The 101,685-nt window shown below is 61.8% G+C and carries 152 protein-coding genes and 3 tRNA genes (2 of these 155 only partly in view); 90 read left to right on the top strand and 65 right to left on the bottom strand.

Features of this window, described 5'->3' with window-relative positions:
• From rlmD to RTK35_RS16585, 4 genes are all read left to right on the top strand, one after another.
• On the top strand, positions 1-594 hold the 3' end of the coding sequence (gene rlmD / locus RTK35_RS16600; protein WP_316908508.1) for a 23S rRNA (uracil(1939)-C(5))-methyltransferase RlmD. It extends 765 nt beyond the left edge of the window; the window shows 594 of its 1,359 coding nt (coding positions 766-1,359); its start codon lies off the left edge, out of view; the stop codon is at positions 592-594.
• Positions 595-676: 82 nt separating this feature from the next.
• Positions 677-2,926, top strand: coding sequence for a GTP diphosphokinase (relA, locus tag RTK35_RS16595; protein ID WP_044414192.1), 2,250 nt, complete (start codon positions 677-679; stop codon positions 2,924-2,926).
• 60 nt (positions 2,927-2,986) lie between these two features.
• On the top strand, positions 2,987-3,817 hold the full coding sequence (mazG, locus tag RTK35_RS16590) for a nucleoside triphosphate pyrophosphohydrolase (protein WP_316908507.1): 831 nt from the start codon (positions 2,987-2,989) through the stop codon (positions 3,815-3,817).
• Between the two features lie 20 nt (positions 3,818-3,837).
• Positions 3,838-4,377 (top strand): DUF2058 domain-containing protein, encoded by a 540-nt coding sequence (locus RTK35_RS16585; RefSeq protein ID WP_044414186.1) that lies wholly within the window; start codon positions 3,838-3,840, stop codon positions 4,375-4,377.
• Positions 4,378-4,436: 59 nt separating this feature from the next.
• Here the strand turns inward: RTK35_RS16585 and RTK35_RS16580 are convergent, their stop codons facing one another.
• The 4 genes from RTK35_RS16580 to purM all read right to left on the bottom strand — a co-directional run bounded on the left by RTK35_RS16580 (position 4,437) and on the right by purM (position 7,271).
• The gene (locus RTK35_RS16580) at positions 4,437-4,709 is read right to left on the bottom strand and encodes a Rho-binding antiterminator (RefSeq protein ID WP_044414183.1); all 273 of its coding nucleotides are present in this window, start codon (positions 4,707-4,709) and stop codon (positions 4,437-4,439) included.
• A 131-nt stretch (positions 4,710-4,840) separates the two neighbouring features.
• Positions 4,841-5,551 (bottom strand): DUF3108 domain-containing protein, encoded by a 711-nt coding sequence (locus RTK35_RS16575; RefSeq protein WP_044414180.1) that lies wholly within the window; start codon positions 5,549-5,551, stop codon positions 4,841-4,843.
• A gap of 11 nt (positions 5,552-5,562) precedes the next feature.
• Complete coding sequence (gene purN / locus RTK35_RS16570; protein ID WP_074971902.1) at positions 5,563-6,213, bottom strand: phosphoribosylglycinamide formyltransferase; 651 nt, start codon at positions 6,211-6,213, stop codon at positions 5,563-5,565.
• Complete coding sequence (gene purM, locus RTK35_RS16565; protein WP_074971901.1) at positions 6,213-7,271, bottom strand: phosphoribosylformylglycinamidine cyclo-ligase; 1,059 nt, start codon at positions 7,269-7,271, stop codon at positions 6,213-6,215. Before purM ends, purN begins: the two co-directional genes overlap by 1 nt.
• Before the next feature lie 231 nt (positions 7,272-7,502).
• Here purM and RTK35_RS16560 point away from each other — a divergent pair, with 231 nt between their 5' ends.
• From RTK35_RS16560 to hda, 3 genes are read left to right on the top strand one after another with little or no spacing between them, the layout of a single operon-like run.
• A complete protein-coding gene (locus RTK35_RS16560) occupies positions 7,503-8,537 on the top strand; it encodes a DUF2066 domain-containing protein (protein WP_044414173.1) in 1,035 nt (344 codons plus the stop codon).
• 42 nt (positions 8,538-8,579) lie between these two features.
• The gene (locus RTK35_RS16555) at positions 8,580-9,674 is read left to right on the top strand and encodes an AI-2E family transporter (RefSeq protein ID WP_316908506.1); all 1,095 of its coding nucleotides are present in this window, start codon (positions 8,580-8,582) and stop codon (positions 9,672-9,674) included.
• Positions 9,671-10,375, top strand: a complete 705-nt coding sequence (hda, locus tag RTK35_RS16550; protein WP_044414169.1) for a DnaA regulatory inactivator Hda — start codon at positions 9,671-9,673, stop codon at positions 10,373-10,375. The genes RTK35_RS16555 and hda overlap by 4 nt, the downstream gene beginning before the upstream one ends.
• A gap of 48 nt (positions 10,376-10,423) precedes the next feature.
• Here the strand turns inward: hda and RTK35_RS16545 are convergent, their stop codons facing one another.
• The 3 genes from RTK35_RS16545 to arsC are packed head-to-tail and all read right to left on the bottom strand — an operon-like array spanning position 10,424 to position 11,782.
• Complete coding sequence (locus RTK35_RS16545) at positions 10,424-10,834, bottom strand: DUF2069 domain-containing protein (RefSeq protein ID WP_316908505.1); 411 nt, start codon at positions 10,832-10,834, stop codon at positions 10,424-10,426.
• On the bottom strand, positions 10,827-11,432 hold the full coding sequence (gene wrbA, locus RTK35_RS16540) for an NAD(P)H:quinone oxidoreductase (RefSeq protein WP_279863818.1): 606 nt from the start codon (positions 11,430-11,432) through the stop codon (positions 10,827-10,829). Before wrbA ends, RTK35_RS16545 begins: the two co-directional genes overlap by 8 nt.
• On the bottom strand, positions 11,429-11,782 hold the full coding sequence (gene arsC, locus RTK35_RS16535) for an arsenate reductase (glutaredoxin) (protein ID WP_316908504.1): 354 nt from the start codon (positions 11,780-11,782) through the stop codon (positions 11,429-11,431). The genes wrbA and arsC overlap by 4 nt, the downstream gene beginning before the upstream one ends.
• A gap of 119 nt (positions 11,783-11,901) precedes the next feature.
• Between arsC and RTK35_RS16530 the strand changes: the two genes are divergently transcribed.
• Together RTK35_RS16530 and RTK35_RS16525 are read left to right on the top strand one after the other, a co-directional pair.
• Positions 11,902-13,122, top strand: a complete 1,221-nt coding sequence (locus RTK35_RS16530) for a YihY family inner membrane protein (RefSeq protein ID WP_074971898.1) — start codon at positions 11,902-11,904, stop codon at positions 13,120-13,122.
• A 166-nt stretch (positions 13,123-13,288) separates the two neighbouring features.
• A complete protein-coding gene (locus RTK35_RS16525) occupies positions 13,289-13,486 on the top strand; it encodes a hypothetical protein (RefSeq protein ID WP_044414154.1) in 198 nt (65 codons plus the stop codon).
• Positions 13,487-13,546: 60 nt separating this feature from the next.
• On the opposite strand, the gene RTK35_RS16520 is transcribed toward RTK35_RS16525, so the two are convergent.
• Both RTK35_RS16520 and RTK35_RS16515 read right to left on the bottom strand, forming a co-directional pair.
• Positions 13,547-13,939 carry a hypothetical protein gene (locus RTK35_RS16520; RefSeq protein ID WP_044414152.1) on the bottom strand — a complete coding sequence of 131 codons (393 nt, stop codon included), beginning with the start codon at positions 13,937-13,939 and terminating at the stop codon, positions 13,547-13,549.
• Positions 13,940-14,061: 122 nt separating this feature from the next.
• Positions 14,062-15,468: a PilZ domain-containing protein gene (locus tag RTK35_RS16515; RefSeq protein ID WP_316908503.1), complete on the bottom strand. Its 1,407-nt coding sequence runs from the start codon at positions 15,466-15,468 to the stop codon at positions 14,062-14,064.
• A 30-nt stretch (positions 15,469-15,498) separates the two neighbouring features.
• Between RTK35_RS16515 and RTK35_RS16510 the strand changes: the two genes are divergently transcribed.
• Both RTK35_RS16510 and RTK35_RS16505 read left to right on the top strand, forming a co-directional pair.
• The gene (locus RTK35_RS16510) at positions 15,499-15,981 is read left to right on the top strand and encodes a TlpA disulfide reductase family protein (RefSeq protein ID WP_142015394.1); all 483 of its coding nucleotides are present in this window, start codon (positions 15,499-15,501) and stop codon (positions 15,979-15,981) included.
• The gene (locus RTK35_RS16505; RefSeq protein WP_074971895.1) at positions 15,981-16,256 is read left to right on the top strand and encodes an acylphosphatase; all 276 of its coding nucleotides are present in this window, start codon (positions 15,981-15,983) and stop codon (positions 16,254-16,256) included. The genes RTK35_RS16510 and RTK35_RS16505 overlap by 1 nt, the downstream gene beginning before the upstream one ends.
• A 28-nt stretch (positions 16,257-16,284) precedes the next feature.
• On the opposite strand, the gene RTK35_RS16500 is transcribed toward RTK35_RS16505, so the two are convergent.
• Together RTK35_RS16500 and RTK35_RS16495 are read right to left on the bottom strand one after the other, a co-directional pair.
• Positions 16,285-17,241, bottom strand: a complete 957-nt coding sequence (locus RTK35_RS16500) for a hypothetical protein (RefSeq protein WP_044414140.1) — start codon at positions 17,239-17,241, stop codon at positions 16,285-16,287.
• A gap of 10 nt (positions 17,242-17,251) precedes the next feature.
• Positions 17,252-18,967, bottom strand: a complete 1,716-nt coding sequence (locus tag RTK35_RS16495; RefSeq protein ID WP_044414137.1) for a proline--tRNA ligase — start codon at positions 18,965-18,967, stop codon at positions 17,252-17,254.
• Positions 18,968-19,081: 114 nt separating this feature from the next.
• Here RTK35_RS16495 and RTK35_RS16490 point away from each other — a divergent pair, with 114 nt between their 5' ends.
• Positions 19,082-19,489: a PaaI family thioesterase gene (locus RTK35_RS16490; protein WP_253122680.1), complete on the top strand. Its 408-nt coding sequence runs from the start codon at positions 19,082-19,084 to the stop codon at positions 19,487-19,489.
• 71 nt (positions 19,490-19,560) lie between these two features.
• Here the strand turns inward: RTK35_RS16490 and RTK35_RS16485 are convergent, their stop codons facing one another.
• Positions 19,561-20,919 carry an OprD family porin gene (locus RTK35_RS16485; RefSeq protein ID WP_284547023.1) on the bottom strand — a complete coding sequence of 453 codons (1,359 nt, stop codon included), beginning with the start codon at positions 20,917-20,919 and terminating at the stop codon, positions 19,561-19,563.
• A 613-nt stretch (positions 20,920-21,532) separates the two neighbouring features.
• Here RTK35_RS16485 and RTK35_RS16480 point away from each other — a divergent pair.
• Positions 21,533-21,958, top strand: a complete 426-nt coding sequence (locus RTK35_RS16480) for an HIT family protein (RefSeq protein ID WP_044414458.1) — start codon at positions 21,533-21,535, stop codon at positions 21,956-21,958.
• A gap of 3 nt (positions 21,959-21,961) precedes the next feature.
• Positions 21,962-22,171 (top strand): SlyX family protein, encoded by a 210-nt coding sequence (locus RTK35_RS16475; protein ID WP_044414128.1) that lies wholly within the window; start codon positions 21,962-21,964, stop codon positions 22,169-22,171.
• 74 nt (positions 22,172-22,245) lie between these two features.
• Here RTK35_RS16475 and RTK35_RS30600 read toward each other — a convergent pair whose 3' ends face one another.
• The 4 genes from RTK35_RS30600 to RTK35_RS16450 form a co-directional block, all read right to left on the bottom strand.
• Positions 22,246-22,848: a cold-shock protein gene (locus RTK35_RS30600; protein WP_044414456.1), complete on the bottom strand. Its 603-nt coding sequence runs from the start codon at positions 22,846-22,848 to the stop codon at positions 22,246-22,248.
• A 158-nt stretch (positions 22,849-23,006) separates the two neighbouring features.
• Positions 23,007-24,074, bottom strand: a complete 1,068-nt coding sequence (locus tag RTK35_RS16460) for a GGDEF domain-containing protein (RefSeq protein ID WP_222900061.1) — start codon at positions 24,072-24,074, stop codon at positions 23,007-23,009.
• A 107-nt stretch (positions 24,075-24,181) separates the two neighbouring features.
• Positions 24,182-24,652, bottom strand: a complete 471-nt coding sequence (locus RTK35_RS16455; protein WP_044414123.1) for a Dps family protein — start codon at positions 24,650-24,652, stop codon at positions 24,182-24,184.
• A 148-nt stretch (positions 24,653-24,800) separates the two neighbouring features.
• On the bottom strand, positions 24,801-25,910 hold the full coding sequence (locus tag RTK35_RS16450) for an HD domain-containing phosphohydrolase (protein ID WP_316908502.1): 1,110 nt from the start codon (positions 25,908-25,910) through the stop codon (positions 24,801-24,803).
• 244 nt (positions 25,911-26,154) lie between these two features.
• On the opposite strand from RTK35_RS16450, the gene aspS reads away from it, so the two are divergent.
• From aspS to nadA, 16 genes are all read left to right on the top strand, one after another.
• Entirely contained in the window at positions 26,155-27,930 is a 1,776-nt protein-coding gene (gene aspS, locus RTK35_RS16445; protein ID WP_044414118.1) for an aspartate--tRNA ligase, read from the top strand.
• Positions 27,931-27,992: 62 nt separating this feature from the next.
• Positions 27,993-28,742: a YebC/PmpR family DNA-binding transcriptional regulator gene (locus RTK35_RS16440; protein WP_044414115.1), complete on the top strand. Its 750-nt coding sequence runs from the start codon at positions 27,993-27,995 to the stop codon at positions 28,740-28,742.
• A gap of 133 nt (positions 28,743-28,875) precedes the next feature.
• Complete coding sequence (gene ruvC / locus RTK35_RS16435; protein WP_044414112.1) at positions 28,876-29,400, top strand: crossover junction endodeoxyribonuclease RuvC; 525 nt, start codon at positions 28,876-28,878, stop codon at positions 29,398-29,400.
• A 21-nt stretch (positions 29,401-29,421) separates the two neighbouring features.
• The gene (gene ruvA, locus RTK35_RS16430) at positions 29,422-30,027 is read left to right on the top strand and encodes a Holliday junction branch migration protein RuvA (RefSeq protein WP_279801597.1); all 606 of its coding nucleotides are present in this window, start codon (positions 29,422-29,424) and stop codon (positions 30,025-30,027) included.
• A 6-nt stretch (positions 30,028-30,033) separates the two neighbouring features.
• Positions 30,034-31,086 carry a Holliday junction branch migration DNA helicase RuvB gene (ruvB, locus tag RTK35_RS16425; protein WP_044414106.1) on the top strand — a complete coding sequence of 351 codons (1,053 nt, stop codon included), beginning with the start codon at positions 30,034-30,036 and terminating at the stop codon, positions 31,084-31,086.
• Positions 31,087-31,172: 86 nt separating this feature from the next.
• Entirely contained in the window at positions 31,173-31,619 is a 447-nt protein-coding gene (gene ybgC, locus RTK35_RS16420; protein WP_044414103.1) for a tol-pal system-associated acyl-CoA thioesterase, read from the top strand.
• Positions 31,620-31,621: 2 nt separating this feature from the next.
• Positions 31,622-32,317: a protein TolQ gene (gene tolQ, locus RTK35_RS16415; protein WP_044414101.1), complete on the top strand. Its 696-nt coding sequence runs from the start codon at positions 31,622-31,624 to the stop codon at positions 32,315-32,317.
• A gap of 36 nt (positions 32,318-32,353) precedes the next feature.
• The gene (gene tolR, locus RTK35_RS16410; RefSeq protein ID WP_044414098.1) at positions 32,354-32,812 is read left to right on the top strand and encodes a protein TolR; all 459 of its coding nucleotides are present in this window, start codon (positions 32,354-32,356) and stop codon (positions 32,810-32,812) included.
• On the top strand, positions 32,812-33,834 hold the full coding sequence (tolA, locus tag RTK35_RS16405; RefSeq protein ID WP_284547021.1) for a cell envelope integrity protein TolA: 1,023 nt from the start codon (positions 32,812-32,814) through the stop codon (positions 33,832-33,834). Before tolR ends, tolA begins: the two co-directional genes overlap by 1 nt.
• A complete protein-coding gene (gene tolB / locus RTK35_RS16400) occupies positions 33,831-35,135 on the top strand; it encodes a Tol-Pal system beta propeller repeat protein TolB (protein ID WP_074971887.1) in 1,305 nt (434 codons plus the stop codon). Before tolA ends, tolB begins: the two co-directional genes overlap by 4 nt.
• 59 nt (positions 35,136-35,194) lie before the next feature.
• On the top strand, positions 35,195-35,692 hold the full coding sequence (gene pal / locus RTK35_RS16395) for a peptidoglycan-associated lipoprotein Pal (protein WP_044414089.1): 498 nt from the start codon (positions 35,195-35,197) through the stop codon (positions 35,690-35,692).
• Positions 35,693-35,697: 5 nt separating this feature from the next.
• Positions 35,698-36,519, top strand: coding sequence for a tol-pal system protein YbgF (ybgF, locus tag RTK35_RS16390; RefSeq protein ID WP_107328286.1), 822 nt, complete (start codon positions 35,698-35,700; stop codon positions 36,517-36,519).
• 118 nt (positions 36,520-36,637) lie between these two features.
• Positions 36,638-37,285, top strand: a complete 648-nt coding sequence (queE, locus tag RTK35_RS16385; protein ID WP_316908500.1) for a 7-carboxy-7-deazaguanine synthase QueE — start codon at positions 36,638-36,640, stop codon at positions 37,283-37,285.
• A 1-nt stretch (position 37,286) separates the two neighbouring features.
• Positions 37,287-37,961 (top strand): 7-cyano-7-deazaguanine synthase QueC, encoded by a 675-nt coding sequence (gene queC / locus RTK35_RS16380; protein ID WP_172434414.1) that lies wholly within the window; start codon positions 37,287-37,289, stop codon positions 37,959-37,961.
• A 59-nt stretch (positions 37,962-38,020) separates the two neighbouring features.
• Positions 38,021-38,096 (top strand) — tRNA-Lys (locus RTK35_RS16375).
• A 187-nt stretch (positions 38,097-38,283) separates the two neighbouring features.
• A complete protein-coding gene (gene nadA / locus RTK35_RS16370; protein WP_316908499.1) occupies positions 38,284-39,342 on the top strand; it encodes a quinolinate synthase NadA in 1,059 nt (352 codons plus the stop codon).
• 60 nt (positions 39,343-39,402) lie between these two features.
• On the opposite strand, the gene RTK35_RS16365 is transcribed toward nadA, so the two are convergent.
• Positions 39,403-40,836: a M48 family metalloprotease gene (locus tag RTK35_RS16365; RefSeq protein ID WP_044414076.1), complete on the bottom strand. Its 1,434-nt coding sequence runs from the start codon at positions 40,834-40,836 to the stop codon at positions 39,403-39,405.
• A gap of 106 nt (positions 40,837-40,942) precedes the next feature.
• Between RTK35_RS16365 and RTK35_RS16360 the strand changes: the two genes are divergently transcribed.
• Together RTK35_RS16360 and RTK35_RS16355 are read left to right on the top strand one after the other, a co-directional pair.
• Positions 40,943-41,182, top strand: coding sequence for a sulfurtransferase TusA family protein (locus RTK35_RS16360; RefSeq protein ID WP_044414073.1), 240 nt, complete (start codon positions 40,943-40,945; stop codon positions 41,180-41,182).
• A gap of 22 nt (positions 41,183-41,204) precedes the next feature.
• Positions 41,205-42,284: an AI-2E family transporter gene (locus RTK35_RS16355; RefSeq protein ID WP_316908498.1), complete on the top strand. Its 1,080-nt coding sequence runs from the start codon at positions 41,205-41,207 to the stop codon at positions 42,282-42,284.
• A gap of 53 nt (positions 42,285-42,337) precedes the next feature.
• Here the strand turns inward: RTK35_RS16355 and RTK35_RS16350 are convergent, their stop codons facing one another.
• Both RTK35_RS16350 and RTK35_RS16345 read right to left on the bottom strand, forming a co-directional pair.
• Positions 42,338-42,811, bottom strand: coding sequence for a peroxiredoxin (locus RTK35_RS16350; RefSeq protein ID WP_069562186.1), 474 nt, complete (start codon positions 42,809-42,811; stop codon positions 42,338-42,340).
• Positions 42,812-42,827: 16 nt separating this feature from the next.
• Entirely contained in the window at positions 42,828-43,385 is a 558-nt protein-coding gene (locus RTK35_RS16345) for a glycine cleavage system protein R (protein WP_044414064.1), read from the bottom strand.
• Positions 43,386-43,551: 166 nt separating this feature from the next.
• On the opposite strand from RTK35_RS16345, the gene dapA reads away from it, so the two are divergent.
• The 4 genes from dapA to RTK35_RS16325 all read left to right on the top strand — a co-directional run bounded on the left by dapA (position 43,552) and on the right by RTK35_RS16325 (position 46,794).
• Positions 43,552-44,430, top strand: coding sequence for a 4-hydroxy-tetrahydrodipicolinate synthase (dapA, locus tag RTK35_RS16340; protein WP_044414061.1), 879 nt, complete (start codon positions 43,552-43,554; stop codon positions 44,428-44,430).
• Between the two features lie 18 nt (positions 44,431-44,448).
• A complete protein-coding gene (gene bamC / locus RTK35_RS16335; RefSeq protein ID WP_316908497.1) occupies positions 44,449-45,564 on the top strand; it encodes an outer membrane protein assembly factor BamC in 1,116 nt (371 codons plus the stop codon).
• Positions 45,565-45,686: 122 nt separating this feature from the next.
• Entirely contained in the window at positions 45,687-46,556 is an 870-nt protein-coding gene (locus RTK35_RS16330; RefSeq protein WP_044414056.1) for a phosphoribosylaminoimidazolesuccinocarboxamide synthase, read from the top strand.
• 148 nt (positions 46,557-46,704) lie between these two features.
• Positions 46,705-46,794: transfer RNA gene (locus RTK35_RS16325), tRNA-Ser, on the top strand.
• A gap of 64 nt (positions 46,795-46,858) precedes the next feature.
• Here RTK35_RS16325 and RTK35_RS16320 read toward each other — a convergent pair.
• On the bottom strand, positions 46,859-47,356 hold the full coding sequence (locus RTK35_RS16320) for an HNH endonuclease (RefSeq protein WP_316908496.1): 498 nt from the start codon (positions 47,354-47,356) through the stop codon (positions 46,859-46,861).
• A gap of 74 nt (positions 47,357-47,430) precedes the next feature.
• Here RTK35_RS16320 and RTK35_RS16315 point away from each other — a divergent pair, with 74 nt between their 5' ends.
• Positions 47,431-48,405 carry a site-specific integrase gene (locus tag RTK35_RS16315; RefSeq protein ID WP_316908495.1) on the top strand — a complete coding sequence of 325 codons (975 nt, stop codon included), beginning with the start codon at positions 47,431-47,433 and terminating at the stop codon, positions 48,403-48,405.
• Between the two features lie 7 nt (positions 48,406-48,412).
• On the opposite strand, the gene RTK35_RS16310 is transcribed toward RTK35_RS16315, so the two are convergent.
• The 40 genes from RTK35_RS16310 to RTK35_RS30590 form a co-directional block, all read right to left on the bottom strand.
• Entirely contained in the window at positions 48,413-48,664 is a 252-nt protein-coding gene (locus RTK35_RS16310; RefSeq protein WP_316908494.1) for a hypothetical protein, read from the bottom strand.
• 570 nt (positions 48,665-49,234) lie between these two features.
• Positions 49,235-49,393, bottom strand: a complete 159-nt coding sequence (locus RTK35_RS16305; RefSeq protein WP_316908493.1) for a hypothetical protein — start codon at positions 49,391-49,393, stop codon at positions 49,235-49,237.
• Positions 49,390-49,932: a hypothetical protein gene (locus tag RTK35_RS16300; RefSeq protein WP_316908492.1), complete on the bottom strand. Its 543-nt coding sequence runs from the start codon at positions 49,930-49,932 to the stop codon at positions 49,390-49,392. The genes RTK35_RS16305 and RTK35_RS16300 overlap by 4 nt, the downstream gene beginning before the upstream one ends.
• The gene (locus tag RTK35_RS16295) at positions 49,932-50,084 is read right to left on the bottom strand and encodes a hypothetical protein (RefSeq protein ID WP_316908491.1); all 153 of its coding nucleotides are present in this window, start codon (positions 50,082-50,084) and stop codon (positions 49,932-49,934) included. Before RTK35_RS16295 ends, RTK35_RS16300 begins: the two co-directional genes overlap by 1 nt.
• The gene (locus RTK35_RS16290; protein WP_316908490.1) at positions 50,081-50,278 is read right to left on the bottom strand and encodes a hypothetical protein; all 198 of its coding nucleotides are present in this window, start codon (positions 50,276-50,278) and stop codon (positions 50,081-50,083) included. Before RTK35_RS16290 ends, RTK35_RS16295 begins: the two co-directional genes overlap by 4 nt.
• Positions 50,275-51,123: a hypothetical protein gene (locus RTK35_RS16285; protein ID WP_316908489.1), complete on the bottom strand. Its 849-nt coding sequence runs from the start codon at positions 51,121-51,123 to the stop codon at positions 50,275-50,277. The genes RTK35_RS16290 and RTK35_RS16285 overlap by 4 nt, the downstream gene beginning before the upstream one ends.
• Before the next feature lie 152 nt (positions 51,124-51,275).
• On the bottom strand, positions 51,276-51,599 hold the full coding sequence (locus RTK35_RS16280; RefSeq protein WP_316908488.1) for a hypothetical protein: 324 nt from the start codon (positions 51,597-51,599) through the stop codon (positions 51,276-51,278).
• 2 nt (positions 51,600-51,601) lie between these two features.
• A complete protein-coding gene (locus RTK35_RS16275; protein WP_316908487.1) occupies positions 51,602-51,790 on the bottom strand; it encodes a hypothetical protein in 189 nt (62 codons plus the stop codon).
• A complete protein-coding gene (locus RTK35_RS16270) occupies positions 51,787-52,086 on the bottom strand; it encodes a hypothetical protein (RefSeq protein WP_316908486.1) in 300 nt (99 codons plus the stop codon). Before RTK35_RS16270 ends, RTK35_RS16275 begins: the two co-directional genes overlap by 4 nt.
• A complete protein-coding gene (locus RTK35_RS16265; RefSeq protein ID WP_316908485.1) occupies positions 52,083-52,433 on the bottom strand; it encodes a hypothetical protein in 351 nt (116 codons plus the stop codon). The genes RTK35_RS16270 and RTK35_RS16265 overlap by 4 nt, the downstream gene beginning before the upstream one ends.
• Positions 52,426-52,815, bottom strand: a complete 390-nt coding sequence (locus RTK35_RS16260; protein WP_316908484.1) for a phage protein NinX family protein — start codon at positions 52,813-52,815, stop codon at positions 52,426-52,428. Before RTK35_RS16260 ends, RTK35_RS16265 begins: the two co-directional genes overlap by 8 nt.
• A complete protein-coding gene (locus RTK35_RS30595; protein WP_410478675.1) occupies positions 52,812-53,018 on the bottom strand; it encodes a Lar family restriction alleviation protein in 207 nt (68 codons plus the stop codon). Before RTK35_RS30595 ends, RTK35_RS16260 begins: the two co-directional genes overlap by 4 nt.
• Positions 53,008-53,223 (bottom strand): hypothetical protein, encoded by a 216-nt coding sequence (locus RTK35_RS16255; RefSeq protein WP_316908483.1) that lies wholly within the window; start codon positions 53,221-53,223, stop codon positions 53,008-53,010. Before RTK35_RS16255 ends, RTK35_RS30595 begins: the two co-directional genes overlap by 11 nt.
• Positions 53,224-53,278: 55 nt before the next feature.
• The gene (locus RTK35_RS16250; RefSeq protein ID WP_316908482.1) at positions 53,279-53,452 is read right to left on the bottom strand and encodes a hypothetical protein; all 174 of its coding nucleotides are present in this window, start codon (positions 53,450-53,452) and stop codon (positions 53,279-53,281) included.
• Positions 53,452-54,135, bottom strand: a complete 684-nt coding sequence (locus tag RTK35_RS16245) for a hypothetical protein (protein ID WP_316908481.1) — start codon at positions 54,133-54,135, stop codon at positions 53,452-53,454. The genes RTK35_RS16250 and RTK35_RS16245 overlap by 1 nt, the downstream gene beginning before the upstream one ends.
• Positions 54,132-54,374 carry a hypothetical protein gene (locus tag RTK35_RS16240; RefSeq protein WP_316908480.1) on the bottom strand — a complete coding sequence of 81 codons (243 nt, stop codon included), beginning with the start codon at positions 54,372-54,374 and terminating at the stop codon, positions 54,132-54,134. Before RTK35_RS16240 ends, RTK35_RS16245 begins: the two co-directional genes overlap by 4 nt.
• Before the next feature lies 1 nt (position 54,375).
• The gene (locus RTK35_RS16235; protein WP_316908479.1) at positions 54,376-55,224 is read right to left on the bottom strand and encodes a Lar family restriction alleviation protein; all 849 of its coding nucleotides are present in this window, start codon (positions 55,222-55,224) and stop codon (positions 54,376-54,378) included.
• Positions 55,221-55,424, bottom strand: a complete 204-nt coding sequence (locus RTK35_RS16230) for a hypothetical protein (RefSeq protein ID WP_316908478.1) — start codon at positions 55,422-55,424, stop codon at positions 55,221-55,223. The genes RTK35_RS16235 and RTK35_RS16230 overlap by 4 nt, the downstream gene beginning before the upstream one ends.
• Positions 55,424-55,786: a hypothetical protein gene (locus RTK35_RS16225; protein ID WP_316908477.1), complete on the bottom strand. Its 363-nt coding sequence runs from the start codon at positions 55,784-55,786 to the stop codon at positions 55,424-55,426. The genes RTK35_RS16230 and RTK35_RS16225 overlap by 1 nt, the downstream gene beginning before the upstream one ends.
• Positions 55,783-56,085: a hypothetical protein gene (locus RTK35_RS16220; RefSeq protein ID WP_316908476.1), complete on the bottom strand. Its 303-nt coding sequence runs from the start codon at positions 56,083-56,085 to the stop codon at positions 55,783-55,785. Before RTK35_RS16220 ends, RTK35_RS16225 begins: the two co-directional genes overlap by 4 nt.
• 13 nt (positions 56,086-56,098) lie before the next feature.
• Positions 56,099-56,314 carry a hypothetical protein gene (locus tag RTK35_RS16215; protein ID WP_316908475.1) on the bottom strand — a complete coding sequence of 72 codons (216 nt, stop codon included), beginning with the start codon at positions 56,312-56,314 and terminating at the stop codon, positions 56,099-56,101.
• A complete protein-coding gene (locus tag RTK35_RS16210; protein WP_279801627.1) occupies positions 56,311-56,520 on the bottom strand; it encodes a hypothetical protein in 210 nt (69 codons plus the stop codon). The genes RTK35_RS16215 and RTK35_RS16210 overlap by 4 nt, the downstream gene beginning before the upstream one ends.
• Positions 56,521-56,597: 77 nt before the next feature.
• Entirely contained in the window at positions 56,598-57,146 is a 549-nt protein-coding gene (locus tag RTK35_RS16205; protein WP_316908474.1) for a hypothetical protein, read from the bottom strand.
• 8 nt (positions 57,147-57,154) lie between these two features.
• Positions 57,155-57,601 carry a single-stranded DNA-binding protein gene (ssb, locus tag RTK35_RS16200; protein ID WP_316908473.1) on the bottom strand — a complete coding sequence of 149 codons (447 nt, stop codon included), beginning with the start codon at positions 57,599-57,601 and terminating at the stop codon, positions 57,155-57,157.
• Positions 57,598-58,428, bottom strand: coding sequence for a hypothetical protein (locus RTK35_RS16195; protein ID WP_316908472.1), 831 nt, complete (start codon positions 58,426-58,428; stop codon positions 57,598-57,600). Before RTK35_RS16195 ends, ssb begins: the two co-directional genes overlap by 4 nt.
• Positions 58,425-59,234: a PD-(D/E)XK nuclease-like domain-containing protein gene (locus RTK35_RS16190; protein WP_316908471.1), complete on the bottom strand. Its 810-nt coding sequence runs from the start codon at positions 59,232-59,234 to the stop codon at positions 58,425-58,427. The genes RTK35_RS16195 and RTK35_RS16190 overlap by 4 nt, the downstream gene beginning before the upstream one ends.
• A gap of 78 nt (positions 59,235-59,312) precedes the next feature.
• A complete protein-coding gene (locus tag RTK35_RS16185) occupies positions 59,313-59,483 on the bottom strand; it encodes a hypothetical protein (RefSeq protein ID WP_316908470.1) in 171 nt (56 codons plus the stop codon).
• A 153-nt stretch (positions 59,484-59,636) separates the two neighbouring features.
• Entirely contained in the window at positions 59,637-59,915 is a 279-nt protein-coding gene (locus RTK35_RS16180) for a DUF551 domain-containing protein (protein WP_316908469.1), read from the bottom strand.
• On the bottom strand, positions 59,912-60,157 hold the full coding sequence (locus tag RTK35_RS16175) for a hypothetical protein (protein ID WP_316908468.1): 246 nt from the start codon (positions 60,155-60,157) through the stop codon (positions 59,912-59,914). Before RTK35_RS16175 ends, RTK35_RS16180 begins: the two co-directional genes overlap by 4 nt.
• Positions 60,147-60,665 carry a hypothetical protein gene (locus tag RTK35_RS16170; protein ID WP_316908467.1) on the bottom strand — a complete coding sequence of 173 codons (519 nt, stop codon included), beginning with the start codon at positions 60,663-60,665 and terminating at the stop codon, positions 60,147-60,149. The genes RTK35_RS16175 and RTK35_RS16170 overlap by 11 nt, the downstream gene beginning before the upstream one ends.
• A complete protein-coding gene (locus RTK35_RS16165) occupies positions 60,662-60,919 on the bottom strand; it encodes a hypothetical protein (protein WP_316908466.1) in 258 nt (85 codons plus the stop codon). The genes RTK35_RS16170 and RTK35_RS16165 overlap by 4 nt, the downstream gene beginning before the upstream one ends.
• Positions 60,916-61,428: a hypothetical protein gene (locus RTK35_RS16160; RefSeq protein WP_316908465.1), complete on the bottom strand. Its 513-nt coding sequence runs from the start codon at positions 61,426-61,428 to the stop codon at positions 60,916-60,918. The genes RTK35_RS16165 and RTK35_RS16160 overlap by 4 nt, the downstream gene beginning before the upstream one ends.
• Entirely contained in the window at positions 61,425-61,616 is a 192-nt protein-coding gene (locus tag RTK35_RS16155) for a hypothetical protein (protein WP_316908464.1), read from the bottom strand. The genes RTK35_RS16160 and RTK35_RS16155 overlap by 4 nt, the downstream gene beginning before the upstream one ends.
• Positions 61,613-61,942: a hypothetical protein gene (locus RTK35_RS16150; protein WP_316908463.1), complete on the bottom strand. Its 330-nt coding sequence runs from the start codon at positions 61,940-61,942 to the stop codon at positions 61,613-61,615. The genes RTK35_RS16155 and RTK35_RS16150 overlap by 4 nt, the downstream gene beginning before the upstream one ends.
• 779 nt (positions 61,943-62,721) lie before the next feature.
• Positions 62,722-63,039, bottom strand: a complete 318-nt coding sequence (locus RTK35_RS16145; protein ID WP_316908462.1) for a hypothetical protein — start codon at positions 63,037-63,039, stop codon at positions 62,722-62,724.
• A gap of 37 nt (positions 63,040-63,076) precedes the next feature.
• A complete protein-coding gene (locus RTK35_RS16140) occupies positions 63,077-63,340 on the bottom strand; it encodes a hypothetical protein (protein WP_316908461.1) in 264 nt (87 codons plus the stop codon).
• A gap of 322 nt (positions 63,341-63,662) precedes the next feature.
• Entirely contained in the window at positions 63,663-64,022 is a 360-nt protein-coding gene (locus RTK35_RS16135; RefSeq protein WP_316908460.1) for a hypothetical protein, read from the bottom strand.
• Between the two features lie 412 nt (positions 64,023-64,434).
• Positions 64,435-64,974 carry a hypothetical protein gene (locus tag RTK35_RS16130; protein ID WP_316908459.1) on the bottom strand — a complete coding sequence of 180 codons (540 nt, stop codon included), beginning with the start codon at positions 64,972-64,974 and terminating at the stop codon, positions 64,435-64,437.
• 26 nt (positions 64,975-65,000) lie between these two features.
• Positions 65,001-65,333, bottom strand: a complete 333-nt coding sequence (locus RTK35_RS16125; protein ID WP_316908458.1) for a hypothetical protein — start codon at positions 65,331-65,333, stop codon at positions 65,001-65,003.
• A gap of 7 nt (positions 65,334-65,340) precedes the next feature.
• Complete coding sequence (locus RTK35_RS30590) at positions 65,341-66,069, bottom strand: helix-turn-helix transcriptional regulator (RefSeq protein WP_410478679.1); 729 nt, start codon at positions 66,067-66,069, stop codon at positions 65,341-65,343.
• Between the two features lie 129 nt (positions 66,070-66,198).
• Between RTK35_RS30590 and RTK35_RS30585 the strand changes: the two genes are divergently transcribed.
• Positions 66,199-66,411, top strand: coding sequence for a transcriptional regulator (locus RTK35_RS30585; RefSeq protein WP_410478674.1), 213 nt, complete (start codon positions 66,199-66,201; stop codon positions 66,409-66,411).
• Here RTK35_RS30585 and RTK35_RS16115 read toward each other — a convergent pair.
• The gene (locus tag RTK35_RS16115) at positions 66,362-66,607 is read right to left on the bottom strand and encodes a hypothetical protein (RefSeq protein WP_316908457.1); all 246 of its coding nucleotides are present in this window, start codon (positions 66,605-66,607) and stop codon (positions 66,362-66,364) included. The two genes, RTK35_RS30585 and RTK35_RS16115, sit on opposite strands and share 50 nt — an antisense overlap.
• An 89-nt stretch (positions 66,608-66,696) precedes the next feature.
• On the opposite strand from RTK35_RS16115, the gene RTK35_RS16110 reads away from it, so the two are divergent.
• From RTK35_RS16110 to RTK35_RS15865, 50 genes are all read left to right on the top strand, one after another.
• Positions 66,697-67,128, top strand: a complete 432-nt coding sequence (locus RTK35_RS16110; RefSeq protein ID WP_316908456.1) for a phage regulatory CII family protein — start codon at positions 66,697-66,699, stop codon at positions 67,126-67,128.
• A 66-nt stretch (positions 67,129-67,194) separates the two neighbouring features.
• A complete protein-coding gene (locus tag RTK35_RS16105; protein ID WP_316908455.1) occupies positions 67,195-68,016 on the top strand; it encodes a phage replication protein in 822 nt (273 codons plus the stop codon).
• Complete coding sequence (locus RTK35_RS16100) at positions 68,006-68,812, top strand: ATP-binding protein (RefSeq protein ID WP_316908454.1); 807 nt, start codon at positions 68,006-68,008, stop codon at positions 68,810-68,812. The genes RTK35_RS16105 and RTK35_RS16100 overlap by 11 nt, the downstream gene beginning before the upstream one ends.
• Complete coding sequence (locus tag RTK35_RS16095) at positions 68,809-68,937, top strand: hypothetical protein (protein WP_316908453.1); 129 nt, start codon at positions 68,809-68,811, stop codon at positions 68,935-68,937. The genes RTK35_RS16100 and RTK35_RS16095 overlap by 4 nt, the downstream gene beginning before the upstream one ends.
• Positions 68,937-69,158 carry a hypothetical protein gene (locus RTK35_RS16090; RefSeq protein WP_316908452.1) on the top strand — a complete coding sequence of 74 codons (222 nt, stop codon included), beginning with the start codon at positions 68,937-68,939 and terminating at the stop codon, positions 69,156-69,158. Before RTK35_RS16095 ends, RTK35_RS16090 begins: the two co-directional genes overlap by 1 nt.
• A 2-nt stretch (positions 69,159-69,160) precedes the next feature.
• Entirely contained in the window at positions 69,161-69,376 is a 216-nt protein-coding gene (locus tag RTK35_RS16085) for a TraR/DksA C4-type zinc finger protein (protein ID WP_316908451.1), read from the top strand.
• Positions 69,369-69,896 carry a hypothetical protein gene (locus RTK35_RS16080; RefSeq protein ID WP_316908450.1) on the top strand — a complete coding sequence of 176 codons (528 nt, stop codon included), beginning with the start codon at positions 69,369-69,371 and terminating at the stop codon, positions 69,894-69,896. Before RTK35_RS16085 ends, RTK35_RS16080 begins: the two co-directional genes overlap by 8 nt.
• Positions 69,893-70,168, top strand: coding sequence for a hypothetical protein (locus tag RTK35_RS16075; protein WP_316908449.1), 276 nt, complete (start codon positions 69,893-69,895; stop codon positions 70,166-70,168). The genes RTK35_RS16080 and RTK35_RS16075 overlap by 4 nt, the downstream gene beginning before the upstream one ends.
• On the top strand, positions 70,161-70,604 hold the full coding sequence (locus RTK35_RS16070) for a recombination protein NinB (RefSeq protein ID WP_316908448.1): 444 nt from the start codon (positions 70,161-70,163) through the stop codon (positions 70,602-70,604). Before RTK35_RS16075 ends, RTK35_RS16070 begins: the two co-directional genes overlap by 8 nt.
• Entirely contained in the window at positions 70,601-70,918 is a 318-nt protein-coding gene (locus RTK35_RS16065) for a hypothetical protein (RefSeq protein WP_316908447.1), read from the top strand. The genes RTK35_RS16070 and RTK35_RS16065 overlap by 4 nt, the downstream gene beginning before the upstream one ends.
• The gene (locus RTK35_RS16060) at positions 70,915-71,175 is read left to right on the top strand and encodes a hypothetical protein (RefSeq protein WP_316908446.1); all 261 of its coding nucleotides are present in this window, start codon (positions 70,915-70,917) and stop codon (positions 71,173-71,175) included. The genes RTK35_RS16065 and RTK35_RS16060 overlap by 4 nt, the downstream gene beginning before the upstream one ends.
• Complete coding sequence (locus RTK35_RS16055) at positions 71,172-71,729, top strand: recombination protein NinG (protein WP_316908445.1); 558 nt, start codon at positions 71,172-71,174, stop codon at positions 71,727-71,729. The genes RTK35_RS16060 and RTK35_RS16055 overlap by 4 nt, the downstream gene beginning before the upstream one ends.
• The gene (locus RTK35_RS16050; protein WP_316908444.1) at positions 71,726-71,974 is read left to right on the top strand and encodes a hypothetical protein; all 249 of its coding nucleotides are present in this window, start codon (positions 71,726-71,728) and stop codon (positions 71,972-71,974) included. Before RTK35_RS16055 ends, RTK35_RS16050 begins: the two co-directional genes overlap by 4 nt.
• On the top strand, positions 71,971-72,204 hold the full coding sequence (locus tag RTK35_RS16045) for a hypothetical protein (protein ID WP_316908443.1): 234 nt from the start codon (positions 71,971-71,973) through the stop codon (positions 72,202-72,204). Before RTK35_RS16050 ends, RTK35_RS16045 begins: the two co-directional genes overlap by 4 nt.
• The gene (locus RTK35_RS16040; protein ID WP_316908442.1) at positions 72,204-72,410 is read left to right on the top strand and encodes a hypothetical protein; all 207 of its coding nucleotides are present in this window, start codon (positions 72,204-72,206) and stop codon (positions 72,408-72,410) included. Before RTK35_RS16045 ends, RTK35_RS16040 begins: the two co-directional genes overlap by 1 nt.
• Positions 72,407-72,631 (top strand): hypothetical protein, encoded by a 225-nt coding sequence (locus RTK35_RS16035; protein ID WP_316908441.1) that lies wholly within the window; start codon positions 72,407-72,409, stop codon positions 72,629-72,631. Before RTK35_RS16040 ends, RTK35_RS16035 begins: the two co-directional genes overlap by 4 nt.
• Positions 72,628-72,978: a DUF2493 domain-containing protein gene (locus RTK35_RS16030; RefSeq protein ID WP_316908440.1), complete on the top strand. Its 351-nt coding sequence runs from the start codon at positions 72,628-72,630 to the stop codon at positions 72,976-72,978. Before RTK35_RS16035 ends, RTK35_RS16030 begins: the two co-directional genes overlap by 4 nt.
• 61 nt (positions 72,979-73,039) lie before the next feature.
• The gene (locus tag RTK35_RS16025; protein ID WP_316908439.1) at positions 73,040-73,366 is read left to right on the top strand and encodes a DUF6378 domain-containing protein; all 327 of its coding nucleotides are present in this window, start codon (positions 73,040-73,042) and stop codon (positions 73,364-73,366) included.
• Positions 73,363-74,496, top strand: coding sequence for an oxidoreductase (locus tag RTK35_RS16020; RefSeq protein WP_316908438.1), 1,134 nt, complete (start codon positions 73,363-73,365; stop codon positions 74,494-74,496). The genes RTK35_RS16025 and RTK35_RS16020 overlap by 4 nt, the downstream gene beginning before the upstream one ends.
• The gene (locus RTK35_RS16015) at positions 74,493-75,083 is read left to right on the top strand and encodes a hypothetical protein (protein ID WP_316908437.1); all 591 of its coding nucleotides are present in this window, start codon (positions 74,493-74,495) and stop codon (positions 75,081-75,083) included. Before RTK35_RS16020 ends, RTK35_RS16015 begins: the two co-directional genes overlap by 4 nt.
• 499 nt (positions 75,084-75,582) lie before the next feature.
• Positions 75,583-75,658, top strand: a tRNA-Thr gene (locus RTK35_RS16010).
• A gap of 35 nt (positions 75,659-75,693) precedes the next feature.
• Positions 75,694-76,014 carry a phage holin, lambda family gene (locus tag RTK35_RS16005; RefSeq protein ID WP_279801663.1) on the top strand — a complete coding sequence of 107 codons (321 nt, stop codon included), beginning with the start codon at positions 75,694-75,696 and terminating at the stop codon, positions 76,012-76,014.
• Entirely contained in the window at positions 76,011-76,253 is a 243-nt protein-coding gene (locus tag RTK35_RS16000) for a hypothetical protein (protein ID WP_316908436.1), read from the top strand. The genes RTK35_RS16005 and RTK35_RS16000 overlap by 4 nt, the downstream gene beginning before the upstream one ends.
• A gap of 251 nt (positions 76,254-76,504) precedes the next feature.
• The gene (locus tag RTK35_RS15995) at positions 76,505-76,672 is read left to right on the top strand and encodes a hypothetical protein (RefSeq protein WP_316908435.1); all 168 of its coding nucleotides are present in this window, start codon (positions 76,505-76,507) and stop codon (positions 76,670-76,672) included.
• Positions 76,673-76,685: 13 nt separating this feature from the next.
• Complete coding sequence (locus RTK35_RS15990; protein ID WP_316908434.1) at positions 76,686-76,889, top strand: hypothetical protein; 204 nt, start codon at positions 76,686-76,688, stop codon at positions 76,887-76,889.
• A 57-nt stretch (positions 76,890-76,946) separates the two neighbouring features.
• Positions 76,947-77,477 carry an HGGxSTG domain-containing protein gene (locus RTK35_RS15985; RefSeq protein WP_316908433.1) on the top strand — a complete coding sequence of 177 codons (531 nt, stop codon included), beginning with the start codon at positions 76,947-76,949 and terminating at the stop codon, positions 77,475-77,477.
• The gene (locus RTK35_RS15980; protein WP_316908432.1) at positions 77,452-78,771 is read left to right on the top strand and encodes a terminase; all 1,320 of its coding nucleotides are present in this window, start codon (positions 77,452-77,454) and stop codon (positions 78,769-78,771) included. The genes RTK35_RS15985 and RTK35_RS15980 overlap by 26 nt, the downstream gene beginning before the upstream one ends.
• Positions 78,772-78,774: 3 nt before the next feature.
• Complete coding sequence (locus RTK35_RS15975; protein ID WP_316908431.1) at positions 78,775-80,178, top strand: DUF4055 domain-containing protein; 1,404 nt, start codon at positions 78,775-78,777, stop codon at positions 80,176-80,178.
• A complete protein-coding gene (locus RTK35_RS15970; RefSeq protein ID WP_316908430.1) occupies positions 80,178-81,290 on the top strand; it encodes a phage minor head protein in 1,113 nt (370 codons plus the stop codon). Before RTK35_RS15975 ends, RTK35_RS15970 begins: the two co-directional genes overlap by 1 nt.
• Before the next feature lie 9 nt (positions 81,291-81,299).
• A complete protein-coding gene (locus RTK35_RS15965; protein ID WP_316908429.1) occupies positions 81,300-81,527 on the top strand; it encodes a hypothetical protein in 228 nt (75 codons plus the stop codon).
• Between the two features lie 392 nt (positions 81,528-81,919).
• Entirely contained in the window at positions 81,920-82,672 is a 753-nt protein-coding gene (locus RTK35_RS15960; protein WP_316908428.1) for a hypothetical protein, read from the top strand.
• Between the two features lie 63 nt (positions 82,673-82,735).
• The gene (locus RTK35_RS15955) at positions 82,736-83,866 is read left to right on the top strand and encodes a P22 phage major capsid protein family protein (RefSeq protein WP_316908427.1); all 1,131 of its coding nucleotides are present in this window, start codon (positions 82,736-82,738) and stop codon (positions 83,864-83,866) included.
• A 54-nt stretch (positions 83,867-83,920) separates the two neighbouring features.
• Complete coding sequence (locus RTK35_RS15950; protein ID WP_316908426.1) at positions 83,921-84,067, top strand: hypothetical protein; 147 nt, start codon at positions 83,921-83,923, stop codon at positions 84,065-84,067.
• A gap of 3 nt (positions 84,068-84,070) precedes the next feature.
• Positions 84,071-84,568, top strand: a complete 498-nt coding sequence (locus RTK35_RS15945) for a DnaT-like ssDNA-binding protein (RefSeq protein ID WP_316908425.1) — start codon at positions 84,071-84,073, stop codon at positions 84,566-84,568.
• Entirely contained in the window at positions 84,561-84,950 is a 390-nt protein-coding gene (locus RTK35_RS15940) for a hypothetical protein (protein WP_316908424.1), read from the top strand. Before RTK35_RS15945 ends, RTK35_RS15940 begins: the two co-directional genes overlap by 8 nt.
• Positions 84,947-85,519, top strand: coding sequence for a hypothetical protein (locus tag RTK35_RS15935; protein ID WP_316908423.1), 573 nt, complete (start codon positions 84,947-84,949; stop codon positions 85,517-85,519). Before RTK35_RS15940 ends, RTK35_RS15935 begins: the two co-directional genes overlap by 4 nt.
• Positions 85,516-85,929, top strand: a complete 414-nt coding sequence (locus RTK35_RS15930; RefSeq protein WP_316908422.1) for a DUF4128 domain-containing protein — start codon at positions 85,516-85,518, stop codon at positions 85,927-85,929. Before RTK35_RS15935 ends, RTK35_RS15930 begins: the two co-directional genes overlap by 4 nt.
• A 69-nt stretch (positions 85,930-85,998) precedes the next feature.
• Entirely contained in the window at positions 85,999-86,646 is a 648-nt protein-coding gene (locus RTK35_RS15925; RefSeq protein WP_316908421.1) for a phage tail protein, read from the top strand.
• Between the two features lie 10 nt (positions 86,647-86,656).
• Positions 86,657-87,034: a phage tail assembly chaperone gene (locus RTK35_RS15920; RefSeq protein WP_316908420.1), complete on the top strand. Its 378-nt coding sequence runs from the start codon at positions 86,657-86,659 to the stop codon at positions 87,032-87,034.
• Between the two features lie 47 nt (positions 87,035-87,081).
• A complete protein-coding gene (locus RTK35_RS15915; protein ID WP_316908419.1) occupies positions 87,082-87,345 on the top strand; it encodes a DUF1799 domain-containing protein in 264 nt (87 codons plus the stop codon).
• Between the two features lie 4 nt (positions 87,346-87,349).
• Entirely contained in the window at positions 87,350-90,253 is a 2,904-nt protein-coding gene (locus RTK35_RS15910) for a phage tail tape measure protein (protein ID WP_316908418.1), read from the top strand.
• Positions 90,253-91,113 carry a DUF2460 domain-containing protein gene (locus tag RTK35_RS15905; protein WP_316908417.1) on the top strand — a complete coding sequence of 287 codons (861 nt, stop codon included), beginning with the start codon at positions 90,253-90,255 and terminating at the stop codon, positions 91,111-91,113. Before RTK35_RS15910 ends, RTK35_RS15905 begins: the two co-directional genes overlap by 1 nt.
• A gap of 6 nt (positions 91,114-91,119) precedes the next feature.
• On the top strand, positions 91,120-92,007 hold the full coding sequence (locus tag RTK35_RS15900) for a DUF2163 domain-containing protein (protein WP_316908416.1): 888 nt from the start codon (positions 91,120-91,122) through the stop codon (positions 92,005-92,007).
• Positions 92,007-92,435 (top strand): C40 family peptidase, encoded by a 429-nt coding sequence (locus tag RTK35_RS15895; protein ID WP_316908415.1) that lies wholly within the window; start codon positions 92,007-92,009, stop codon positions 92,433-92,435. The genes RTK35_RS15900 and RTK35_RS15895 overlap by 1 nt, the downstream gene beginning before the upstream one ends.
• Positions 92,432-95,608 (top strand): phage tail protein, encoded by a 3,177-nt coding sequence (locus tag RTK35_RS15890; RefSeq protein WP_316908414.1) that lies wholly within the window; start codon positions 92,432-92,434, stop codon positions 95,606-95,608. The genes RTK35_RS15895 and RTK35_RS15890 overlap by 4 nt, the downstream gene beginning before the upstream one ends.
• Entirely contained in the window at positions 95,605-96,807 is a 1,203-nt protein-coding gene (locus RTK35_RS15885; RefSeq protein ID WP_316908413.1) for a DUF2793 domain-containing protein, read from the top strand. Before RTK35_RS15890 ends, RTK35_RS15885 begins: the two co-directional genes overlap by 4 nt.
• The gene (locus tag RTK35_RS15880) at positions 96,807-97,376 is read left to right on the top strand and encodes an SPRY domain-containing protein (protein WP_316908412.1); all 570 of its coding nucleotides are present in this window, start codon (positions 96,807-96,809) and stop codon (positions 97,374-97,376) included. The genes RTK35_RS15885 and RTK35_RS15880 overlap by 1 nt, the downstream gene beginning before the upstream one ends.
• An 11-nt stretch (positions 97,377-97,387) precedes the next feature.
• On the top strand, positions 97,388-97,936 hold the full coding sequence (locus RTK35_RS15875) for a hypothetical protein (RefSeq protein WP_316908411.1): 549 nt from the start codon (positions 97,388-97,390) through the stop codon (positions 97,934-97,936).
• Positions 97,933-98,556 carry a glycoside hydrolase family 19 protein gene (locus RTK35_RS15870; RefSeq protein WP_316908410.1) on the top strand — a complete coding sequence of 208 codons (624 nt, stop codon included), beginning with the start codon at positions 97,933-97,935 and terminating at the stop codon, positions 98,554-98,556. Before RTK35_RS15875 ends, RTK35_RS15870 begins: the two co-directional genes overlap by 4 nt.
• Positions 98,553-99,074 carry a DUF2514 family protein gene (locus tag RTK35_RS15865; protein WP_316908409.1) on the top strand — a complete coding sequence of 174 codons (522 nt, stop codon included), beginning with the start codon at positions 98,553-98,555 and terminating at the stop codon, positions 99,072-99,074. The genes RTK35_RS15870 and RTK35_RS15865 overlap by 4 nt, the downstream gene beginning before the upstream one ends.
• Positions 99,075-99,283: 209 nt before the next feature.
• On the opposite strand, the gene RTK35_RS15860 is transcribed toward RTK35_RS15865, so the two are convergent.
• Both RTK35_RS15860 and RTK35_RS15855 read right to left on the bottom strand, forming a co-directional pair.
• The gene (locus RTK35_RS15860; RefSeq protein WP_074971880.1) at positions 99,284-99,568 is read right to left on the bottom strand and encodes a hypothetical protein; all 285 of its coding nucleotides are present in this window, start codon (positions 99,566-99,568) and stop codon (positions 99,284-99,286) included.
• Positions 99,565-99,735: a hypothetical protein gene (locus RTK35_RS15855; RefSeq protein WP_316908408.1), complete on the bottom strand. Its 171-nt coding sequence runs from the start codon at positions 99,733-99,735 to the stop codon at positions 99,565-99,567. The genes RTK35_RS15860 and RTK35_RS15855 overlap by 4 nt, the downstream gene beginning before the upstream one ends.
• A gap of 126 nt (positions 99,736-99,861) precedes the next feature.
• On the opposite strand from RTK35_RS15855, the gene RTK35_RS15850 reads away from it, so the two are divergent.
• Together RTK35_RS15850 and RTK35_RS15845 are read left to right on the top strand one after the other, a co-directional pair.
• Entirely contained in the window at positions 99,862-100,137 is a 276-nt protein-coding gene (locus tag RTK35_RS15850) for a helix-turn-helix domain-containing protein (protein ID WP_282885970.1), read from the top strand.
• A gap of 171 nt (positions 100,138-100,308) precedes the next feature.
• On the top strand, positions 100,309-100,548 hold the full coding sequence (locus RTK35_RS15845) for a DNA-binding protein (RefSeq protein ID WP_232060751.1): 240 nt from the start codon (positions 100,309-100,311) through the stop codon (positions 100,546-100,548).
• Between the two features lie 153 nt (positions 100,549-100,701).
• On the opposite strand, the gene RTK35_RS15840 is transcribed toward RTK35_RS15845, so the two are convergent.
• Both RTK35_RS15840 and RTK35_RS15835 read right to left on the bottom strand, forming a co-directional pair.
• Positions 100,702-101,253 carry a GNAT family N-acetyltransferase gene (locus RTK35_RS15840; RefSeq protein ID WP_316908407.1) on the bottom strand — a complete coding sequence of 184 codons (552 nt, stop codon included), beginning with the start codon at positions 101,251-101,253 and terminating at the stop codon, positions 100,702-100,704.
• A 318-nt stretch (positions 101,254-101,571) separates the two neighbouring features.
• On the bottom strand, positions 101,572-101,685 hold the 3' end of the coding sequence (locus RTK35_RS15835; protein WP_044405569.1) for an outer membrane protein. The gene runs 570 nt beyond the window's last position; only the last 114 of its 684 coding nucleotides appear in the window; its start codon lies off the right edge, out of view; it ends in the stop codon at positions 101,572-101,574.

Below are 101,685 nucleotides of genomic sequence, written 5' to 3'. Positions count from 1 at the left end.
CCGCAGCCGGACCACGCCGACGCGCAGCTGGGTTACCGATTGGAACAGTGGGACCTGGCGCTGGGCTACCGCCCGGGCGATTTCGTCCAGGTCAATGCCTGGATCAACGAAGCGATGGTCCGCCAGGCGCTAGACTGGTTGGCACCCCAGGGCCACGAGCTGGTCCTGGACCTGTTCTGCGGGCTCGGCAATTTCGCCCTGCCGCTGGCGCGGATGAGCCGCGAAGTGGTGGCGGTGGAAGGCGTCGAGGCGATGGTCGAGCGTGCCCGTGACAACGCCCGGGCGAACGGCCTGGGCAACGCGCACTTTTTTGCGGCCGACTTGTCGAAGCCGCTGGCCGAAGCCACCTGGGCGACCGGGGGCTTCGACGCAGTATTGCTGGACCCGCCGCGTGACGGGGCGTTCGAGGTGGCTCGCCACCTGGGCGAACTGAAGGCGAAGCGGGTGGTGTATGTGTCCTGCAACCCAGCCACCCTGGCGCGCGACAGCGCCGAGCTGGTCCGGCAGGGCTACCGGCTGAGGACGGCCGGCATCCTCGACATGTTCCCGCAGACGGCGCATGTGGAGGCCATGGCGTTATTCGAGGCGGGCTAGGACGCTCGCGTAATCCGACTGGCCCAGAGAGGCTGGCGATCATTCGGCGCGCTGGCATGCGCCGTAGGGAAGGTAAGGCAAGATGGTACAGGTCAGAGCGCAACAGCCGGTCAACACCGACGGCAGTATCAACCTCGAGGCATGGCTGGACCATGTGCTCAGTCTCGATCCGGTGCTGGACCGCGCCGTGCTGAAGCAGGCCTGCGAGTTCGCCCGCGATGCCGAGCAGCAGGCCAACGCCGCGCAGAACCTCTGGGCCGAAGGCACCTCCAGCTTCCAGACGGGCCTGGAGATCGCCGAGATCCTCGCTGACCTCAAGCTCGACCAGGAGTCCCTGGTGGCGGCGGTGATCTACCGCGGCGTGCGCGAGGGCAAGATCCCCCTGGCCGACGTGCAGCAGCGCTTCGGTCCGGTGGTCGCCAAGCTGATCGAGGGCGTGCTGCGCATGGCCGCCATCAGTGCCAGCCTCAACCCGCGCCAGTCCATGGTGCTGGGCACCCAGACCCAGGTGGAGAACCTGCGCAAGATGCTGGTGGCGATGGTCGACGACGTGCGCGTCGCCCTCATCAAGCTGGCCGAGCGCACCTGTGCCATCCGTGAGGTGAAGAACGCCGACGAGGAGAAGCGCCACCGCGTTGCCCGCGAGGTGTTCGACATCTACGCGCCCCTGGCCCACCGCCTGGGCATCGGCCACATCAAGTGGGAGCTGGAGGACCTGTCCTTCCGCTACCTGGAGCCGGACCAGTACAAGAAGATCGCCAAGCTGCTGCACGAGCGCCGCCTGGACCGCGAGCAGTACATCGCCGACGTGATGAACCAGCTGCGCCAGGAGCTCACGGCGGCGGGCATCAAGTCCGACATCAGCGGGCGTGCCAAGCACATCTATTCCATCTGGCGGAAGATGCAGCGCAAGGGCCTGCAGTTCAGCCAGATCTACGACGTGCGCGCCGTGCGTGTGCTGGTGCCGGAAGTGCGCGACTGCTACACCGCGCTGGGTATCGTGCACACCCTGTGGCGCCACATCCCCAAGGAATTCGACGACTACATCGCCAACCCCAAGGAGAACGGCTATCGCTCCCTGCATACGGCGGTGATCGGCCCGGACGGCAAGGTGCTGGAGGTGCAGATCCGCACCCACGCCATGCACGAGGAAGCCGAACTCGGTGTCTGCGCCCATTGGCGCTACAAGGGCACCGACGTCAAGACCAGCTCCAACCACTACGAAGAGAAGATCTCCTGGCTGCGCCAGGTGCTGGAGTGGCACGAGGAGCTGGGCGACATCGGCGGGCTGGCCGAGCAGCTGCGGGTCGACATCGAGCCCGACCGCGTCTACGTGTTCACCCCCGATGGCCACGCCATCGACCTGCCCAAGGGCGCCACGCCCCTGGACTTCGCCTACCGCGTGCACACCGAGATCGGCCACAACTGCCGGGGCGCGAAGATCAACGGGCGCATCGTGCCGCTGAACTACAGCCTGCAGACCGGCGAACAGGTGGAGATCATCACCGGCAAGCAGGGCTCGCCGAGCCGCGACTGGCTCAACCCCAACCTGGGCTACATCACCACCTCCCGGGCGCGGGCGAAGATCGTCCACTGGTTCAAGCTGCAGGCCCGCGACCAGAACGTCGCCGCCGGCAAGGCCATGCTCGAGCGCGAGCTGGCGCGCCTGGCGCTGCCGCCGGTGGACTTCGAGAAGCTCGCCGAGAAGTGCAACCTGCGCACCGCCGAGGACATGCACGCGGCCCTCGGGGCCGGCGACCTGCGCCTGGCCCATGTGGTGAGCAACGCCCAGCAACTGGTGGAGCCGGAGCGCGGCACCAGCGAGCAGCTGGAGCTCATCCCCCGCCGCTCCACCGGACAGTACAAGCCGGGCAAGCGCGGCGACGTGCAGATCCAGGGCGTCGGCAACCTGCTCACCCAGATGGCCGGCTGCTGCCAGCCGCTGCCGGGCGACCCGATCGTCGGCTACATCACCCTCGGTCGTGGCGTCAGCATCCACCGCCAGGACTGCGCCTCGGCGCTGCAGCTGGCCAGCCGCGAACCCGAGCGGATGATCCAGGTCAGCTGGGGCCCGGTGCCGGTGCAGACCTACCCGGTGGACATCGTCATCAAGGCCTACGACCGTTCCGGCCTGCTGCGTGACGTGTCCCAGGTGCTGCTCAACGAGCGCATCAACGTGCTGGCGGTGAACACCCGCTCGAACAAGGAGGACAACACCGCCTCCATGCTGCTGACCATCGAGATCCCGGGGCTTGACGCCCTGGGCCGCCTGCTAGCGAAGATCGCCCAGCTGCCCAACATCATCGAGGCCCGTCGTAATCGCGCAGCCTGAACCGCTGCGCGATTCACGCGTGACGTTCAGGTCGCGCCGGGTTCAACCACTGGATCTGCCATGTACCAACTCAATGACCTGCTGCACCTGATGGCCCGGCTGCGTGACCCGCAGTACGGCTGCCCCTGGGACCTGAAGCAGGACTACGCCAGCATCGTCCCGCACACCCTCGAAGAGGCCTACGAGGTGGCGGACGCCATCGAGCGGGGCGACTTCGCCCACCTGCCCGGCGAGCTGGGTGACCTGCTGTTCCAGGTCGTCTACTACAGCCAGCTGGCGAAGGAAGAGGGCCGCTTCGAGTTCGCCACGGTGGTCGATGCGATCACTCGCAAGCTGGTGCGCCGCCATCCCCATGTGTTCCCCGACGGCGACCTGTACGGCGCCCCGGACATGGCACGCCTGGAGGAGGCCGCCATCAAGCAGCGCTGGGAGGCGATCAAGGCCGAGGAGCGCGCCGAGCAGGCCGCCGCCCCGGAGCAGCTCTCCCTGCTGGACGACGTGCCCAGCGCGCTGCCGGCCCTGTCCCGGGCGGCCAAGCTGCAGAAGCGCGCGGCCCAGGTGGGCTTCGACTGGCCCGAGGCGCTGCCGGTGGTGGACAAGGTCCGGGAGGAGCTGGACGAGGTCCTCGAAGCCATGAGCGAGAACGACCCCGAGGCAGTGGCCGAGGAGCTGGGCGACCTGCTGTTCGTTGCGGTCAACCTCGCCCGTCACCTGAAGGTCGACCCCGAGACGGCACTGCGTTCGGCCAACGCCAAGTTCGAGCGGCGCTTCCGCTACATCGAACAGGCATTGCGCGAAGCGGGTCGTCCCATTGAAGATTGCACCCTGGATGAACTGGACGCCCTCTGGGGCGAGGCCAAGAAACAGGAAAAAGCCACCCTTGGCTGCTAAGCAGAGAGACTGAACGACCCATGAGCCTTTCCCTTCGTGACCAGCTGCTGAAAGCCGGACTGGTCAGTGAAAAGCAGGCCAAGCAGGCCGGTAAGCAACAGCAGAAGCAACAACGCCTGGAGAAGAAGAACCAGGTGGAGAAGGACGACAGCCTGCGCCAGGCCACCCTCCAGGCCCAGGCCGAGAAGCTGGCCAAGGACCAGGAGCTGAACCGCCAGCAGCAGGAGAAGGCCGACCAGAAGGCCCGCGCAGCGCAGGTCAAGCAACTGATCGAACGCACCCGCCTGCCCAAGCTGACCACCGACGACTACTACAACTTCGTCGACAACAAGAAGGTCAAGCGCATCGCCGTCAACGACCTGATGCGCGACAAGCTGAGCCGTGGCTCGCTGGCCATCGTCCAGCACGGCGGCGGCTACGAGGTGATCCCGCGTGATGCCGCCCTGCGCATCCAGGAGCGCGACCCGCGTCGCATCGTGTTGCTCAACGTCGCCTCCGAAGAGGTGGACGAGGACGATCCGTACGCCGCCTACAAGGTGCCGGACGACCTGATGTGGTGAGTGCGGGTTGAATGGGAAGAAGCCGGGCAATGCCCGGCTTTTTCATGGCTGGGGGATCTTCAGCAGACCTGGTTGCCCAGCAGCACCCGGCCGAAGTGCGCGCCTTCGGTCAGCGGGGTGATGGCGGCGATCTGGTCCAGCCGCAAGCGCTCGCGCCCGGCCTCGCTGTGTACCAGCAGGAATTCGTCCTTGTTGCGGTCGGTCTCGGTGTCCATGGCGCGGGCTTCCAGCTGGCGGCCGTCGTCCAGCTCGATGAGCAACTGGTAGCGGTGCAGGCAGGCCAGTTCGATGTAGTCGTACAGCTCGCAGGAAAGGGGCAGGTAAGGGGTCATGAGGGCATCCTCAAGGGCTGTGCCCCGACATCCTATACCCGTCCGGCGTGGCTGCCAGCCCGGCCTTGCGGTGGGGCGCCCAATAAAAAGCCGGGCGCAGGGCCCGGCTTCTGGGATGGTGGCGTGGTGGCTCAGCTGCCCTTGACCTCGCGGCCGTCGACGCTGCCTTCCTTGAGCATGATCTGGTATTCCTTGCCGTCCTTCTCCACCTGGTTCAGGCGCACCAGCAGGTAGTCCCAGTCCTTGGCGAACCAGAGGGTGGTCTTGCGGGCGCTCTGGGTGGGGTCGCGCACGCGCTCGACCTTGATGGCATCGACGCTGCCGGCCATGGTGTCCACACGCTCCTGGCCGAGGACGCGGAAGTCGTAGGTTTCCACTTCGTCGCCGTCGATCACCTGGTAGCTCATGCTCTTCTTGCCGGCGGCAACGTCGCGCTGGAGCACCAGTTGGTAGGTGGACTTGTCGACCATGCCGCGGTTCAGGGGCAGGCGCACCTGGTTGCCGCGGTCGGTCCCGATGACCTGCTTCTCACCCCAGTCGAAGTCCAGCTCGACCTGCTTGCTCTTGCCCAGGCCGCTGCGGTTGAAGCGGTAGGTGACGGGCAGGAAGGTGGTCTTGTCCAGGCGGAATACGCTGACTTCGCTCAGGCTGGCCACCAGCATGGAGGCCTCGAAATCCAGCTGCCAGCGCCCATCGTCCAGTTGCTTCAGGGAGCGGCCGGCGCTGCCGCTGATGGGCATGGTCTTCCAGTCGGCGGTGTAGCTGGCCTTGAACGGCTTCAGCTCGGCCGCAGTGACCGGTAGGGTGAAGAGGGCGAGGAGCAACAGCACAGCACGACGCATTGGCAAATCTCCTAGTTACGCAACTGCTGCCCGGTAGGGGGCAACGCTTGGCCGTCCAGTAGGGCGCCGTTCTCGCCGAGGCGCAAACGGCCTTCGGCGAACCAGCGCACGGCCAGCGGGTAGATACGGTGTTCCTCGGCGTGCACCCGCTGGGCCAGGGTGTCTGGCGAATCGCCAGACTCTACCGGGATTACCGCTTGTACGACCAGAGGGCCACCATCGAGTTCCTCCGTCACGAAGTGGACGCTGCAGCCATGCTCGGCGTCGCCGGCTTCCAGCGCGCGCTGGTGGGTGTGCAGGCCCTTGTGGCGGGGCAGCAGGGAGGGGTGGATGTTCAGCAGGCGGCCGGTGTAGTGGCGCACGAAGCCCGGGCTGAGGATGCGCATGAAGCCGGCCAGGACCACCAGGTGCGGGGCGAAGCTGTCGATCAGTGCCGCGAGGGCCTGGTCGAAGGCCTCGCGTCCGTCGAATTCGCGATGGTCCAGTACACGGGTTTCGATGCCGGCCTGGCGCGCACGCTCCAGGCCGTAGGCATCGGCGCGGTTGGAGATCACCGCGCGGATTCGCGCCGGATGCCCGGCGCTGGTGGTGCTGTCGATCAGGGCCTGCAGGTTGCTGCCGGAGCCGGAAATCAGCACCACCACGTCACAGCGGTCGGTCATCAGTGGGCTTTCAGGTTGTTCAGCACGACGCGCTCGCTGCCTTCGGCACCTGCGGCGATCTGGCCGATCACCCAGGGCTGTTCGCCAGCGGCACGCAGGGTTTCCAGGGCCACGTCCACCTGTTCGGGGGCCACGCAGATGACCATGCCGACGCCGCAGTTGAGTACGCGGTGCATCTCGCGTTCGTCGACGTTGCCTTTCTCCTGCAGCCAGTCGAATACGGCCGGGCGGGTCCAGCTGGCGACGTCGATGACGGCCTGGGCGCCCTCGGGCAGTACGCGCGGGATGTTCTCGGTGAGGCCGCCGCCGGTGATGTGGGCCATGGCCTTCACCGCGCCGGTGTCCTTGATCAGCTTGAGCAGCGGCTTGACGTAGATGCGGGTCGGGGCCATCAGCAGGTCGGCCAGGGGCTTGCCGTCGAGCTGCACGTTCTCGATGTCGGCGCCGCTGACTTCGATGATCTTGCGGATCAGCGAGTAGCCGTTGGAGTGCGGGCCGGAGGAGGGCAGGGCGATCAGGGTGTCGCCGGTGCGGACCTTGGAGCCGTCGATGATCTCGGCCTTTTCCACCACGCCGACGCAGAAGCCGGCCAGGTCGTAGTCCTCGCCTTCGTACATGCCGGGCATCTCGGCGGTCTCGCCACCCACCAGGGAGCAGCCGGCCAGTTCGCAGCCGGCGCCGATGCCGGTGACCACGGTGGCGGCCACGTCGACGTTGAGCTTGCCGGTGGCGTAGTAGTCGAGGAAGAACAGCGGCTCGGCGCCGCAGACCACCAGGTCGTTCACGCACATGGCGACCAGGTCCTGGCCGATGCTGTCGTGCTTGTTCAGGTTCAGCGCCAGGCGCAGCTTGGTGCCGACGCCGTCGGTGCCGGAGACCAGCACAGGCTGCTTGTAGCCGGCCGGGATCTCGCAGAGGGCGCCGAAGCCACCCAGGCCGCCCATCACTTCAGGGCGGGCGGTGCGCTTGGCCACGCCCTTGATGCGTTCGACCAGGGCTTCGCCCGCGTCGATGTCCACACCGGCGTCCTTGTAGCTCAGGGAGGGTTGCTTGCTCATAGATCCAGGCCTTTAGGGGAAATTCGTGGGTCGACCGGCCACAAGGGCCGGTTCGCGAAGGCGCGCGATTTTATCAGGGTTGGCCTGTAGCGGCCATCGGCAGCGGTCGCGCAGGGGGAAAAGCCCGCACCGCCGGGCGCCGCCCGTTGCCGGCCAGGATGGGCCTGTTTAAGGTATAGCCCTTCCCGATGCGGCCCCGGCCGCTCCATCCGTTCGTCGAGAGTCCCCCCCATGCGCCTGATCGCCCGCCTGTTGTTGGTCTGCCTGCCGCTGCTCAGCCCGCTGGCCCATGCCGAAACGGTCGCCAGCCTCTATCAGGTGCGCGAGCCGGTGCTGTCCCAGCAACCCGAGGAGCGCGACCAGGCGCTGAACCGCGCGCTGGAAACCCTGGTGATCCGCCTGACCGGCGACACCAAGGCGCTGAACAACCCGGCGCTGGCCGAGGTGCGCAAGAACCCGCAGCAACTGATCAGCCAGTTCGGCTACGAGGGGCAGTCGCTGCAGGTGGACTTCGACCCGGTGACCACCGATCGCACCTTCCGCCAGGCCGGCATCGGCCTGTGGAGTGCCAACCGCCCGGCGATCCTGACCTGGTGGCTGAACCAGGCGGCCGAGGGCGCCAGCCTGGTGGGCGACGCCCAGACCGCCGCCGCCCCTCTGCGTGATGCCGCCCAGCACCGTGGACTGCCGCTGCGCCTGCCGCTGGCGGACCTCAGTGAGCAACTGGCCGCGACGCCGGAGAACCTGACTGCTGCCGACCCGGCAGCCTTGCGCCCGGCCTCCGAGCGCTATGGTGCCGATGCCCTGCTCGCCGTGCTGGCCAGCGAGGCGGATGGCAAGTGGAAGGCCACCTGGCACCTGTGGATCGGTGACAGCCGCGAGCAGGGCACCCTGGAGGCGGCCGATCCGGCGGCCCTGGCCGATGCCGTGATGCTTGCCGTGAGCCAGCGCCTGGCACCGCGTTTCGTGGTGGCGCCGGGCGTCGGCCAGGAGCAGGTGCTGGAAGTGAAGGGCGCCGACCTGGACCGCTACGCCGAGCTGTCGCGCGCGCTGGAGCCCTTCGGAGCCCGGCTGTACCAGGTGGAAGGCAATGTCCTGCGCTTCCACGTCAGCGCCAGCGTCGACCAACTGCGTGCCCAGCTTGCCCTCAGTGGGTTGACCGAGTCGCCCGCCGAGCAGGCGCCGGTGGACGCGGCCCAACCGGCTGCACCGGGTGCTGCGCCGCAGGTCGTGCCACGGCAGAATGCGCTGCGCTTCCAGTGGTAAGGATGCTTTACCTGCCACATTCGTCCGGGATGAGGGACCGTCATGACTGATTCGCGTCGCTGGCTGTGGGTCGGGGGCGTTCTGCTCCTGGGCTGGCTGCTGTACCTGTTGCATCCGATTCTTTCGCCGTTCCTGGTGGGCATGCTGCTGGCCTACATGGGGGACCCGCTGGTGGACCGTCTGGAGGCTCGCGGGCTGTCCCGTACCTGGGGCGTGGTGGCGGTGTTCACCCTGTTCAGCCTGGTGCTGCTGGCGCTGCTGCTGATCCTGATCCCGATGCTGGCGCGGCAGGTGGCGCGGCTCTACGAGACGGCGCCGCAGATGCTGGACTGGCTGCAGAACAGCGCGCTGCCCTGGGTCCAGGCCAAGCTGGGGTTGCCCCAGGGTTTCTGGCGCTTCGACAAGCTCAAGGAGGTCGTCAGTGGCCACCTGGGACAGACCACCGACCTGGTGGGCGTGATCCTGGCCAGTGCCACGGCTTCGGGCCTCGCGCTGGTGGGCTGGGTCGGCAACCTGCTGCTGATCCCGGTGGTGGGCTTCTACCTGTTGCGTGACTGGGACCTGATGGTGGCCAAGCTGCGTGGCCTGCTGCCGCGCAGCCGCGAAGGGCTGGTGGTGAAGCTCACCGGCGAATGCCACGAGGTGCTGGGGGCGTTCATCCGTGGGCAACTGCTGGTGATGCTGGCTTTGGGTGGCATCTATGCGGTGGGCCTGATGATCGTCGGCCTCGACCTCGGCCTGCTGATCGGCCTGCTGGCCGGGCTGGCCAGCATCGTGCCGTACATGGGCTTCATCGTCGGCATCGGCATGGCCGTGGTGGTGGCGCTGTTCCAGTTCGGCGGGGTCGATCCCTATGCCCTGCTGGGGATTGCCGTGGTGTTCAGCGTCGGCCAGTTGCTCGAAGGCATGGTGCTGACCCCCATGCTGGTGGGCGACCGGATCGGCCTGCACCCGGTGGCGGTGATCTTCGCGATCCTCGCCGGCGGCCAGCTGTTTGGCTTCACCGGTGTGCTGCTGGCACTGCCCGTGGCGGCCGTGATCATGGTTTTGCTGCGCCATGCGCATGATTTCTATAAACTTTCGGATCTTTACGGAGAGACCGGCAGCGGTTCCGACGAACCCAGCGATACGGCATGAAACCCATCCAGCTTCCCCTTGGCGTGCGCCTGCGTGACGACGCGACCTTCGCCAACTATTACCCCGGCGCCAACGCCGCGGCCCTCGGCTATGTCGAGCGTCTTTGCGAACCCGATGCCGGGTGGACCGAGAGCCTGATCTACCTGTGGGGTGCGGAGGGTGTCGGACGCAGCCATCTGCAGCAGGCGGCTTGCCTGCGCTTCGAGCAGCGTGGCGAGCAGGCGGTGTACCTGCCCCTGGCGGACCTGGTGCAGTACGGCACGGCGATCCTCGACAACCTGGAGCAGTGCGAGCTGGTCTGCCTGGATGACCTGGATGCCGTGGCTGGCCGCGCCGACTGGGAAGAGGCGCTGTTTCACCTGTTCAACCGCCTGCGCGATGCCGGCCGCAAGCTGTTGCTGGCTGCCAACACCGCGCCGCGGGAACTGCCCATCGCCCTGCCGGACCTGAAGTCGCGCCTGACCCTGGCGCTGATCTTCCAGCTCCACGCCCTCTCCGACGAAGACAAGCTGCGTGCCCTGCAACTGCGTGCCTCGCGCCGTGGCCTGCACCTGACCGAGGAAGTCGGCCGCTTCATCATGACCCGCGGCTCGCGCAACATGAGCGTGCTGTTCGACATCCTCGAACGCCTGGACCAGGCCTCTCTCCAGGCGCAGCGCAAGCTGACCATCCCCTTCCTCAAGGAAACCCTGGGCTGGTAACGACGAAGCGCCCCGTAGGGCGCTTCGTGCGATTCACCGTTCCCGACCTCAGCTTTCGCCGGCCAGCTTGCGGTTGTGCTGGAACTTCCAGCGCGTGTAGAGCAGTGCCGCGCAGAACAGCACCACGCTGAGCACCACCATCAGCCAGCCGAACACCATGCGCTTGGGATCGGCAGCGGCCAGTACACCCTGGATGAAATAGAGGTTGATCATGAAGCAGGCCCAGGCGTGGGCGCGGGCGTTGCCGAGGAGCATCCCGGGGGCCAGCAGCACCAGGGGCAGCAGCTCGATGCTGAGCACCACCCAGTAGCGGGCGCCGTTCAGGTCCGCGTACACCAGGGTCCACACGGTCAGCAGCAGGATCAGGCCGAGGAAGCTGGCCAGGCTCAGGGCGCGGCTGATGGCCAGGCGTGGGGCGAGCCAGTCCAGCTCCGGGAGTTTCTTGGGTTTTCTAGCCACGTCCGTTCTCCAGTCGCAGGGCCGTTTGTGCCAGGCGTTGGCCCAGGGCGCGGCAGAGGGCGCTTTCCTGCTCATCCAGGCCGCGCTTGCCGTCGGCGCCGGCGTAGTGGCTGGCGCCGTAGGGGGTGCCGCCGCCTGTGGTGCTGAGCAGGGCGGGTTCGCTGTAGGGAATGCCGGTGATGAGCATGCCGTGGTGCAGCAGGGGCAGCAGCATGGACAGCAGGGTGCTCTCCTGGCCGCCGTGCAGGCTGGCGGTGGAGGTGAACACGGCGGCCGGCTTGCCCACCAGTTCGCCGCTGAGCCAGAGGCTGCTGGTGCCGTCGATGAAGTACTTCAGCGGTGCCGCCATGTTGCCGAAACGGGTCGGGCTACCCAGGGCCAGCCCGGCGCAGCCCTTGAGGTCGTCGAGTGTGGCGTACGGGGCGCCTTCGGCGGGGATGTCCGGCGCGCTGGCCTCGCAGTCGGCGGACACCGCCGGCACGGTGCGCAGGCGCGCTTCCAGCCCGGCGCGTTCGACGCCACGGGCGATCTGGCGGGCCATGCGCTCGGTGGCACCGTGGCGGCTGTAGTAGAGGACGAGGACGTAGGGCGTGCTCAAGGCAGGATCTCCAGCACCTTCTCCGGTGGGCGGCCCACCACGGCCTTGTCACCCGCCACCAGGATGGGGCGCTCGATCAGGCGCGGGTGCTGGCTCATGGCGTCGATCAACTGGTCGTCGCTGAGCCCGGCGTCGGCCAGGCCCAGGCTCTGGTATTCCTCCTCGCCGGTGCGCAGCAACTGGCGGGCGCCGATGCCCAGGCGCGCCAGCAGGGTCTTCAGCTCGGCCGGGCTGGGCGGGGTTTCGAGGTAGCGCACCACGGTCGGGGTGAGGCCGCGGGCCTCCAGCAGCTCCAGCGCACCACGGGATTTCGAGCAGCGTGGGTTGTGATACAGGGTCATTTCGGTCATGGCGGGGGTCGCAAGGCCTTGAGTGAGGCGGCTATTCTAACCGCGTCCGCGTGCGGGCCTGAACCGTGCATGTGGTTTCGGGCGGCGGACAAGGCACCTCAGTCAACGAAGGAGAAGGAATGCGCCAGCGGATCAGAGACATCGAGGAGTTCTGGCGTTTCCTGCTGCAGCGCTTCATCAGCGACAACGGTTTCAACAGCGCGGCGGCCCTCACCTACACCAGCCTGTTCGCCGTGGTCCCGATCATGACGGTGACCTTCACCATGCTCTCGGTGATCCCAGCCTTCCAGGGCATGGGCGAGCAGATCCAGCGGTTCATCTTCCACAACTTCGTGCCCAGTACCGGTGAGGCCGTGCAGGAGTATCTGCAGGGCTTCACGCTGCAGGCGCGGCACCTGACCTGGGTGGGTGTGGGGCTGCTGGCCATCACGGCCTTCACCATGCTGGTGACCATCGAGAAGGCCTTCAACACCATCTGGCGCGTGCGCCAGCGGCGCCGGGGCATGGCCAGCTTCCTGCTCTACTGGGCGGTGCTGAGCCTGGGGCCGCTGCTGCTGGGCGCGGGCTTCGCGGTGAGCACCTACATCACTTCCCTGGCGCTGCTGTCCAGCCTCAACGAGATCGCCGGCACCCGCGCGCTGCTGGGGTTCACCCCGCTGCTGTTCAACGTGGCGGCCTTTACCCTGCTCTATGCGGCGGTGCCCAACGTCCGCGTGCCCCTGCGGCATGCCGTGGTGGGGGGCGCGTTCACGGCGCTGTTGTTCGAATTGGCGAAAGCCTTGTTCGGCCTGTATGTCAGCCTCTTTCCCGGCTATCAGCTGATCTATGGTGCGTTTGCCACGGTTCCGCTGTTCCTGCTGTGGGTCTATGTCTCATGGGTGATCGTGCTTTTTGGTGCGGAGCTGGTGTGCAACCTGGGCCATTCGCGCCACTGGCGCCGCCAGGCCTTGCCGCGGCTGCTGGTGGTGCTGGGCATCCTGCGGGTGATGCATGACCGCCAGCAGCGTGGCCTGCCGGTCCGCCACCTGGATGCGCAGCGTGCCGGCTGGCTGCTGCCGGAGGATGAGTGGCTGGAGCTGATGGACTTCCTCGAGGCCCAGCACCTGGCCTGCCCGGTGGCAGTGGGATCCTGGGTGCTGTGCCGAGACCTTTCCAGCTACAGCCTGCACCAACTGCTCAACCACTGCCCCTGGCCGTTGCCGAAACCGGCGCAGTTGCCGGGTCACTTGGACGAGCCCTGGTATCCGGCGCTGAAGGTCGCGTTGGAGCGGCTGCAGGAGGATCAGCAGGCATTGTTCGACAAAAGCCTGGCCAGTTGGCTGCGGCCGGTCGAGGAGTGACAAAAAAGGTCAGCTGGTCGCGGGTGTCTGTTTCGTGGCGCTTGGTATCTGGCGTGTAACGGTGGGGCGCCCCTACATTCGGGATGACTGGCACGTTTCTGGCAGATACCTGTACAACATGCCATCACCCTGCCAGCAGGCGGGCCGCAAGGACTGAAGTACTTCTATGAGCAAGGGCAGATCGAAGGTTGTCCACCTACATGAGCGTGATCCGGAAGAGGCCCTCGAACGCCTGAACCGTATCACCGGGCTGCGTTTCACCCGCTGGCCGGAGTCGCTGGTGCCGCCCAGGACGGCGGATGACGCGCTGCCGGTCAGGCCGGACGAGTCGACGCCGCCCACCAGTGATGCGGCGCGCGCCTGACACGGTTGGCGCATAAATGAAAAACCCCGCCAAGGCGGGGTTTTTCATGTCCGGTTGCTGTCAGGCCATGGCCTGGCGGCTGTCGCTGACGGCCTGTTCGACGGCCTGCACGAACAGTTCTTCGACCTGCAGGCTTTGGCAGGGCACGGCGGATTTCAGGCGCACCTGCATGTCCTCTATACGTTGCCGGGCGGGCAGGCGGGCAATGCCGGAGAGGAGGATCTTGCCGTGTGCGTTGACCTTGCCGTGGTCGACCATGACTTCGCGCCGGGTTTCGCCATCGCGGTAGCTCACCAGCAGCGACACCGGCAGGCTGGCCAGCCCAGGCAGCTGCAGCCAGGCGGCGACGTTGAATTCGGCCACGCGGCCCTCGTAGGGGGTCACTACGAAATGCGCGCCTTCGACGATTCGGGAGGGAACGGGGCCGATCAGTTTGTCGAGGTTCTGAGACATCGTGGGGATTCCTGTCTTCGGGCAGGGCGGCGGACGGTAGGCCGCTGATTATAGGAATCGACGGGCGGGGAAACTGTGCGCTTGAGCGGCGCGCGGCGTGACTCGGCTCGCAGTTTGGCCGATCAGGCAAGTTTCAGCGGGTGGCGGGCCACCAGGGGCGTCGCCAGGTTCGCGGCAGGCAGCGGCAGCATGGCCTGGCTGTTGACGCTGGCGAGCTGGAGCCAGAGCTGTTCGCCTTCGACGAACTGGTCCTGGGGCAGCCACAGGCCGTGGTGCCAGCCGTTGCCGGGTGCCGGGGTACTCTGCAGGACACCAGGGTGGGTCTGGGCGTTGGGGGCGCGTCTCAGCCAGACGGGGCGGGGCAGCCCCTTGAGGTAGCGCAGCCCGATGTGCAGGCCCTCGCGGTTGCCGTGGCGCCAGCGCACCAGGGCCAGGGTGGGGGTGCCGCTGTTGAGCAGCAGCACCAGTTGGCCGACCGCCAGTTGCGGTGCCTGGTGGGGCAGGCAGAGCAGGCGCGCGCCGCCGGCGCTGGCGTCCTGCATGCGCGCTTCGATGGCCCCGGGGCGCTGGGCCAGCAGGTGGGCATGGATGGCGGGCAGGCCGGCCACCAAGGTGCAGGCGGTTTCGTTCTCGGTTCGGACATGACGTCGCTGCTGGCGACCCAGCCAGTTGGCGCTGACGCGCTCCAGCAGGTCGTGCTCGACCGGGCTTTGCAGGGGCGCGGGTTCGTACAGGGCCACCAGCAGGGGGCCCAGTTCGAGCCTGCGCAACTGGGTGGACGGGGCGCGGGCGGGCTGGTCCAGTGGCAGGTAGGGTTGCGGTAGGCCGAGGTCGACGACGGGGCCTTCGGATTCGTCCTCGCCGTCCCAGGGCAGCAACCGGGCGAGGCCGGCCAGGGGCGCGAGTGCGCCGAACAGCAGCGGGCACTCGCCTTCGGTGAGGTGGAACGGGTTGCTCAGGGCCAGCAGCAGGACCTGCTGGTAGAGGCCGCGCAGGGTATCGGCCGGGGTTGGGCGGAAGGCGGCGGCGACCGGTTCGTCCAGGCAGCCCTGGTGCTCGCCGATCCAGTACAGCAGGTGGCTGTCACGCCAGAGGGCGCCGGGCGGCTCCTGGTACTGCTGGTAGTGGCGCATCAGCGTCTGCGCGGTGAAGTGCTGGGCCATGTAGAGGCACCAGGCGAGGTGCGGAAGCGAGGGCTGGCGGCCCTGGAGGATCTGCAGCAGCAGGCGCTTGAAGCCGGCGGCCAGTTCGGCGCAATAGCGCAGGAACAGCGGCGGTGGGGGGCGGGACTCGATGAAGTCGACGGCGTAGTGGCGGTATTCCTCGCTGAAGCTTTGCAGCGCCCGCTGCCTTTCGAGTAAGGTCACCGCACTTCGATTGAGGCGGAACAGCTGTCCCAGGGCCTGTTGCAGGCCTGTCTCCAGGGGTAGCAGCCGGGCGCTGGCCAGCGCGGGGTTGAGCCCCATGAGGCAGCTGCCATCCTCGTCGACGATGTCCGGTACCTCGAGGCGCAGGGCATCCAACGTCATATCAACCCCGCAGGTACGAGGATCGACGAGATGGGATCACGACTCCAGGCTGTTTTCGGGGCGCTCATCGTTTCGGGGGCCGCTCTGTTGCTGGGAGGCTGTTCTGAGGATCTGGGCCTCGATCAGCATGGGCAGAAGGTAACGAGTGAGCGCTTCGAAAACCAGTGGCTGGTCATCAATTACTGGGCCGAGTGGTGCGCGCCGTGCCGCACGGAAATCCCCGAGCTGAACGCTCTGGCTGAACAGCTAAAGGGGCAGGGGGTGCAGGTCATGGGGGTGAACTTCGATGGCTTGCAGGGCGCCGAGCTGGAAAAGGCGAGCCGCCAGATGGGCATCGGCTTCACCGTGCTGGCCCAGGACCCTTCCGAGCGCTTCAAGCTGCCGCGCAGCGAGGCGTTGCCGGTGACCTACATCCTCGATGCCCGTGGCCAGGTGCGCGAGCGCCTGCTGGGCGAGCAGACCGCGAAGGGCTTGAGCGAGCGGCTTGCAGGCCTGCGGCAGGAGAAACCGTGATGGCGAGAATCTGCATGCATGGCTACGTCAGCGGCAAGGTGCAGGGCGTCTATTACCGCCAATCCACCCAGGAAGAGGCCGACCGGCTGGAGCTGGATGGCTGGGTGCGCAACCTTGAGGATGGTCGTGTAGAGGTGCTGTTCGAGGGGGAAGAAGCCGCCGTTCGTGAGTTGGCAGCCTGGCTGGAGCAGGGCCCCGAGGAGGCGCGGGTCAGCGCCGTGGAGCTGGAGGTTCACCCGTTACAGGGGATCGCGGGGTTCGTGGTCCGTCGCTGAATCGGCATGGCCGTCACGTTGTGACGGCCTACTCGCCTTCACCCGGGTCGGCCACCAGGCGGCCGGCATCCTTCATCAGCGCCTTGAGGAATTCCTGCTGGAGTTCCGGATCATTGCGCGTCAGTTCGATCAGGCTCTGTTCCAGTTCGCTGGCTTCTTCTTCCAGGCCCAGCTCGGAGAGGCGCTTGACGCGGTGGACCCACTGGGACACCTCGTCGTCTTCCAGGTCTTCGTAGATCAGCGCATGGGCTTCCTTGAGCTTGCCGCGCAGGTCACGGCTGACCATCAGGGTGGTTTCGGCGCGGGCGCCGTCCTGCGGATCTTCGACGCTCAATAGCAGCTTGCCGACGCGGCTGATGTCCTGGTCGGCGAAGGGGCCATCCAGCAGGTTGAGGCGCAGCACGCCATGGCGGTCGGTGAGCAGCTCGCTGGTCTGCTTGCCGGCGGTGACCATCACCGGCCGTTCCGACCAGGGCAGGCTGGAATACTCGACGCGCTTGTCGCGCTGTTCTTCGTCAATGCTGGCCAGGTTTTGCTCCGAGCGCCCGTTGGACTCGACGTTCATGAACGGGTTGAGCCCGGCGAAACCGTAGCTGATCCAGTCCTTGGTGGCGGTGTCGGGCAGGCTGCCCAGCAGGGCGACGTTGAGGACGTTGGCGCCTACACCGGCCACCACTGCGACGGCCCCGAGCGGAATCTCGTAGATTTCGCGCCAGGGCTGGTAGGGCGTGTAGCGGTCATAGCGGCGGGTGACCTCGAATTCGGTGACTTCGAAGGTCTTCTGGTCATAGACCCGTACGCGGCGTTGCGGCAGTTCGAGGACACGGGGTTCGCCAGCGTCGACCTGCAGGGCGTGGTTGAGCAGCTTGCGCTCGACACGCTCCTCATGTTCGCTGCGTTGGGGCAGGTGGTTGGCGCAGCCGCCGAGGAACAGGGAGCTGCACAAGGCAGCTCCCAGGAGGCGGGTGGTACGACGCTTGGACATGTCTTCTCGATCAGCGGTTGAGGCGGGCCTTGATGAAGGACAGCACGTCGTCGACGGCAACGGGCTGGCTTTCGGTCTCGCGACGGTTCTTGTATTCCAGGTTGCCATCCGCCAGGCCGCGTTCGCTGACGACGACGCGGTGAGGGATGCCGATCAGCTCCATGTCGGCGAACTTCACGCCGGGGCTGGTCTTCTTGTCGCGGTCGTCCAGCAGCACTTCGATGCCGGCGGCGGTGAGGTCCGCATACAGCTTGTCGGTGGCTTCCTTGACGGCGGGGGTCTCGTACTTGAGCGGAACCAGGGCTACCTGGAAGGGCGCCAGGGCGTCCGGCCAGAGGATGCCGCGGTCATCGTTGTTCTGCTCGATGGCGGCGGCCACCACGCGGGAAACGCCGATGCCGTAGCAGCCCATGATCAGGGTGACCGGCTTGCCGCTCTCGCCCAGTACGCTGAGGTTCATGGCCTCGCTGTACTTGGTGCCGAGCTGGAAGATGTGGCCGACTTCGATGCCGCGCTTGATCACCAGGGTGCCCTTGCCGTCGGGGCTCGGGTCGCCGGCGACGACGTTACGCAGGTCGGCGACTTCGGGCAGCGGCAGGTCGCGCTCCCAGTTGACGCCGAAGTAGTGCTTGTCGTCGATGTTGGCGCCGATGGCGAAGTCGCTCATCAGGGCCACGGAGCGGTCGACGATGCAGGGCATGGGCAGGTTCAGCGGGCCGAGGGAGCCGGCACCGGCGCCGATGGCGGCACGCAGTTCTTCTTCGCTGGCGAAGACCAGCGGGCTGGCGACCAGGGGCTGGTTGGCAGCCTTGATCTCGTTCAGCTCGTGGTCGCCACGGACGATCAGGGCCACCAAGGTGCCTTCCTCGGCGCCGTGGACCACCAGGGTCTTGATGGTCTTCTCGATCGGCAGGCCGAACTTCTCCACCAGGGCGGCGATGGTCTTGGTGTCGGGGGTGTCGACCAGGCGCAGCTCCTCGCGGGGGGCTTGGCGCTCCTTCTCGCGCGGTACGGCTTCGGCTTTCTCGATGTTGGCGGCGTAGTCGGAGCTGTCGCTGAAGACGATGTCGTCTTCGCCGGACTCGGCCAGCACGTGGAATTCATGGGAGCCGCTGCCGCCGATGGAGCCGTTGTCGGCCTGTACGGGGCGGAAGTCGAGGCCCAGACGGGTGAAGACCTTGCAGTAGGCGCCGTACATGACGTCGTAGGTTTCCTGCAGGGAAGCCTGGGAGTCGTGGAAGGAGTAGGCGTCCTTCATGATGAATTCGCGGCCACGCATCAGGCCGAAGCGCGGACGGATCTCGTCACGGAACTTGGTCTGGATCTGATACATGTTGATGGGCAGCTGCTTGTAGCTGTTCAGCTCGTTGCGGGCGAGGTCGGTGATGACTTCTTCGTGGGTCGGGCCGACGCAGAATTCGCGGCCATGGCGGTCCTTCAGGCGCAGCAGCTCGGGTCCGTACTGCTCCCAGCGACCGGACTCCTGCCACAGCTCGCCGGGCTGGATGGCTGGCATCAGCACTTCCAGCGCGCCGGCGGCATTCATCTCTTCGCGGACGATGGTCTCCGCCTTGCGGAGTACCCGCAGGCCCATCGGCAACCAGGTGTAGAGGCCCGACGCCAGCTTGCGGATCATGCCGGCACGCAGCAGCAGCTGGTGGCTGATCACCACGGCATCGGCGGGAGTTTCCTTGAGGGTGGAAAGCAGGTACTGACTGGTACGCATGTTTGGCCGTTTCGTCGGTTGCGATGGGTTTGAGTGGCTGGGCATTGTACGGCGCTCATCGGGGCGCGTACAGGTTGCGGGCCCAACCGCGAAAGGAGGGTGGTGATGTCTTCATTGAGTGCTCAGCAGGTGCAGGCGCTGATCCGGGAAGGGGTGCCGATGGCGGCGGATATCGACTTGCAGATCGACCTCCTGGATGCACGCCGTGCCTTGGCACGGGTGCCATTCCACCCTCGCCTGGTCCGCCCGGGCGGCACACTGTCCGGTCCGACCATCATGGCGCTGGCCGATGCGGCGATGTATGCGGTGGTGCTGGGCAGCCTAGGGAGGGTGGAGATGGCGGTCACCAGCAACCTCAACATCAACTTCCTGGCGAAACCCAAGCCGGTTGACCTGCTGGCCGATGCTCGCATCCTGCGCTTGAGCAGGCGTCAGGCTGTGTGCGAGGTCGCGCTGTATTCGGTGGGGGCGGAGGAGGAGATGGTGGCCCATGTAACGGGCACCTATGCGCTGCCGATATGAATGACGGGACATCGGAAAAGAAAAAGCCCGGCTAGGCCGGGCTTTTTCGTGAGTTCGCTATCCGTCCTGTGTTAGAGGATGTCCAGCGGGTACTCGGTGATGACACGGATTTCATCTACAGCGCTGCTGTTATTGGAGTAGAAACCGCCCATGTCGTTGTTGGAACGCCAAGTGGCGTGGCGCACGCGGAAGGAGAGGTCTTTGGCCGGACCTTCCTGAACGACGTACTTGGCTTCTAGATCGCGCTCCCACTCTTTGCCATCTCTGCCAAACGCACCAGCGTAGGCGCCAGTGGCATCGGCGCTGGTGCCGTCGGCGTGGCTACCAGTGATGTAACGCGCCATAAAGCTCAGGCCGGGTACGCCCAGGGTAGCCATGTTCAGATCGTAACGAACCTGCCAAGAACGCTCGTTCGGGGCATTGAAGTCAGAGTACTGAACAGAGTTTGCCAGGAAGATGGAGTCGCCAGAGTTCTGGCCGTCCATCGCGATGTAGTCGAAGGGCTCGTCACCGTTTACGCGCTGATGAGCCAGGGTCAGTTTGTGAGCGCCGATGGAATAGGACGCTGCCAGCGAGAAAGTGGTGTTGGAGATGTCGCCAGCTTTCGACTTGCCTTCATCATTGGTGCGGTAGATGTTGAAGTCGAAGCCCAGAGCTTGGTCATCGGTCAGCGGCAGTGTGTAGTTTACGTTGCTGTAGTACTGGCGATAGATATCTTCAAGCTCTGCACCGTACAGGCTGACAGACAGTTGATCGTTGATGGTGTAGGTGCCACCGACGTAGTCGGCGTTCTTGGCGTCAATCGCGCCAGCGTAGGCCAAAGTAATCTTGCCATCTCGATTGGTAGAGGCGCTGCCATCACGGATAGAGGTAAAGTGGCCTGCGTCGATGGAAAGACCTTCGATTTCTTTGCTCAGAATCTGGAAGCCTTCGGCACTGCCGGGGAACAGGCGAGCTGTGCCGGTAGCGAACACAGGAGCGACCGGGATCAGGTTGCCGTATTTGAACTCAGTATTGGAGACGCGCACTTTTACTGCGCCGCCGGCATAGGAGTAATCGTCTTGAGAGCGGCCGTCAGAGCCCGTAGGTAGTAGGCCAGTGCCATCGGTACCTTTGCCGCTGTTCAGCTTGAGACCCAGCATCCCATGAGCATCAACACCGAAACCCACGGTGCCTTGTGTGTAGCCGGACTCATAGGTGGCCATGATGCCGTGAGCCCATTCATTGCGATAGTTTTGGTCAGTGGCTTTGCCGCCGTTCTGAACGCCGTTGTTACGGAAGTCACGATAGAAGGCGTAGTTCTTGTTCAGCACAGACAACTTGCTGTCTTCAACAAAGCCCTTGGACTCGTCCTGGGCGCTGGCGAACGCCAACTGGGTGGTACCGGCGGTCACGGCCAGGGCCAGTGCGCTCCACTTCATCACTTGCATTGTGATTGCTCCTTTGGTTTTGAAGATTCTCGCCGCTTTCTTATTTATTGAAGGCGGTTCTTTCTTTTTGTGTCGGCGCTAACTTATAGCACGACGTCTCAAGATGGCGATAGCTGGGCTCCGCTCCTTACGAAAACTTCACGGCCATGTCGCAATTCGGGTGGGCGCGTGTCGCATATTCGTAGTTCTTGCTTCAATCCCTTGGTTCTTGTTTTTCTACGGTCGTTACAGACACTTAGTGCAACTAGGCCTGGCGCGACGTTCGCGTCCGGAACAGGCGTACCGAGATGACCCGGTCGACCATGGCGTTGCATAAAGCAACATCCGTGCACAAACCATACAGCCTGCTCTTGCTGCTGTGAGTTTTCCGCCGGGCGTGCAGGTGTTGGGCAGAAATGATAGCTGGGTATTGGTCATTCGTTCTCGATGCGACCGAAACGGCTGCTTGAGGTGTTACGAGGTAACGCCTTACGGTGGTGCGTGTGGTCGATTCTGGTGCATGGCGGTAACCCTGCCGGGTTTGGCTGTCCCGGTCGGTGACGGTTGGGTATTCTTCGCAGCCATTTCTTGCCCCGTTTGATGGGCGTTTTGCATGACTGAGGTGAAGATCGCCATGTTCAATCTGGATCCAAGGCTTCAGCAGGATTGCCGGGTGATCGGGGACTACCCCCTTTCCCGCCTGTTGCTGATGAACGACTCGCAGTATCCCTGGTTCATTCTGGTTCCTAGGCGGGAAGAGGTGAGCGAGCTGTTCCAGTTGGACGCTGCCGATCAGCAGCAGCTCTGGAAGGAGGCGGTGTCGCTGGCCGAGGTGCTGAAGGACAGTTTCGGTGCGGACAAGATGAACGTCGCCACGCTGGGTAACGTCGTCAGTCAGCTCCACGTGCATGTGATCGCCCGGCGCAAGAGCGACGCTGCCTGGCCGGCCCCCGTGTGGGGGCGTGCTCCTGCCATTCCCTACACCGAAGGGCAGATCGCGGACCTGCTGGCACGTCTGCGCCTGGTCCTGACGGATGATTTCCGATTCGCGGAGGAGTAAGGCATGAGTCTGGAAATGCGCGTGATGGAGCTTGAGACTCGCCTGGCTTTCCAGGACGACACGATCCAGGCCCTCAATGACGAGATCGTGGCACAGCAGCGGATCGTCGAGCGCTTGCAGATGCAGGTCGCGGCGCTGGCCCGTCGGCAGGAAGAGCTGCTGAGCCAGTTCGGTGCATCCGACGGCGATGAGGCGCCGCCGCCCCATTACTGAGCTGTGCCTGTTTCGCCTCTATATAAAGAAGAAGCCCGCCGTAATGGCGGGCTTTTTCGTTGGCCTGGTATTGCTCAGCGGCGGCCGGGCAGGGCGGCGATCACGTCTTCCGCCTGCAGGCCCTTGTCCCGCTGCATCACGGTGAACTCGACGCGCTGGCCTTCCACAAGGACGCGATGCCCTTCGCCACGGATGGCGCGGAAGTGGACGAAGATGTCGTCGCCCGAGTCCCGGGAGATGAAGCCGAAGCCCTTGGAGGTGTTGAACCACTTCACCGTGCCGGTCTCACGGTTGCTCATGTCCTGCAGGATCGGGGCGGCCTGGGTGACCTTGCGCAGGTTCAGCAGCAGGTGCAGAGCGACGGCGAGGAAGCTGGCCAGCAGGCTCAGCAGGATGGCGGGTTTGCCGCCGATTTCCGGGATCGGTGCCAGCAGCACGGCGATCTGCAGGATAACCGCGAGCACCAGCAGCGCGGAGACAGACGCCTGGAGCTGGCTGCGGGTGCCGCGTGCCCAGACCGGAACGACGGGCGCCATCAGCAGGTTGAGCAGCCCGATCAGGGCGAGGTAGAGGGCGTCAGGTTGCTGCAGGTATGGCAGGGCATCACCGCGCAGGCTGGGAATGAAGGACAACAGGAGCGCAGCAGCGCCCGTCAGCAGATGGACGATTTTCAACATGTTCAATGGACTCACCTTGATAGGAAACGCACAACGGAAAGAGCGGGCGCGCCGGTAATCCGGTAAAGAGGTCGCGCCAGCCTATGCCTGTAACCCTGCTGTGTGGCGGGTTGCAGGCACCGGGCGCTATTTAACAGGAAAGACTAGGGCTACTCAAATCAAGCAGTTAGCGCGGCTTCCGGCGCGCCGGGATGGACCTGGTTGCGGCCGTTGCGCTTGGCCTGGTAGAGGGCATCGTCGGCTCGGGTGAGCAGGCTTTCCAGGTTGTCGCCCGGTTCGGCCAGGGCGATGCCAAAGCTGGCAGTGATGGTGTCCAGCACCTGGTCGGTGCGGCGGACCTTGACGCGCAGGGATTGGAACTTCAATCGCAGCATCTCGGCGAAGGCGCGGGCGCTGGCCAGTTCATGGCAGTCGCGCAAGACGACACAGAACTCCTCGCCACCGTAGCGGGCTGCCAGGGCACGCGGGGGCAGCAGGTCCTTGAGCAACTGGCCGACATGCTGCAGCACGCGATCACCCAGGGGGTGGCCGAAGTGGTCGTTGAACTGCTTGAAGTGGTCGATATCCAGCATGATCAGGGCCAGGCCGGCTGTGTTTTCTGCCAGGGCCTGTTCCAGCAGCCGGGTGAAGGCGTGCCGGTTGAACACCTGGGTCAGGCTGTCCAGCGTGGCGGCCATCTGGGCTCGTTCCAGTTGCAGGCGCAGGGTGTGGATTTCGGCCTGAGCGGCGCGCAGTCGGTAGAGGAACTGCTCCTGCTGGTCATGCATCAGCTGGGTGCTCTGGTGCAGATCGTTCAGCACGCTGGGCAGGTCGTCGATGATCGGGTCATGCAGGGCGGCCAGGCCCGCTTCCAGGCTTTGTTGGTAGACCGTACTGCCCACGACGCTCCGGCTGACATCCGTCTCGATGTCATCCACCAGTTCGATGACTTGCTGCTGCCCTGCGCGGGCCTCTTCCAGTTCACCGCGGATGATGAAGTCGCGGAACAGCTTCAATGCCGAATCAGGCGGGAAAGCGTCGAAGTCCTTGACGATCTTGTCCAGGCGGCGGTTGAGGTCGGGCTGCTTGCCCTGGCTGTAGGTGTACCAGAGGGCGTAGTGGATGGGGTTTGGCGGAATGTCATGGCGAACCATGAGCGGGACGGCCTGCTTGAGCAATTCCGCTGCCTCGCGGGTCTCCTCCGGATAGAGTTCGAGCAGCAGGGGGGATTTGGAGGGCTGGCTCATCAACGGGTACTGACAAGGAGGGAGATTGTGCGAAGCATAGTTCAGGCGGGGTGCTGTCGCCCAGCAAAAAGGCCCGGCGAACCGGGCCTCTCGGGAGGCATGGAGGGTCAGGCAGCCAGCAGGCTGCGCAGCATCCACGCGGTCTTTTCATGGACCTGCATGCGTTGGGTCAGCAGGTCGGCGGTCGGTTCGTCGCTCACCTTGTCCAGCAGCGGGAAAATGCCGCGTGCGGTACGAACCACGGCCTCCTGGCCCTGGACCAGTTGCTTGATCATGTCTTCTGCAGCCGGGACGCCTTCTTCTTCCTTGATGGAGGACAGGCGGGCGTAGGCCGCGTAGGTGCCGGGAGCCGGGAAACCCAGGGCGCGGATGCGCTCGGCGATGGCGTCGACGGCCAGGGCCAGTTCGGTGTACTGGGCCTCGAACATCAGGTGAAGGGTGTTGAACATCGGACCGGTCACGTTCCAGTGGAAGTTATGGGTCTTCAGGTAAAGGGTGTAGGTATCCGCCAGCAGGCGGGAGAGGCCTTCGGCAATGGCTGCGCGGTCCTGTTCGGCGATTCCGATGTTGATTTCCATACGTCTCTCCTCAGTGGTGCGGGCCGGCTAGGGCCCGTGATCGGCAGAGACTAGCACAGAGAAATGGCGCTTCGATGCCGGTAAAAATCAATGGTTGCGATGCCTTATGCCTATCGTCGCGCATCGGGGAGCGGCTGCGCGGCGGGCGTTACAGCCGGGTCAGGTGGGGCTCTTCGCCGAGGCAGGCATTGAATACCTCGACCCAGTGGGCGCTGAACTGGCTGCCGGCCAGGCCATTGATCTCCAGGATCGCACGCAGGACGGGGCGCTTGCTGAGCGTCTGGTGGGCGCGTTCGTGGGTGCGTGCGTCGAAGGTGTCGACGATGTTCAGGATCAGCGCGCCGGGGACGATCTCCGTCTCGCGCAGCCCTTTGGGGTAGCCGCTTCCGTCCGCGTGCTCCTGGTGTTGAAGGATGATCTCGGCCGCTTCGTCCCACTGGGGCAGGCGTCGCAGCAGGTCGGCGCCCATCCGAGGATGCGCTTGCATCAGACGGCGCTCCTCCCGAGTCAGGCGTTCGGCCTTGTGCAGGAGTGGGAGGGGCATCAGCGCCATGCCCAGGTCATGAAGGCATACGGCCGTGGCGAGTTGACGCGGGTCGACGGGGTGGCCGGCGCGGCGGTTCATCGCCAGTGCCACCTCCAACTGGCGCTCACCCCGACCGAGCCAATAGTGCGAGCGCCGCTCGGCGGCTTGCATGAGGTCGAGGAAGAACGCCAGGTCGGGGTCATCCGATAGCCCGTGGCGTGTCAGGGCGCCGGTGGCTGTTACGGGGTCGGCCTGTGGCGTGATCAATCGCGTGTTCGGGTCCAGGCGGAACAGCAAGGCCTGGCGCATCTCCGTCTGCCGTTGCTCGGGCGCCTGGGCCAGCGACGACAGCGCCTTGGCCAGTGGCAGGGTGTCGGGGGGCAGCCCAGGCTCACCGGCCAGTGCGCCCCTGACCAGATCGCGCAGGCGATCCAGTATCAGCAGCATGATGTCGCCCAGCAGGCTGTCGAAGGTCAGCCGTCCCTCGCGCAGCTGGTCGAGGACATCCTCCAGGGCCTGAGGCAGGGTGTTGAGGCGTTCGAGGCCGACGTAGCCCAGGTTGCCCTTGAAACTGTGGACCTGGCGGAAGAGCTGGCGCAGTCGCTCCGGATCGGTTGGCGTGCGCTCCAGATCGATCAGTAGTTGCTCGCAGCGATTGAAGCCCTCGTAGGCTTCCTGGCGGAAATCATCAAGGAGGTCCTGATTGAAGTCGGCTGGGCGTTGGGTGGCCATGGTGAGGCTCCGCGTGCTCGGGGATTTGAGTATAGAAAGCCTGTGGGCGGGCGGCTGCGCGGTATCGATTAACCATATATAATCCGGCCCTTTGCCACGGTTGCGGGCCTGTGCTCGGCCTGCCGAAGCACCGGGGCGATGCGCCTCCGGTCGCCTTGTCGGCCGGTCTGGCGCCGATGGACGATATTTCCCCTCGTGCCCAGCGGCCCGACGAATTCACGACTCAGAGAAGCGAAACACGACCATGATGCGCAGCCATTATTGCGGCCAACTGAACGAGAGCCTGGACGGCCAGGAAATCACCCTTTGCGGCTGGGTTCACCGCCGTCGCGACCATGGCGGGGTCATCTTCCTTGATATCCGCGATCGTGAAGGCTTGGCCCAGGTGGTCTTCGACCCGGATCGTGCCGACACCTTCGCCAAGGCCGACCGCGTGCGCAGCGAGTACGTGGTCAAGATCACCGGCAAGGTGCGCCTGCGCCCCGAGGGAGCGCGCAACGCCAACATGGCGTCCGGTGCCATCGAGGTGCTGGGCTATGAGCTGGAAGTCCTGAACCAGGCCGAAACCCCGCCCTTCCCGCTGGACGAGTACTCCGACGTGGGCGAGGAAACCCGCCTGCGCTACCGTTTCATCGACCTGCGTCGCCCGGAAATGGCCGCCAAGCTGAAGCTGCGCTCGCGCATCACCAGCAGCATCCGCCGCTACCTGGACGAGAACGGCTTCCTCGACGTCGAGACCCCGATCCTCACCCGCGCCACTCCGGAAGGCGCCCGCGACTACCTGGTGCCCAGCCGCACCCATCCCGGCAGCTTCTTCGCCCTGCCGCAGTCGCCCCAGCTCTTCAAGCAGCTGCTGATGGTGGCCGGCTTCGACCGCTACTACCAGATCGCCAAGTGCTTCCGCGACGAGGACCTGCGTGCCGACCGTCAGCCGGAATTCACCCAGATCGACATCGAGACCAGCTTCCTCGATGAGAACGACATCATGGGCATCACCGAGACCATGATCCGCAACCTGTTCAAGGAAGTGCTGGATCTGGAGTTCGGCGAATTCCCCCACATGACCCTGGCCGAAGCCATGCGCCGCTATGGCTCCGACAAGCCGGACCTGCGTATCCCGCTGGAGCTGGTGGACGTGGCTGACCAACTGAAGGATGTCGACTTCAAGGTCTTCTCCGGCCCGGCCAACGACCCGAAAGGCCGCGTCGCCGCCCTGCGTGTACCGGGCGGTGCGAGCATGCCGCGCAGCAAGATCGACGAGTACACCAAGTTCGTCGGCAACTACGGTGCCAAGGGCCTGGCCTACATCAAGGTCAACGAGCGCGCCAAGGGCGTCGAGGGCCTGCAGTCGCCCATCGTCAAGAACATCGCCGAGCCGAACCTGAACGTGATCCTCGATCGCGTAGGTGCGGTCGATGGTGACATCGTGTTCTTCGGTGCCGACAAGGCCAAGGTCGTCTGCGACGCCCTGGGTGCTCTGCGCATCCGCCTGGGCCACGACCTGAACCTGCTGACCTGCGAGTGGGCTCCGCTGTGGGTGGTCGACTTCCCGATGTTCGAAGAGAACGACGACGGCAGTCTCACCGCCATGCACCACCCCTTCACCTCGCCCAAGTGCAGCCCGGAAGAGCTGGAGGCCAACCCGGCCGCCGCGCTGTCCCGCGCTTACGACATGGTGCTCAACGGCACCGAGCTGGGTGGCGGTTCGATCCGTATCCACGACAAGGCGATGCAGCAGGCGGTGTTCCGCGTGCTGGGCATCAGCGAAGACGAGCAGCAGGAGAAGTTCGGCTTCCTGCTGGACGCCCTGAAGTTCGGTGCTCCGCCGCATGGCGGCCTGGCCTTCGGCCTGGACCGCCTGGTGATGCTGATGACCGGCGCCTCGTCGATCCGCGAAGTGATCGCCTTCCCGAAAACCCAGAGTGCCGCCTGCGTCATGACCCAGGCGCCGGGTGTCGTGGATGCCAAGGCCCTGCGCGAGCTGAACATCCGGCTGCGCGAGCAGCCCAAGGCTGAGTAAGTAGAACCAACCGCGACGGCGCCCCAGGGCGCCGTCCGTCAAAGCAGAGTACGGAGTGCGTTATGGCTGGTCATTCCAAGTGGGCCAACATCAAGCACCGCAAGGGTCGGCAGGACGCCAAGCGGGGCAAGATCTTCACCAAACTGATCCGTGAGCTGACCGTGTCGGCCAAGCACGGCGGCCCGAACCCGGCGGACAACCCGCGTCTGCGCCTGGCCGTGGACAAGGCGCTGACCGCCAACATGCCGCGCGACACCATCGATCGCGCCATCGCCCGTGGTGCCGGCAACAACGATGCCGACAACATGGCCGAGCTGACCTACGAGGGTTACGCGCCCAGTGGCGTGGCCATCATCATCGAGGCCATGACCGACAACCGTAACCGCACCGCCGCCGAAGTGCGCCACGCCTTCACCAAGTGCGGGGGCAACCTGGGGACCGACGGTTCCGTCGCCTACATGTTCGACCGCAAGGGCCAGATCAGCTTCGCCCCTGGCGTCGACGAAGATGCGCTGATGGAAGCAGCCCTGGAGGCCGGTGCCGAGGACGTGGAAATGGGCGAGGATGGTTCCGCTCTGGTATCCACCAGCTTCCCCGACTTCCATGCCGTGAACGAGGCCCTGCAGGCTGCCGGGTTCAAGGGTGAGGAAGCCGAGATCGCCATGATCCCGTCCATCAGCGCTCCCATCGCCGACCTGGAGACCGCCCAGAAGGTGCTGAAGCTGATCGACATGCTCGAAGACCTCGACGACGTGCAGAACGTCTATCACAACGCCGAGATCCCCGACGAGATCATGGAGCAGCTGGACTGAGTTCCAGCCTGCGCCTGAAGCCGGAAGTCGCCTGGTGCGCTTCCGGCTTTTTTGTTGGAGGGCCGGTCCGTATACTCGCGGCTGGATAAATAGACAGTGTGCTGGTTCGCCGGCACGTGGAGAGACGGGCGGTATGACCCTGATTCTTGGTATCGACCCGGGTTCGCGCATCACCGGCTACGGTGTGGTGCGTGACACCGGGCGAGGGTGCGAGTACGTCGCTTCCGGCTGCATACGCACAGGGGCGGGCCCGCTGCAGGAGCGCCTGCAGATCGTCTTCCGTGGCGTGCGTGAAGTGATCCAGACCCACGGCCCCGTCACCATGGGCATCGAACAGGTGTTCATGGCGCGCAATGCCGACTCCGCCCTCAAGCTCGGGCAGGCCCGCGGGGCTGCCATCGTGGCGGCGGTGGAGGAGGGGCTGGAGGTGGCCGAGTACACCGCCAGCCAGGTGAAGCAGGCCATTGCTGGCACTGGCGGCGCCGACAAGCAGCAGGTGCAGATGATGGTCATGCACCTGCTCAAGCTGGTGCAGAAGCCGCAGATCGACGCCTCCGACGCCCTGGCCATCGCCCTCTGCCACGCCCACCATCGGCAGAGCCTGATTCCCCATGGACTGGCCACCGCCAAGCGGCGCAGTGGCCGCCTGCGTTTGTAACCTCATTTAAGGACGCTCTTCGTGATCGGACGTTTGCGTGGCACCTTGGCGGAGAAACAGCCGCCGCACCTGATCCTCGACGTCAATGGCGTCGGCTACGAACTGGAAGTGCCCATGACCACCCTCTACCGCCTGCCCAGTGTCGGCGAGCCCGTCACCCTGCACACCCACCTGGTGGTGCGGGAGGACGCGCACCTGCTCTATGGCTTCTACGAGCGCCGTGACCGGGAGCTGTTCCGCGAGCTGATCCGCCTCAACGGCGTCGGCCCCAAGCTGGCCCTGGCACTCATGTCCGGGCTGGAAGTGGATGAACTGGTTCGCTGCGTGCAGGCCCAGGACACGTCCACGCTGGTGAAGATCCCCGGCGTCGGCAAGAAGACCGCCGAGCGCCTGCTGGTGGAGCTCAAGGACCGTTTCAAGGCCTGGGAGAACATGCCCACCATCGCCCCGCTCATTGTCGAGCCTGTGGCCGGTGCCGGTGTTTCCAGCGCCGAAAGCGACGCCCTCAGCGCCCTCATCGCCCTCGGCTTCAGGCCGCAGGAAGCCAGCCGCGCCGTCGCTGCGATCAAGGAAGAAGGGTTGTCCAGCGAGGAAATGATCCGCCGCGCCCTGAAAGGAATGGTGTAAGCCCCGATGATCGAAGCCGACCGCCTGATCACTGCCAGCAGCCGTGACCGCGACGAACAGCTGGACCGTGCCATTCGCCCGCTGAGCCTGGCCGACTACATCGGCCAGCCGGTGGTGCGCGAGCAGATGGAGCTGTTCATCAAGGCCGCCAAGGGGCGGGGGGAGGCCCTGGACCATACCCTGATCTTCGGTCCGCCCGGCCTGGGCAAGACCACCCTGGCCAACATCATCGCCCACGAGATGGGCGTCTCCCTCAAGAGCACCTCCGGCCCGGTGCTGGAGCGACCAGGCGACCTGGCGGCGCTGCTGACCAACCTCGAAGCGGGCGACGTGCTGTTCGTCGACGAAATCCACCGCCTCTCGCCCGTGGTCGAGGAAGTGCTCTACCCGGCGATGGAAGACTTCCAACTGGACATCATGATCGGCGAAGGCCCGGCGGCCCGTTCGATCAAGCTCGACCTGCCGCCCTTCACCCTGGTAGGGGCCACCACCCGCGCCGGGATGCTGACCAACCCGCTGCGGGATCGCTTCGGTATCGTCCAGCGCCTGGAGTTCTACAACACCCAGGACCTCTCCACCATCGTGGCGCGCTCCGCCGGCATCCTCGGCCTGCACATCGAGCCGGAGGGCGCCTTCGAGATCGCCCGCCGCGCCCGTGGCACGCCGCGTATCGCCAACCGCCTGCTGCGCCGCGTGCGGGATTTTGCCGAAGTCCGGGCCCAGGGGCAGATCACCCGCGTCATCGCTGACCAGGCGCTCAACCTGCTGGATGTGGATGAACGTGGCTTCGACCATCAGGACCGGCGTCTACTGCTGGCGATGATCGACAAGTTCGACGGTGGCCCGGTCGGCGTCGACAGCCTCGCCGCTGCCATCAGCGAAGAGCGGCACACCATCGAGGACGTGCTGGAGCCCTACCTGATCCAGCAGGGCTACATCATGCGCACCCCGCGCGGACGGGTGGTTACCCGGCATGCCTACCTGCACTTCGGCCTGAAGCTGCCGGGGCGGCTGCTGGAGGAGCCCTCGGGGGATTTGTTCACCCCGGGTGACGAATGAACATCCCCGCGGTCGAAGCGTGCGTCGGAACGGCGCAAAAACAGTTGTCGGGCCGGATTGGCAACCCTTGGAGTAAGCACTAGAGTATGCGCGCGCAAAATGAGGCCCCACCTTTCGTGCATCGGAGCCGCGTCTATTACGAGGACACCGATGCCGGCGGCATCGTCTATTACGTCAACTACCTCAAGTTCATGGAGCGGGCTCGAACCGAGTACCTACGGAGCCTGGGTTTTGCCCAGTCCGAGCTGGTCGGGGAGAACCTGTTGTTCGTCGTGCACTCAGCCGAAGCGCGTTACCACAAGCCGGCCCGCCTGGACGATGAACTGGCCATCAGCGCCGAAGTGATCGAATTGAACCGTGCGAGCCTGAAGTTTCGTCAACAGGTGAGGCGGGTTACGGATGATGCGCTGCTCTGCGAAGGGCAGTTCCTGGTGGCCTGTGTGCGCGCCGACAGTTTGAAACCCCGGGCGATCCCCGAAGCGCTGCGTGAAGCCTTCGCCGCCGTACCGGGCCAATCCCCTGCAGGAGACTAAGCGTGGAAGCCAACGTCGTCGACCATACCTCCATGTGGAGCCTGATCAGCAACGCCAGCCTCGTGGTGCAACTGGTCATGCTCACCCTGGTGGCCGCCTCGGTCACCTCGTGGATCATGATTTTCCAGCGCAGCAACCTGCTGCGTGCGGCCAAGAAGTCCCTGGAGGCCTTCGAGGAGCGCTTCTGGTCGGGCATCGACCTGTCCAAGCTGTACCGCCAGGCCGGCAGCAACCCGGATCCGGATTGCGGTGTGGAGCAGATCTTCCGTGCCGGTTTCAAGGAGTTTTCCCGCCTGCGCCAGCAGCCCGGCGTCGACCCGGACGCGGTGATGGAGGGCGTGGCCCGTGCCATGCGCGTGGCCATTTCCCGTGAAGAGGAAAAGCTCGAGCAGAGCCTGCCGTTCCTCGCCACCGTCGGCTCCACCAGCCCCTACATCGGCCTGTTCGGCACCGTCTGGGGGATCATGAACTCCTTCCGTGGCCTGGCTCAGGTCCAGCAGGCCACCCTGGCGACCGTTGCCCCCGGCATCGCCGAGGCCCTGATCGCCACCGCCATCGGCCTGTTCGCGGCGATCCCGGCGGTCATCGCCTACAACCGCTTCTCGGCCCGTGGCGAAACCCTGATCGGTCGCTACTACACCTTCGCCGACGAGTTCCAGGCCATCCTGCACCGCAAGGTGCACACCAGCGACGAGTGATAGACGCAGGTTCAACGAAAGGACAGGTTCCAAGCCATGGCCAGAAACCGCCATAAACGCAAGCCGGTCGCCGAGATGAACGTGGTGCCCTACATCGACGTGATGCTGGTGCTGCTGGTCATCTTCATGGTGACGGCGCCCATGCTCAACCAGGGCGTCAAGGTCGACCTGCCCAAGGTCTCCAGCGAGGTGCTGCCGCAGGACAACAACTCCCGCGTGCTCACCATCTCCATCAAGGCCGACAAGACCTACTACTGGAACATGGGCGAGGAAGTCGACCCGGACCAGGGCAAGGGCAGCGAAACCGCCACGGCACTGCCGGACCTGGTGCGCACTGTGACCGCGATCATGAGCCAGAACGCCAGCCAGGGTAAGAAGGTCCAGGTCTTCGTCCGGGGTGACAAGGCGGTCGACTATGGCTCCGTCATGGCGGTCATGGGTGGCCTGCAGCAGGCCGGCGTCGGCAATGTCGGGCTGATCACCGAGGCGCCCTGATGCATCAGCAGAGCGAACGCTCCCCTTCTGAAAGCTACTTCTGGCCCGTCGTATGGGCTGTCGGGCTGCATGTGCTCATCTTCGGCATGCTCTTCGTCAGCTTCGCCTTCACCCCGGAGCTGCCGCCTGCGCGCCCCATCGTCCAGGCCACGCTTTACCAGTTGAAGTCCCAGAGCCAGGCGACCACCCAGACCAACCAGAAGATCGCCGGCGAGGCCAAGAAGACCGCTGCTCCGATGTATGAAGCCGAGCAGCTGGAAATGAAGAAGGCGGAAGAGCAGAAAGTGGCTGCCGCCAAGGCCGCGGAACAAAAGAAAGCCGAAGAAGCTCGAAAGGCGGCAGAAGCCAAGAAAGCCGAAGAGGCGAAGAAGGCTGAGGACGCCAAGAAGGCGGCCGAGGAAGCGGCCAAGAAGCAGCAGGCCGACATCGCCAAGAAGAAGGCCGAGGAAGAAGCCAAGAAAAAAGCCGAAGAGGAGGCCAAGAAGAAGGCCGCCGAAGAGGCGAAGAAGAAAGCGGCTGAGGACGCCAAGAAGAAGGCGGCCGAGGAAGCGAAGAAGAAAGCCGCCGAGGATGCCAAGAAAAAGGCAGCCGAAGAGGCCAAGAAGAAAGCGGCGGAAGAAGCCAAGCGCAAGGCGGCCCGTGACCAGAAGGCGGCTGCGTTGGCAGACCTCCTGTCCGACAAGGCCGAGAACCAGCAGGCGCTTGCCGATGAGGTAGGTGACCAGGTGATTGGTAGCCTGGATGACCTGATCATCAAGCTGATCAGCGAGAACTGGCAGAAGCCGCCTACCACGCGCAAGGGCATGAGTGTCGAACTGCTGATCCAGATGCTTCCGGATGGCACCGTCACCAACGCCAGCGTGACCCGCTCCAGCGGTGATGCGCCGTTCGACAGCTCCGCCGTGGCGGCGGTGCGCAACGTGGGTCGTATCCCCGAAATGCAACAATTGGATCGCGCTACCTTCGATAAGCTCTACAGGCAGCGTCGCGTCATCTTCAAACCGGAGGATTTAGGTCTGTGAACACACTGATTCGTATCGTCCTGCTCGGTCTGACCATGCTGGTCGGTACCGTTCAGGCCGCTGACCCGCTACTGATTACCGGCGGTGCCAACAGCGCCACGCCCATCGCTGTCGTCCCGTTCGGCTGGCAGGGCGGCACCGTGCTGCCGGAAGACATGTCCGAGATCATCGGCAACGACCTGCGCAACTCCGGCTACTTCGAGCCCATCCCGCGTCAGAACATGATCAGCCTGCCGACCCAGGCAGCCGAAGTGATCTACCGCGACTGGAAGGCGCTGGGCGCCCAGTACGTGCTCGTCGGCAGCATCGTGCCGGCTGCAGGCCGCCTGCAGGTGCAGTTCGCTCTGTTCAACGTCGCGACCGAGCAGCAGGTGTTCGCCGGAACCGTCAGCGGTTCCACCGACCAGCTGCGTGACATGGCCCACTACGTCTCCGACCAGGCTTTCGAGAAGCTCACCGGTGTGAAGGGCGCCTTCTCCACCCGCATGCTGTATGTCACCGCAGAGCGCTTCTCGGTGAACAACACCCGCTACACCCTGCAGCGCTCCGACTATGACGGCGCCCGTGCCGTGACGCTGCTGCAATCCCGCGAGCCGATCCTCTCGCCGCGCTATGCGCCGGATGGCCGTCGCATCGCCTATGTCTCGTTCGAGCAGAAGCGTCCGCGCATCTTCATCCAGCACATCGACACCGGTCGCCGCGAGCAGATCACCAACTTCGAAGGCCTCAACGGTGCGCCGGCCTGGTCGCCGGAAGGCAATCGCCTGGCGTTCGTCCTGTCCAAGGACGGCAACCCTGAGATCTACGTGATGGACCTGGGCAGCCGTCAGCTGCGCCGCGTCACCAACCACATGGCCATCGACACCGAACCCTTCTGGGGCGCCGACGGCCAGACCCTGTACTTCACCTCCGACCGTGCCGGCAAGCCGCAGATCTACAAGGCCAACATCAACGGTGGGGAACCGCAGCGCGTGACCTTCGTGGGCAACTACAACGCCAACCCGAAACTCTCCGCTGACGAGAAGACCCTGGTGATGATCCACCGCCAGGATGGCTTCACCAACTTCAAGGTGGCCGCCCTCGATCTGACCCGTGCCGGGGCCGCTCCGCGCATCCTTTCCAACACTTCGCTGGACGATTCGCCCACTGTTGCGCCCAACGGCACCATGCTAATCTACGCCACCCGCCAGCAGGGCCAGGGAGTCCTGATGCTCGTGTCCACCAATGGGCGCGTGCGGCTTCCAATTCCAACCGTTCAAGGCGATATCCGCGAACCGTCCTGGTCGCCGTACCTGAACTGACGCGGTGCTGACTATTTGCTTTTTGCTAAACACACTGGGGCTCATTAGGAGTTACAACGATGGAAATGATCAAGTTCGGTAAATTCGCAGCACTGGCTCTGGCCATGGCCGTAGCAGTAGGTTGCTCCTCCAAGGGCGGCGAAAACTCCGGCGAAGGCGCCGTAGATCCGAACGCTGGCTACAACGCCAACAACAGTGGTCTGGATTCCAGCCTGAGCGAAGAAGCCGCTCTGCGCGCCATCACCACCTTCTACTTCGAGTACGACAGCTCCGACCTGAAGCCGGAAGCCATGCGCGCTCTGGACGTACACGCCAAGGACCTGAAAGCCAACGGCAACCGCGTTGTCCTGGAAGGCCACACCGACGAGCGCGGCACCCGCGAGTACAACATGGCTCTGGGTGAGCGTCGTGCCAAGGCCGTTCAGCGCTACCTGGTTCTGCAGGGCGTTTCCCCGGCTCAGCTGGAGCTGGTTTCCTACGGTGAAGAGCGTCCGGTTGCCACCGGCAACGACGAGCAGTCCTGGGCTCAGAACCGTCGCGTAGAGCTGCGTAAGTAATAGCTATGCGCAAGTGCCGTCGTGCTTTGACTGTATTGGCCCTGGGTAGCCTGCCCTTCGCAGCGTTTGCCGAGGTTCCCGTGGTGGACGGAAACAACGCCGGTTACGGCGCCTATCCGCCCGCTGGTTATGGTACGAACGGCGCCTATGCCGGAACCGGGGCGCAAGCCCCGGTTTCCGCGCAAGGCGAGCTGTTCATGCAACTGCAGCAGATGCAGGAAGAGATCGGTCGCCTGCGCGGCATGGTCGAAGAACAGCAGAACGAGATCCAACAGCTGAAGCAACAGAGCCTGGAACGCTACCAGGACCTGGACAGCCGGCTGAGCTCTGGCGCCGCAGGTGCCCCGGCTCCGGCCCAACAGAATGCTCCCGCCGATGGCGCCATCAACGCCGCCGGTGCCCCGGCCGCTCCCGCCCAGCAACCTGCTGCGAGCAACGAGCCTGCCGACCCCGCCAAGGAAAAGCTCTACTACGAAGCCGCCTTCGACCTCATCAAGGCCAAGGACTTCGACAAGGCCAGCCAGGCCTTCACCGCTTTCCTGCGCAAATACCCCAACAGCCAGTACGCCGGTAATGCCCAGTATTGGCTCGGTGAAGTGAACCTGGCCAAAGGCGACCTGCAAGGTGCTGGCCAGGCCTTTGCCCGTGTCAGCCAGACCTACCCGCAGCACGCCAAGGTGCCCGACTCGCTCTACAAGCTCGCCGATGTCGAGCAGCGCCTGGGTAACGCCGACAAGGCCAAGGGCATCCTCCGCCAGGTGATTTCCCAGTACCCGGGCACTTCGGCTGCCCAGCTGGCCCAGCGCGACCTGCAGCGTCTTCGCTGAGTCCCTTGCGTTCATCGAGAAACCCGCGCCCGTCGCGGGTTTTTTCGTTTAGAATCGCCGCCCTTCTTACCCGCAACGGAGGCGGATGGCCTGTTTCGCCGTCACGCCCGTGGCCCTTATGCAACAGACCCTGCGAATCACCGAGATCTTCTACTCGTTGCAGGGGGAGACGCGTACCGCCGGCTTGCCGACGGTATTCGTGCGGCTGACCGGCTGTCCCCTGCGCTGCCAGTACTGCGACACCGCCTATGCCTTCAATGGCGGGCAACTCCAGTCCCTCGACGACATCCTTGAGCAGGTGGCCGCCTACCGGCCGCGCCATGTCTGCGTTACCGGGGGCGAGCCGCTGGCCCAGCCCAACTGCACCCCGCTGCTGGCGCGCCTGTGCGATGCCGGCTACGAGGTGTCCCTGGAGACCAGCGGCGCGCTCGACATCGCCTCCGTCGACACCCGCGTGAGCCGCGTGCTTGACCTCAAGACGCCCGGCTCTGCCGAAGTCGCGCGCAACCGCTACGAGAACATTGCCCAGCTCACCCCGAATGACCAGGTGAAGTTCGTCATCTGCTCCCGTGAGGACTACGACTGGGCGGTCTCCAAGCTCATCGAGTACCGCCTTGAACAGCGGGCCGGCGAGGTGCTGTTCTCCCCCAGCCACCACCAGGTGGACGCGCGCCAACTGGCCGACTGGATCGTGGCGGACAACCTGCCCGTCCGCCTGCAACTGCAGCTGCACAAGATTCTCTGGAACGACGAACCGGGACACTGACATGAGCGACAAGAAAGCGGTCATCCTTCTTTCCGGCGGCCTGGATTCCGCCACCGTCGTAGCCCTGGCCCGTGCCGACGGCTACGCCTGCTACACCATGAGCTTCGACTATGGCCAGCGGCACCGGGCCGAGCTGCAGGCAGCCGAGCGCGTGGCTCGCCAGCTGGGTGTCGTGGAGCACAAGGTCATCGGCCTCAACCTCAACGGCATCGGCGGCTCGGCGCTGACCGACGACAGCATCGCCGTGCCGGAGAGCCCCACCGAGGGCATCCCCGTCACCTATGTGCCGGCACGCAACACCGTGTTCCTTTCCCTGGCACTGGGCTGGGCCGAGGTGCTGGGTGCGCGCGACATCTTCATCGGTGTGAATGCCGTGGATTACTCCGGCTACCCGGACTGCCGCCCCGAGTTCGTCGATGCCTTCGAGCGCATGGCCAACCTCGCCACCAAGGCGGGTGTGGAAGGGCAGGGGTTCCGTATCCAGGCGCCGCTGCAGAACCTCTCCAAGGCCGAGATCATCCGGGCCGGTATTGCCCAGGGGGTGGACTACGGCCTGACCGTTTCCTGCTACCAGGCCGACGACCAGGGGCGTGCATGCGGCAAGTGCGACAGCTGCCGGCTGCGCGCCGCAGGCTTTGCGGCGGCCGGCGTGGAAGATCCGACACCTTATTTCTGAAAAATTTTTCCGAGGGGTGTTGAATTCCTGAATAAAATCAGTATTATACGCCTCGCGTTGGGTCGTTAGCTCAGTCGGTAGAGCAGTTGGCTTTTAACCAATTGGTCGTAGGTTCGAATCCTACACGACCCACCATACAAGGCCTCGAAGAGGCTAACAGAAGCGGGAAGATCGAAAGGTCTTCCCGCTTTTTCGTTGTGGCGCCGCAGCCATCCACCCCGTCATTGATCTGCGCTATCATCCGCCGCCCGCGTGCCTGACCGTCGTCCGGCCCGTGGTTCTACATGGCTTCCACGCTCAGGCGTCCCGCAGGTCCGCAGACATGTCCCAGCTCTCCGAACGTTTCCTCGTCCAGGCCCACCTGGCGGCCAAGCAACCCCGGCAACTGACGCCCGAAGAAGAGACCAAGCTGCGCCAGGCGATCGCGGCCGAGCTCAAGGCGCAGAACGCCGTCCTGGTGGCCCACTACTATTGCGACCCGGTCATCCAGGCGCTGGCGGAAGAGACCGGCGGCTGCGTCTCCGACTCCCTGGAGATGGCGCGCTTCGGCAACCAGCACGCTGCCCAGACCGTCGTGGTCGCTGGCGTGCGCTTCATGGGCGAGACCGCCAAGATCCTCAACCCCGAGAAGCGCGTGCTGATGCCGACCCTCGAGGCCACGTGCTCCCTCGACCTGGGCTGCCCGGTGGATGAGTTCTCCGCCTTCTGCGACCAGCACCCCGAGCGCACGGTCGTCGTCTATGCCAACACCTCCGCAGCCGTGAAGGCGAGGGCGGACTGGGTCGTCACCTCCAGCTGTGCGCTGGAGATCGTCGAGAGTCTGATGGACAACGGCGAGAAGATCCTCTGGGCACCCGACCAGCACCTGGGTCGCTATATCCAGCGTGAGACCGGCGCCGACATGTTGCTGTGGGACGGTGCCTGCATCGTCCACGAGGAGTTCAAGGCCAAGCAGCTCGAAGACATGAAGGCGCTCTACCCGGACGCCGCCATCCTGGTGCACCCGGAGTCGCCCGAGTCGGTCATCGAGCTGGCCGATGCCATCGGCTCCACCAGCCAGCTGATCAAGGCCGCCCAGACGCTGCCGAACAAGACCTTCATCGTCGCCACCGACCGCGGCATCTTCTACAAGATGCAGCAGCTCTGCCCGGACAAGCAGTTCATCGAAGCGCCCACCGCCGGCAACGGTGCCGCCTGCCGCAGCTGCGCCCATTGCCCGTGGATGGCCATGAATACCCTGGAGCGCACCCTGCAGTGCCTGCGTGAAGGCAGCAACGAGATATTCGTCGACGCCGCGCTGATCCCTCGTGCCGTCAAGCCGCTCAAGCGCATGCTCGATTTCACCCAGGCCGCCCGCATGAAGCTCAGCGGCAACGCCTGAGCCCACGGCGCCCAAGAAAAAGCCCGGACAATGTCCGGGCTTTTTCGTTTCGGCGCAGGCTCAGCGCATCATCTGCTTCACCGCCTTCTGCTGCTCGATCAGCTCCTGCTGGCGCGCGTCGATGCGGGCTGCCAGCGGGAAGTTGCTGCTGGCCCGGCGCTTGGCGAAGTCCAGTTGCTCGATCGCCTGGTCGAAATCTCCCACCAGGGCGAAGTATTCGGCACGGGCCTGGTGCAGGCCGATGGTGTTGCCAGCCAGGCCGCGCACTTCCGCCACCTGGTACCAGATGTCCGGGTCGTTGGCGCGGGTGCGGGCCAGGTCGTCCAGTACCTTCTCGGCGTCCTGGGGCTTGTTCTGCTTCAGCAGCAGGTCCACCCGGGCCTGCTTCAGCGGGTAGCTGGCAGGGTAGAGGCCGAGCAGCCGGTCCACCCGCTTCTGCGCGTCCGGCAGGCGGTTGGCGGTGATATCCAGGTCCACCTGGGCCAGGTTGTAGGCCACCTCGTTGGGCGCCTTGGCCAGCAGCTGCGTCAGCGCCTCGCGGGCCTCGTTCAACTGGCCGGCCTTGATCTGGGCGATGGCCAGGCCGTAGCGCGCCGCGTCCAGCTTGGGATCGCTGTCCAGCATGGCGCGGAAGCGCTTGGCGGAGATGCCCGGGGTTTCCTCGAACATCAGCTGCACCCGCGCACGCATCAGCTGGTAGCGCAGGCTGTTCTCCACACCGCCAGCAGGCAGCTGCTCGGCGCGGTTGCGGGTATCGGCGATACGGGATTCGGTCACCGGGTGGGTCAGCAGGAATTCCGGCGGCTTGGAGTCGTAGCGGTACTGGCGCATCAGCCGCTCGAACATGTTCGGCATGGCGCGTGGGTCATAGCCGGCCTTTTCCAGGTTGAGCAGGCCGATGCGGTCGGCCTCCTGCTCGTTCTGGCGGGAGAAGCGCCGCTGCTCCTGGATGGCCGCTGCCTGGGTCGACATGATCGCCGCCATGCCCGCGTCACCGGCGCCGGCCGCTGCCGCGACGATACCGGCGAGCATCGCTGCCATCACCGGGATCTGCATGCGCTGCTGGGCTTCCACCCCGCGTGCGAAGTGGCGCTGGGACAGGTGCGCGAGTTCGTGGGCCATGACCGAGGCGTACTCGGCTTCGTTGGGCGCATAGAGGAACAGGCCGCCGTTGACGCCGATGATCCCGCCGGGTGCGGCGAAGGCGTTCAGTTGCGGGCTTTTCAGCAGCACGAATTCCAGGCGGCGGTCCTGCAACTGGCTGGACTCGGCCAGCCGGTAGACGCTGCTTTCCACGTATTCCTTGAGCTGCGGGTCGGGCAGTTGCTCCACCTGTGCGCGCAGCAGGCCCAGCCAGGCACGGCCCAGCTTGTGTTCCTGGTCGGGCGAAACGATGGAGGAGCTGGCATCCCCCAGCGAGGGCAGGTCATCGGCCATGGCCGGCGTGGCGAGGAGACAGGCAAGCGCTAGCAGGGTAGGGCGCAACGGGTTCATGCACGGTGGCTCGTAGCGGCAAAGGCGTAAATGTAGCTTTCATTCCGCTCGGCTGGCCAGCGCAGAGAACGCTTCTGTATCCTAGGCGCCCTTCTGGAGATGCCCCATGACCGACGCCGTCCCCTTCGACGCCGAGCTGGATGCCAGTGGGCTCAACTGCCCCCTGCCGTTGCTCAAGGCCAAGCTCGAACTCAACCGCCTCGCCAGCGGCCAAGTCCTCAAGGTCACCGCCACCGACGCCGGTTCGCAACGCGATTTCCGTGCCTTCGCCCGCCTGGCCGGGCACGAGCTGCTGCACGAGGACGCCGCCGACGGCGTGTTCCGCTACTGGTTGCGCAAGGCCTGAGCGCCGCGTTCGAGGGATTCCGATGTTCAAGGTGCTTCGTGACTGGGTGCAGCGCTACTTCTCCGATGAAGAGGCCGTGGTGCTGGCCGTCTTCCTCGTGCTGGGCTTCACCCTGGTGCTCACCCTCGGCAACATGCTCGCCCCGGTGCTTGCCGGCCTGGTGCTCGCCTTCCTGATGCAGGGGCTGGTCAACCAGCTGGAGCGCCTGCGGATGCCGGGCCCGGCGGCCGTCTGGGTGGTGTTCACCCTGTTCATCGGCCTGCTGGCGCTGTTCCTCGTGGTGTTGTTGCCGCTGCTCTGGCAGCAGCTGAGCAACCTCTTCAACGAGTTGCCGCGCATGCTCGGCGAGTGGCAGTCGCTGCTGTTGCTGCTGCCGGAGCGCTACCCGCACCTGGTGACCGACGAGCAGGTGCTCAACGCCATCGAGGTCACCCGCAGCGAGATCGGCAAGTTCGGCCAGTGGGCGCTGACCTTCTCCCTCTCCAGCCTGCCGCTGCTGGTCAACCTGATGATCTACCTGGTGCTGGTGCCGATCCTGGTGTTCTTCTTCCTCAAGGACCGCGAACTGATCCTGCACTGGCTGAGCGGCTACCTGCCCCGCGAGCGGCAGTTGATGACCCGCGTGTGGAAGGAGCTGCACCAGCAGATCGCCAACTACATCCGTGGCAAGGTCATCGAGATCGTCATCTGCGGCGGCGTCACCTACGTCGCCTTCGTTTCCCTCGGGCTCAACTACGCCGCCCTGCTGGCGCTGCTGGTGGGCCTGTCGGTGGTGGTGCCCTACATCGGCGCCGTGGTGGTCACCGTGCCGGTGGCGTTGATCGGCCTGTTCCAGTGGGGCTGGGGCGATCAGTTCATCTACCTGATGGTCCTCCACGGCATCATCCAGGCCCTGGATGGCAACGTGCTGGTGCCGCTGCTGTTCTCCGAAGCGGTCAACCTGCACCCGGTGGCCATCATCTGCGCCGTGCTGCTGTTCGGCGGGCTGTGGGGCTTCTGGGGCATCTTCTTCGCCATCCCCCTGGCCACCCTGTTCAAGGCCGTGCTGGATGCCTGGCCACGTACTTCTGCCGAGCCGGCCGGGCCTGCGCCCATCATGTGACGGACAAAAAAAATGCCGCGAAGATTCGCGGCATTTTTCATTGCGGCGGGGGCTCAGGCCTTGTTCAGCGCCTGCGCGGCTGCCAGCACCTCGTCGGCATGGCCCGGCACCTTCACACCGCGCCATTCCTGGCGCAGCACGCCGTCCTTGTCGATCAGGAAGGTGCTGCGGTCGACGCCCAGGTACTCCTTGCCGTAGAGCTTCTTCTGGCGGATCACGTCGAACAGCTGGCACAGTGCCTCGTCCTTGTCCGAGATCAGCTCGAAGGGGAAGGCCTGCTTGCATTTGAAGTTCTCATGGGACTTCAGGCCATCGCGGGAGACGCCGAAGATCACCGTGTTGGCGGCTTCGAACGCGCCGTGGCGATCACGGAAGTCCTGGCCCTCGGTGGTGCACCCCGGGGTGCTGTCCTTCGGGTAGAAGTAGATCACCACCTGCTTGCCACGCAGGTCAGACAGCTTCACTTCCACGCCACTGGTAGCGGCAGCGGTGAAATCGGCGACGGGCTGGTCGAGGCTCACGGCCATGGGAAAGCTCCTCTGTTCAGGGGTGTTGCGGACGCCACGGTTCGATCAGCGCGTCCAGGTTCAACGCATCGGCGAAGTCCAGGAACTGATCGCGCAGCCAGCTGATCTGGGTGCCGGCCGGCAGCGTCACGGTGATGGTCGCGTTGAGCATCGTGCCCATGGTCTGCGGCGCCTGGTAGGTGTCGCAGGTCAGGTTCTCGATCTCCACACGGTGGTCGAGGAAGAACTGGCACAGCTCGCTGAGGATGTCCGGGCGGTACACCGCGCTCACATAGGCGACGTACGGCATCGAGTTCGGACGCGGCTCCAGCAGGCCGCTGCGCACCATGTGGGTGGTGAAGTCGTGGCGCTTGGCCAGGGCCGGTACACCGGACTCCAGGCGCGCCAGCGCATCCCAGCTGCCGGAAACCTGCAGCACCAGGGCGCAGTACTCGCCGTGGCGGGTCATGCGGCTGCTGACCACGGCACAGCGGTTTTCCTGGCTGGCGCGGCAGAGCACGGTGGTCAGGTCCATCGGGTTCCGGCCAAGGGCACTGATCACGAGGAATTGTTCGCGGGGCGGGGTGGTGGACATGCAGCGTTCCTAAAGCGAGGGGAGGGCGGCGAGGCCGCGTCTATCAAAGCGGGAAGGGTAGCGAAAAGCGCCGCCAAGGGGAATGCTGGCAGGCCCCGTGTCACCTTGTGCTGGACCCAGGCCGCCAGTACCATTACCGCTCTCTTTTTCCGGCAGGAGCGGTTGCATGATTGCGGGCAGTATGGTGGCGCTTGTCACGCCCATGGACGCGCAGGGTCAACTGGACTGGGCGAGCCTGGCCAAGCTGGTGGATTTCCACCTCCAGGAAGGCACCAACGCCATAGTCGCGGTCGGCACCACGGGCGAATCGGCCACCCTGGATGTCACCGAGCACGTCGAAGTCATCCGCCGCGTGGTGGATCAGGTCAACGGCCGTATCCCGGTCATCGCCGGCACCGGCGGCAACTCCACCCGTGAGTCGGTCGAACTGACTGCAGCCGCCAAGGACGTAGGCGCCGATGCCTGCCTGCTGGTGACCCCCTACTACAACAAGCCGACCCAGGAAGGCCTGTACCAGCACTTCCGCCACATCGCCGAATCCGTCGCGATCCCCCAGATCCTCTACAACGTCCCCGGCCGCACCGTCTGCGACATGCTGCCCGAGACCGTCGAGCGCCTGGCCAAGATCGGCAACATCATCGGCATCAAGGAAGCCACCGGCGACCTCAAGCGCGGCCAGGAAGTACTGGATCGCGTCAGCAAGGACTTCCTCGTCTACTCCGGTGACGACGCCACCGCCGTCGAGCTGATGCTCATGGGCGGCAAGGGCAACATCTCCGTCACCGCCAACGTCGCCCCCCGCGAGATGGCCCAGCTCTGTGCCGCCGCCATGGCCGGCGATGCCGCCACCGCGCGTGGCCTGAACGACAAGCTGATGCCGCTGCACAAGGCCCTGTTCATCGAGTCCAACCCGATCCCGGTCAAGTGGGCGCTTCACGAAATGGGCCTGATCCCGGACGGCATCCGCCTGCCGCTCACCTGGCTCAGCCCCCGCTGCCACGAACCCCTGCGCCAGGCCCTGCGCCAGTCCGGCGTGCTTGCCTAACCCTTGGAGCAACAACGCATGAAGCGACTGGCCGGACTCTCCGCGCTCGCCCTGATGATCTCCAGTACCAGCGGTTGCGGCTGGCTCTGGGGCGAAAAAGGCTACTTCCGCGACCGCGGCAACGATTACCAGGAAGCGCGCCAGGCCGCGCCCATGCAGCTGCCGGCGGACGCCGACAGCAAGCGGCTCGACCCGCTGCTGCCGATCCCGGCCAACGTCGCCGACAACCGCACCGACCCCGACTACGAAGTCCCGCGCCCGCAGCCCCTGCAGGTGCGTGGCGAAGTCAGCGAGTACAGCCTGCAGAAGAGCGGCGACTCCCGCTGGGTCGTCGCCCAGCGCGTACCGGCCGAAGTCTGGCCGGTGGCCCGCCAGTTCTTCGAGGACGGCGGTTTCCGCATCGCCGACGAGCGCCCGCAGACCGGTGAATTCAGCACCGCCTGGCAGCGCCTCGATCAGCTCTCCGCCCCCCTGGCCCGCCGCCTCGGCAGCCGCGTGAGCGGCCTGGAGCCCGACAGCGAAGTGCGTGCCCGCGTGCGCATCGAGCCCGGCGTGCAGCGCAACACCTCCGAGATCTTCATCCTCACCACCAGCCGCCCGGCTGGCAGCAGCGCCGACACCGGCTGGCCGAGCCGTTCCGACAGCCCGGGCCTGGAAGCCGCGCTGATGGACGAAATGCTCGCCACCCTGGCCCGCAGCGCCGAACAGGGCGGCTCCGTCTCCCTGCTCGCCGCCCGCGACTTCGACGCCCCCAGCCGCGTCACCCTCACCCAGGACGGCAGCGGCAACCCCGTGCTCAACCTCGGTGCCGACTTCGACCGCGGCTGGTCCAGCGTCGGCCGCGCCCTGGAAATGGGCGACGTCCGCGTCGACGACATCAACCGCAGCCTCGGCGTCTACTACATCAACCTCGCCGAGGGTGCCGAGAAGGACAAGGAGCCCGGCTTCTTCAGCCGCCTGTTCGGCAGCGCGCCGAGCAAGGAAGAGATCGAAGCCCGTGCCGAGCGCTACCAGGTCCGCCTGACCCGCGTCGGCGAGACCGTCCAGGTCACCGTCGAGAAGGACCTCAACACCGTCGCCCCCGCCGACGTGGCGCGCCGCGTGCTGACCCTGATCCAGGAAAACCTCGGCTGACAGCCGAAACCGGGCGGCCCTCGCGCCGCCCGGCATCCAATGGCCGGCCCCGTGCAGGCTGCGGAACCCGATAGGCGAAACCCCGGTTTCGCCTGTTTCGTTTGATGAAGGCGGAAAACGACATGACCACTCCCAGCACCCTGAGCCTGAAGAAGATCTATTCGGGCAAGGTCCGCGACCTGTACGAGATCGACGACAAGCGCATGCTCATGGTTGCCACCGACCGGCTCTCCGCGTTCGACGTCATCCTCGACCAGCCCATCCCCGAGAAAGGCAAGATCCTCACCGCCATCTCCAACTTCTGGTTCGACAAGCTCAGCGGCATTGTCCCCAACCACTTCACCGGTGACCGCGTCGAAGACGTCGTCCCCGCCGCCGAGCTGCCCCTCGTCGAAGGCCGCGCCGTCGTCGCCAAGCGCCTCAAGCCCGTCGCCGTCGAAGCCATCGTCCGTGGCTACATCGTCGGTTCCGGCTGGAAGGAGTACCAGAAGAGCGGCACCGTCTGCGGCATCCAGCTGCCGGCCGGCCTCAAGGAAGCCTCCAAGCTGCCCCAGCCGATCTTCACCCCCTCCACCAAGGCCGCCGTCGGCGACCACGACGAGAACATCTCCTTCGAACAGTGCGAAGCCATCATCGGCAAGGAACTGGCCGCCAAGGTCCGTGACACCGCCATCGCCCTCTACAGCACCGCCGTCGAATACGCCGCCACCCGCGGCATCATCATCGCCGACACCAAGTTCGAATTCGGCATCGACGAAGACGGCACCCTGACCCTGATGGACGAAGTGCTCACCCCCGACTCCAGCCGCTTCTGGCCCGTCGAGAGCTACGTCGAAGGCAAGAACCCGCCCAGCTTCGACAAGCAGTTCGTCCGTGACTGGCTCGAGTCCACCGGCTGGAACAAGGAGCCGCCGGCGCCCGCCGTACCGGCCGACGTCGCCCAGAAGACCGCCGACAAGTACCGCGAAGCCCTCACCAAGCTCACCGCCTGAACCGAGGGTACGCCCACCGCCTGCCGCCCCGATAACGGAGCGGCGGGCGGCTGGAAGTCCGACCTGCTGCAAGCATCTGAAACCACGCGAAAAAATCGCCTCATGGGCTTCGCCATCGGCGGATGAGCTGGTATGATGCGCGCCGTTCGGGAAGATGCCGGAGTGGCCGAACGGGACGGATTCGAAATCCGTTGTGTCAGCAATGGCACCTAGGGTTCAAATCCCTATCTTCCCGCCATATCCCAAGGGCCCCAGAGATTTGCGTCTCTGGGGCCTTTTCATTTGGGGGAATTTTGGTGCAGTCATTTCACCATGCTTCCGGGTGCGAATTCTCCGTGGTTAAGCTTCTGGGCGCTCAAGTAGGCTTGTTCGGCCTCTTCCAGAGTAGGGAATAACCCGAGGTCCACGCGCCTACCATCAAATCTGATTCTTGCTCTGAACTTCCCGGTTGCCTTGTGAAAGTCGACTCCCCTAACGCCTGTCGTAGAATTCGACCGGGGGCCTACGTTGCAGAGATTCTGAGACCTAGTCGCCATCCGCAGATTGCAAAACCTGTTGTCGTTTGGGTTTCTATTGATGTGGTCGATATCGTGTTCTGGCCATTCCCCTGTCATATACAGCCACGCCAATCGATGAGCGAAGTAGCTGACAAGGTTTACCCGTATCTCTACGTATCCATTCGGCTTGACCTTTCCTGCCGTTGATCCAAGTTTTACCTTTTGCTTCCTGATAGCCCAAGTAAATACCCCTGTTTCTGGGTCGTAGCTGAGCTGCTTCTTGAGTTCTTTTTGCGTAAGCATTGGACGTTCTCCGTTGACATCCAGTGGATTATTGCCATTGACGCCAACGCAGCGTCCTCATAAATTCCCCCGCCATGGCCTACTTTGAGAAGCGCGGCGAGTCCTGGCGGGCGCAGATCCGCCGCAAGGGATACCCCACACTATCAGCTACTTTCGACACCAAGGCGGACGCCCAGCGATGGGCAGCCGAGGTCGAAGGCGACATGTCGCGCTCGCGCTTCGTGGACGTGCGGGAGGCCGAGCAAACGACCCTGGCCGAGGGGTTGAAGCGCTACCTGCGCGAGGTCAGCGACCACAAGAAGGGTGCCAAGCAGGAAGCTCTGCGCATCAAGCGATGGATTGCGCACCCCGTATCTGCGAAATCCATGGCTGCCGTCAAATCGTCCGACATGGCCGAGTACCGCGACGAGCGCATCAAGGCCGGCGCGTCTTCGGCAACCGTCCGCCTTGATCTGGCCATCATCAGCCACCTCTACACCATAGCCTCGAAGGAATGGGGGATAGAGGGCCTGACGAACCCGTGCAAGAACCTCCGAATGCCGAAGGGAAGCAAGGAGCGCGACCGCCGGCCAACTTCTGCGGAGTTGAGCAAGGTCTACGAGGCCGCCGCTCAGCTACATGCGGAGCTGCCAGTGATCATCGAGCTAGCTGCCGACACAGCGATGCGCCGGTCTGAACTGGTATTGCTGAGGCGAGAACAGGTAAGGGGGAGGGTGGCGTATCTGGAGGACACCAAGAACGGCGAAAGACGTGCCGTTCCCTTGTCCTCCAGAGCGGTGGCGCTGCTCCAGGGACTGCCGGCGCGCATAGACGGGCGGTACTTCAGCCTGTCATTGAACACGGTAAGCAACTACTTCCCCAGAGCCTGCGAGGCGGCGGGCGTTGTCAACCTGCGCTTTCACGACCTGCGGCACGAGGCTACAAGTCGGCTGTTTGAGCGCGGTTTCACGATGATGGAAGTGGCGGCGATCACCGGCCACAAGACGCTTTCGATGCTCAAGCGCTATACGCACCTGAGTCCGCACGCGTTGGCGGAAAAGCTGGGCTAGGGTGTCGTTAGGCGACGCCGCGAAGGGTGGGAGGGCTGTTGCGCTTGCGCCCTGGCTTGCTGGCCTTGTGCGATCCGTCGCGGTACTCCCGCAGGAACTTCAGTACATCCTCTTTAAGCCAGGCATGCTGGCCTGACATCCTGAAGCCCTTTGGCAGCCAGTCGGCATTGCGGCGAATCCCGTCGCGTATGGATGCCTCAGTCTTGCCGAGCATCCTGGCCATGCCTGCAATGTAGATGACTGTACTTTCTTCTGACATAGCGAATCCTCCCCGCCGATCAGGCCGGCAGGCTGGTTGTTTGGTATGTGATGACGGGAATTGGTGTTAGCGCGTTGCGCGCTCAACCACTTCTTGGATTTCGGCTGGGTTGCATAGCCTCTTCATGGCCCTTGCCGCTCTGTTGAGGCGGGCTTCCCTATCGAGAAGCGCGGCCTTTGAAGCCGCTTTCGAAATCTGTTCATCGGTTGCAGAGCCCATCAGCAAGCGCTCAAGCAATGCCGGACAGCTTTCGCCAGAGTCTTCGCGCATAACCTGCAAAAGCGCTGCCGCCATATTGCTCACGCGCGCCGAAACGGACGTCTTTAGCGATCTATTTGCCATTTGATGCTCGCCTTTTAGTTCAACATGCAGCCAAGCCGCGCGGAGATAAATGCGTAAGCGGTTGCGGGAAGTGGTGTTGGCATGTAACCCAGCACTGGCATCGCCAGGCCTAAAGCCTTATCCCGTCTAAGCGCGGGTATTCGCTTTATGCGCTCCATCTTTCTCTCGCGCTGTACCTGGCCGTGCCAAGCAGCCCGCATCCGACGTTTCACGATGATTTGCATTGGCTCACCTCTTCCCATACATCGCCCGCCGCTGCGAGCCGTCGCCGCCTATCCAGCGGTAGTCGTTGCCGCGATGGACTAGCACGTCAAAGCGGAACTCGTGGTCAACGACGTAGCCGGCGGCCTTGAGCTGTTCCAGCACCTGCTTTTGGGGCTTGGTCATGGCTTTGGTGCCTCTTGCATGGCTGCGTCGATGGCGTCGAGGGCACGCGAAAACTCAGAGTCGAAGTGTTCTGCTGTGTAGCCGTGATCTCTGACAGAAGCGTCGCGGAGTCGACGGAACAGCCCCGCATCCTTCCGGCAGGCCTCTAGCTCGGCGCGGAGAGTGTCACGTTCCGCTTTGGTGTCTTCGGCTTCAGCCCAAAGCCCCATGTTTGCGGCCATGAGATCCGAAGCCGCCCTGCGCGCTTCGACGGCAGAGTTGCGGCGCGTTACAACCTCTTCGCTCAAGCTTTTGTTTGCGGACTTGAAGTGTTCAATCTCCCGCTCAAGCTCGGCGATGCGGGCGACCTGGGCGGCGATGACGCTTTCAAAGTGATGCTCGTACAGCTGTTCCATGTCGCGGCGCAGGGATTCGCGCTGCTGATCGGTCATGCCGGCTGATGGCAAGCCAAAGCCAGAATCTTTTGCATCCAGGCCAAAGTCGTGCCGATGGGTCATGCACATGTCCAAAATGATCTGGTTCTTGTTGATGTCGCCCATCACGCCTCCCTCCACAGCTTCACCCATGCCGAGTTCCATTCCTGCAGACGAGAGCAGTAGCCATGGAACAACGCAGAGAGCGGGATGATGGGGTACGCCAGGATCAGAAGCGCTCGGTCGCCGAAACGCTTTGCGGTGAGAATCAGGTTCACTTCCGGCTCCTTTCCAGCGCTTCTAGCTGGCGGGTGATGTTGTCGATGGTGTTGAGGCCGCGCTGAGCTGTCTCGCGGTCCCATTGGTGGGATGCGGTGGCCAGACGGCGCAAGCTGTCCTTGTGGGCTTCGATCTGGATTTCGATGTTGCTGGCCGACTCGAACAGGTCGGCCATTTGCTGGAATGAGGTCATGCGGCCTCCTGCTGTTTTCGCATGGCGCGCCCGTCCTTCAGCTCGATTCCGAACTGGTCGGCGACGCGGCGGATGATGGTGGGGTCAATGCCGGTTTCCTTCGCGATGTGGCGAAGACAGGCGGTGTCGGCTAGGGCCTTGATGGTCTGCGCCAGCTCTTCGGTCGGTACGTTCAGCTTGCGGTTGATGGTCTTCGGGAAGGTCAGGCTGAACTCAATGCTCAGCTCTTCAAGGAAGCTGTGATTCACGCCGACGTAGTGCCGAGCAGCCGTCTTGTTCATGCCCATTTCGGCGGCCTGCCTGAGCTTGTCGGCAATCTCCTTGCGGCGCTCCTGACTCATCGGCTTTGCGCCTCTGCGCTTTGCCGGGCGCGGCTCTGTCGGGATCAGTGGACGGTGCTTCTTGCGCAGGTAGTCAGCCGCCGTGTCCTCGCGGAAATACATCCTGAGCAGCCGTTGCAGCTTGCAGTCAGTGCACTGGAGTTCTGACAGGAGCGCCTTGCGATCCGGCTTGGTCGGCAGCCTAACCGCGATATGCGCCACCAGATCCGAATCGCCGGCATGGATCTTGTCCAGCTTGGCCTTCTGGTCAGGGAGCAGATACGGATTCACGTCCCCGTGCGCGACCAAGGCCGCGTAGGTTTCCGCATCATGTCGCTCGTCCTTCGGTCTTCGCGGCGGATCATTTCGCTTGCCGCTTTCCACTTCGGTGATGGTGGCGCCACCCTCCAAGAACTCTGCGGTGAGGCGTTCCAGATCTTCGTGACTCAGTTGGTGTGCGACGGATGCGGGTTCAATCCAGGCGTCAGCCGGGAACGAATCATCCGGTTGGAGTATTTCGGTCATGGCAATACCTCGGCGCAGGGATCGCGGGGGCGTCCCTGGTGCGGTGTGTTGGTTGGGGTGTTACGAGAGGGCGGAGAGGACAGCGAACAGCAGGGCGGCGGCGCCGATCACGCCGGCGATGACGATGGTGAAGAGTTCGGGCTCTTGGTCGTTCACTTCATAGCCCTCCCTATCTCGGCGGCGGCTCTGAGGACTGCGCGTGCGTCGTCGCCGTCATCGCGGAACGATTCCTCGCAGGTGCTTCCGTCGAGCGTGTAGATCACCGCTTGCGCATCGAAGTCGATGCCCATCTTCAGCGCCTTGAGCAGGAGGTACCGGTCGCCGTCGTCTGTGAGCGGATTCCATCGGAACCCTGACGGGCAGTCATCTTGCCTAATGCAAAGCCCCGAGAATGGACCGAAAGACGATCCCCATTCACCAACAACGGACATCCCCGCCGCCCTAGCAGCGGCCTCCAGCAGTTCGCGGTCGGTCATGGCTATTCCTCCATAGCTGTGTCAATAGATGCGTCATCCCACATGACGGCGTCTTGGGCGTTTTCCTTGAGCCAGCGGTAACGACGGGCGTCGTCCCTGAGTTCGGCTATCTGCTGCCGAAGGTCGAAGCCCATCTGTATCGACCTGACCATCAGTTCTTCGTACTTCGCCTTCCAGTCGATGTCCGTCATGCTTCCTCCCCTGTGGCCTTGCGGATGGCGGCGCGGGCTTGTTCGTGCATGCGCACAAAGTCAGGCGCTTTGAGCGCAAGAAGCGCCTCATGCTGGCCTTCAAAGTTGCGCGTAAGCACTCGCAACGCCTCCAGCAGCTCCCTGTTCTGCTCGGACAACTGTTCTACGCGCGCCTGGAGTTGGTCGCGGACTTCGAATTGGTCGCCTCTGCTCATCGCCGATGAGCGCGGGTCGTTCAGCAATTCCTCAACGTCTGCTTCCGTAATGCTTCGGTACAGCACGGTCATGGTGCTCATTGGTCTTCTCCGATAGCCGCGTCTATGGCCTCGATCTGGTGAGCCGTCACGGACGAGTGGTTGCGCAGTTCGAGCAGCGCTTGGCGCATGCGGTTGTTCTGCTCGATCAGGGTGAGGACGACCTTGGGGTTGGCCAAGGTTATGTGAACCGCGTAGACGTCCTGGGCGACTCCAGTCTCTCCAACGAGGTCAGCCCAAACGATGGCGTTCCCGTTGATGTCCTCGACGCCATAGCTCGGAATGCTGTCAGGGCCCTTGTAGCCTTCAGGCACGTAAAGCAGCCATTCGCCAGTCGTGAATTTCAGGCATGCTTGCGCCGCCTTTTCCAGCTCATCCCACCTACTCATGCCCACCTCCCACCAGCTCAGCCGGAACGTCTACGGAATCGCCCAGATTCTCAGAAACCAATCTGCGCAAGCCGGCAACTAGCGGATCTGGGCCTTTGGTGCTGTAAAGCACGGAGCTACCTGGCATCTGCCCCCACCAAACTCCGCTAGCTGTTCCTGGGGCTATGGAGCTAATCCTGTGCTGGTAAAGCAGCGGCCCGCCCTGGCTCCAGTCGGTGGATGGCGAGTACGTGGGGCGCGCACCGAACTGGGCGAGGTCGCTCATGTCCATCAGGCGGCCGTAGAAATCAAACGCCACGAATGCGTTGCAGGCCTTCGCCACCGCCCAATCCAACGCCGCGCCAATCAGATCACAGGTGCGGAGGGTTACTGTTGTGCTCATTGCGCTTCTCCCGGGCGATGGTTCCAAAGGTGGGCGGCCTGCGCTTCTGCCTGTTCAAGCTCTGCCTCAGAGTCGTCAACCGGGTCTACCCAAGGCCCTTCCGCGCCACACTCAAAGCAAAGGATTGTGATAGACGGGTCTCCGTGAAGGACCGTCAGGTCTTCCGATTTGCAGAAAGGGCACGGCTTCAGTTCATGCGGCATGGTCACACCACTCGTTCCGGTACAGGCTGCGCTCTCTGCCCATGTCTTCGTCATGCCACCCCGCCAGCCACAGATGACGGCGCTTCATCTGGCTCATGCCGTAGGGGCACTCTCTGTACGATTTGGCTCTGTCTCGTGCATCTACGCCCTTCCGGTAGTCGATGTTGCTTTCCGGGTCGTTGATGCCCTGGTGTTTCGCGGACATAGCAAACTCCCTCCCGCCGGGCATTGCCGGCAGGCTGTTGTGGGGTAGGGGTGGGTTACTGCTTAGCGCTGGTGTCGCACTGGAGGGTGATAACGCCGTTTGCTGTGGTGATCGTAGGCTTTGCCATGCGGCGAGCGTCGTCACGCTGATTGAGCGCGATCATGCACATGCCGAACATCAACACGAAGCCAATTCCGAGCAGCCAGTTGAGAGCACGATCTGTCGTCATCACTCCCCCTCCTCGGCGTTCTTGGTGGAGAGGAGGGCGCGGAAATCACGCACTGTCTCTATCACATGCGGGTAGAACCCTGCGCGGCCGCTGCCGTCATCATCCATATCCAGCGGAAACAGAACGCTGATGCGCTCAGCCAGCTCCCTCGGCACGCTCACCGCGTCGGGCTGCTGGGGTGGGAGGGCGTAGATGGCGCGGATCGGCCATGTGCCATCCTCGACGGTGTTTTGGTAATGCAACTGGTCGCAGAAGCCGTGCCATTCGCCGTTACGGTCCTGGTACTGATATCCGACCACCTGCTGCCCCCTGATGGCCTCCAGCTCGGCGCGGAGCTGGGCGTTCTTCTCCATCTCGGCAATGCACAGGCGCTGATGGCTGTCGCGTTCGGAGCGCATGGCCTCGCAGCCTTTCAGCGCAACCTCCCAGGCGTGCCATGCGTCATCAATCAGCTTTTGCCTGTGCCTAAGTTCGCTTTCCAGTTGCCTGCGTTCAGCGAAAAGACTGTCGCGCTCTCCGCAGAGCCGGCGTAGCTCGGCGCTATCCCGGGCGTGCTGCTCAATCCAGCCCTTGCGCTTTGCCTCGTAGTCGTCGTGGCGTACGTAGTCGCCGACGTCATCCTCGTGCATTACCGAGCTCAGGCCATCACGCCCGAACGGTTCGTACCGCTTCACATCGCTCATCGGTCGTTCTCCTGGGGCGGGGTGGGCTCTTCCCATTTCTGCGGCGTACCGAACAGCCGTGCCGCGTAACGCTTGCATCCCGCGATAGATCCGTATTCGCGGGGCAGCTCATGCCAAAGCTGCGATCCTGTGCGGTCGGGTGTGTTGTCGAGGCGGAAATACTGTCCGGTCCTGTCGTGGTAGACGCTGATGGTCAGCTCGTGTGGCGTGCCTGCGTTGGCAATCAATAGCGCGCCCATCTCACACCCCCTCGCCCTTGGCCAGATCCATCGCTTCGCGGACCAGCTCGTTCAGCTTGACCTTGAACTTGTGGATGGTCTTGCCCCCGCCCCATGGCTTCGGGCCGGCCAGTCGGTAGCCAGTGTCACCGTCTCCGATGTAGAGGGACGGCCCTTCGACGCCTTTGACCACCTCGACAATGGCAGTACCGGTGATTTCCGGCATCACCACCGCCTTCTGCTGTTCGGATGCAGGCGGGGTGGCGTACAAATTAACCAGTGCGGTCCCGGTGCGCCCCTTCATGCCGCTGAGCAGTTTGTAGGGGCGATCCTCAATGCCGGTTACCACAACTGTGTCGTTTTCGAGGCTTGCAGTAGCAATCGGCACCCCAGCAGCAGGCGGGACTGTGTATAGCGCATTGTTCTCGCCGTCCTGGCGGTGTTGGGTCGGCGTGATCCCGACGCTGAATGCACGCCCGTGGCGGATGGTTTCTAGCGTTTGGTCGTCGCAGTACCCGATCAACACCCCAGCAGCAGGCGGGGCGGAAAGCGCGGCGCGTGCGCTCCATGCGGCCCAGGCGTGGCGGTTGAACGGCACATCCCAGTCAATCGGGATGTGCGCGGGCATTCCGGAGCGCTGCCTGATCCAGCGCTCGCAGGCCTCCCGTTCATCCTCGATATGGGCAGGGGAGAGGGTGGCGCGGCGGTTCCACATATCGGCAAGCTTCACGCGGGCATCGGTGTTGCCGTGCGTGGCAGTGTCAGTGCTGACCCCGCAGTTTCGGCACTGCACCCAGCAGTAACCATCATCGTCATGGTCGTGCTCTGCAGGGCCACCGCAGAACGGGCACGGCTTCAGTTCTTCACTCACGGCAATCTCTCCCATACATTGTGATCGGCCAGAGCTTCTTTACTGACCGGGATGGTTCGCATGTCTACGCCCTGCAGCTCGCAGGAATCGCCGTCGTCGGAGATGACGAGGTAGCGGCAGCGTGTTGGCTTGTGGAGGTAGCGGGGCGCCTTGTTGGCCTGCGCGTCGATCTGGCGCTTGGTGGGGCTGTCGGTGAACATCACGCCACCGCCTTGCGCGGGTATCGCGCGCCACGGTATTCGGGCTCTGGCTGGTACTGCGGCGTGCGGATCAAGTTGGCCAGCAGCTCTTTCCAAGTCGCGGCATTGTTTGGCAGGCAAATGCCAAATTCGCCGGTGTCGTACTCCACTTCGCGGACCAGGCTGCGCACCAGCTCAAACGGAACGGCCACGTTAGAGCAACCACTGTTGTAGTAGCCGAGGCGTTCAAGCACTTGCTCTTCTGAGTAGGATCCAGCGCTATTGAGCGTCCAGCAGTACCCACGGTCATCTGGTCGCCACAAGGTGATAGCTTTGTCGCGGCGCTTGGTGTGCTTGAGGCTGAGAACGATGTACTGGCTCATGACTTGACCCTCAGGCCCGCGCGCTCGATGGCGTCGACCACGTCCGCGTTGAAGTAGGCGATGTCCTTTGCTTCTTTCACGTCCGGCAGCTCCACCACAGCGCTGTCCAGGGCGGCGTTCCAGATTTTCCAGCCGTATCTGCAGAAAGACGCCTGCCCAACGCGGCCAACATAGATTGCTGGGGAGTCCGTATGCTCTGCGATATAGGTGTTGTTTTCGGCGTTGTAGGCCACGCCATCAGGCACAAGAAAGCGCAACTCAAACGCCTTACGCCGCCGCTCTATCAGGTTGTCGTCCACGGTGATTCCCTCCTCATGCCCTGCGCTTTTCGCCGGCCAGCGCGCTTGTCTCTTTGGCGCGCTTCCTGGCGAACGTCAGGCACTCATGCAGCGCACCTTTCTTGAAGTGCGCGGTGCGGTTGTAGAAGTCGAGAGCCTCATCAGCTACTTGCATGGTCACCTTTGGGCTGAATCCTTCCGCCTGTAGCTGCTGGTCAATCTGCTTGCGCAGGAACTCATGCGTGTTCATAGGTCCACCCACTTGTTTTCGCCGTCGTAGTAGCCGCGCCACTGGCCAACGCTGAATGCCAGCGTTCCAGGGCAAACGAGCCATGCCTTGTCGATGGGGCCGCCCTTCATTTCGAACAGGGCTTTGCGTGCGTACAGGCGCCGCCGCCGGAGAGCAGGGCGCCGCAATGAGATGCGCTTGATGCGCGGTATCGTTGTGAACTTCATGCCTTTCTCCAGGCGAGCAGCGCCCCGCAGCAATGCCGCGTTGGCGCAGAGTCAGGGGATTGGGTAGGGAGGGGCGGTTAGGCCCCTAGTGAGTCAAAGAAGGATTTGAGGTCGGCGATGTCGACTTGATAGTCGCTCCATTTTCCGCCGCGCGATGAAAGCGAAATGCTGGTGTATTTGCGGGCAATCTCTCCAGGGATTAGCAGTGTAAGCACGTGCTTTTCCCCTTCTTCATCGAACCCAATGCACACAAAGAAGTCAGCCAGCATTTCCTGTTTTTTGATGCAAAACGCCCAGCGTTTAACGCTGCATTTATGGCCAGAAAGCTTGAGGCTTGATGACTTGACATCTACTCCGTATCCATTGACGTCAAAGTCAATTTTTGACTGAAACTTTTTGGCGTTCATGTCCTTTGCTTGCGGGACATACTGCACAAACAGTTGCTCTGATTTCGCAGCCAGCCTGTCTTTTGATGAGCCATATTTCAGCTTGTCTCCAGTAACAGGCTCGCCTGCTTTTTTCAGATGCACATACAACGTTTGCCAGGGTATCCCGACCTCATTTGCAGCTACTTTTAGGTTTCTGTTCCTTCGATAAGCCTCAACGCATTTTTCTATGATCTGCATTGGCCACCTCAAAATGGGACCGAGTCATCAAAACCGTCAGGATCGGGAGCGGCCTGGCGCGGCGCTTGCCGTTGCGGCGCACGCTGCTGTTGCTGCTGTTCTTCGCCCTGCGGCTTCCCGCCGAGCAGTTGCATCTGGCCGTTGATGTCCACGACGATTTCGGTGGTGTAGCGGTCCTGGCCGTCCTGACCCTGCCACTTGCGGGTGCGCAGGCTGCCTTCGACGTAGACCTGGGAACCCTTGCGCAGGTACTCGCCGGCGATCTCGGCGAGGCGGCCGAAGAACACCACGCGGTGCCACTCGGTGCGTTCCTGCTGCTGGCCGGTCTGCTTGTCCTTCCAGCCCTCGCTGGTGGCCAGGGTGATGTTGGTCACGGCGTTGCCGTTAGGCATGTAGCGGGTTTCAGGGTCGCCGCCGACATTGCCGATCAGAATGACTTTGTTGACGCCTCTCATGCCTGTGTCTCCTGGCTTGCTGCGCTCAGTGCGCGATTGAGGTCTGCGGACTCGCCGTCAGTGGACTTGATGGAAAAGAAGTCACCCACTGCCGCCTGCCCGTTCTTGATGCTGTTGTAAACGCCACGAAGTGTCGCGATCTCCTCGGGCAGGATCTCGTCCAGGCTTTTGTTGAGGTAGGCGCGGAGGTGTTTTTCGGTGACGCCTTGCTGAGAAAAGGCATCGACCAGCGCGCGCACACGGTCCGCCAGCGGCAGGCTAGTATCACCAGCCAGAGTCTTGCGGCACTGGTTGACAGCGGCCTCCACAAGATCAGGCGGGAGGATTGCCAGCAGGCGCGAGCGAAGGCGTCGCCCACCCATGTTGGCTGTCAGCTCGTAGATGTCGCGCTCTTCGGTAAGAACCTGGGCGTCCCCCTTCTTGTCGCGGAGGTGGCGAACCGTGAACTTCTGCGACGAGTAGGTGTTCGTCTCAAGGTCCCAGGCATAGGCCTCCATTTCGCTGTTGCCTTGCTGGCGGCTCAGCTCCCGGATTCCGTACTCAATGTTCCCCCAGCAACGCGCAAGCTCTTCGGCCAGGCGGATGGATGGTCCAGATACGGTCTGGCCGCCTCTCGGATAGGCGTACTCGCCAGATGCAGCCAGGCTTGGGCGGCTGCACGAACTCATTATCTTGCTGTATGCCAGCGCCTCGTCACGTGGGAATTTCTTGGCCAGGATCAGCTTGCCTTGGGCCTCAGTGACTGCCCGGCTTTGCTCGATGTTCACCGTGCCCTGATTGACGTGCTCCGCCATGCCGCGCGGCGCAAACGGGTTGATATCGGTCATATTCTTTCCTTTGCCCAGTAGGGCAGAGATAGCGTCTCAATGGCCGGCCACTCGTTGTGGCGCAGGCAGTCGGCATAGGTTGAAAGGTCGCGCTGGTATTCGGATCGCCCGGCGCTTTTGGCTTCGGAATCCATGGTGAAAAGCCGGACCGGGTATTTGCCGCAGTCAATGCTTGTGCTGACCACCAGGAACACGAACGCTGCCGGAGGCTCTCCGAAGTGCGCGGCGTAACCGTCGCTGTAGAAGCTGTCCTGCACGTGGTATCGGTAGTCGTGGAAGTAACGAACGAAGCGAGTCATGTCTGCCGTGGTCTTTAGGTCGAGAAGCCAGCCAAGCGCCGGAACGGTTTTGTCTGGCCGGCAACGACACAGAACCCCTTCGCGCTCATCCTTCCAGTAGATGCTTGCCTCAACATCCCCGGCGGTCTCGATAAGCCAGCGCGCATGCGGATGAGCCATTACGCTTTCGCGGATCAGCAGTAGTTGACGTCCCTGCTCCGCTTCCAAGGAAGTCCGCCCGCCAAGCTGGCTTTCAAACTCTGCCCAGGCAGACTTGCCAGCAGTTGTGCGCCTGTCACATACGGGGCCAACTGCGTATTCCTGGTGGAACCTTTCAGGCTCAAGCAAGAACGCGTGAGTGGCGTCTCCGAAGTCCAATGCGCTGGCTTTCTCTGGATCTTCAGGGGCTGCCTTGTTCCACTGGAACAGAGCGGGCGCCTTGGCGATCAGATCCAACTGCGATTTAGACACGCCTTCTCCGCCGTGGTACGCCCCATTGCTGAGGTCACGGTAATAACCGGGCTGCATGACTATCTCCTGCGCATCCCATGCGGGGCGCATCGTGGGGGTGAGAGGGGTAGGGGTAAGACTTAGGCGGGGGTGTTGCTATGTGCGGTCTGCGTACTCGAAGAATGCAGCTTCCTGCTCAAACCATTGCTCATCGGTCAGGTCTTCAGGCCAGTTATCAACGCCTTCTTCGTCTTGGTGGTTAATCCAGTCGAGCGCGAAACGCTCAAGAGCGGCCTTGCGTTTTTCTATGTACTCGTAAACTTTCATGGTGTTCTCCGTGAATCAGCGTTGAACAGTCGGCTGCTCAGCAGTCCACTTCCCAGCAACAGCGCCGGGAACTATGAGCAGGGAGAGGAACAGCAGGCCTCCCAGGAATCCAACCAGGGAGCCTAGCCAGATTGCGTGGCGGCGTGTCATGAGTCAGTCCTCCGGCGGTGCGGGCAGAGGCATCCAGTGCGTGTATGGCGCTTTCTCGGATGGCCCACGCCATTCGATGTCATCACCGCCTTTGGCAATGATGCACCATTGCTCGTAATGCTCGCCGTGGTTGATCCAGTAGTCGCCTTCCGACTCGGGTTCTATGGCATCAAAATCAATACGCACTGAGTCCGGATAATCGCCAGGCTGTGGCGGCGAATAGACCATGACCAGAACGCCAGACTCTGGCATGCGCTCACTGCACTTGATCCACTGGCTCACTTCCCCACCTCCTTCAGCCTTACCCCAGCCGCAGCCATGTCGCCCTGTGTATGAATGCCCATCAGCGCCAGCCATTTGATGGCGGCCTCAATCGTGGGAAAGGTCATCTGTTTTTCCTCCGCGCCACACGCTGCAACTTGCGCTTGTGCTTTCGTTTTGCTCGCCAGCCGCTTGGCAGTGCGTTGAATGTCAGGTGGCGGCATCGGCCAAACAGATCGGCAGGATTCCAGTTCATGCGTCACCTGCCTTGCGCCAACCAGAGTCATAGATAGCCGCCAGGCATTCACGAACGTTGTGCGTGGCCACTGGCTGGTCTGCGTATATGCGGTACATCTCATCAATCGCCGCCTTCCGCTCTTCCTCTGCGATCTGCTCGGGGGTGCGGATGGGGCGGAAGTTGGCAGGATTGCCGACAACGATGCTTGGCTTGCCAGCTGGAGCAATCCACGCCTCGTCTTCGTGGTACGCCAGAACAGTCACACGCTGCCAGCCGGTTTGCCGGCACTCGTACCACTCGACTTCAACGCCCACCGGAGGCAGGCCTTCGCCGGTCCATGGGGTTGGCTCGTGGTTTTTCCCATCAGGGCGGCGCAGGATGATTGAAAGCCCATACTGGGTAAGTCGCGTGAGTCGCCAGATTTCGCTCTCTGCATCCCAATAAAAGCATTGGCTTCCTTGCTGTTTGTGCCAGATCCCTTCAAGCCATGCGTTTGTACCAGGCGGTGCCTTGGTCCAGTCGATATCGCTCATGCTGCCTCCCACATTTCACGGGTTACGATGGCGGTGCGGGCGTCGTCGGCAATTTTAAGTAGCCAGAAATGGCTGCCGCCCATCGGCAGCGAATCCCACTCTCTGTGGTCCCAAATAAGGCCGTCTACCAAAGGCAAGGACGGGCTAGGGTGGCGGGTGCCATTCATCATCCCGTCATCAGCGTCTTGAGAGATTGCACGCACTCCATCCGGCCACTCCTTCAGGTGCTCCTTGAGTATTTCGAGCAGGGTCATACGTCACCCCCGGTGGCCTTGGCGATGGCGGCGCGGGCGCGCATTGCCGGATGGTGTGGCAAAACCTTGTCGAGCAGTTGCATGCATGCCTCTTTTGCCTGTTCGGAGGTGTCGAACTTTTCGAACCACGTTGTGCCCTCGTACGTGCAATAGGCCGACCACTTTTCGCCGGGCCACACAATGCAGCTGTACATTCCGTAAAACTCGATTCGGCGAGGTCCATCCAAGCCGCTGAAATCGTAGTGCGGGCCGAACATCACCGAACTGTCGAACTGAATCACGTGAGAATCTTCGATCCAGGCGAGGTCAGCAGCGTCTTGCAGCGCCTCCAGCAGCTCGGGCGCGGCGGCTATCAGGCGGGCGTTGGCGGTGGCTTCAGTTTTGGTTATCGAGTGGCATCCTTTTTCGCCCCACACCCCATTGTCCATACAATGAACAACGGTTACTCCAAATGGGCCAGAAACAGTGTTTTCTCTGCGCTTCCAAGGCCCGGGCGTGTGCTTGCTCATGCTGCATGCTCCTTCATGTCGATAGCGTCGGCGTGTGCTTGAAACAGCGCGATGAGCAGGTCTGCGTCGAGTTCAACGCGGAGACCTCGTCTACTGATGTCTTCCAGTGCTGCCATCAGGTTGATGGGCGCCGCAGCCGACTCGCAGGCGTCGTAAATTGCGGCTACTGCCTCGTGGTAGGCGTTCATGCGGCGTGCTCCTGTTCACGCTCCTTGTCGATCTCGCGGCGCACGCGCTCGTCGATGCCGATGAAGATGATTTCTTGGAAGGGTGCCGCCAGGGTGCGCATGGGGCCGGTCATGTAGTCGGCGCCACGGCTCAGAAGCAGCACAACGCAGCGCTCGAAGAACTCCCGGCGCTGGCCTGCGGGCGCGTTGTCGAAGAACTCGGCTACCGACTCGATGTCGCCAGCCTCGATCTCGTCGAGCAGTGCGTCAGTACGGCGGTCAACCTCAGCGCGATAGCTGAGGTCACGGTCAATCGCGCGCTGATGCGCGATGGCGGTCATGGTCATGGTTACGTCCTCGCGATGCGTGGATGTGGGATAGGTGCATTCGGCTGGCAACGATCCGCAGCCACTCGAATGCAGGCAAAGAAAAGCCCGACATTGCCGGGCTTTTGCAGGAGTCTGTCGGCCTTAGTCGTGCCGGCCGTGGCAGGTCCTTTACATGAGAAATCCTCCGAAGATCGCTGCGTTCAAAATCGCGGCAGCTCGCGACGTGAATAAAAACGCCCACGGGGCTGTGGGCTAAGGGCCGTCCGTGGCCGGTCTCTGAGGGTATTGGTGGTGTGACTCGTCACGAGTCGCTGGAAACGATGCGCAGCCTGTGGCGTTATAGGTCGCCGGCATTTCCCGGGCGGCACAGGTGGCCAATTTGCGCTTCTTCGAGAGGCGCGGCCGTGAATAAACCGTTGTCTCTGCAAAACTGCATTTCGGCATCGTAACCAGCCGCGTACAGCACAACTTCTCCTGCTGGGTTGTAGATCCGACGCCATTTCAGCGCGCCTTTTGGGTTAGGGCATTTCTCAATCCTGTACCCGTGTCTGGCAAAGCAGCCGTTTGGGCTGTCTGGATGCGCTGCCATTTACTTGCTCCGGTAGATGAGGCTGCATTGGTGGTTGTGTGTATGCATGGGGGAGTGGCCTGGCTGGCCGGTGCTGATCTCCGGCATTCGTATGGCTGCGACAGCTGGACGAATTTCTTGTCCTGGCAAATCCCAAACGATGTTCAAGGCGCATTCAGCCAAGCCCCTCCCCTCATGCATACAGCCCTGCTACCGGCAGGGCGGCGGGTTACTTTTCGCCGGCGCGGTAGCGCTTCACGTCTTCCTCGGTGTAGAGCGGCGTGACCATACAGGTGCTGACCCGCTCTGCGTAGCCTTCGTCCCTGCTGATCCAGGGGATGCCCTCGGCCATGTAGCCCCAGGCGATCGGGTCGCGCTTCTCGTCAAGGTTGTCCAGCTCGGCTTCCAGCTTCTCGCGAGCCTCCTGGGCGGCGTACTCGATGTCGTGCAGGTCAGCGATCCGGCGCTCCAGCGAGCTTTTATAGGTCAGGAAGCCGGTGGTGTAGCTGCGGATGCTGTCGATGATGGTTTTCTTGGCTATGGCCATGTCCTTTCCTCAGTAATGCCCAGGAGACTGGGCGGGGTTACTCGGTGCCGGAAAGCCAGCAAGGTTCGGTAGCCTCGGCCAGCCACTGGCGCAGCGTTCCGATTGGCTTTTCGGGGTCTTCTTCGCCGCACCACTGGATATCAAGCATCGCGCCAACCACCAGCACGCAGTCGTCAATATCGCTGTCTTCCAGCCCGCACATTTCGCAATGCAGCCTGCGAGCTTCTGCTTCGTCATGCGCGGCGTAGAAGTCGTGGTCATCAATCCAAAAGCAACGCAGCTCTTTGCTTTGCTCTGCCATCGTCTTTCCCTCCTGGGCTGTGTTAGGTCGTCAGGGCGGCAGCTTTGCAATCCGCCGCTGTCATTCGGTAACCGTCGGTGTCCTCAACTACGTGCACTCCCGCATGGAATCCGCGAGCGCTGTTGAGTTCGTTTGCTTTTCGGATACAGGCCTGAAGATCAACGTCTTTAAACACCGTGCGCTCTCCGTAAAGGCTTATGAAAAGCACTCGGTTAAGTGGTGTTTGCATCGCGTTTACCTCTGCTAACTCCCGAGGATTACTCGGCTGTTGGTCGTCATCCCAAGCAGCCCTCGCTAGAAGGCTGCTCAGTGATGCTCGCCGTTACAGCGCAACGATCAGCACCAAGGCAAAGCCCAGATAGAAGCCCATGAAGGCGTTCAGATTCCGGTACATGGCTTGTTCCTCCATGTGGCCCTTGGCACTGCAGTTGCTGTAGCCGGTTGTGTGTAGCGCCCCTGCCGCCGATAACCGGGCGCCGCGTACGTGTTGGCCTTGAGCTTCCATCGCAGCGCGCCCTATTCGGCATTTGGCGCGTTGGTCATCTGGTTCAGTGTTTCCCTCGCGATTACCTGCAGCTCGGTGGCCCGTTTCGTAGGGCAGTGCATCGCGGGTAGCCGACCCGATCTGTCGGCTGGTCTCATTTCTGCATTGGCTGGTTCCTCCTGATGTTGTTTGTTCCATTCCATGCGTCTTGCTGTGCCCGATTCGTATCTCTGGCCCGGGTGCTACTGGCTCGCCCTGGCTGGCTCGCATGGTTTGGCGTCCTCCCAATCTGGGGAGTCCGGCAGCTATCCAGAGGCTGCGTGGGCGACGGTTGAGCTTCCTCACCACCGGGTTGACCGGTACGTCGCTGGTTACGTCTGGTTGTTAAAGAGCGGTCGGCTCTGAGGCCTGGCCGGCGGTGTTTTGCTCGGCTTGAGGTAAACTTTACCAGTGCCATGGTAATCGTCAAGCGGTGGTGGTAAATATTTTTGGTAAATAATGGCGCAGATCAGGTAAATGCATGATCTGGAAGGGAAAATATTTTTTGCGGAGACGTGAAAAAGCCCGCTCTAGGCGGGCTTTGGGAGGGAGGGAGGCTGTGGGCTAGATGCTATTCGCCCATGATCTCGCGGTAGCGCTTCTGGTATTCATCGTACGGCAGGCGCTGCTGTTGAAGCTGCTGGAGCTGCTGCTGTTGAGTCAGGCCTGTGCGCTGCTGCGGCGTCAGCGCTTGTTCCTGGGCGGCGTAGAAGGACGGATCTTCGACCATAGTCGTCGAGGCTTTTGTGGGCAGATCAAACATCGATCCTGTAGCCGGGTCGATGATCAGCATCCCGATAACGCCGCCTATAAGCAGGTTGCCCCAATACCAGCCTTCTACGCCGGAATTCAGCGTGTAGACCGAATCCTTGTAGCCGTCAGCGCTAAACTTGATCGTGTACAGCTCGCCGTCAAAGTAGCCGGCGGCCGCCTTGAGCTTCACGGTATCTGGAGTGGTTCCGCGATAGACGACATCGCCGTCCTCGTTTTTGATCTCAAACTTCGCCCTGGATGGCTCGCTTGTGATCTGCACGGGGTAGATAGGTTCGCTGAAGATGCTTGCGCACCCGGACAGAGCAGTGATCATCAGTACTAATGCTGCGGCGCGCATGGCGACCTCCTTGTGATATGGCGTACTTAGTATTGACGCATGTACCGGTCGCTGCCGAACTTGGCTTCGTAGTCCTTCACCATCGCCTGGCACATTTCTGTAGCTGTGCGTTTCTCTGGCGTGAATGGGTACAGCTTGTCTGCCTCGGCCCAGCATGTGGCGACGGCGAGCTGAGCCTTTTGCTTGGCCGGGTTTGAGTTGAGGTAGCCAAATGCCAGAAAGGCGAGAACGCCCAGCGCAAGCGGTAACGCGATCCACCAGTAGCTGGCAGACCTGCGCTCGACGGCGCCGCACTGAGGGCAGCATTTAGCCGTAATGGAAACCTGCGCTCCGCATTCCTTGCATTTGACCAGAGCCATCCTTACCTCACAGGTACATTGATACCCACCACACGCGCCCAATGATGCTGATGTTCTGGTCAGTCACTTGGTCTGGCGTGTATTCCTCGTCTGGGTGCTCGTCGCGGTTGTAGCTGCGCAGCCGCAGTCCGCCGCCTGGCAGGCGGTACAACTGCTTCACCCTGAGCTGCCCGTTATGATCAATGGCGTACACGTCGCCATCGTTTATACGGGTCACTCCTCGATCTACGCCAACCGTGCTGCCGGAGCGCAAGAACGGCTCCATGCTGTTGCCAGTGACGGTGACAAAGACAGCGTTTTCCGGCGCTACGTTCTTCTTGCGAAGGGACATCTTCCCGAACCGCATAAATCGCCCCATGTGCTCTGCAATGGCAGTGCTACCAGGGCCGCCGGCTACCTCTACTTCCTTGAGAAAGGGCAGGGCTACCTCGTCAGGCCCAAGCGGCGTTTCATCGTCCCACACCTCCACTGGCTCCAGCTCGTACTGCGGTGCAGGGACGGGCTTCGGCTGCTCTTTTGGAGTGTGAAACAGCACGCTGGGGTCTTCTAACGGCTCATCCAAAGCGTTCTCTGGAAGCCCGCACAGGCGCTCAATCTCCCGCGCAAGATCGTCCCCCACGTTCCTTCGATGGGTCGGGTTCTCGCTGAAGATGCGGGAAACGTAACTCGGTTGCCGATTCACATGCGCGGCAAAAGCCGCATCGCTCGAAAACTTCGAATCGATGAACTGGCGCAGGCGCTGACGGCGAATCTCTCTGATGTCCATCCGCGCATTAGAGCGGGAATTTCCCACGGGGGAAATTACCTTGACTTGGTAAATGTCTCTGGTAATCTGTTTGGTAAATGAACCAGCAGGTGAACCACCATGGATTTTCCTTCCTACCTCAAAGCCCTTCCGCGTGGCGGGAAGAAGCAGATGGCTGAATCGCTTGGTATCCCCGCGAGCTATCTGTCCCGCCTGCTTTCTGGTGACCGCGCAATCACTGCCGAGCGCGCTCTTCACATTGAGCGTGTGACCGGCGGGAAGGTTACCCGCCACGAGCTTCGTCCGGACATTGCTTGGGACTCAGCCGCTTAACAGCCAGCGAAGTCGTGACGCGCTCGAAGCCTTCGCGAGTTTCTCCAGGCTGTGCAGGACGCATCACCAGTAACGAGGTTTCGAGCTTGGCCCGAAATCGGATTTGAGAGGCAAGCGGCATCACCTCCATCAAGGCGGCGATGTGGCAACGAAGGGCGAGCAGTTCGCCCTGGATGGTTTCAACGGTCGGTTGCATGGGGATTTCCCTGTCGGCTGATCCAGTGACGACAGGATGCCAACGCCAAGGCAACGGCACCACGCGAAACAAAGTGAGGGATTCGCGACATGGAATATTTCGAGAAGACGCTGCACGACGAAGTGATTGCCGAGGGCGGGACCGACCTGGCCAGGCGCATGGGCGTGAACCGTACCCGCCTACTGGACTGCGCCAACCCGAACCGCGAAGAGCACCGCATGAACATGCAGATGTTCGGGCAGATCCTGGCTCACCTCAGTGCAGATGCCCGCAAGCGCGTTCTGTCTGCCCTGGTAGGCGAGTACGGCTATGACGTCGTATGCCGCGAGGCTCCCCCGGCGCAGAACCTCCAGGCCGCCGTCCTCCATATGCACGCAGAGATTGCCGACGTGACCAAGGCAGTCACCGACGCCCTGGCTGACGGCCACGTTTGCCAGATCGAAAAGCAGCAGATCAAGCGCCACATCGGCGAAGCCTCGGCAGCCCTCGAAGTGCTGCGCGAGTCGGTAAAGGTCGCCTGAATTTCAGGCACAAAAAAGCCGACGGGCTAGGTCGGCTGATTCGTTGTAACGCACGAGGTAAATGTAATGGCAAGAGCGAGAAACATCAAGCCGGCTCTGTTCAAGAACGAAATTCTTGGCGTTGCCGATCCGTTGTTCACCCTTCTGTTTGAAGGGCTGTGGTTGTTGGCTGATCGGGAGGGGCGTCTCGAAGATCGTCCAATGCGAATCAAGGCTGAAGTGTTCCCTTACCGGGAGGGCCTCAACGTAGACCAGATGCTCAACTGGTTGCAGCAGTCAGGGTTTATCCAGCGCTACGAGGTGTCTGGTTCTCGGTTCATCCAGATCAACAGTTTCACCAAGCACCAGAACCCTCACAAGAATGAGCCGCCATCTGAAATCCCTTGCGTATCAGATGGTTGCAGCACTTCCGATAAAATCGGTACTGCAACGGATGTTTCCGGGAGCGCTCCGGCTGATTCCCTTAACCTGATTCCTGATTCCCTTAACCTGATCCCCTCACCTCCGTCGCGTGCTCCGGAGCCGGTCGAGGGCGAGATTGTGTTGGAGGCCCACGACCCGAAGCCAGACCTGTTCAGCCAGTTCTGGGCTGAGTACCCCAACAAGACCTGCAAAGCCAAGGCTAAGGCAAAGTGGGAAAAGCTCAAGGTCGATCAAGCTCTGTTTGACCAGATCATGGCGGGGCTTCGCCTGCAAAGAACTAGTGCCGCTTGGGCCAAAGACAACGGCCAGTACATCCCTCATCCGACTACCTGGCTGAATGGCGAACGCTGGAACGACGAGGTGCGCAGCAACGTGCATCAGTTCCCTAGTCGGCATCACGGATTCGAAGAGCGCGACTACACCGCCGGGCTGATCGCTCGGGAGGATGGCACCTATGGCTTCTAGTGCCCTGAATCTCGACGTGTGTGATCTGGAGCGCCGCTTCGGCATCGTCAGCAAGCATCCGGCCAAGTGCGACCTGCACGGCGAGTACGCCGCCATTGTCAGCAAGGGCCGCAATGAGCCCAGCGGCTGCCCTGTATGCGCTGAAGAGGAGCGCAAGGCCCGTGAGCAGCAAGAGTGGCGCGCACAGCAGGAACGATTTGCCCGTGAGCGTATCGAGCGCCGCTTTGGTGAGGCCCTGATCCCTGAGCGCTTCCTCGGCAAGACCTTCGAAGGCTACCGCGCAGAGACTGCGAGCCAGAAGAAGAACCTGAGCGCCTGCATCGACTACGCCAAGCAGTTCGATCAGAACTACAAGGCCGGCCGCTGCCTGCTGCTGCTGGGTACTCCTGGCACTGGCAAGACCCACCTCGCTACAGCGATTGCCGGCCACATCATCGCCAACTGCGGTTCGATTGCCGTGTACCGCACGGTGACGTCGATCCTGCACTACATCAAGGGCAGCTTCGACAACCGCTCTGACTACACCGAGGCGCAGGCCTTCGCTGCCCTGGTTGATCCGCACCTGTTGGTGATCGACGAGGTAGGCGCAACCAAGCCGACCGAGTTTGAGCTGGCAACCATGTTCACGGTCATCAATGGCCGGTACGAGAAGCTGAAGCCGACCCTGGTCGTTTCGAACCTGATGCCGAACGAACTCCCCGACGTCTTGGGTGCTCGCTGCGTAGATCGCCTGCGCGAGAACGGCGGCATTGCGCTGGTTTTCAACTGGGAATCCGAGCGGGGTAAGAAGCCATGACCATCAAATCCTGTTGGCTCGTGATCCTGCCCTGGAAAGCCTTCTACATGGTCGGCGAGCCCTGCACTCAGGCCGAAGCGCTGACCTACGCACGTGGCATCTGGCACCACGCGGAGGTGGAGTGATGAAGCCCTCTGCTGAGTTTCTGGAAGCCCTGCAAGTTGGCGACCGAGTGCTGATTCACCACGGGCAGCGCATGACCTCGCGCGCCCGAATCACCTTCAAGAGCGAGCGCACCATCATCGCCAAGTTCGGCAAAGAGACGCGCCGCTTCAACGCCCATGACGGCGGAACCATGTACGCGCCCAGCTCTAGCAAGTGCTGGCTCGGGCCGGTTGAGGAATGACCATGAACACCGACCAACTTCTCGAAATGGAACTGGACCTTCAGGAACGCGAGCGCCAGGACCGAATCAGCCGCATGCAACGCCACGGAGCCAGCCGCACCCACTGCGCGGAGTGTGGGGAGGAAATCCCGCAGGCCCGTCAGCGAGCGATTCGCGGGGTGACTCTGTGTGTGGACTGCCAGGAACTGAGCGAACTGATGGGGGTGCGTCATGGCTGAGGTGAACAAGGATCTGTTGCGCAATCTGGCCCTGGAGTGGATTGCGGCAAGTGAAAAAGTTGACACCACCGACGATGACGATGATTTCCTCGAATTCAATGCGGTTGACGAGGTTTGGCAGGTCGAGGCCAGTGGCGACACGGTGTTGGCCCTCCTCGACGAAAACGCCGCCCAGGCCGCTCGCATCGCCGAGCTTGAGCGTGACAAGGTGCGCCTGGAGTCAGAGGCCATGTACGGAGCCGCTTCATACAGGGAGGCGCTTGAAGAAATTCAGCGCCTGAAAAGTCAGCTCAACACAGAGCGCGGCTTGCACATGGTGGAGTGCAACAAGGCTGTGCGCCTACACAACGAGCTAGAGGCCTGCCGGAAGGATGCCGGGTACTGGCGCTATTTCCGTGATCGCATGGCAGAGCCTGGTGATGACGTCCATTTGGTCTTCGTCGAATGGTGTTGGGCTGAAGCCTCGATTGAGGACGTAGAGGCCGCCATCGACGCAGCCATGCAGGAGGGCGGGGTATGACCGACAAATTCAACCCTGAGCCGACTGTGTTGATCCAAGTCTTCCAACAGCAGGGAGAAGACCCTTTCATCTGCGCAGTGAACGGCCATATCTCTCTTCATGCGCTTCTAGAAATCGAAGCCCAGATGCTGGAGAACCCCGAGGACAAAGAGGGCCTGTTTACCTACGAAGCCAATTACTACGAAGGCGAATACGGCCCGGTTGGCGAGTGCTACCACGCCCCCGGTTGGGAGTTGTCCTTGGTTGAGTATCAGGAGATCGGCCATGACTGACCTCTACCTCAACACCGAGAAAGACCGCCAGCGCCTCCTGGGCTTCATCGCCGGCCTTGACCTGAGCAAGCCGCGCAAGGTGGCTATCTGCGAAGTGCGCAGCCGCCGTAGCGAGGCCCAGAACAAGCTGCTTTGGCTTTGGAACGGGGAGATCCAGCGGCACCTGCGGGAAGCCTTTGGGCAGATCTGCACCTCTGAGGAAATCCACGAGGTGCTGGTCTCCAAGCTGTGGCCTGCTGAGCTGCGCCGCTTGGAACTGCCGGACGGCACCTGCTACCGCGTAGGCCGGGCCAAGACCCGCAAGTTCAACGTGGCGCAGATGACAACCTACCTCGAACTGCTCGACGCCTACTGCGCTGAATCGCTGGGCCTCCTGCTGCCCCATCCCGAGGACCTGATGATGAGCATCTACGGACAGCGGAGGGCGGCGGCATGAGCAACTTCAAGGTTGGGGATTTGGCTCTCATCGTCGGATCCAACTGCTCAGAAGGCCCAAACATAGGAAGAGTTGTTGAGTTAATTGAATATCTGATGCCTGGCCAGGAGTTTTCTGGTCCTGATGGGGCTTCTTACGAGAACGGGGCCGACACAGCATGCTGGTTAGTTTTTGGTGACGGACTTCTTGCGCGAAACCTGAACGATCAATGGGTTGCAGCCGGAGGAATGGCGCTCGCGGAGGAGCGTCACCTGCTACCACTTCGCGGCGACTTCCAGCCTGAGCAGGAGAAGGCAAAGGAGGTGGAGGCATGATCGATAAAGTAGCGCTTTGGGTCGGCTATGTGGCGATTGGGCTCATTGCTGTCATCGCAGTGCTAGCGAGCATCGAAATTCGCCTTGGCCGCCCGGCATACATGGTCTTGGTTCTGGGTTTCGGGCCAGTTTGGTTCGACGCTAACAAGCACCTGAAGCTTTATCAGAATATGACTATCGCCGGCTACCGCCTGGCTCGCTGTGGTCGCTGGGCTGTCGGATTTTCGGTCCCTAAGTGGGCACGGAGGCTGGCATGAGCAAGCCCAAGAAGTGCCGCAACTGCCGCAGCGAGTTTACGCCGTCTCGCCCGTTTCAGAACTGGTGCTCCCCCGATTGCGGCGTGGCCCTGGCCAAGAAAAAGCAGGCTCAGGAGCGCAAGAGTTTGGAGCAGATCGGGCGCCGGGAAATCAAGGCCAAGAAGGAGGCCCTGAAAGGGGTCTCCCACTACCTCAAGGTACTGCAGGCCGAGGTCAACCAGTACGTGCGCCTGCGCGACAAGGACGAGCCGTGCATTAGCTGTGGCCGTCACCACGAAGGCCAGTACCACGCCGGGCACTACCGCACGGTCAAGGCCTGTTCAGCCCTCCGGTTCAACCTCCTGAACATCCACAAGCAGTGCTCCGCATGTAACACCCACCTGTCCGGGAACATCGTGGAGTACCGCATCAACCTCGTGAAGAAGATCGGCGCCGAGCAGGTCGAGTGGCTGGAAGGCCCCCAGCCCGCAGTCCGCTACGAACTCGACTGGCTGAAAGAGCAGATCGCCCACTACCGCGCCCTCGTGCGCCAGATGAAGAAGGATGCAGCATGAACTTTCGCATTGATTGGATCGACGGGGCGCCGGAGAAGCTGGAGCCGGGGATGGTTTTGAAATCCGCTGACGGCGACCTTCGGCTGGTTGGCAATATTTCCACAAAGACGTCAGCGCACCCATGCGCAATGTTGGATTGGGATCTTCGTGCGGTATGCGCTTGGGGATGGCTAGTCCAGCCTCACGAACTCGAATGGATCGCCGACATGGCCCAGCGCCACGGGAAGGGGAGGCCGCAGGAATGAGCGAAGTATCCATCCGAGACCTTGAAGTGCATGAAGCCATACAGGAAATGGTTGATTGCGGAATATCCCGGGATGACGCTCGCCGTCGCATGAGGGATGCCGTGAAAGCATTTAATTGCAGTCATGACTGGATTCCAGAAGGGCCATACGGCCAAGTCTGCCGGAAGTGCAAAAGTCTTCAGGCTGATGACTTAGTGGCCTATTTCAATTGGCTAGTGGAGGGCAAGTGATGAGCACCGTATCCAAGTTCCCCGAGCGTAGCGACAAATACGACCGCCTCGTCACCGTAGCGGAAGACCTGGGCGAGCAAATCCACATGGCTGTGGAGAAGGCGTTAGCCGATGGGCTTAACCCGATCTGGGTAGTTGGCGTCCTGGACTCTGCGAAGTTTGAGGTCCAGCTCGGCCCGGTAGGCATGGAAGGAGAGCCGGCATGAAGTGGGCGCCACATACGTTCTCGGCAGGCATGGAGGCCCGCCGTTCAAAGAACGCCATCGAGTCGGAAGAGGGCTACGTCATCACCCGGTACACAACCGAAAGCGGCGACGTGTTCATAGCCCGAGCGCCGGACAAGCAAATCCTCCATTCCGGATTCGATGCCGAGCAGGCCAAGGCCGCCTGTGAGGATCATCTCCAAGACCAGCAGGTGGCGGCATGAAGCTGCTCGTGTGCGGTGGCCGCGACTATGCGGACCGCCGCTATCTCTACGCGGTTCTGGATGCCGTCCACGAGAAGTGCGGCATCCGAATCGTGATCCACGGCAACGCTCCAGGGGCTGACACGCTGGCTGGCGAGTGGGCTGCAGAGCGCGGCATTCACGCCGCCGTGGTCCAGGCGCTGTGGGACGTTCACGGTAAGGCCGCTGGCCCGCGTCGAAACGAGGCAATGCTACTGCTAGCCCCTGATGGGGTCCTGGCATTCCCCGGCGGTCGCGGTACTGATGGCATGGTCGCACTGGCTGAATCAGCCGGAATCACGGTCATGGACCAACGCGGCAGAGGTTGAGAGGCACGGCGAGAGCGCGCGACAGGAAAACACCAAAAACAGCGCATCGACGGAGCATCACATGCAAGCACACGAATTCCTTGGGCGGGCCCAGGCCCTGATGATTGAACGCGGGCGCGAGTACGACAAGCCCGAAGGTGAGCGCTCCATGGAAAGGGCTGTACGCGCCTTTGGGGTTATCACCGGCAAAGAACTGACCGAGGCTGAAGGTTGGCTGTTCATGCAGATTCTGAAAGACGTCCGGCAGTGGCAGAACCCCCGCTATCACGCCGACAGTGCGGAGGATTGCATAGCCTATGCCGCGCTCAAGGCCGAGGCCTTGGCCGCCGCTCCGGCGCCGCATGACTCACTGGCCGACCGAATCAGCAAGCAGGAGGCCGCCCAATGAAGCGCAAGGCTACCGATGAAGAGATCAAGGCCGCGCTCCAGGGGCGCACCGTAGAGGCAGCCGCCGCACACCTTGGGATGCACGCACGCACCCTGGCCACGCACAAGGCAAGGCTTGCCCGGTCCGGATGGAGCCCGGAGCACGACATGACTCACACCGTGCCGGATGGCTACAAGGTGAAGGGCGTGAGCACCTACTACGACCAAGAAGGGAAGCCGCGCGGGCAGTGGGTGAAGTCCAGTATCGATGAGGATCGTCAGCGCCAGCTTTTCGAGGCTTCGTGTAAGGCCGCAGTGAAGGACCTCCCGGTCGTCGTGCCGCGTAAAGCCAAGGGCTTGCACCTGTCCAACATCATGACCGTGTACCCAATCGGCGACCCCCATTTTGGCGAGTACATATGGGGCGACGAGTGCGGCCAGGACTGGGATCTTTCGATTGCTGAGCGCGTCCATTGCGGGGCTATGGCTGCGCTTGTGGAGTCTGCGCCGGCTACCGAAACGGCTCTTATCGTCAACCTGGGCGACGCCGCGCACTACGACTCAATGATCGCGGTTACTCCTCGCTCCGGCCACCATCTCGATGCGGATAGCCGGTACGCCAAGATGGTAGACGTCCTGATCGTCGCCATGCGCCAGGTCGTGGAAAGCGCACTGCAAAAGCACAAATACGTCCATGTTGTGCATGTAATCGGAAACCACGATGAAACAGGCGCAGTTTGGCTCAGCCGGCTCTTTGCTCATCTTTACAGCAAGGAGCCGCGCGTAACTGTTGAAACAACTCCGAGTGTCTTCAGTTACTACCGCTGGGGCAAAAACCTTATAGGCATGCATCACGGCCATACCGCAAAAGCAGATCGACTTCCGGCAATTATGGCGACCGACAAAGCCAGTGACTGGGGCGAAACAAAACATCGTTACTGGTATACTGGCCATATCCATCATGAGAGTAAAAAAGAGTTTCCGGGCTGTGTTGTCGAGTCATTTAACACGCTGGCCCCGACTGACAGTTACGCTCATGCTGGCGGGTGGAGATCAAGACAAAACATGAAGTGCATTGTGCTCCACAAAGAGCACGGGGAAGTTGCACGACACACCGTCAATCCGGATATGTTGAAGGGTGAGGCCGCATGAAACTAAACAGCGCTCGCGAAGCATGGTTTAGCGCCTATTACTCGCCATGGGATAGCGTAATGTCCCATGCGCTGGAAATCGCGCGGCTGGAGTGCGCGGTGCAGAAAACCGAGCGCGGCGTCACAGCCGGCAGGGCAGCCCACCAGGCTCTAGCCGGCCAGGTGCAGCGGGCGATTGACACTCTGCCTGGCTATCTCCGGTCATTCGGCCACCACATGTACAACCCACTGGCGGATGACGATCAACAGGACGACGCGCAAGAAGCCGTGTTTGTACTGGGGGTGAAAGAGATCGGCCCGATTCGCGCGAAGAAATACGAACTAGCGCAGCATGTAGCGAACGGCGTTCTTTACCGTTACCGCCGCATGCACCAAGGCGGGCAAAGTGCCGGCAATGACCCGGCGCCAACTTCTGAGTCCTTCCGAAAGTTCCTCTTTGACGAGTACGGCGCAGAGATTCGTTCGGAGAACTGGGGACGTGACTGGGAGCCACTCGTTAACGCTTTCTTCAATGCCTGCAACGAACTTGACCGGCAGTGCCTTATTCCAGTCGCCAATATTCTGTACGAAATGAAAAGTGCAGCCTGATAGTTGACAAAATGTTCGGCTGAGTTAGTATGTTTTCTATCTTGAGGCTCTGCGCTTTGGGATATTGTGGTGAATGCGAAGGCTGATTCGCCAGCGAGTCGGGAGATGTAGGGGCGGAACTCCCCTGCTAAGTCTGACTAGTGGATTGACTGATAATCCGACCGTGAAATTAGTATTCCGGAGATGCAGCACCGGCCACCACAAAGCAAGTATGCGAGAGATACCGTCAGGCCAAGTTAATCTTGGCAGCTCGAAAGAGTGGGTTCCTGACGCTCTGGACTTGCACAAGAACCCCGCGCCCTGCGGGGTTTTTCGTTTGGGCCTCTGTACGGTGCCAGAGCCCATCCTATTACGCACCGACAAACCCGGGACGACCGGGCTCGCCTAGGACACGCAGGCGTAAAAGTGAAGTGGGTGCCGGTGGAATCCCGGCCACGATTTCCTGTCGCGCGTTCCCCTCCGCGCCCTCTGCCCAGTCACTCCCTGGGCGTTTTATTCCGCTGCCATAGCTCAGCCGGTAGAGCAGCCGACTTGTAATCGGCAGGTCCTGGGTTCGAAGCCTAGTGGCAGCACCAATCCAACCAGCGGCCAGCAGGCCAGGAACGGAGCCATGAAAATGGACCAGGACCCCAGCCTGTGGGCGGCGTTTATCGCGTGGGTGGCGAGTCACCATCCCCAGTTGTACGCCTTCGGGTTGTCAGTAGCGATTGCAGTAGTACGAGTCATCTACGGGAAGGGCGGTTGGCGTCAGATGTGCCTAGAGGGTGCTCTGTGCGGTCTGGCCACCCTGACCCTTGTCCCTCTCCTTGCCTACTTCGGACTGCCCGATTCCATGGCCACCTTCGCAGGCGGCGCAGTCGGCTTCATGGGCGTTGAGAAGCTGCGCGAGTACGCAGATCGGATCATCGGCAAGAAGGTTGACCAAGCATGAGTATCCCCTGGTATCTGAGCGAGAAAGAGGCAGCCGAATACGGCTTTACCCATCACGCCAGCTACTACGGCATCCCCTGCTGGTGGGGTGGCCCTGACGAATGCCCCATGGTCTGCGCCAAGTGGGCTCCACTTGAGTACGTCATGACCCTGTTCCACTCCATCGAAGGCCTGTGCCATTTCCTGATGGGGAATGAAGACCCGACATTCATGTTCAATGTCGGCAAAGCCATCGAGTGAGGTGACCATGACCCCCGAACAGTTCGCCTACTGGCTCCAGGGATACGCCGAGATTGGCGGTCCGACTCCAACCCCTGAGCAATGGCAGATCATCAAGGACCATTTGGCCTTGGTGTTCAACAAGGTTACGCCTAACCGTACAGCCGCCCCGCCACAGGTTCCTGGCACAACGTGGCCGCCTCTGGGAAGGCCGCCATACCAGATCGGCGATCCCATCGCTTACCAGCAAATGGTTACCTGCTGAGGTGCCCATGCTCGCCAAGGTCCTGACCCTAGCGTTCTTCCTGATCGGCTTCCTCTTCTGGCGCTGGTCGCACAAGGCTGATGATCGAATCGTTGCTTGGTGCCGCTTCATCGTCGGCTCGGGCTGCACTCTGATCGCCATTGGCAGCAGCATCCTGTTGATCTGGTACAGCTAGGGCGAGTGACGCCATGGCCACGCAGATAAGCCGCATCTACTCCGCAAAGCCGGTGAGCGAAGAGGCCGAGCAAGCCCTTGTCGCGTTCGATGAGGATCTGGCTGCAGCCATCCGCAAGGCCAAAGAGTCCGGAATCCTCCAAGGCTTCCTCGTCTCCATGCTCGCCGCCCGCTTCATCGAAGAAACCAACGCCCTTAACAGCATGACCGCCGATTAAGGCCATTCCTGGCCAATGGCGCAAAACACCCCATGCAATCCCCTGTGAGGTATTGAAATGGCTATCTGCGGAGCCAAAACCCGCAGCGGCCAACCCTGCCAAGCACAGGCAATGCCCAATGGTCGCTGCCGGATGCACGGTGGCAAGGCCGCTGAGACGCATAAGGGCAACCAGAACGCCCGCAAGCACGGGATTTACTCTGACGCCCTGGCTGAAGACGAGCACGACCTGTGGGACATGATCGACGTCGAGTCGCTCGACGACCAGATCAAGATTGCAGAGCTTCAGCTTCGCCGCGCACTGATCGCGCAGAGCAAGGCCCAGGCAGGAGATGGCCTAGACCTCGACTCTGTCACTGAGAACTCAGGATCGGGTGAAGAGGGTGGATACTCCAACACTTCGCAGCAGCGCCGTCGCCGACCCTATGAGGACATCATCAATCGCCTCCTTGGGCGCATCGGTGATCTGAAGGTCAAGCGCGCCGCAATGATCGCAGGAATGCCTCCGCCGCCTGATGGCGAGATCGTTCCGGTGTCTGAATACACCCTGAGCCCAGACGAAGATGTCCCAGCAAGCCCGGTTCTCTGAAGCGCCGGTCAAGCTGACGCCGAAGCAGGCCAACATCTACGTTTGGGGCTGGCAGGCCAGTGCCCGCTTCCGGGATGCAGTCTGCGGACGTCGGTTCGGCAAGACCTTCCTGGGCAAGGCTGAGATGCGCCGAGCTGCCAGGCTGGCTGTGCACTGGAACGTCAGCGTTGAGGACGAAATCTGGTACGCGGCGCCGACGCAGAAACAGGCGCGCCGGGTTTTCTGGCGGCGGCTGAAGCAGGCCATCCCTGAGTCGTGGCGAGCCTGCAAGCCGAACGAGACGGACATGCTGATCACTCTCAAGAGTGGTCACCTGATCCGGTGCGTTGGCCTGGAGAACTACGACGACCTGCGCGGGTCGGGCCTGTTCTTCGTGCTGGTGGACGAGTGGGCCGACTGCAAATATGCCGCGTGGGAGGAAGTCCTGCGCCCGATGCTCTCGACGTGTCAGTACACCATCCCAGGTGTCGGAACATTCAAGGGCGGCCATGCGCTGCGCATCGGCACGCCGAAGGGCTTCAACCACTGCTACGACACATATCGTGACGGGCAGGAAGGCGGAGAGCCTGACCACAAGAGCTGGCAATACTCGTCCCTGGCCGGCGGCAATGTCCCTGCTGAGGAACTGGATGCGGCACGCCGCACCATGGACCCCAGGACGTTCCGGCAGGAGTACGACGCCAGCTTCGAGAATTACTCAGGCGTCGTGTACTACACATTCGACCGCCGGGAGTGCTCGACCACTGAGCGAGTCCGCACCGGCGAGGCGCTGCACATCGGCATGGACTTCAACGTCATGAAGATGTCCGCCGTAGTGTTCGTGGTTCGTGACGGGCTTCCTCTGGCCGTTGATGAGTTCCACGACGTCCGCGACACGCCCGAGATGATCGAGAAAATTCAGGACAGGTTTCATGGCCACGGTATCGCGGTCTATCCCGACGCAAGCGGCCAGAACACCAGCAGCAAGAACGCCAGCGAGTCCGACCTGTCGCTGTTGCGCAAAGCCGGCTTTACGGTCGTTGTCGACTCACGCAACCCCAGCGTGAAAGACCGAGTCAGCTCGCTCAATGCCATGTTCCTCAACACCTACGGCGAGCGCCGGCTGAAGGTCAACATCGACCAATGCCCGAAGTTCACGCAGTGCCTGGAACGGCAGACCTACACCGACAAGGGCGAGCCGGACAAAGACCCGAAGAAGGGTCACGACCACATGAACGACGCTGCCGGCTACTTCATCGTCAAGCGCTACCCAATCAATCACCAAGTCGTCACCTCCCAGCCCCTCAGGATGTAACCCATGGCAAACGATCCCAGCACCGTATCCCACGCGGTCGAAGAGATGCGCGGAAGCTGGGAGCTGGTCGAGGCTCTGCTGGGCGGCACCTGCGAGATGCGGGAGGAGGGCGAGAAGTACCTTCCCCGGTTCCCCAAGGAAGACGCGAAGGACTACAAACGCAGGTTGCAGGCTTCGACCCTGCTGCCGGCCTACGCCGAGACGATCCAGAACAACACAGGGCGCGTGTTCGCTGAGCCGATCACCATCGGTGACGACGTGCCCGAAAGCATTGCCACCCTGATCGAGAACATCGACCAGCAGGGCAATAACCTGCAGGTGTGGGCGCGCAAGTTCTTCCACGATGGCCTGGCATACGGCCTGTCGTTCGCCCTGGTGGACTTCCCGCGCGCAGAGGGCATGCGCACCCAGGCAGATGAGATCCGCCTTGGCGTGCGTCCCTACGTGGTCACGATTGAGCCCGAGCAGGTGCTCGGCTGGAAGACAGTAGAGGCCAACGGCTCGGTCCAGCTCTCCCAGTTCCGCTACGAAGAGACCGTCGAAGAGCAGGACCCCGAAAACATCTTCGGCACGGTGTGCATCGAGCAGATCCGAGTCCTTGAGCCCGGCCTGTGGCAGGTATACCGCAAGGTCAAAGGCGACGACGGCAAAGAGAAGTGGGCACTCTACGACCAGGGCAAAACGACCCTCGACAAGATCCCGCTCGTGGTGTTCTACACCAAGCGCACAGGCTTCATGACCGCCACGCCGCCGCTGCTTGAGCTGGCCCACCTGAACGTGAAGCACTGGCAGTCGCAGTCCGATCAGGACAACGTGCTCCACATTGCCCGCGTGCCCATAATGGTGCGCATTGGCGCGGTGCAGGAGTACGGAACAGACGGGAAGCCTGTCCCGCTGGAATTCCAAGTAGGCGGCGCGTTGAACGACCTGCCGAAAGACGGAGACATGAAGTATGTCGAGCACTCGGGCAAGGCTATCGAAGCCGGTCGCCAATCGTTATTGGACCTTGAGGACCAAATGCGTATGGCCGGCGCAAAGTTGCTCCAGAAGGAGAAGCAGGCCACGAAGACCGCCGCTCAGGCCGAGGAAGAGGCAGCCCAGGAGCTGAGCCCGCTGCAGATGATGGCCGCATGTCTTGAGGACGCGATTGACCAGATCCTGCAGCTCATGGCCGAGTGGACCAAGGCAGGCGAGGGCGGTCACGTCGAGGTCAACGGTAATTTCTCCACCGACTACGCGCCCGAAACGACCCTGCCGCTGCTGAAGAGCATGACCGATTCCGGCTACCTGTCCGAAGAGACGCTTTTCCACGAAGTTCAGCGTCGAGGCGTTATCAGTGGCGATCTGACGTGGGAAGACGAGTCCGGTCGTATCAGTAGCCAGTCGCCCCGACTCGGCGCGCTCTAATGGCCACCGTCAACGAACTCCTGCAGGACGCCAGCGTTGACCACGCGATCAACCTGCAGCAGTACAGCCTGGGAGTAGTGCGGCGCATCATCGCACTGCTGAACCGGGTTGATGCGGACCTTTCCGCAGCCCTGGTCAATGCGCTGAGCCAGATGCCCGCCGAGTCATTCACGGTGGAGCGGCTTGAGTCGCTGCTGTCATCAGTGCGCGAGCTGAACGCGCAGGCGTATCAAGCGGTGAATGCCGAGCTGACTGCGGACCTGCAGCAACTCGCCGGCCAGGAATCGCAATGGCAGTCCGACCTGTTCGAGCGTGTCCTTCCCAGGCCCGTACAGGTGCGCTTCCCGATTGCCCGTGTCACCCCTGCGCAGGCCTACGCCGCAGCGATGGCAAGGCCATTCCAGGGGCGCCTGCTGCGTGATTGGGTCAGCACCGTGGAGTCTGGCCGCATGGCCGGGCTGCGCAACGCCATCCGCACCGGTTACGTCGAAGGCAAAACGGTCTCGCAGATCGTGAGCGAGATTCGCGGAACTCGGGCGAATGCATACGCGGACGGGTTTCTGCAGCGTCCTCGCCGCGAGCTGGAAACGGTCGTACGCACGGCAATCAGTCACACCGCATCGGTAGCGCGAGACCAGTTCGTGTCGGCAAACGAGGACATCGTGAAGGCCGTTCGGTGGGTTGCCACCCTGGACACGAAAACGTCGCCTCAGTGCCGTATCCGCGACCAGCTGCAGTACACGGCGCAGAGCCACAGGCCCATCGGCCACAAGGTGCCGTGGCTTCAGGGTCCTGGTCGGCTCCACTTCAACTGCCGCTCGACTGATTCGCCCGTCGCCAAATCGTGGCGCGAGCTGGGCATTCCCATCGACGAGATGACCGCCTCCGAGCGCGCATCCATGGATGGCCAGGTCCCCGGCGAGTTGAACTATGGCGAGTGGCTGCGTCGGCAGTCTGCTGGCCGTCAGGATCAGGTCCTGGGCGTCGAGCGCGCCCGGATGTTCCGCGAGGGCGCATCCCTGGAGAGCTTCTACAGCCCCACCGGCCAGTGGCTCACCATCGAGCAGATGCAGGCCAGAGACCGGGATGCAATAGCGAGGATTGCGGCGTAGGATTGGCGGATGACAGATCGCCGCTTCCACGTCATCGACGGAACTCCCGCCCCCGACACGCCAGCCGAGCAGGTGCGCAAGCGGGTCCGCGCGATGCCGAAGCCGGCGACCATGCCCCAGTGCCCTCGCTGCGGTGGTCGCGAGTACATCGAAACCAAGATCGGCGCCGGGCGGTCAGCCACTAAACAGCGCCTGTGCGTGCTGTGCCTGATGAAGGGTGAGAGGGTTATTTTGTAGTAATTCAGCACCAGCGTTTTGCATTGATTTATAAGGGAAAATTGCCTGAAACAACGATTTTCAGCACCAGCATAAAGCCCGCCACTGCGGGATTGATGGGAGAGGGCGGTGTAACGAATCAAGCGGATGACGGCAAAGCAAGGCATTGCTGATGCATGGTCTCCGCAAGATGAGGCAGGGTAGACGGGAAGGCGGCATGGGATGAGATCCTGCTGGGCTTCACCGAGACAAGATGGGCATAACCCCTGCTGATTAGTCGCAGTCCCTCAGCTGCGGCGATGTCCGACAAATTCAACCAAGCCCGCCACTGAGCGGGCTTTTTCTTTCCAGCCTCGGCAATGCCGGGGCTTTTTTATGCGCCAAAGGCGCCAACTGTCCCAAGGGGATTGCACATGTTCCGACTGAAACAACTGTTCATGCAGGAAGAAGGCGGCGACGCCGGGAATCAGGGTGGCGGCCAAGGGCCGGAAATCACCCCTGAAGTTCAGGCCCTGATTGAGGCCCAGGTAAGCGCAGCTGTAGGCGGCCTCAAGGCCAAGAATGGCGAGCTGCTTGGCAAGCTGAAGGAGCAGGGCGAACGCCTCAAATCGTTTGAGGGCATCGACCCCGATGCGGTTCGCGGCATCCTGACCAAGTTCGCCAACGACGAAGAAGCCGCGCTGATTGCGAAAGGCGACATCGACACTGTCATGAACAGGCGCGCAGAGCGCATGAAGGCCGGCTATGACCGCGACCTGCAGACCGCTCGTGAAGAGGCGCAGCGCGCCGCTACCCGCACCGAAAAGTTCGCCTCGCGCGTGCTCAAAGGTGAAGTGGTGGCCGCCGCAACCGAAGCCGGCGTGCATCGTTACGCCATTGAGGACGCCATGCTCGCCGCTTCGCGCGATTTTGAGCTGGACGATGAAGGCAATCCCATTGCTCGTGAGGGCAAATTTGGGAGAGACGGTAAGCCGCTGACGCTCAAGGAGTGGTTCGCGGACATGAAGGAAAACCGCCCCCACTGGTTCCCCTCTACCGGCAGCGGTAGCGGTGCGGGCCACGGTGCGGGCAATGGCAGGAAGACCATCAGCCAAGCCGAATTTGACGCGCTCTCTCCGAAAGACCGGGCCGCCAAAATGGCCGCTGGGTTCACTGTCACCGGCTAACTGAAACACCACACCTAAGGCCCGCCATCTGGCGGGTTTTTCATTTCTGCGAGGACCATCCAGATGGCAAACATTTTCACCGCCCTGCAACCGGTGCTGTACAGCGCTGCTCAGGAAGTTTCCAACGAACCATTTGGCGTCATCAGCGCCATCAACGCCAATTTCGACGACAAGCGCGTGGCTTTCGGCGACACCGTCAAGGTACCGGTGGCTCCGGTGCGCACCCCGACCGACTTCACCCCGGCCGCCACTCCGCCCCAAGGTGACGACGCAACCGCCTCGTCCGTTGACGTAGCGATCACCGCGTCCAAGAAGGTCAGCTGGTACATGACCGGCGAGCAACTGCGCAGCCTGGAGAACGGTGGCAACGATACCGAGTGGGTGCGCCAGCTGGTCGCCCAAGGCATGCGCGCCCTGCGCAACATGGCCGAAGCATCTGCCTGCCAGGCTATCAAGGTCGGCGCTTCTCGCGCAGTTGGCACCGCCGGTACCAACCCGTTCGCCTCGGACATCAACATCATCGCCGACGTGCGCAAGGTCCTGTTCGACAACGGCGCGCCGATGGCTGACCTGCAACTGTGCATCGACTCCAGCGCCGGTGTAGCAGCTCGCAAACTGGGCATCGTGCAGCAGGCCTACCAGGCCGGCTCCGAGGAAGAGCGCCGTTCCGGTGATCTGCTCCGCCAGTTCGGTTTCCAGATCCGCGAATCCGCAGGCATCACCACCCATACCAAGGGCACCGGTACCAGCTACGTTACCAGCGGCGCCACCGCTGCTGGCGTGCGCGATATCGCTCTGGTCACCGGTAGCGGCACAGTAGTATCCGGCGACGTGGTCACCTTCGCCGCCGACACCGCAAACAAGTACGTTGTCGGCACTGGTGTTACTGCTCCCGGCACCATCTCGCTGAACCGCCCTGGCGCGCGCGTCACCATCCCCACTGGCAACGCCCTGACTGTCGGCAACAACTACACCCCGAACCTGGCATTCGAGCGTTCGGCTGTGGTTGGCATCATGCGCCCGCCGGTCATGCCGTCCAACGCCACCATCCAGCAAACCCTGATCAGCGACCGCTTCGGCATGACTTATCTGCTCCTGCAAATCGAGCAGTACGGTCAAACCAGCTGGGAGCTGCACCTGGCCTACGGCTTCAAGGTTGTACAGAGCGAGCACGTCGCCCTGGTCCTGGGCTAATCAACCACGACGCAACCGGGGGCTTAGGCCCCCGTGTTGTTTAGGGAGGAAAAAATGGCAGGCCGACCCAAGGCAGAAAAGCCGCAACAGCAAGACGAAGATACCGCAGGCCTGATCAAGGTCGCGAAAGGCAGCGAAGAGCTGTACGTACATCCTAGCGCCCTGGCCGAACACAAGCGCCTGGGCTGGCAAGAGGCTTAAACGATGGCATTGGTGATCGAAGCAGGGGCAATCGTGGCGGGTGCTGATAGCTTTGCCACGGCATCCGATTTGGTCGCCTATGCGACAAGCTACGGGAAGACCATTCCGAGCGATTCTACTGATCAAGAGGCCTTGCTGCGTCGTGCTGCATTGCAAATGCAGGGCATGCCTTGGAAGGGGCGTCTTGTAAGCGTTGACCAGACGTTGTCCTGGCCGCGTCATGAGGTATATCGCAGCGAATGGCTCGTACCATCCAACACCATCCCGCCGCAGATCAAAGCGGGCCAGATGGCGCTGGCCTGCGAGATCCACGCGGACGATATCGACCCGCCCGAGCTGAAGAAGGGCGCGATCATCCGTGAGCGTGTGGAAGGTGCTGTAGAGACCGAATTCGCCACGGCTCAGGCCTACGTGTCGCGCCCAGCAGCCGCGCGTCAATCCGATTCGCAGTTCGCCCAGTTCCTCATGCCGTCCAACCAGTCGAGGATCGTCCGTGGCTGACATCTACGACCGGGGCAAGGCGCAGTGTGCGCGCATGCTTGGCCTGCGCAGTGCTGGCGGCTACGGCGCTGCGCTGACCATTCGCCGCACGACTACGGGCGAGTATGACCCTGATACCGGAACGTCAGGCACGACCACGACCGACTACGCCGGCTCGGGCATCCGCAAGAACTACCAGCTCAAGGACATCGACGGATCGCTTATCAAGTCCGGAGACCTGCAGTTCATCGTCTCGCCTGTCCTGCTCAGCGGTTCCGACATGCCCGAGCCCACGACCACAGACAAGCTGCTGTTCGACGGTGACACCTACACCATTGCGTCAGTGACGGCCTGGGATTTCGCCGGCCTCGCGCTGGGCTTCGTAGTGCAGGCGCGCAAATGAGGAACTTTTCCCTCGACCTGGCTGAGTTCTGCGAGAAGGCCAAGGTCAACGCGGAGCAGGTCGTCCGCAAGGTCGGGATCGATCTGCTGTCGGCTGTCGTGGACCGCTCGCCAGTCGGCAACCCCGAGCTGTGGGCCGCGAACGCAATCGCTACCGAGTACAACAACGAGGTTGCGCGCTACAACGCTGAGCTGCGCAGCGACCCGGCGAACCTAACCCGCAGTGGGCGCCTCAAGCGCGGCCTGGCAGTTAACGACTCAATGCCTCTGACATCTGGCGCCGGCTACGTTGGCGGGCGCTTCCGTGGCAACTGGCAAGTCTCGTTTGAGGTTCCTGCCCGTGGCGAGACAGGCGTCATCGACGCGAACGGCTCGACCACCAAATCAGCCGGCGCTGCGGTGATCCAGCAGTTCAACCTTGGCGTTGGATCAATCTACCTCATGAACAACGTGCCCTACGCACAACGCCTCGAAAACGGCTGGTCGCAGCAGGCCCCTAACGGGATGGTCCGCATCACAGTCGTTGAGTTCCAGGCCATGGTGCGCCGCGCAGTGCAGGCCCTCACATGAGCAACAAACGTATCCGCTCGCTGCTGGAGAAGCGCCTGAAGGACTGGGCCGCCGCACGCAGTCCCGTACTCCGCGTGGCCTATCAGGACGTGCCGTTTGAGCCGCAGTCGGGCGAAACCTACCTGCGATGCTTCGTGCTTCCGGCAACTACCGGAAGCGAGGACTTGGAAGGCTCGCACAGGCGCTACGAAGGCATCTGGCAGGTCAGCGTCATCAGGCCCAAGAACGGTGGGCTTGGTGCAGCCCTTGGCATCGAGGACGAGCTAGCCGTCCTGTTCCCAAACAACCTCAAGCTCTCTGCCTCAGGCTTCGACCTCTACATCCGGTCGCCCATGTCTTCAGCAGCCGCAATCACCGACGACCTGAACACCACGCTCCCCATCTCCTGCCGCTACCGCGCAGACACCTAATCGCCCGTTCGGGCGCCCCTGAGCCTCGCATCTGCGGGGCTTTTTCGTTTCTACCAAGAGGAATCCCCCATGTCCGTACGTCTCCCGAACGGCAGTACATTCGACCTAGCGTCTGCCTACGGCTCCCCGATCACGATTTCCGGCATCTCCAACGCCAACCCCGCTGTTGTAACCGCCACTGGTCACGGCCTGTCGAATGGCGACTTTATCGAGGTGACATCCGGCTGGACCAAGCTCAATGGCCGCGTTTTCCGGGTGGCGGGCGTGACCACAAACACCTTCGAGCTGGAAGACATCGATACCACCAGCACCGCCAACTATCCGGCTTCCGGCGGCGCCGGTTCCTGCCGCGAAATCAGCACCTGGACCCGCATCACGCAAGTGCTGGAAACATCCACCAGCGGCGGCGAGCAGCAGTTCTACACCTACGGCCTGCTGGAAGAGAACGACGACCGCCAACTGCCCACTACCCGCAGCCCGTTCAGCATGACGATCACCGTTGCTGACGACTCGGCGCAGGCCTTCGTTGCGGTAGCCGAGGCGGCCGACCAAGACCGCGCCAAGCGTGCTCTCCGTCTCAACCTGCCGAACGGTGACATTGTTCTCTACAACGGCTTCGTGTCGTTCTCCGAGACCCCTGCGCTGACCCGCAACCAAGCCATGACCCGGACCATGACCTTCTCCCAAGACGCACGCCTCGTGCGTTACAACGCCTAAGGATTGACGCATGGCTAAGTTCACCATCGCCCAAGACCCGACGTTCACCAAGAAGGTCAAAATTCCGCGCATTGGCCGTGATCCGGTTGAGGTGGGGTTCACCTTCAAGTACCGCACGCAGTCCGAGGTTGCCGATTTGATCAGCAAGTGGGGCAAGCGGCGCCAAGAGGTCGCGGAAAAGGTCGGCGAGCCTGAGCTGGTAGAGACGGTTCGCGCCAGGCTGGATCTGGAGGGCTCAGAGCTGCTTGAGATCGTCGAGGCATGGGAGTTCGACGACGAGCTTTGCCATGCGTCCGCTGTGGCCCTGTGTGAGAGCGTACAAGGGCTGTTCGCTCGCATCAGCGCAGACTACTTCGACGCTCTCAAGGCCGAACGCCTGGGAAACTGACTAGGGCCGCTAGAGCACTGTACGAGGAAGGCCCCAAGGAAGCCGACTTGGCCGCTTGGGGCCTTTCCGCCGCAGACGTGCCAGCCGAGGAAATCCTGATCTGGCCCGACGTGTGGCCCGCCCTAACCGCATTCAACTGCCTCAGCACCCAGTGGCGCATGGGGTATGCCGGGCCTACTGGCCTGGACTACTCCGCCCTGGAACCTACGTTCCGCCTCAACGACATACCTCCCGCCGACTGGCCCAAACTCTTCGCCGACATTCGCGTGATGGAGCGGGCCGCCCTCGACACCATGCATCAGAAGGACTGACCCCGTGGATATTGCCTCTCTCGGTATTGAGGTCAGGACGGAATCCGTCCAGCGTGCCGGCGAAGATCTTGACCGTCTTAGCCAGGCTGGCGCCCAGGCCGAGCAGGCTGCTCGCGGTGTCGAATCGTCATGGAGCGGCGTTGGTCAGCGTGTTGGCGCCGCTGCCGCTCCTGTATCCAACACCGCCAGCGCATTCCGCGCCGGAACGGAGGCCATCCGGCAGCAACAACAGGAAATGGCACGGCTGACGCCGCAGATTGACCCTGTAGTGGGTTCGTTGGGGCGACTTGCTGAGCAACAGGAACAGATCCGCCAGAACAGCGCCGCGCCATTGGTGAATCCTGAGCCGATTCGGCAGCTAGGCGCACAAGCAGAGCGAGCAAGATCCGCTCTAACTGGCGCTGACGATGGAATTCGCAGAACTGGTGTTAGCGCAGCACAAACAGCTGCGGCTCTGCGTCAGTTGCCGGCCCAGTTTACGGACATCGTGACATCGCTCCAGGGAGGCCAGTCCCCGCTCATAGTGCTACTGCAACAGGGTGGCCAGATCAAGGATTCCTTTGGCGGCGTAGGCCCGGCGTTGCGCGAAACTGCCAAGTACGCCGCTGGATTGATCAACCCGTTTACGCTGGCCGCCGCTGCTGTAGGTGTGCTCGGCGTAGCCCTGTACCAGGGCAGCCAGGAAAGCGTGGCCTTCAACAAGGCCATCATCACGTCTGGCAATTTCGCCGGAACATCAGCCAGCCAGCTTCAGGCGATGGCTGCAGCGATTGATGGCGTTACCGGCACTCGGCGCCAGGCAGCCGCAGCCTTGGCCGAGTTCACGAACGCCGGCGTATTCACTGCCGATCAGCTGCAGAGCCTGACCACTGCTGCCGTAGCGTGGGAAGACGCCACCGGACAAGCCATTTCCGAGACCGTGGCGCAGTTCAAACGGTTACAGGACGAGCCTGCTGCCGCCTCCGCGAAGTTGAACGAGCAGTACAACTACCTCACGGCTGCCATTTACGAGCAGATCACCGCCCTTGAGGCGCAAGGCAAAGAGTCCGAGGCCGCCCAGCTGGCCACTGAAACCTACTCTCAGGCCCTGATTGAGCGCTCGTCTCAGATCGAAGAAAACCTCGGCTACGTCGAAAAGGCCTGGAAAGGCATCAAAGACGCAGCTGGCGAAGCGTGGGACTCCATGCTTGGGGTTGGGCGTACAGAGACGCCGATGGACCGTCTCGATGCGATTGACCGTAGGCGTAACGGTTTTGATGCGCAGCGTGCCGGCGGTGCCACTCTTCTTGGTGGCTACTTTGCTGGACTGGCCAGCATTGCCACCGACGTTTACAAAAACAAAACAACCGATGAGAAGAAGCGTCTTTCCGATATCGAGAGCGCTTTGCAGGCTATTCAGGATGAAGGTGAGCAAGCTGCTCTTGAGGGGGTCAGCAAGCGCCAAGACGCCGCGGCAGTAAAGGCAATCTCGCGAATAGAGGCTATTCGCAAGTCCACGCTTTCGAATGAGCAGAAACGTAAACTGGAGCTGGACAAGCTAAAGCAGGATTTGGCGACGATCCGGCTTAAAAACCCTGACTCAGCTTTCCTTACTGATTCCAGCGTGGCGAGCCTTGAGCAAGCCATCGCGGACAAATACAAAGACCCGAAAGAGCGCAAGACTCGCCAGAAGGCCTATCAGGACGACGCAGCAACCAAGATGCTGATGTCGCTGCGTGAAGAGCAGAGCGCCCTTGAAGCCCAGCTGAGCACGAACGAAAAGCTGACCTCGGAGCAGAAGAAGCGCGCCGAGTTCGAGGCGCTGATTGCCCAGCTCAAGGGCAAGGACGTGCTCACCGCTGAGCAGAAATCCTTGCTTGCGAGCCAGGACGCAATCAAAGCCCAGCTAGACCGCAACGTCGCCATCTCAGAAGAGGTGCGACTGCGGCAAGAGTCGGTCAAGTTTCAAGAGCGTGCGGCGCAGATCCAAGCATCTATCGACGCTTCGGCTCAGGGGCGGTCCGAGCAGTACAGCCGCCAGCTTGATGCATTCGGCATGGGCAAGCGCGAGCTTGAGCGCGTCCAGTCAGAGGCGTCCATCTTCCGCGAGTTCCGCCGCTATCAGGACCAGCTCAACAAGGCCACGCCCAAGGGCATGCTGGGTTCGGCTGAGTACAAGGCACAGGTCGAGGAAATCAAGTCTGGCCTCAACGACGCCCTGCGCGCCAACGAGGACTACTACCGCCGGCTGGATGAGCTGCGCGGCGACTGGCAGAACGGTACCAAGGCCGCCCTGGCAGATTACGTGGACTCGTCCAGGGACACGGCAGGCCAGTTCTATGACTCGTTCTCGAAGTCTCTCACCGGGTTGGAGGATGCGCTGGTCAACTTCGTGATGACCGGCAAGCTGTCGTTCTCAGACCTGGCCAATTCGATCATCGCCGACCTCGTACGGATTGAGGCGCGCAAGGCCATTGCGTTTGCCATCGGAGGCAGCGAGAGCGGTGGCGGTAGCGGGTTCGGCGGCCTCCTGAGTCTCGGTTTCACTGCCGCTAGCGCCTACTTCGGTGGCGGCCTTTCCGCTTCCGCATCGGGCTCCCTGGCAGCCGGCGCCAGCCAGTCAGGCTATGCCATGGACCTCTCCAATTTCGTCGCAGGCGCGCGCGCAGGTGGCGGACCGGTATCTGCAGGCAGCATGTATCAAGTGGGCGAGAACAACCGTCCTGAGCTGCTCACGCAGGGTGGTCGGTCCTACCTGATCCCAGGCGACGGCGGAAACGTAGTCCCGTTCAAAGGGCAGCGAGGCGGCAATCAAACCGTCAACATCACATTCCCAGGGATCACCAATGCGCAGGAAGCCAAACAGGCCACCGGGTATGCGGCCAAAAACCTTGGCAGAGCAATCCGCGGTACCGGGAGATACATGTAATGGCCGAGTTCATCGACGAGCTGTTCCCCACTGATGTCAATTACGGCAGCGGCTTCGAAAGTTCTCATGCAACGCAGATTGTTAGAACCGCTGGCGGCAACGAATATCGCTCGCTGCGCCACCCATACGTAATGACTGGCCTGCAGGTCGACTTTGGCCGTCAGCGCGAAGAGGTGATTGACCGAATCATTGATCTCAACTGGCGCGCCAATGGCACGTTCCGAGGGTTCCGCGTGCATCACCCGCTGGACCACTCCACGAACGATTACATCAGCGTGCCTACGGCTTTTGACCAGCCGGCACTGCGAGTCAGCCAGGGCGTCTACCAGCTCATGCGCTGGTACGGCTCTAGCAGCGATGCAAAAGCCTCCAGAAGGCGAATCCGCAAGCCAGTTCCCGGTACGGTCCTTGTCGGAGTGGGAGGCGCTATTCATCCGTCAGGAGCCTGGTCTGCTGACCCCTCTACTGGATTAATCACATTCAGCCCAAACAAGTCACGTTCAATTACAGGAATCACAAAGGCAAGCAACGCAGTCATTACCGTTGGCAGCCACACCTTTTTGGTTGGTGACTCGGTATTCGTCTCTGGCGTTTCAGGGATGACGCAAATCAACAATCTGCGCGTGCTGGTAACAGCAATTGATACCACGACTATCACTGTCGCGATCAACTCAACAGCATTCGGAACATGGACTAGCGGCGGCACTGTTCAAACTCAGCCACAAGTTTCTGAAACAGTAACCGCTGGGTGTTATTATCACATCCCAATGCGGTTCGATGCTGATTTGAGCGGAACTTTCATTGGTCCCAATGTGATTACCATGCAAGGCATCGGCCTAACCGAAATTCTCAATCCCTGAGGTTGTATGAAGCCACATGTTGCGGACTTTGCGACGCGGTTTTACTGCGTGCGTATAGTGCCGGCGAATGATGCGCCTGTACTTCGCCTGGCTGGATATCCAACAGATATCACTATGAGCAATGGCCAGGTCTACAAGACAGAATTTGGCTATGAGTTCTCCGGTCTTGGAAACTCCAGCACGTTCGCGTCCGCGACAGTTGACCTCAACGGCATCCTGCAACTTGGCGCTGTATCTCGTGACGACTTGATGTCGGGCGTCTACGACAATGCGCGCGTTTACCTGTTCGCAACTTCATGGATGGCGCCGGTAGAAGACGAAGAGCCGCTGGCTTGCTTGTTCTTCGGCAAGACGACCATCACTGATGATGGGTTCAAGACAGAGCTGATGGGCATGATCGATGCACTCTCTCAGTCTACCGGCCGTAGTTATGCTCCGACCTGTCAGTGGACTTTCCTAGATAAAACGCTAGATGGCGAGATGCTGAGCCAAAGCGCTAGTCGGTGCATTGGCCCGAGAAGCGCGCCAGACGGCCCGAGTTTCGCGTCTCTGAAAGTAACCGGCACTCTGACTGCGGTCACAGATCAGTACCAGTTCGCCGACTCTGCGCGAACTGAAGCATCCGACTATTTCGGCGCAGGAGCTATCCGATTCATCTCAGGACCTAATGCTGGGTTGAAGCCGATGGAAGTAAAGTCGTTTGCATCCGGAGTCATCACGGTGCATGAGGCGTTTTTCTACATGCCTCAAGTCGGCGACCAATACGAAATGATCCCAGGTTGCCGCAAGCGCCACATCGAAGACTGCAAGAACAAATGGAACAACGTAAGGAACTTTGGAGGCCAGCCTCACGTTCCAACCCCTTCCGTATACACCCAGGTAGGACGTAACTGATGCTGCAGGACGATATCGTGCGCGTGGCGCAGTCATACCTGAAAACGCCATTTCGTCATCAGGGGAGAGTGCCAGGCCTGGGCCTGGACTGTGCCGGTCTGTATGTGTGCCTGTGCCAAGAGCTGGGCATCCCCCATGCCGATGCGTCTGGATATCCGCGCACGCCGTACGACGGAAAGCTGGAGGCAGAGCTAGACGCCCAGCCGTCCCTGGTGCGCATCGCTAAGGAAGAAGCCCGCAAGGGCGACCTGTTGGCCATGCGCATCACAGGAGCCCCGCAGCACATCGCAATCCATGCCGGCTACATCGGCGGCCATCCCTACGTGATACACGCCAGCGAGCAACACGGCGGCGTTGTCCTGCACAGGATCGACGAGCTATGGGGTATCCGCCTCGTTCGCGCCTATCGATTTGAGGTGAGCCAATGAGCAGCGGCGGACAGATAGCTGGAGGAATTATTGGGGCAGTAGTTGGCTTCTATGTCGGAGGCCCTGCCGGTGCGCTTTATGGTGCGTCTTTGGGCATGGGCGTTGGCGGCTACCTAGACCCTCCGAAAGGTCCAACTGTACAGGGCCCGCGCTTAAATGATTTAAGCGTACAGACATCAACATACGGTGCTATTGTACCTAATTTATATGGCGTAATTTCTGTTTCCCCTAATCTTCTTTGGTTAGAAAAAAACTCTCTTAAAGAAATAGTAAAAAAGAAAAAGCAAGGAGGTAAAGGTGGCGGTTCTTCTTCTACACTAAAAACATATACTTACAGCGCAACCTTTGCTATTGGATTGTGTGATGGTCCTATTGGAGGAGTTCTGCGCATATGGTGCGGTGATAGGTTAATCTACAACGCTGGTTCATCTGATCTTAATACAATAATAGCAAGCAATAAAGTTGCTCGCGGCATGAGAATATATCTTGGAACGGATGATCAGCTACCAGATACTAGGTACGAAGCTGATGTAGGCGTAGGGAATGCTCCTGCATTTCGCGGGCTAGCTTACATTGTTTTTGATGACTTCCTTTTGACCGACTACGGAAACACGCTTCAGGCAGCTCAATTCAAAGTTGAGGTTATGCAGGTATCTGAGCGCGGAGACGCAGTGAAAAAATTCCAAAAGAATGTCAGTGACAGCAATTTTGGAAACGGTTTTTACAACAATGCTGTTCAGCCATATCTTGATAGTGAGATTTCTGCTTATTGCTTGGCAGTTAAAAGCTCTTCTGAGGTTTACGAATACAGAGTATTAAACAATGGGTCAATTATTGGTCCATCTCCATACATAAATATAGAAACTCCTTTGACATCTATTTATAGCTCAAATGGAATTACTACTTCACATCGCGAAAATGGTGCAGTTTGGCTTGGACCATTTACTGGAGGTGGTAGATCTTTTTGGTCGCGTCAAGGATACATAAAAATACCATCAGGAATTTTTTCTCAGCTAAATGGGTTCCTATTTGAGAGCCCAGATAATATTTACTATTGCAACGGATCTGGCCAAATATCACTGGCGCAATACATATCACCGTCTGGCTTATTTGATGATGATATTTTTGATGTAGAAGCAATGTCAGCTTGTATTGCTGTAGATGGGTTAATATATGGTGCGTCAGGAGATATTCCGTATAATAGATTGTTTGTTTATGAGGGTGTAAAGCCTTTTAATCAGATATCTGTTGTAAGCATGCATCCAAGTATAAATGCAAAAATTAGCAAGATTTCAAAGCGCGGCGATGATGTTTACTATGTAAATCCAGCCAATGACGATGTATATGTTACTAATATTCAGACTGGCGAGTCTAGATTATTTTTATCAAACACGGACAGCTTGCCTTATTCTCAGCCTAAAGGCAGTTTATTAATAGATAACAATCTTGTGTACAAGCTTGATTATGGTGACGCGGTTCAAGACGAATTTGTAGTTCGCTGCTATGACGCAGCGCCTGTATCTGCCGTTGAGATATCTCTGGCCGAGATCATTGAGTCAGAAGTAATCAAGTCATCGCTGCTGAAAGTGGACGACATTGATACCAGCCTAATGACCGACTCTGTTAATGGCTACAGGGTGGCTGGAGGATCTATCCGGTCAGCAATGGAACCTCTGCAGGGGGCGTATCCATTCGATGTCAGACAGCACGGTTACCAGTTGCAGTGCGTTCCCCGAGGACAGGACAGCATCGTCGAAGTCGACTATGCCGACCTCATTGCTATCAACGACGGGGATGTTCTCATAGGGTCACGCGAGATGGACCCTCAGCTCCCTGTCAAGACAGTCGTCAAGTACATAGATGCAACACGAGAGTACGCGATATCAGAGCAGTACTCGGATCGCTTGAACACAAAGGCCGTGAACCGGGTTGATCGAGAGTTCCCCCTGGTTCTCAGCGCTGATAAGGCTGCGCAAGTTGCCGAGGTCTTGGAGTTCTTGCCATGGCTTGAGCGCGTCGATTACCAAATCACTCTGCCGCAGCCTTACCTCGGGATTGAACCGTCTGATGTGGTGACAATTCCGACTCCTGATGCGATCTATGAGCTCCGTATCACCGAAACTAACGAGGCTCCCGATGGCACCGTTGAGTGCAAGGCAAAGCCTAATCGAGCGTCTCTGTATGTCAGCAACGCTGTTGGCGGTGAAGCCCCTGGGCCGGATGGGACAATCAATTGGAATGGAAAGTCTGCTGCCATCCTTCTTGACATCCCCGTGGTAGACGAGACCTACCAGAACGCTGCCGGCTTTGTTTCCCTGATGTTCGGCTATTCCAGTGGGTGGAACGGTGGGGTCTTGTTCAGGTCGCCCGATAGCGGACAAACCTGGCAGGACATTCAGGGCTTCTTGGAGCAAGGAACGATTGGGTATGCCGAGGATGCTCTCGGTGATTCAAGTTGCACATTGATAGACCAGAGAAGTATCCGGGTTAAAATGTACGCCGGCATACCAGAGAGCATCAGCAAGGACTTAATGCTTAGCGGCTACAACTATGCAGCCTACGGCCTGGATGGGCGCTGGGAAATAGTTCGCTTTCAGAATGCCGATCTTCAGCCTGACGGGAATTACCTGATCAGTGGTTTTATGCGTGGCGAGCGCGGCACTGAATGGGCTTGCGGGTTACACCAACCCTTTGATGCCTTCGTGCTTCTATCGGATCCGGACAACCAGTTCCTGTCTATGCCGACTGAAGCTATCGGATCTGCTTTTTCGTATCGCGCGATCACGAATGGTGCGGACATAGGTAGTGGCTCTGATATTCCATTCACCTATCGCGGCGTAAACTTAGAATGCCTTAGCCCTGTTTATGCAAGAGGGTCACGTGATGGGTCTGGAAACTTCAGCGGCTCTTTCACTCGACGCAGTCGCCTTTCTGGGACTTGGTGGGTGACTGGAACCGTTTCCCCAGTTGGTGAAACAGTTGAGTCGTACGAAGTCGACGTTATGTCCGGATCGACAGTGAAGAGAACAATCTCGGTAACAACCAACGCTTTCACTTACTCAGCCGCCGACCAGGTAGCAGACTTCGGATCAGCGCAGAGCTCAATTACCTTCCGCATCTACCAGCTATCAGCGGTCGTCGGCAGGGGATATCCATTGGAGGTAACTCTGTGACAGCAACGACAAAAATTGCTCTTCAGCTTCTGCAGAACTCAGCCGCGAATCAGCTGCTTTCGAATGAAACGTTCGCGCAGCTGAACCAGTTGGTTCAGCCGGCAGTCCTTGATAAGGACCTTTCTTCTCCTCCTGGATCTCCTGCCGATGAGGCGCTTTACATTGTTGGGTCATCTCCGACTGGAGCTTGGAGCGGAAAGGCCGATCAGCTTGCTTACTGGCTCACGAGCACAGGAGCTTGGCAGTTTGTTATACCGCGCGAGGGGTTCCTTGTTCATGTAAACGACGAGGATCAGTTTTATCGATATACAGGTTCATCCTGGGCGGCATTCTCTGGCGGCGGCATGTCAAACCCCATGACCACTGCTGGGGATATCATAACTGGCGGCTCATCTGGCACTCCTCAGCGCCTAGCAGCTGGCAGCAATGGCCAGGCGCTGCTTATCGTCTCTGGGGCTCCTGCATGGGGCGCAATCTACAACAGCCCTCTAACCACGACAGGCGACCTTGTTTACTCGTCGTCTGGATCTACTGCTGCAAGATTAGGCGTAGGCGCAAACGGCCAGGTTCTTACCGTTTCTGGTGGCGTCCCAACCTGGCAAAACTCTGCCGCCGGGTTTGCTAACCCTATGACAACATCAGGAGACTTAATCACTGGCGGTAGTGGCGGAACAGCTGGCAGACTTGGTGTTGGCTCTAACGGGCAAGTGCTGACCGTTTCTGGTGGTGTACCTACATGGTCCACTCCGAGCGGTCTATCTAACCCAATGACGGCTCGCGGCGACATAATCACAGGCGGAACATCTGGAACGCCACAACGCCTGGCAAAGGGAACGTCAGGACAGATGCTTGTGGCAGGGTCAACCGATCCCGTATACAGCAACTCGCCAATTCTCGGCGGCTATGCCGAACTCTTGGAAACCATGAGCGGAACTGCAATTGACGTCTCTAGCACGAACGTCAAGAAGAAGGTCATGGCGGCAAACACCACCTTCACGATTACTGGAGCCACCTCCGGCCAATCACACAGTTTTACGCTCTACTTGGAAGGGGGCACGACCTATACCGTTACATGGCCTGCTTCGGTGCAGTGGGTTGGTGGCTCAACCCCTACCCTTGCCGCTAAATGCCGGATAACTGGCGAGACCCTGGATGGCGGGACTACTTGGCTGTTCACCTACGGCGGGAGTTACACATAATGCTGGCCGACCGCATTCGCAGTATCCCCGTGGTGGGCGCCACATACTCAACTTGGAGCCCAACCGATAAAGGCGGCTCAGTTGATTTGTCAAACGGAAACAGGACAGCTGCTGCGCGCAGCCTAAACAGCGTTCGCGGTTCTCAGGCACGGTCATCCGGCAAGTACCAATTCGAGATCACCATTTCTGGAACGACTCCGGTTGCGTCTCTGCTTGGAGTAGCAACTTCGGCCGCCTCCCTCACAAACTACCCAGGTAGCGGTACTGGCGGCTGGGCCTACTACGCATCAGATGGCCACTTCTACAATCAGGGAAGCGACGCTGCATATGGATCGTCTTTTACCGCTGGAGACGTAATTGGTGTAGTTGTTGATTTTTCAGCTGGTACGCTTAAGTTCTACAAGAACGGTGTAGACCAAGGCGTCGCTTATTCTGGAACAGCAGGCAAGACGCTGTACCCAATATTTGGCAGCGGTTCATCCTCTTCAGTTAATGCATATACCGGCACGATAAACACGGGCCAATCATCATTTTCCTACCCAGTATCTGGTGCCAGCGCTTGGGGCTGATGGAGGTCTAAGTGTTCGTATACAAAGAATCCGGCAAAATAGTTACCAGGCAAGAGCTGTGCGACAAGCACAACATGTCGATTCCTGAGGCGCCTGATCAAGAAACTCTAAAGGCTCTTGGTGTTCAAGTCCTTGTCGAAACTCAGAAGCCGTCTCCGTATCACACGGTACAGGTTATCGAGAAGAACGACGGGTTATGGCGCGAGGTATGGAAGCTGCCAGCTGTCGAGATAATGGCCAGAGAGAAAAACAGGGAGCTGAACATCCGCTTTGCGGAAAAGATGTCATCGATCAAGGGGCAGTACCCTCACGATGAAATCTTCAGCTGGGATAAGCAGGAAGCAGAAGCAAGGAATGGTGGCGGCAGCTTCACGCGCGCCCTTGCGGAGGCGAGGGGCTTAGACCACGAAGAACTGCTCAAACGGATCATCGCCAAGGCAGATGCGTTTGCAGCATTCAGCGCCACCCTGATCGGAGTAAGGCAACGGTTGGTAGATGAGATTTCTGCGGCATCCACGGCAGAGGAAATCCTCGCCATTGAATGGCCGGAGGATGCATGAACGAAAACCAATTCATTAATCTATTCCCGAACGCCCGCCGCCAAGCGGGCGTTTTTGTTCCTGCGCTCAGCGAGGCTATGTCTCGGTTCAGGATTGACTCTACGGTGCGTGCTGCTGCGTTCCTGGCTCAGATTGGCCACGAAAGCGCAGGGCTGACGCGACTGGTTGAAAACCTGAACTACAGCGCCGCCGGCCTGGCCGCCACCTGGCCGGCTCGGTTTCGCTCTCCTGACGGCAAGCCGAGCGCTCTGGCGGAGCAGATCGCTAGGAAGCCGGAGCAGATCGCCAATGCCGTCTACGGCGGGCGCATGGGTAATGGTCCTCCGGCATCCGGTGATGGCTGGCGCTACCGGGGTAGAGGCCTGATTCAGCTCACGGGGCGCGCCAACTACACAGAGGCCGGAAAAGCCCTTGGCTTCGACCTTGTGGCTAAGCCTGAGCTGCTGGAAACCGCCCTGTGGGCTTGTCTGGCTGCCGCTTGGTTCTGGTCTTCGCATGGTCTGAATGAACTGGCAGACGCTGGCCGGTTCGACGACATCACCCAACGCATCAACGGCGGGCAGAACGGCAGGCAAGAGCGCCACGCCCTGTGGGAGCGCGCCAAGGTGGCGCTGTCATGAGCTGGGCGCGTCTTGTGCCGTCCTGGGCTTGGTGGGCGGTGGCGCTTGCTCTGGTAGCCGGCGTACAGCAGGTGCGCGTCTGGGCTGCGGATAACCGAGCTGCCTCAGCGGTCGCCGCCGAGGCCAGCTACCGGGCAGAAGTCAGCGAGCGTGACCGCCGGGCCGCTCTCTACGTGATTCAGGAAAACCAACGCCGCCAGGCCGAAGTGGAGAAAGCAGATGCAGAAGCACAGCAACAACTGGCCGCTGCGCGTGGCGATGCTGAGCGTGCTGGTAGTGCTCTTGAGCGGCTCCAGTTGCGCATCGCAGCCTCAGAACAGCGCAGTCGTGACGCCGGCAATGCCATCACTGCCCAGCTCGGCCAAACAGCCGAAGCCGAGGCCAGAATGCGAGCCGACGTGCTCGGCCGGCTTGGAGAGGCTGCTCGACTCTATGCTGACGAAGCCGACCGGAGAGGAATAGCTGGTCAGGCATGCGTCAAAGCGTACGAGAGGGTAGGGGGAAATCTGGGGGAATGAATCCCCCTAACGGTGCCGAATGCTGCTGTAGTGTGCTGCTCTGAAAGCCTCATCGTTGCTGGGCCCGGTGTATGTCGGTCGCATGGTGAGAGGCACAAAAACGGATTCGAAATCCGTTGTGTCAGCAATGGCACCTAGGGTTCAAATCCCTATCTTCCCGCCATACACAGCAAAGCCCCTGGTTCGAGAGAGCCAGGGGCTTTGTGCTTTCAGGCATACCCGCGCGCTCCTGGCGCGGGTAGGGGGCGCTGCACCAGCACCTTCATCCGGCGGATGTCCGACCAGAACAGCTCATCCGGAAACGGCCCCGGCGCCAGCGCGTCCTTCACCAGGAAGTAGCCCTCCTCGCAAACCCCTTCCACCGGCACCACCACACCCACGATGTGGTAGCAGCAGAACAGCGGATGCGGCACTTCTTCCCAGTGCAACTCCATCACCACCGTCTGTCCCAGGTTTGCCAGGGCCGTTCTGGTGTCCACAGGTTGCCCGCTCATGCTTTCCACTCCCGATGGCGCGCTAGTACGCGCGGTGTGTCGGAGGGAATGCCTCTGCGATCCGTTCGGTTATGAATGGTGCTGCGGACAACATCAGTGCGGGCTGCAGCTTCAAGATTCTGCTGAGGGGTGGCCAAGGTGGCCTGGGCAAGGTCTTCCAGTTCCATGCTCATTCCATCACTATTCGCGGTTACGAAATTATCCATCACGCATAAATCCAAATTGGATAGATGTCATTTGGATAATGTCACATTAAATCCGAAATGGATAGATCATTTTTAGATCTAAAAATCATGATCAAATCGCGTGTCATTGAAATATTGAAAAGCTCAGAGATGCGCCTCCCGGAGTTGGAGGAGCGTACGGGCATCAATCGCTACACCTGGAACAACCTCAAGAACCCCTCCCGAAACAGGGAAATCAAAGAGAGCGAGATCCTCGCTATCGCCGAGTTGTTCCCGCAGTACCGGTGGTGGTTGCTGACTGGTGAGGTCATGCCCGAGATCGGGCAAACGAGCCCGGCCTATGACGAAGCCCATTCAGAGGTGCCGTCGTCCAGCGCTGAGTAGCAATGGGCGCTGAATGCACGCGCGCGCTTTCCGGGCGCCTGATGTGCTGCAAGAGCTATCTAAAGCGGGCTACAAGGCGACCTGCGAAGACACAATCTCTCTTGGCATCAAGTTTTGAGACGGCAACGTTGAAGACGTTTTATGCAGACCGCAGGCGATAGAGCACGAGCGTTGATCAAGCGGCTGGGACCGAAAAAGGCCAGCGAGCTGGGGGGAGGCAACCATGACCGCTGGCGAAGCGTCAGCAAAGGCGCGGTAAGAGTCAGCACGGAAGAGATCGACGTGCTTGTGAAGGCTTATCCCCAGTACGCGTTCTGGCTGGCTTGCGGGCAGATTGCACCTGAGATCGGGCAGACAAGCCCGGCCTATGACGACACCCATCCAGATTCATCGCCCTCCAGCGCTGAGTGATCACGGGCTGTGTCCCGCAGCTTTCCGCCCAGCGCTGCATGGCTTTTGCCTCTGCAGTTGAGACCGGACGAACGCCAGTGCATCCCTGAATAGCGGATGCCATGCCCTTCGCTTCGCAGGACTACAGGGCAGGCCTGCCCACCCTTGCGTTGCTCATCGCCCCACCTCGTACTCCATCGGATAGTCGAACGGCTCCCGCTCCACCTGCTCCGGCCACAACCACTGCGCATCTACGCAACCCTGACGCTGGTAGAACAGCACCGTCTCCCGTGCCGAGTGGGAAGAGACGTACAGGCGCTGGAGGCCCTTGCGACGGGCCTCTTCAAGGCAGCGGGCAAACAGCCAGCGCCCGATGCCCCGACCACGCTCGCTGGCCTCGACGTGGAACTCCTTCAGGGGGTGGTAGCGTCCACCGGGATCGACAGGCGCGCCGTCCACACAGGCGAAGCCGACGACCTGCCCCTTACAGGTCGCCAGGCAGACCATGCCGCCGTTGGCCAGTGCGGCCCGCAGCGTGTCCTTCACCTCCTGGCGTTCGGCCGGGGACCAGTCGTCGATGAAGGGATCGGCGCTCTCTACCGGCTGGCCCGCTTGCAAGCGAATGACCCGATCCACCGCTTGCCGCCGCTCGAAGGTGAAAACGAAGTCCAGGTCCGAATCGGCTACCGGGGAGGTGTGAAGGGTGATGTCCGGGGGGCTGCTCATGGGCTTCCTGCTGGCAGTCGAGGGGCGGCCGAGCATGGTAATGCAGCACGCAAAGCATTCGTATCGGGTGCTGTGAATCGATGCGCATCGCGTAGCTCAGCGCATCCTACAGGGTGGGGAGGGCGCTATGCGTAGGGGGGATCGCGCTTCATCGATCCACCGTTCCCGGGCTGAAGCCCGGGCTACGGGCGAGCGTCGGTGTGGGGAGATGCGCATCGCGGAGCTCAGCGCATCCTACGGGGCGTGGGGAAGGTTGTGCGTGGGTGGATCGCGCTTCATCGATCCACCCTGCCCGGGCTGAGCCCGGGCGCCGTTGGGCTACAGCCCGTATTGCACGCCGAGCATCAGCGACTGGGCGTTGTACTGGGTGCTGACGTCGCCCGGTGGCAGGCCTTCGATGTCGCCGAAGTGTGCGGTGCGGGTCTGCAGGTA

The organism is Pseudomonas sp. zfem003 (assembly GCF_032621675.1).
GTDB classification, from domain to species: Bacteria; Pseudomonadota; Gammaproteobacteria; order Pseudomonadales; family Pseudomonadaceae; genus Metapseudomonas; species Metapseudomonas otitidis.
The sequence above is the reverse complement of the archived record's forward strand: the minus strand, read 5'-3'. Positions and strand labels throughout refer to the sequence as shown.

Coding starts and splice junctions, on each gene's coding strand:
- relA (WP_044414192.1), top strand. CDS start 677: ATGGTACAGGTCAGAGCGCAACAGCCGGTCAACACCGACGGCAGTATC.
- mazG (WP_316908507.1), top strand. CDS start 2,987: ATGTACCAACTCAATGACCTGCTGCACCTGATGGCCCGGCTGCGTGAC.
- RTK35_RS16585 (WP_044414186.1), top strand. CDS start 3,838: ATGAGCCTTTCCCTTCGTGACCAGCTGCTGAAAGCCGGACTGGTCAGT.
- RTK35_RS16580 (WP_044414183.1), bottom strand. CDS start 4,709: ATGACCCCTTACCTGCCCCTTTCCTGCGAGCTGTACGACTACATCGAA.
- RTK35_RS16575 (WP_044414180.1), bottom strand. CDS start 5,551: ATGCGTCGTGCTGTGCTGTTGCTCCTCGCCCTCTTCACCCTACCGGTC.
- purN (WP_074971902.1), bottom strand. CDS start 6,213: ATGACCGACCGCTGTGACGTGGTGGTGCTGATTTCCGGCTCCGGCAGC.
- purM (WP_074971901.1), bottom strand. CDS start 7,271: ATGAGCAAGCAACCCTCCCTGAGCTACAAGGACGCCGGTGTGGACATC.
- RTK35_RS16560 (WP_044414173.1), top strand. CDS start 7,503: ATGCGCCTGATCGCCCGCCTGTTGTTGGTCTGCCTGCCGCTGCTCAGC.
- RTK35_RS16555 (WP_316908506.1), top strand. CDS start 8,580: ATGACTGATTCGCGTCGCTGGCTGTGGGTCGGGGGCGTTCTGCTCCTG.
- hda (WP_044414169.1), top strand. CDS start 9,671: ATGAAACCCATCCAGCTTCCCCTTGGCGTGCGCCTGCGTGACGACGCG.
- arsC (WP_316908504.1), bottom strand. CDS start 11,782: ATGACCGAAATGACCCTGTATCACAACCCACGCTGCTCGAAATCCCGT.
- RTK35_RS16530 (WP_074971898.1), top strand. CDS start 11,902: ATGCGCCAGCGGATCAGAGACATCGAGGAGTTCTGGCGTTTCCTGCTG.
- RTK35_RS16525 (WP_044414154.1), top strand. CDS start 13,289: ATGAGCAAGGGCAGATCGAAGGTTGTCCACCTACATGAGCGTGATCCG.
- RTK35_RS16520 (WP_044414152.1), bottom strand. CDS start 13,939: ATGTCTCAGAACCTCGACAAACTGATCGGCCCCGTTCCCTCCCGAATC.
- RTK35_RS16515 (WP_316908503.1), bottom strand. CDS start 15,468: ATGACGTTGGATGCCCTGCGCCTCGAGGTACCGGACATCGTCGACGAG.
- RTK35_RS16510 (WP_142015394.1), top strand. CDS start 15,499: ATGGGATCACGACTCCAGGCTGTTTTCGGGGCGCTCATCGTTTCGGGG.
- RTK35_RS16505 (WP_074971895.1), top strand. CDS start 15,981: ATGGCGAGAATCTGCATGCATGGCTACGTCAGCGGCAAGGTGCAGGGC.
- RTK35_RS16500 (WP_044414140.1), bottom strand. CDS start 17,241: ATGTCCAAGCGTCGTACCACCCGCCTCCTGGGAGCTGCCTTGTGCAGC.
- RTK35_RS16495 (WP_044414137.1), bottom strand. CDS start 18,967: ATGCGTACCAGTCAGTACCTGCTTTCCACCCTCAAGGAAACTCCCGCC.
- RTK35_RS16485 (WP_284547023.1), bottom strand. CDS start 20,919: ATGCAAGTGATGAAGTGGAGCGCACTGGCCCTGGCCGTGACCGCCGGT.
- RTK35_RS16480 (WP_044414458.1), top strand. CDS start 21,533: ATGTTCAATCTGGATCCAAGGCTTCAGCAGGATTGCCGGGTGATCGGG.
- RTK35_RS16475 (WP_044414128.1), top strand. CDS start 21,962: ATGAGTCTGGAAATGCGCGTGATGGAGCTTGAGACTCGCCTGGCTTTC.
- RTK35_RS30600 (WP_044414456.1), bottom strand. CDS start 22,848: ATGTTGAAAATCGTCCATCTGCTGACGGGCGCTGCTGCGCTCCTGTTG.
- RTK35_RS16460 (WP_222900061.1), bottom strand. CDS start 24,074: ATGAGCCAGCCCTCCAAATCCCCCCTGCTGCTCGAACTCTATCCGGAG.
- RTK35_RS16455 (WP_044414123.1), bottom strand. CDS start 24,652: ATGGAAATCAACATCGGAATCGCCGAACAGGACCGCGCAGCCATTGCC.
- RTK35_RS16450 (WP_316908502.1), bottom strand. CDS start 25,910: ATGGCCACCCAACGCCCAGCCGACTTCAATCAGGACCTCCTTGATGAT.
- aspS (WP_044414118.1), top strand. CDS start 26,155: ATGATGCGCAGCCATTATTGCGGCCAACTGAACGAGAGCCTGGACGGC.
- RTK35_RS16440 (WP_044414115.1), top strand. CDS start 27,993: ATGGCTGGTCATTCCAAGTGGGCCAACATCAAGCACCGCAAGGGTCGG.
- ruvC (WP_044414112.1), top strand. CDS start 28,876: ATGACCCTGATTCTTGGTATCGACCCGGGTTCGCGCATCACCGGCTAC.
- ruvB (WP_044414106.1), top strand. CDS start 30,034: ATGATCGAAGCCGACCGCCTGATCACTGCCAGCAGCCGTGACCGCGAC.
- ybgC (WP_044414103.1), top strand. CDS start 31,173: ATGCGCGCGCAAAATGAGGCCCCACCTTTCGTGCATCGGAGCCGCGTC.
- tolR (WP_044414098.1), top strand. CDS start 32,354: ATGGCCAGAAACCGCCATAAACGCAAGCCGGTCGCCGAGATGAACGTG.
- tolA (WP_284547021.1), top strand. CDS start 32,812: ATGCATCAGCAGAGCGAACGCTCCCCTTCTGAAAGCTACTTCTGGCCC.
- pal (WP_044414089.1), top strand. CDS start 35,195: ATGGAAATGATCAAGTTCGGTAAATTCGCAGCACTGGCTCTGGCCATG.
- ybgF (WP_107328286.1), top strand. CDS start 35,698: ATGCGCAAGTGCCGTCGTGCTTTGACTGTATTGGCCCTGGGTAGCCTG.
- queE (WP_316908500.1), top strand. CDS start 36,638: ATGCAACAGACCCTGCGAATCACCGAGATCTTCTACTCGTTGCAGGGG.
- queC (WP_172434414.1), top strand. CDS start 37,287: ATGAGCGACAAGAAAGCGGTCATCCTTCTTTCCGGCGGCCTGGATTCC.
- nadA (WP_316908499.1), top strand. CDS start 38,284: ATGTCCCAGCTCTCCGAACGTTTCCTCGTCCAGGCCCACCTGGCGGCC.
- RTK35_RS16365 (WP_044414076.1), bottom strand. CDS start 40,836: ATGAACCCGTTGCGCCCTACCCTGCTAGCGCTTGCCTGTCTCCTCGCC.
- RTK35_RS16360 (WP_044414073.1), top strand. CDS start 40,943: ATGACCGACGCCGTCCCCTTCGACGCCGAGCTGGATGCCAGTGGGCTC.
- RTK35_RS16355 (WP_316908498.1), top strand. CDS start 41,205: ATGTTCAAGGTGCTTCGTGACTGGGTGCAGCGCTACTTCTCCGATGAA.
- RTK35_RS16350 (WP_069562186.1), bottom strand. CDS start 42,811: ATGGCCGTGAGCCTCGACCAGCCCGTCGCCGATTTCACCGCTGCCGCT.
- RTK35_RS16345 (WP_044414064.1), bottom strand. CDS start 43,385: ATGTCCACCACCCCGCCCCGCGAACAATTCCTCGTGATCAGTGCCCTT.
- dapA (WP_044414061.1), top strand. CDS start 43,552: ATGATTGCGGGCAGTATGGTGGCGCTTGTCACGCCCATGGACGCGCAG.
- bamC (WP_316908497.1), top strand. CDS start 44,449: ATGAAGCGACTGGCCGGACTCTCCGCGCTCGCCCTGATGATCTCCAGT.
- RTK35_RS16330 (WP_044414056.1), top strand. CDS start 45,687: ATGACCACTCCCAGCACCCTGAGCCTGAAGAAGATCTATTCGGGCAAG.
- RTK35_RS16320 (WP_316908496.1), bottom strand. CDS start 47,356: ATGCTTACGCAAAAAGAACTCAAGAAGCAGCTCAGCTACGACCCAGAA.
- RTK35_RS16315 (WP_316908495.1), top strand. CDS start 47,431: ATGGCCTACTTTGAGAAGCGCGGCGAGTCCTGGCGGGCGCAGATCCGC.
- RTK35_RS16310 (WP_316908494.1), bottom strand. CDS start 48,664: ATGTCAGAAGAAAGTACAGTCATCTACATTGCAGGCATGGCCAGGATG.
- RTK35_RS16305 (WP_316908493.1), bottom strand. CDS start 49,393: ATGACCAAGCCCCAAAAGCAGGTGCTGGAACAGCTCAAGGCCGCCGGC.
- RTK35_RS16300 (WP_316908492.1), bottom strand. CDS start 49,932: ATGGGCGACATCAACAAGAACCAGATCATTTTGGACATGTGCATGACC.
- RTK35_RS16290 (WP_316908490.1), bottom strand. CDS start 50,278: ATGACCTCATTCCAGCAAATGGCCGACCTGTTCGAGTCGGCCAGCAAC.
- RTK35_RS16285 (WP_316908489.1), bottom strand. CDS start 51,123: ATGACCGAAATACTCCAACCGGATGATTCGTTCCCGGCTGACGCCTGG.
- RTK35_RS16280 (WP_316908488.1), bottom strand. CDS start 51,599: ATGACCGACCGCGAACTGCTGGAGGCCGCTGCTAGGGCGGCGGGGATG.
- RTK35_RS16275 (WP_316908487.1), bottom strand. CDS start 51,790: ATGACGGACATCGACTGGAAGGCGAAGTACGAAGAACTGATGGTCAGG.
- RTK35_RS16270 (WP_316908486.1), bottom strand. CDS start 52,086: ATGAGCACCATGACCGTGCTGTACCGAAGCATTACGGAAGCAGACGTT.
- RTK35_RS16265 (WP_316908485.1), bottom strand. CDS start 52,433: ATGAGTAGGTGGGATGAGCTGGAAAAGGCGGCGCAAGCATGCCTGAAA.
- RTK35_RS16260 (WP_316908484.1), bottom strand. CDS start 52,815: ATGAGCACAACAGTAACCCTCCGCACCTGTGATCTGATTGGCGCGGCG.
- RTK35_RS30595 (WP_410478675.1), bottom strand. CDS start 53,018: ATGCCGCATGAACTGAAGCCGTGCCCTTTCTGCAAATCGGAAGACCTG.
- RTK35_RS16255 (WP_316908483.1), bottom strand. CDS start 53,223: ATGTCCGCGAAACACCAGGGCATCAACGACCCGGAAAGCAACATCGAC.
- RTK35_RS16250 (WP_316908482.1), bottom strand. CDS start 53,452: ATGACGACAGATCGTGCTCTCAACTGGCTGCTCGGAATTGGCTTCGTG.
- RTK35_RS16245 (WP_316908481.1), bottom strand. CDS start 54,135: ATGAGCGATGTGAAGCGGTACGAACCGTTCGGGCGTGATGGCCTGAGC.
- RTK35_RS16240 (WP_316908480.1), bottom strand. CDS start 54,374: ATGGGCGCGCTATTGATTGCCAACGCAGGCACGCCACACGAGCTGACC.
- RTK35_RS16230 (WP_316908478.1), bottom strand. CDS start 55,424: ATGTTCACCGACAGCCCCACCAAGCGCCAGATCGACGCGCAGGCCAAC.
- RTK35_RS16225 (WP_316908477.1), bottom strand. CDS start 55,786: ATGAGCCAGTACATCGTTCTCAGCCTCAAGCACACCAAGCGCCGCGAC.
- RTK35_RS16215 (WP_316908475.1), bottom strand. CDS start 56,314: ATGAACACGCATGAGTTCCTGCGCAAGCAGATTGACCAGCAGCTACAG.
- RTK35_RS16210 (WP_279801627.1), bottom strand. CDS start 56,520: ATGAAGTTCACAACGATACCGCGCATCAAGCGCATCTCATTGCGGCGC.
- RTK35_RS16205 (WP_316908474.1), bottom strand. CDS start 57,146: ATGCAGATCATAGAAAAATGCGTTGAGGCTTATCGAAGGAACAGAAAC.
- ssb (WP_316908473.1), bottom strand. CDS start 57,601: ATGAGAGGCGTCAACAAAGTCATTCTGATCGGCAATGTCGGCGGCGAC.
- RTK35_RS16195 (WP_316908472.1), bottom strand. CDS start 58,428: ATGACCGATATCAACCCGTTTGCGCCGCGCGGCATGGCGGAGCACGTC.
- RTK35_RS16190 (WP_316908471.1), bottom strand. CDS start 59,234: ATGCAGCCCGGTTATTACCGTGACCTCAGCAATGGGGCGTACCACGGC.
- RTK35_RS16185 (WP_316908470.1), bottom strand. CDS start 59,483: ATGAAAGTTTACGAGTACATAGAAAAACGCAAGGCCGCTCTTGAGCGT.
- RTK35_RS16170 (WP_316908467.1), bottom strand. CDS start 60,665: ATGAGCGATATCGACTGGACCAAGGCACCGCCTGGTACAAACGCATGG.
- RTK35_RS16165 (WP_316908466.1), bottom strand. CDS start 60,919: ATGACCCTGCTCGAAATACTCAAGGAGCACCTGAAGGAGTGGCCGGAT.
- RTK35_RS16160 (WP_316908465.1), bottom strand. CDS start 61,428: ATGAGCAAGCACACGCCCGGGCCTTGGAAGCGCAGAGAAAACACTGTT.
- RTK35_RS16155 (WP_316908464.1), bottom strand. CDS start 61,616: ATGAACGCCTACCACGAGGCAGTAGCCGCAATTTACGACGCCTGCGAG.
- RTK35_RS16150 (WP_316908463.1), bottom strand. CDS start 61,942: ATGACCATGACCGCCATCGCGCATCAGCGCGCGATTGACCGTGACCTC.
- RTK35_RS16145 (WP_316908462.1), bottom strand. CDS start 63,039: ATGGCCATAGCCAAGAAAACCATCATCGACAGCATCCGCAGCTACACC.
- RTK35_RS16140 (WP_316908461.1), bottom strand. CDS start 63,340: ATGGCAGAGCAAAGCAAAGAGCTGCGTTGCTTTTGGATTGATGACCAC.
- RTK35_RS16135 (WP_316908460.1), bottom strand. CDS start 64,022: ATGGAACAAACAACATCAGGAGGAACCAGCCAATGCAGAAATGAGACC.
- RTK35_RS16130 (WP_316908459.1), bottom strand. CDS start 64,974: ATGCGCGCCGCAGCATTAGTACTGATGATCACTGCTCTGTCCGGGTGC.
- RTK35_RS16125 (WP_316908458.1), bottom strand. CDS start 65,333: ATGGCTCTGGTCAAATGCAAGGAATGCGGAGCGCAGGTTTCCATTACG.
- RTK35_RS30585 (WP_410478674.1), top strand. CDS start 66,199: ATGGATTTTCCTTCCTACCTCAAAGCCCTTCCGCGTGGCGGGAAGAAG.
- RTK35_RS16115 (WP_316908457.1), bottom strand. CDS start 66,607: ATGCAACCGACCGTTGAAACCATCCAGGGCGAACTGCTCGCCCTTCGT.
- RTK35_RS16110 (WP_316908456.1), top strand. CDS start 66,697: ATGGAATATTTCGAGAAGACGCTGCACGACGAAGTGATTGCCGAGGGC.
- RTK35_RS16105 (WP_316908455.1), top strand. CDS start 67,195: ATGGCAAGAGCGAGAAACATCAAGCCGGCTCTGTTCAAGAACGAAATT.
- RTK35_RS16100 (WP_316908454.1), top strand. CDS start 68,006: ATGGCTTCTAGTGCCCTGAATCTCGACGTGTGTGATCTGGAGCGCCGC.
- RTK35_RS16095 (WP_316908453.1), top strand. CDS start 68,809: ATGACCATCAAATCCTGTTGGCTCGTGATCCTGCCCTGGAAAGCCTTC.
- RTK35_RS16090 (WP_316908452.1), top strand. CDS start 68,937: ATGAAGCCCTCTGCTGAGTTTCTGGAAGCCCTGCAAGTTGGCGACCGA.
- RTK35_RS16085 (WP_316908451.1), top strand. CDS start 69,161: ATGAACACCGACCAACTTCTCGAAATGGAACTGGACCTTCAGGAACGC.
- RTK35_RS16080 (WP_316908450.1), top strand. CDS start 69,369: ATGGCTGAGGTGAACAAGGATCTGTTGCGCAATCTGGCCCTGGAGTGG.
- RTK35_RS16075 (WP_316908449.1), top strand. CDS start 69,893: ATGACCGACAAATTCAACCCTGAGCCGACTGTGTTGATCCAAGTCTTC.
- RTK35_RS16070 (WP_316908448.1), top strand. CDS start 70,161: ATGACTGACCTCTACCTCAACACCGAGAAAGACCGCCAGCGCCTCCTG.
- RTK35_RS16065 (WP_316908447.1), top strand. CDS start 70,601: ATGAGCAACTTCAAGGTTGGGGATTTGGCTCTCATCGTCGGATCCAAC.
- RTK35_RS16060 (WP_316908446.1), top strand. CDS start 70,915: ATGATCGATAAAGTAGCGCTTTGGGTCGGCTATGTGGCGATTGGGCTC.
- RTK35_RS16055 (WP_316908445.1), top strand. CDS start 71,172: ATGAGCAAGCCCAAGAAGTGCCGCAACTGCCGCAGCGAGTTTACGCCG.
- RTK35_RS16050 (WP_316908444.1), top strand. CDS start 71,726: ATGAACTTTCGCATTGATTGGATCGACGGGGCGCCGGAGAAGCTGGAG.
- RTK35_RS16045 (WP_316908443.1), top strand. CDS start 71,971: ATGAGCGAAGTATCCATCCGAGACCTTGAAGTGCATGAAGCCATACAG.
- RTK35_RS16040 (WP_316908442.1), top strand. CDS start 72,204: ATGAGCACCGTATCCAAGTTCCCCGAGCGTAGCGACAAATACGACCGC.
- RTK35_RS16035 (WP_316908441.1), top strand. CDS start 72,407: ATGAAGTGGGCGCCACATACGTTCTCGGCAGGCATGGAGGCCCGCCGT.
- RTK35_RS16030 (WP_316908440.1), top strand. CDS start 72,628: ATGAAGCTGCTCGTGTGCGGTGGCCGCGACTATGCGGACCGCCGCTAT.
- RTK35_RS16025 (WP_316908439.1), top strand. CDS start 73,040: ATGCAAGCACACGAATTCCTTGGGCGGGCCCAGGCCCTGATGATTGAA.
- RTK35_RS16020 (WP_316908438.1), top strand. CDS start 73,363: ATGAAGCGCAAGGCTACCGATGAAGAGATCAAGGCCGCGCTCCAGGGG.
- RTK35_RS16015 (WP_316908437.1), top strand. CDS start 74,493: ATGAAACTAAACAGCGCTCGCGAAGCATGGTTTAGCGCCTATTACTCG.
- RTK35_RS16005 (WP_279801663.1), top strand. CDS start 75,694: ATGAAAATGGACCAGGACCCCAGCCTGTGGGCGGCGTTTATCGCGTGG.
- RTK35_RS16000 (WP_316908436.1), top strand. CDS start 76,011: ATGAGTATCCCCTGGTATCTGAGCGAGAAAGAGGCAGCCGAATACGGC.
- RTK35_RS15995 (WP_316908435.1), top strand. CDS start 76,505: ATGCTCGCCAAGGTCCTGACCCTAGCGTTCTTCCTGATCGGCTTCCTC.
- RTK35_RS15990 (WP_316908434.1), top strand. CDS start 76,686: ATGGCCACGCAGATAAGCCGCATCTACTCCGCAAAGCCGGTGAGCGAA.
- RTK35_RS15985 (WP_316908433.1), top strand. CDS start 76,947: ATGGCTATCTGCGGAGCCAAAACCCGCAGCGGCCAACCCTGCCAAGCA.
- RTK35_RS15980 (WP_316908432.1), top strand. CDS start 77,452: ATGTCCCAGCAAGCCCGGTTCTCTGAAGCGCCGGTCAAGCTGACGCCG.
- RTK35_RS15975 (WP_316908431.1), top strand. CDS start 78,775: ATGGCAAACGATCCCAGCACCGTATCCCACGCGGTCGAAGAGATGCGC.
- RTK35_RS15970 (WP_316908430.1), top strand. CDS start 80,178: ATGGCCACCGTCAACGAACTCCTGCAGGACGCCAGCGTTGACCACGCG.
- RTK35_RS15965 (WP_316908429.1), top strand. CDS start 81,300: ATGACAGATCGCCGCTTCCACGTCATCGACGGAACTCCCGCCCCCGAC.
- RTK35_RS15960 (WP_316908428.1), top strand. CDS start 81,920: ATGTTCCGACTGAAACAACTGTTCATGCAGGAAGAAGGCGGCGACGCC.
- RTK35_RS15955 (WP_316908427.1), top strand. CDS start 82,736: ATGGCAAACATTTTCACCGCCCTGCAACCGGTGCTGTACAGCGCTGCT.
- RTK35_RS15950 (WP_316908426.1), top strand. CDS start 83,921: ATGGCAGGCCGACCCAAGGCAGAAAAGCCGCAACAGCAAGACGAAGAT.
- RTK35_RS15945 (WP_316908425.1), top strand. CDS start 84,071: ATGGCATTGGTGATCGAAGCAGGGGCAATCGTGGCGGGTGCTGATAGC.
- RTK35_RS15935 (WP_316908423.1), top strand. CDS start 84,947: ATGAGGAACTTTTCCCTCGACCTGGCTGAGTTCTGCGAGAAGGCCAAG.
- RTK35_RS15930 (WP_316908422.1), top strand. CDS start 85,516: ATGAGCAACAAACGTATCCGCTCGCTGCTGGAGAAGCGCCTGAAGGAC.
- RTK35_RS15925 (WP_316908421.1), top strand. CDS start 85,999: ATGTCCGTACGTCTCCCGAACGGCAGTACATTCGACCTAGCGTCTGCC.
- RTK35_RS15920 (WP_316908420.1), top strand. CDS start 86,657: ATGGCTAAGTTCACCATCGCCCAAGACCCGACGTTCACCAAGAAGGTC.
- RTK35_RS15905 (WP_316908417.1), top strand. CDS start 90,253: ATGGCCGAGTTCATCGACGAGCTGTTCCCCACTGATGTCAATTACGGC.
- RTK35_RS15900 (WP_316908416.1), top strand. CDS start 91,120: ATGAAGCCACATGTTGCGGACTTTGCGACGCGGTTTTACTGCGTGCGT.
- RTK35_RS15895 (WP_316908415.1), top strand. CDS start 92,007: ATGCTGCAGGACGATATCGTGCGCGTGGCGCAGTCATACCTGAAAACG.
- RTK35_RS15890 (WP_316908414.1), top strand. CDS start 92,432: ATGAGCAGCGGCGGACAGATAGCTGGAGGAATTATTGGGGCAGTAGTT.
- RTK35_RS15880 (WP_316908412.1), top strand. CDS start 96,807: ATGCTGGCCGACCGCATTCGCAGTATCCCCGTGGTGGGCGCCACATAC.
- RTK35_RS15870 (WP_316908410.1), top strand. CDS start 97,933: ATGAACGAAAACCAATTCATTAATCTATTCCCGAACGCCCGCCGCCAA.
- RTK35_RS15865 (WP_316908409.1), top strand. CDS start 98,553: ATGAGCTGGGCGCGTCTTGTGCCGTCCTGGGCTTGGTGGGCGGTGGCG.
- RTK35_RS15860 (WP_074971880.1), bottom strand. CDS start 99,568: ATGAGCGGGCAACCTGTGGACACCAGAACGGCCCTGGCAAACCTGGGA.
- RTK35_RS15855 (WP_316908408.1), bottom strand. CDS start 99,735: ATGGAACTGGAAGACCTTGCCCAGGCCACCTTGGCCACCCCTCAGCAG.
- RTK35_RS15850 (WP_282885970.1), top strand. CDS start 99,862: ATGATCAAATCGCGTGTCATTGAAATATTGAAAAGCTCAGAGATGCGC.
- RTK35_RS15840 (WP_316908407.1), bottom strand. CDS start 101,253: ATGAGCAGCCCCCCGGACATCACCCTTCACACCTCCCCGGTAGCCGAT.